This is a genomic window from Rathayibacter sp. AY2B9 (assembly GCF_002931595.1).
In the GTDB taxonomy this organism is placed as follows: Bacteria; Actinomycetota; Actinomycetes; order Actinomycetales; family Microbacteriaceae; genus Rathayibacter.
Genome location: NZ_PSUB01000004.1, coordinates 1 through 113,056 on the forward strand (window position 1 = coordinate 1; position 113,056 = coordinate 113,056).

Below are 113,056 nucleotides of genomic sequence, written 5' to 3' on the forward strand. Positions count from 1 at the left end.
GGGCGGGCGGAGTGGCGGCCTGCGCGGGGTGGGCCGGGATCGCGGGCACCTCGGAGCCGATCGAGCCGGCTCCGGCCTGGACGGTGATGATCGCGGTGCCGACGTCGACCGTCTGGCCCTCGTCGACGAGCACGTCGACCACGGTGCCGCTGAACGGCGAGGGGAGCTCGACGAGCGACTTGGCGGTCTCGATCTCGACGAGGACCTGGTTGACGGCCACCTCGTCGCCGACCTTGACCTTCCAGGCCACGATCTCGGCCTCGGTGAGGCCCTCGCCGACGTCGGGGAGGAGGAACTGCTCTGTCATCGGGGGACTCCTGTGTGCTCGTGCGGGCGGATGTCGCGCGCGTCAGTACGCGAGCGAGCGGTCGACGGCCTCGAGCACGCGGTCGACGTCGGGGAGGAAGAGCTTCTCGACCTTGGCGGGCGGGAAGGGGGTGTCGAAGCCGGCGACCCGGAGGACCGGCGCCTCCAGCGAGAAGAAGGCGCGCTCGGTGACGGTCGCCGCGATCTCGGAGCCGAGGCTCACGTTCGCGGACGCCTCCTGCGCGACGACGAGCCGGCCGGTCCTGCGGACCGACGCGAGCAGCGGCTCCCAGTCGATCGGGGAGAGCGAGCGCAGGTCGACGACCTCGACGCTCGTGCCCTCCTCGCCCGCGAGCTCGGCGGCCTGGAGGAGGACGGCGACCATCGGGCCCCAGCCGACCAGCGTGACCTCGGTGCCCTGGCGGACGACGCGGCTGGCGTGCAGCGGCGCGGCGGATCCGCTGAGGTCGACGTCGCCCTTGGGCCAGTAGCGGCTCTTGGGCTCGAAGAACATGACGGGGTCGTCCGAGGCGATGGCCTCCTGGATCATCCAGTAGGCGTCGTTGGGAGTCGACGGGCTGACCGCGCGCAGGCCCGCGGTGTGCGCGAAGTACGCCTCGTTGCTCTCCTGGTGGTGCTCGACCGCTCCGATGTGCCCGCCGTAGGGCACGCGGATGACGACGGGCATGGTGATCGCGCCCTCGTGGCGGTTGGTCATCTTGGCCAGCTGCGAGGTGATCTGGTCGAACGCCGGGTAGATGAACCCGTCGAACTGGATCTCGCAGACCGGGCGGAACCCGCGCATCGCGAGCCCGATCGCGGTGCCGACGATGCCGGACTCGGCGAGCGGCGTGTCGAGCACGCGCTTCGCCCCGAACTCGGCGTGCAGGCCCTCGGTGATGCGGAAGACGCCGCCCAGGGGGCCGATGTCCTCGCCCATCAGGAGGACTCGGTCGTCCTGCGTCATCGCGCGGCGGAGGCCGGCGTTGAGCGCCTTGGCCATGGACATGGACTCGAGCTGCGACCCGGTGAGGGGCGGCTGCGCGGCCGTCGTGCTGGTGTCGATCGTCATCACTCGCCTCCGAACGATTCTTCGTAGCGCTGCAGCCACGCCTTCTGCTCCTCGACGAGCACGTGCGGCTCCGAGTAGACGTGGTCGAACATGACGCCCGTGGGAGGGACCTCGAGGGCGAGGAGGCGGCGGCGGATGTCGGACGCGAAGTCCTTCGCCTCCTCGTCGACCTCGTCGAAGAAGGACTGCTCCACGCCCTCGCTCCGCAGGAACGCGGCGAAGCGGGTGATCGGGTCCTTCGCGACCCACGAGGCGAGCTCGTCGTCGGTGCGGTACTTCGTCGGGTCGTCGCTCGAGGTGTGCGCGCCGATCCGGTAGGTCAGCGCCTCGATGAACTGGGGACCGCCGCCGGAGCGCGCGTCCTGCAGGTGCTTGGCGGTGACCGCGTAGCTCGCGAGCACGTCGTTGCCGTCGATCTGCACGCCGGGGATGCCGAAGCCGGAGGAGCGGAGGTAGAGGGGGCTGCGCGACTGCGTGGCCACGGGGACCGAGATCGCGTAGTGGTTGTTCTGGAGGAAGAAGACCTCGGGAGCCTGGTAGCTCGCGGCGAAGACCATCGCCTCGCTGACGTCGCCCTGGCTGGAGGCGCCGTCGCCGAAGTAGACGACGACGGCCGCGTCCTTCTCGGGGTCGCCCGTGCCCGTCGCTCCGTCGAGGGTGAGGCCCATCGCGTAGCCGGTCGCGTGCAGGGCCTGCGAGCCGAGCACCAGCGTGTAGAGGTGGAAGTTCCCGTTGGTCGGGTCGGTCGGGTCCCAGCCGCCGTGCGTCGTGCCGCGCAGGAGCGCGAGGACGCCGAGCAGGTCGATGCCGCGGATCTTGCCGACGACGTGCTCGCGGTAGGAGGGGAACACGTGGTCCTGCGGACGCATCGCGAACGCGGAGCCGACCTGCGCCGCCTCCTGGCCGTGGCTCGGGACCCACAGTCCGAGCTGGCCCTGGCGCTGCAGGTTCGCGGCCTCGGTGTCGAAGCGGCGGACCACCGCCATCTCGCGGTAGAAGGAGCGGTGCTGCGCCTCGTCCACCCCGTCGAGGTAGGAGGCGTACTGCTCGGCCGCGGGGGTCGGCGAGAACCGCCCGTCCGCGGAGAGGAACTGGACAGTCGGCGACTCCGTGCTGGTGGCTACCACCCGACTAACCTATCCGTCTCGCGGGGTGGCCCTCGGGGAGGGAAGCCACAATCTCGGCCGCCGCGCTGAGGAGCTTGTCGACAGAGCGCGCCTCGCCGACGGAGACGCGGATCCCCTCCGGCGGGAACGCGCGGACCACGACCCCGGCGCGCTCGAAGACCTCGGCGGCCCGCGCCGTGTCGTCGCGGGTGTCGAACCAGAGGAAGTTCGCCTGCGACTCCGGGATCGTCCAGCCCTGGTCGAGCAGCGCCCGCCAGAGGTCGTCGCGGAGGCGGGTGATGCGGTGGACGCGCTCGAGGAGCTCCTCGCGGTGCTCGAGGGAGGCGACCGCCGCGGTCTCGGCGAACCGGGTGACCGAGAGCGGGATGGCGGTGGAGCGGGCGGCGTCGAGGATCCGCGCGTGGCCGATCGCGTAGCCGACGCGGAGGCCGGCGAGGCCGTACGCCTTGGAGAAGGTGCGGGCGATCACGAGGTTCGGGTAGCGGCCGAGAAGGCGGGTGCCGTCCACGGCCCGCTCGTCGTCGACGAACTCGGCGTAGGCCTCGTCGAGGAGCACGAGGACGTCGCCCGGGACGCGCTCGAGGAGCGCCTCGACGTCGTCGGCGGTGGCGACGGTGCCGGTGGGGTTGTTGGGGCTGCAGACGATCAGCAGGCGGGTGCGCTCGGTGACGGCCTGCGCCATGGCGTCGAGGTCGTGGGTGTCGTCGGCGCGGAGCGGCAAGCGCACGCTGGTGGCGCCCGCGGTCGTGACGAGCGAGGGGTACGCCTCGAACGAGCGCCAGGCGTAGACGACCTCGTCGCCCGGGCCCGCCGCCGCGGTGATGAGCTGGGCGATGACCGCGACGGAGCCGGCTCCGACGATCACCTCCTCGATCGGGACGCCGTACTCCGCGGCGAGCGCTGTGCGCAGGGCGGTCGCCGCCGCGTCCGGGTACCGGTTGAAGTCGTCCACCTCGCGGACCCGCGCGAGCACGGAGGGCAGCGGGTCGAACGGGTTCTCGTTGGAGGAGAGCTTGAAGGCGTCGGCGGCGGCCGCGCGGCCCTGCTTGTAGGCGGGGAGCGCCAGGATCTCGGGGCGGAGGCGGACGGGAGGCTCCTGCTGGTCGGTCACCCGCCCCATGCTAGGCGGCGCGGCGGCGGGCGCCCCGCCGTTCCGCGCGCGCCGTCCCCCGCCCTCGACGGGCGTGCGCCATGCCCCCTTCCCACCGGTCGAGCGCCGCCGGTGCGGCCCGGAGGTGCGGCGGACCCGGGTCTCGGATGCGCGAACCGCCCCGCTGACCGGCGCCCACGGCGGCCGTCCCCCGATTAGGGTGCAGTGATGCGGAGTCGAGGGCGAGCCGAGCGGCGCGGGGGTGCGCGCCCGCTCCTCCGGGGCGCCACGGCCGCGATCGCCCTGCTCGTCGCCGCCGGCGCGCTCACCGGATGCACGCCCTCCGCGGAGGGCACGCAGGCGACCCCGACTCTCCGCGAGACGTCCATCGACGTCGCCGCGCCTCCGGCCTACACCGCCGCGCGCGAGGCCGGCCTCGCGCTGCGGGACGACTCGCTCGCGCTCCTCACCGCGACCGACGGCACCGTCGCGGGCGCGGCCCGCACCGATCTGCTGGTGGCGATCGGATCCCTGAACGCAGCGCTCGAGGGAGTCTCGGCCGACGCCATCACCACCGCGACGACCGCGGCCGGGGAGCAGCGGACGGCGCTGGCCGAGCGCGTGCTCGGCCTCGCCACGTCGACCCTCGCCTCCGGTCGCGGATCGACGTCCCGGCGGGCGGTGCTGACCGACGCGGTCGAGCAGCTCCGGAGCGCTCTCGCCTCGGGAGCCGCGGTCGCTCCGCTGGCCGTCGCCGTGATCGAGGCGCGCGAGCCGCTCGTCCCGGAGCCGGGCAGCGGATTCGCTCCTCCCCCGCGCCCCGCGCCTCCCGCAGCTCCCCGGCCGACCAGTGCGCCCGAGCCGACCCAGGAGCCGACGCCCGATCCCCCGGCTCCGGAGCCGGCTCCCGCGCCCGCCCCCGAGCCGACCGAGGCCCCGCAGCCGACGGCGGAGCCCCTGCCGCAGCCCGAGCCCACCGCGGTGCTCCCTCCGCGGACCTGCGCCGACGACCCCCGCCTCTGCACTCCTGCGCCCGAGCCGACCATCGGCGGGCCCCTCACCTGAGCCCCGGCTCGCGGCGCGCCCCGCCTGCGGGGATAGTGGAGGCATGAGCAGACTCCTCCTCGGCCTCCTGACCAACGCCGTCGCGATCTGGCTCACGACCCTGGTCGTGGCGGGCGTGCGCGTGGACCCGTACGAGGAGGGCCCCGCCGCGGCGGTCCTCACGTACCTGCTGGTGGCGGTGATCTTCGGCGTCGTCAACGCCGTCGTCGGCGGAGTGGTGCGGGTGGTCGCGTTCCCCCTGTACGTGCTGACGCTCGGCCTGGTCTCGTTCCTCGTCAACGGCCTCCTGCTGCTCGTGACCGCCTGGATCAGCGGCCTCTTCGGCTTCGGCCTCGTCGTGGACGGCTTCTGGTGGGGCGTGCTCGGCGCCCTCGTGCTCGCCCTGGTGAACTGGTTCATCGGCCTCCTCCTGCGCCCCTTCCTCCGCCGCCGTCAGGACTGACACCGCGGCCTCGGCAGTCAGCATCGGCCGCGCCGCCACCGCCCGGGAGGCCTCGCGCGCCATCGGTGGACGGCCGCCGCGATCGGCCTGCTGTGGAGGAGCCGCGGTGCGCCATGATGGGCGGGTGACCCCCGACTCCCCTGCGCCCTCGGCCTTCGCCGTGTGCTTCGTCTGCACCGGCAACATCTGCCGGTCGCCGATGGCCGAGGTGGTGCTGCGCTCCCTGGCGGAGCAGGCGGGGCTCGGCTCCGCGATCGAGATCAGCTCGGCCGGCACCGGCGAGTGGCACCTCGGCGAGCACGCCGACAGCCGCGCCCTCGCGGCGCTGGAGCGGCACGGCTTCGACGGGGGCCGCCACCGCGCCCAGCTCTTCGACCCGTCCCGCTTCGCCGAGTTCGACCTGGTCGTCGCGCTCGACCACGGGCACGAGCGCGCGCTGCGCTCCTGGGCGCGCACCGAGGTCGACCGGCAGAAGATCCGCCGCCTGCTCGACTTCGAGCCCGGCCTCTCCCCGCAGGGCGACGTCCCCGACCCCTACTATTCCGATGCGGCGGCGTTCGACTCGGTGCTCGCGCTGATCGAGCGCGCCTGCCGGGCCCTCTTCGCCCAGATCGAACCAGGACTGCGCGGCAACCGCTCTGTCCGCCCCGACTCCACCGACGCGCGCGCCGCCCTCGCGCAGGACACCTGAGAACCGGAAGGCACTACCGCATGACCTCGCTCCCCACCCAGCCGCTGAGCCCCCTCGACGGCCGCTACAGCGGTGCCGTCTCGTCGCTCGGCGAGTACCTCTCGGAGGCGGGGCTGAACCGCGCGCGGGTGCACGTCGAGGTCGAGTGGCTGCTGGCGCTGACCGACCGCCGCCTCTTCGGCTCCGAGCCCGTCGACGCGGCGACCGCCGAGGAGCTGCGCCGCCGCGCCCGCGACTTCGGCCAGCCCGAGATCGACGAGCTGGCGACCCTCGAGGCCCGCACCCGCCACGACGTGAAGGCCGTGGAGTACCTCGTCCGCCAGTGGCTCGAGGAGCTGGGCCTGCAGCGCATCGCCGAGCTCACCCACTTCGCCGCCACCAGCGAGGACATCAACAACCTCTCCTACGCGATCGTGGTCCGTCAGGCCGTCGGCGAGATCTGGCTGCCGAAGCTGCGCTCGGTCGTCGCGTCGCTCCGGGAGCTGGCCGTCCGCTACCGCGACGAGTCGATGCTCAGCCGCACCCACGGCCAGCCCGCGACCCCGACCACGATGGGCAAGGAGTTCGCCGTCTACGCCTACCGGCTCGAGCGGGTCGTCGCGCAGATCGAGGCGACGGAGTACCTGGGCAAGTTCAGCGGAGCGACGGGCACGTTCGCCGCGCACCTCGCCGCCGACCCCGGCACCGACTGGCCCGCCCTCGCGGAGGAGTTCGTCACCTCCCTCGGCCTCGTCTTCAATCCGCTGACCACCCAGATCGAGTCGCACGACTGGCAGGCCGAGCTCTACGGCAGGGCCGCGCACGCGAACCGCATCCTGCACAACATCTGCACCGACGTCTGGACCTACATCTCGCTCGGCTACTTCCGGCAGATCCCCCAGGCCGGGGCGACCGGCTCGTCCACGATGCCGCACAAGATCAACCCGATCCGCTTCGAGAACGCCGAGGCGAACCTCGAGCTCTCCAGCGCCCTGCTCGACTCGCTCGCGCAGACCCTGGTCACCTCGCGCCTCCAGCGCGACCTCACCGACTCGACCACGCAGCGCAACATCGGCGTCGCGTTCGGCCACTCCCTCCTCGCCCTCGACAACATCGCCCGCGGCCTGCTCGAGATCGACCTCGACCCGACCGCCCTCGCCGCCGACCTCGACGGCAACTGGGAGGTGCTGGCCGAGGCGATCCAGACGGTGATCCGTGCGGAGGTGGCGGCCGGCCGGTCCTCGATCGCCGACCCGTACGCGCTGCTGAAGGACCTGACCCGCGGCAAGCGCCTCGGTGCCGACGACCTCGCCGTCTTCGTGCAGGGTCTCGACATCGGCGACGCGGCGAAGGAGCGCCTGCTGGCGCTGACGCCGGGCGGCTACACGGGCCTCGCCTCGTCGCTGGTCGACCGTCTGAGCTGATCCGCCGGGCAGCGAGCGCGCGGATGCCGCCGTCCTCGAGCGCGAGCACTCGGACTCCTGCGTGCTCGCGGCGGCGCGGTCGACGGCGGCGCGATGTCGGGGGTCGCACCTAGCGTCGGCGGCATGCCAGCGTGCGCGATCGGAGGGTGCGCCTCCTCGGCCGAGACGGGCGCCCCCCTCGCGCTCTGCGCCGCGCACCTCGGGCTCGCGCACGACTGGGTCGCCCGGGAGGACGGCGTGATCGACGCCCTGCCCTCGCCGTGCGCCGCGTGCGGGTCCCGCCTGGGCGTCCGGCTCCCCTCCGCCTGGCTCTGCGCCGCCTGCGAGTGGCGGCTCGGCGACGCTCCCGACGGCGAGCTGCCGCCGCCCCGGGTCGACGTCGTCTACTACATCCGCTTCGGCGAGCGGATCAAGATCGGCACCAGCGGCAATCCCCGGCAGCGCCTCCACCGACTCCGGCACGAGGAGCTCCTCGCGTTCGAGCGCGGCGGGCGGGCGCTCGAGCAGCAGCGGCACGCCCAGTTCGCCGACGAGCGCCTGGAGCGCACGGAGTGGTTCGCGCGCAGCCCCGCGCTCGACGCCCACATCGAGACCGTGCGCGCCGGGGAGCCCGACCCCTGGGCGCTGCACCGCCGCTGGCGCAGCGAGGCGCTGGCCCTGCGGCTCTGACGCGTCGGCTGCGAGCGGGCGGCTGCGACTCGACCGCTGCGACTCGCCGGTTCCCACTCGACGGTTCCCACTCGCCGGCACTGCATCCGCGGGTCCCGCTCCGCCGAGCCGGACACCGGACGGAGCGACGGGGACGGAGCGACGGGGACGGATCCCGGAGGACCGTCCCGCAGCCGCCGCGCGACGCGCTCAGCGCCCCCAGGCGTCGACGAGCAGCGGACCGCGGACATCGCGGAGCCGGTCGACCAGGCGGTCCGCCAGCGCGGCCGTGACTCCCGTGGCGACCAGGTCGTGGGGGCCGAGCGGCAGCAGCTTCCCCGTGCGGATGCGCACCACCTCCCAGCCGGCGGAGCGGAGCGCGCGGTCCTTCCGCCGGTCGGCCTCCTCGCGGTGTCCGACGTGCTCGAGTCCGTGACGGCCGGTGGAGTCGTACTCGATCGCGACGCGCAGCTCGCCGAGCACCAGGTCGGGCCACGCCTCGCAGTGCTCGAAGAACGGCCGCGCGAGACGCACCGCCGTGTGGGCCGGGTCGAAGACGAGGCGCTCGGCGAGGAGGGCCCGGAGCCGGGCCTCGACGGCGGAGGCGGGAGGAGGCGCGCACCGGCTCGCGAAGGGCTCGCCGACGGGGAGGTCCGGCGTCTTCGGGCACACGCGGGCGGGAGCGCGGCCCGAGCGGCGGCAGCTGGAGGGGTGGATCGAGCGGACGGAGGAGTCGACGACGCGGCGCGCGCGGATCCGCTCGGGTCGGCGGGTGACACGGACCCGCGGCCGGTGGGCGACGCGGACGTCGGGAGCCCCCGCGCGATCACGGCGGGCGGCGCCAGGAGGACGAAGGAGTCGTCGTCGGGGGCGGCCGCCGGCGCGAGCACCTCGGCGAGCCGGCCGCCGATCATCGGCGCGGCCCGGGGCACGCGCGGCGAGGCGAGCTCGGCGCAGTCGGGGCACCAGGAGGAGCGGCGCCGCTCCCGGCCGGGACGGTGGCGCTGCTCCTCGGGGGTGGCGACGAAGACGTGTCCGGCGTCGCAGAGCCAGCACAGGTACACGTCGGCCGCGGGCGGGATCTGGCTGAGCACGATGCCCTCGTTGTACTCGGGCCGGTACTGCCGCACCAGGACGGGGTAGGACGCCCACGCCTCCCGGTAGGTGCCGACCGCGTAGGGGACGTCGGCGCCGCGCGAGAACCGCCGCCTCTGCCACCACCGCCCGATCGCCTCCGCCACCCTCCGCACGCTACGCGCGACCACCGACGCGGAAGCGGCGCCCGCGTGCGCAGGCGGGATCTCGAGACGCCCTCCGGGCTGCTCCATCAGCATGCGCGGCGGAAGGGACTATCCGCCCGCGCGGCGTGCTCCCGGCCGGCTGGGGAAGGCGGAGCCGTCCCTCGCCTAGTGTGCGGAGTCCTGCTCGTCGATGTCCGCGATCTCGGCCTCGTCCGGCTTGAAGGTCAGCGAGAACATGGCGATCGCGACGAGCACGACGATGAAGGCGACGCCGAACGAGATGAGCGCGACGACCGGCTCGCGGGTCGAGAGCATGACGACCAGGCCGACGAAGGCCGCCATCACCGCGGAGAAGCCGATGAGCTCGAGCGGGCGCAGGCGGTCCTTGCGGGTCGGCTGGAACGTGCGGGGCGTGAACTCGCCGGGGTCGCGCGTCGGGGCGGAGTCGGCCGCCGAGGCGCGGTCGGCGGGAGAGGCGGGGTCGGGCTGCTGGCCTTCGGCGGTCATCGGTCTCCTCCGGAGGTCGGTGTCGTGGGGGCGACGGGATCGTGTCCGGTGGCTGCGTCGGCGCCGGCGGCCCATTTGAGCGAGAACGCCGCGATGGCGAGGAACACGGCGACCATCACGGCGTAGGCGCCGAGGAGGCCGACGGTGACGACGGGGTGGGGCGGGAGGAGTCCGAATGCGGCGCCGAGGAGCATCGTGCCGATGCCGACGATCACGGAGTCGCGGGCGGCGAGGCCCTGACCGCGGCGGCCGCTCGAGAACTCGAGGAAGCCGGAGAGCAGCGCCCAGCCGGCGACGAGGGCGACGAAGGAGAGCAGGTTGGCGACCGGCAGTGCGACGAGCGCCGCGACTCCGGCGACCAGGGTGAGCACCGCGGAGCCGAGGGCGAGCGGGCGGGCCCGGCCGCTCCAGCTGCGGAGCCCGAGGGCGAGCGAGACGGCGCCGGTCGCGATCGCGAAGCCGCCGAAGACGGCGAGGCCGAAGGAGGGCCCGTGGTCGGGCGAGAAGGTGACGACGCAGCCGGCGACCGCCGCGATCACGGCGCGCGCGAGGGGCAGGGTCCACAGGCGGCGGTCGGAGTCGGCGGCGATGGCCACGGTCGAGCCTCTCTGGGATGGAGGGAGAAGGAGTCCGGGAGCGGACGGCTGGGCGCGCGACGGCACGGCGACGCGGACTCCACCGATTTTACGCTCCCGCGGCTCCGCCCAGGCCCGGAGCGGGGCCCGGGGCGCGATCCGGGGCGAAGTCGCAGGCGGCTCAGCCGAGCCAGACCTCCTCCACCCGCGGGAACACGGCGTCGGCGGAGAAGCGCTTACGGAAGCGCGCCCCGGCCTTCTCGACGACCTCGGCCCGGGCGTCCTCGTCGGTGATGAGCTCGGTCAGCGCGGCGGCGAGGCCCTCGACGTCTCCGGGCGCGACCACGCGGCCGCAGCCGTCGCCGAGGACCTCGGGGATGCCGCCGACCGCGGTCGAGACGACGGCGGCGTCGCGGGCGAGGGCCTCGAGGATGAAGATCGGCATCGCCTCGTCGCGCGAGGGTAGGACGGCGATGGACGCCTCGTCGAGCAGGGCGAGCAGGCGGGCGTTCTCGAGCGAGCCGAGGAACTCGATCCCCGGGACGCCGCGGTCGACGACCTCCGGCTCGCGGATCGGACCGGCGACCAGCAGGCGCCAGCCCTCCTTGCCCTCGACCTGCGCCCACGCCTTCTGCAGCACGTCGACGCCCTTGCGGTGGCTGACGACGCCGCCGAAGACGACGGTGCGGGTCTTCTCGCGCGGGGTGCCCTGCTCGAGCGCGTTGGGCACGAGGTGCACGCGCTCGGCGGGGACGTAGCGGCGGCAGATCGCCGAGGTCTCCTCCGAGAGCGAGATGATCTCGTCCGCGCTGCGCAGCACGTCCTTCACCAGGCGCGGGTGCGCGGCGGTGAAGGCGGCGAACTCACTGCCGTGCAGGTGGGCGACCGTGCGCAGTCCGAGACGGTGCGCGAGGCGGAGGAGGGACCCCTCGCGGAGGAACGAGCCGCGCTCCGAGAGGTGGACGACGATCACGGCGCCGGGCTCCCGGCGCGCGATCGCGACGATGCGGGCGGCGGCGCCGGCGGCCAGGCGGGCCGCGGCGACGTGCTCGCCCGGAGCGGTCCGGGAGGAGATCACCCGGACGTCCGAGCGCTCGAACGGCCAGCGCAGGTACCCGTTGACGACCTGCGTCATGCCTCCGGGGACCTCTCCGCTGCGGCCGACGTGGTACACCCGCGTCTTCGGGCCGGCAGGGGCTGCCGCGGCGGCCGGGCGGCTGCGGGGCGGCACGGCGAGCAGCGCCTGGATGTCGTCGCGGACGCCGCGGAGGCGTCCGCGGGCGACGAGCAGCTTCTCGAGCAGCTCGCTCCGGCGGGCGACCACGGCGGAGAAGGTCTCGACGCCGGCGGCCGGGGTCGTCCGGGACATGTCGACGGTGACGTCGTGGATCCCGATGGTCTCGAAGTGGCGCGAGGCCTTCGTCGATCCGTCCATCTGCAGGCTCACCGGGGCCGCGCCCTCGGTGAACGCCATGATGATCACGTGCAGCCGGTCGCTCATCGCGACGCGGGCCGTGCGGTAGAGCTCGCGCAGCAGGATCTCGTGCTCGTCGTGGGTGTGCGCCGGATCCCAGTCGAGGATGTCCGCGTCGAGGTCGGCGGCGAGACGGCGGGAGCGCTCGGCGTCGACGGCGACCTGCGTGACGACGACGATGTCGAGGTCCTCGCGCTCGGCGAAGCCCTTGATCGCGGCCAGCCACTCCTGCTCGGGGTAGGGGCGGGCGTCCACCTCGTGGTCCTCGCGGAGGGAGAGGACCAGCACGCGCCGCTCCTCGTCGGGCTGCGCGGCGAACGCGGTCAGCTCCGCGTCGCTCGAGCCCTCGCCGTAGCCGAGGTCGGGCATGGCGGCGCCGACGCGCATGTAGCCGGCCGTCTTGTCGTCGCGCCAGCGGGTGTAGCTCGAGAGCGCCATCGAGGGCCACATGATCGCGCGGGGCAGCGGGGCGAAGTTGCGGGTGCCCACGCCGGCGCGGATCACGCGGCCGCCGCCGAGGCGCACCAGGGCGATGCCCGGGAGCATCACGAGGTGCTCCTTCATCCCGATCAGGGTCAGCTGGATCTCTCCCGGCTTGAACACCGAGTTCGCCCGGCCGGCGAGGGCCTCGCGAGCGAGCGCCGCGTACCAGCGCAGGAGCGAGCGGTACACCGTGTCGTCCGGGCCCAGGCGCAGGCCGTCGTCGTAGCCCCACGGCGAGTGGCCCACGTAGACGTGGAGCGGACCCGACTCGCGGAGCCAGTCGAGGAGCTGGCGGCGCAGGATGATGTCGCCGATGTTCTCGTACTGGCCGCGGCCGACGGCGAAGATCGATCGGGCAGGTGTCACGGGCGGGCCTTTCGGAGGGGTTCGCGTGGGGGTGACCGGTGCGGAGCGGGGAGCGTCGCGGGTCTCCCCGGTCGATCCTCCTGCCGCGCTGCCGTCGTGGGCCGGGCCGGCCGGGCTCCGCAGGAGCGGGCTCGGGGCCGATGGCGCCCCGGGCAGACTAGCGCAGGCGGGCTCGGCGGCTCGAGGAGGAGTGCTCGCGTCAACAGCCGTTGGTGACCAGGAAGGCCTTGAGGAACGCGCCCGTCTGGTAGACGTACTGGTTCACCAGGTAGTCCAGGCCCATCGGCTCCCCCGAGGGCACCATCGAGAGCTCGCCGGAGTAGCAGCGCTCGATGATCATCTCGGCGCGCACGAGGTGGGAGGCGTTGGTGATCACGATGACGTGGTCCCAGCCGTACTGCTCGGCCATGTCGCGCAGCTGCCGGGCCTCTCCCTGGGTCGTGAGCGGGTCGGCGGAGTAGCAGAGGACGTCGCCGCCGGGCTCGTTGCACTTCTTGTACTTCTTGGCCTCGTAGGGAGCGTTCATCTCGCCGGGGCCGACCGAGAGCACCATCGTGTCCGTCGCTCCGGAGGTGATGATCCGGCGGGCGAACTCGACGCGCGCCCTCGTGGACGGGCCGAGCACGAAGACCGCGTCCGCCTGCTCGGGGATCGGGTCGATCGGGGGCGTGACGTAGAGCGGGATCCCGGCGCCGAAGAGGGCGAGCACCACGAGGGGGACGAGCAGGAGCCGTCCGATCACGGTGCGAGCGCGGCTCCGGTGGCGTCTCGGGCGCTCCCGGGACGGCGGGGTGGACGGGCGGTCGCCGGTCGCGGTCGTGGCCGTGTCCATCGCGTCCTCCCTCTCGTCGGGACCGCCGCTCGCCCGCGGCGGGTGATCCACGACGCGGGTGCGACGGCGATCACCAGTGGAGAGCCCATCATCGCAGTGTTTCGGCGCGGGGTCGGCCCGGTGAACGCCCGGTCAATTCTCTCGCCCAGCGGCCCGGCCCGGGGCCGTGTCCAGAGTCGCCGGGTAGGGTCGCCGTTCCTCGACCGAGTAGCACTCCCCCTCGTCCATTCCGCGGACGGGCATTCCCGGAGTCCCCTCCCGATCCGACATCCGCCCTCCGATCCGTCGTCGACAGCGCGTGTGACCGTTCCGTGTACACGCATGCGCGGCGGTTCGCCAGTCCTTCAGCGGAATCGCTGATATTAGCCCGACCACCACGCCCGAATGGGGCACTACAACCTGAATCCGTCTCATCCAGCCATCAGTCGCAAGGCCCGTCTATAGCGTCGGGAGGACCAGCACCACCCCCTTGAGCAGCCCCCTCGAACCGCCCCCGACGCCCCCTCGAAGACCCGGAGCCGATCGTGAATCCTCAGACGACGCCAGACCCGACCCGCCCTCGCCGACGACGCGCACGCCTCTCCCTCACCACCGCTCTGATCGCCGCTCTCGGCATCCTGGTCGCCCCCCTCGCGGCGCCCGCCGCCTCCGCGGCCACTCTCGACCCGGGCGCCGGGCAGAGCACGCGGATCCAGGAGACGAACTCCTCGCTGACCTACAGCGGCTCGTGGCGCACGATGACGGGCGGCGACAGCGGCGGCGGGATCAAGTTCCTCAACAGCACCGGCTCCGTCTCGTTCAGCTTCCGCGGCACCGGCTTCAGCTGGGTCAGCCGCACCACCGCCTCCGCCGGCATCGCCACCGTCACGGTCGACGGCGCGAGCACCTCGGTCGACCGGTACACGAAGACGACGGCGTACCAGGTCCCGGTGTTCACGAAGAAGGACCTCGCCGACACCGTCCACACGGTCAAGATCGCCTGGAGCGGCAAGGCCAACAGCTCCGCGAGCGACAAGAACCTGGTCATCGACGCGTTCGACATCACCCGCGCGACTCCCGCCACCGAGGAGCCGACCGACGAGACCGGCGGCGGCGAGGACGACGGCCCCGTGCTCGACCCCTCCGGAGCGACCAGCCTCCTCGTGCAGGAGACCGACCCCGCGCTGCAGTACACCGGCTCGTGGAGATCGATGGCCGGCGGCGACAGCGGAGGCGGGATGAAGTACCTGACCTCCGCCGGATCGGTGAAGTTCACCTTCGTCGGCACGTCGTGGCGCTGGATCAGCCGGAAGACCTCCTCCTCCGGCATCGCCGCGGTCTCGGTCGACGGCGGACCCGTCACCAAGGTCGACCGCTACAGCTCGACCGCGCAGTACCAGGTGCCGGTCTACGAGACGACCGACCTCGCCGAGGGCACGCACACCGTGACCATCTCCTACACGGGGACGAAGAACTCCAAGTCGACCGACAAGAACCTGATCATCGACGCGTTCGTCCTCGCCGAGGACGGCCTCGCGACCGACGCCGTGGAGCTCTCCCCCCTGACCGACGGCTACACCGTCGCCTGGGACGCGCCCTTCAGCTCGCGAGTCGTCTCGTACGACGTGCACCGCTCGAACGAGGACGGCTCCGGCGACACGGTCGTCGGCACCGTCGCCGACCCGGTGCGCCAGTACCGCGACGAGACCGCCGAGGCGGGACGCGCCTACACGTACACCGTCACGGCGACCGACGACGCCGGCCGCGACTCGCGGCTGAAGGAGTCGGCCACCACCTCGGCCGACATCCTCGCCTCCCGCGCCTCGCTGCTCGCGGCCTTCGACTGCCCCGCCGCCACCAAGACGGTGTCGACCTCGGCGCAGCTCGTCACGGCCCTGACCAACCCCTCCTCCGGCGACGTCATCCGCCTGGCCGACGGCGTCTACACCGGCAAGTTCGCCCTCCGCGGCACCGCCGCCCAGCCCGGCTCGATCTGGATCTGCGGCTCGCCCAACGCGGTCCTCACCTCCGGATCCACCTCGAGCGGCACCGCGCTCATCCTGAACACGGTGAGCGACGTGCACCTCGTGGGCTTCTCGGTCCGCAGCTCCTTCCAGGGTATCCAGGTGCTCGCCAGCAAGGGCGTCCAGATGGCCGGCCTGACGGTGAGCGAGATCGGCTACGAGGCGGTCCACTTCCGCAACCAGACCACCGACTCCCTGATCGTCGGCAGCACCATCCGCCGCACCGGCATCGTCTCCGCCAAGTACGGCGAGGGCGTCTACGTCGGCACCTCCGACCGCAACTGGTGCGAGTACAACAGCTGCAACCCTGACCGCACGGCCCGCATCGCGGTCGTGGACAACGCGATCAGCGACACCGGCGCCGAGCCGATCGAGGCCAAGGAGGGCACCCTCGACGGCGACATCATCGGGAACACGGTCCTCGGCGGGTCGCGGCTCGCCTCGGACGTCGTCTCGCTGATCCTGGTCTCGGGCAACAGCTGGCTGGCCGCGGGCAACTCCGCCGCGGGCACCACCACCTACGGCTACCAGGTGATCACCCGCGCCGACGGCTCGGGCAACGACAACACCATCAGCGGCAACCTCGCGCTGAAGACCAGCAACGCGGTGGTCTACCTCCACCAGCCGTCCAACTGGTCCACCAGCGGCAACACGCTGAGCTGCTCCAACTCCGGGAAGGACCTGATCGGGAACGTGGCCTGCACGCCGTGACCTGATCCGCTCCCCGCGCGCAGAACCGCCGCCGTCGTCCCCTCGACGGCGGCGGTTCTGCGTGTGCCCGCCTCCCGCCGACCAGGGGCGGACGGCGGGGGTCGCGCCCGACGACCGCGACCACCGCGGACTCGCGAGGGCGCCGGCGGGCGCTCGGCGTCTCCGGGGCCGCAGGAGTGGGCCGGTCGGACGGTGACGCGATCAGAGCCCGGCTGACGCGCCCGCGCCTCTCCAGCACGCAGAAGTGGGCGGAGTCGCGCGCGGGTACCGCGACTTCTGCGGCCTCGCGGTGTCAGCGGGCTCCCGGGAGCCGGTGAGGCACCTGGTCCGGCCACGGCGGGCGCTGGAGAGGCCGGAGGAGGTCCGGAGGGGCCGGCCATGCCCTGGAGAGCCCGCACGGGCCCGCCCCGGAGAGCCCGCGGCCCCAGCACGGGGACGCCGCCTCCTCTCGAGTCCGCGGAAGTCGGCGTGCTCGCGTGCGACTGCCGCGACTCGTGCGGACTCGCGGGGTGAGAACGGGCTCGCGGGGGACGGAGAAGGGCCTGGTCCGGCCGCAGTGGGCGCCGGAGAGACTGGGAGGGCGGACGGGCCGGCCAGGCCTCGCAGAGCCCGCACGGGCCCGCCCCGGACAAGCGGTGCAGTCCCCGGACGCGGAAGAGCGCACCGCGGCCGGGGCCGGGGTGCGCTCTCCGCAGCGCGCGAGGACGCGATCAGACGATCGCGGGGGCCTTCTGCAGCTTGTGGCGGGCCAGGACGACCGCGCCGACCACGGGGGTGCCGGCGGTCTCGATCCAGTGCACGTCGGCGGCGGCCTGGGGCGAGTCGACCTTGCCCTCGATCAGGACGAGGACGGCTCCGTCGGCGACGCCGCGGAAGGTCGGCGACTGCTCGGTCGCGCCGAGAGTGCCGGTGACGATCAGGACGATGTCGTAGACCTTCTCGAGCTCCTCGACCAGCGCGCGGAGGGCGTCGGTCGGCATCGGCGTGCCGGCCTGGGCGCCACCCGCGGGGAGCAGGTCGACGCGGTCGGTCGAGCGCTTGATGATCGCGTCGTCGAGCGAGGCGGCTCCGGCGAGCACCTCGCGCAGGCCCGGGCGTCCGCCCGAGGCGGAAGCGAGAGCCGAGCCCTCGGCGGTGCCGTCCACGATCACGACGGACGAGCCGAGCACGGCCAGCGCCTTCGCGAGCAGCACCGCGCTGGCGGTGTGCGGGGTCTTCTCGGACGCCGGGGCGATCGCGAAGGAGGAGTACGAGCGGGTGCGCGCGATGGCGGAGAGCTCGAACGCGACGGCCGAGTAGCGGGCCGGGATCTCGGTCGAGTTCAGCATCTCGTCGAGCTTGGTGGCCTTGACCGGGACGATGCCCAGCAGCGGCCGGTCGATCGCGGAGCGGACGTCGTCGCCGCTGCGGAGGCGGCGGTCGAGGGCGGTCAACACGATCGCCACTCCCACGCCGACCACGGCGCCGCCGAGGATGCCGAGCGCGAGCAGGACGAGGATGCCACCGGTGACCGGCAGCTCCGGCGGGAGCGCCTGGCTGAGCACCTGGAGCTGGATCTGCGGGACGGCGACGCCGTTCGTGGTGGTCGTCGGGTCGGCCCCCTTCACGGCCGCGTCGAGCTGAGCGGCGACCGCGTTCGCGATGACCGCGGCCTGCTCGGGCGAGGGGTCGGTGGCCGAGATCGTGATGACCACGGACTCCGGCTCGGCGAGGACGGTCACGCGCTTGGCGAAGTCCTCGATGGGCTCGTCGATGCCGAGGCCGTCGATGACGCCCTGCAGGACGGTGTCCGAGGTGCCGAGGGCGACGGAGGTGACCGTGGCCTGGGAGGCGGCGCTGTTGGCCGCGACCCGGTCCGCGGTCGAGAGGACTCCGGACGAGGAGACCGCGACGTACACGCGTGCGTCCGCCTTGTACTGCGGGAGGAGGACGGCGTTGAGTACCAGGGCCGCCACGGCGCCGAGCAGAGCGAAGGCGACGATGTAGACCCACCTCCGGCCGATGCCGGCGAACAGTCCGTTCAAGGTCATGGTGTGTGGTGTCCCTTTCGTCGACTGCACCGGAGTGCAGGGGGTCTGACTGTAGCGTCGTGATGTGTCGTCCGCGTTGCGCGGAACCGGCCGCGAGGTTTCGCGCGGGAGCGGTGGATCAGAGGTGTGCCTGCAGGAAGGCGAGGATCGCCTTCTTGTTGTTCGGTGTGTTGTTCTGGAGCCCGTGGTGGCCGGAGCCGTCCACGCCGACCTCGGACGCCACTCCGGCGTCCTGCAGGGCGACCTGCATCGCGTCGGCCTGCTCGACCGGGACGAGCTCGTCCTCGGAGGTCAGCCAGATCTGCGGGGCGTCCGTGGAGTCGACCGAGGTGATCGGCGACGCGGGGATGCTCTGCGGGCAGGTCGTCGAGTCGATCTCGTCGCAGTCCAGGTAGGAGAGGATCTGCTCCTTCGCCTCGGGCACCGGCGTGCCCAGCGACATCCCGGTCTCGGTCATGTCGGCCACCGCCGAGAAGGCGACGACGGTCTTGACCCGCGAGCCCTCGGTGAGGGACCCCTCGCCGAGCGTGCCCATGGTCGCTCCGATGATCGCTCCGGCGGAGCTGCCCATCACGCCGATGCGGGCGGGGTCGAGGCCGAAGCGCGTGACCTGCGCGGGCTCGCGCAGCCACTCCACGGCGGCCTGCGCGTCCTCGATCTGGCCGGGGTACCGGCTGTCCTGGAGGAGGCGGTAGTCGACGGAGACCGAGACGAAGCCGCGCTCGGCGTAGTACTCGCAGAGCTCGGTCATCCCGCCCTCGTCGCGGGCGCCGTCGACGAACCCTCCGCCGTGCAGCATCAGCAGCGCGGGGCGGTCGGTGCCGCCCGCGGTGGGGAGGCAGGCGTCGGCCTTCAGCGAGACGCCGTCGACCGAGCGGTACTCGATCGCCTTCTCCGTCGTGAAGCCGTCGGGCGTGCGGACGGGCTCGGGCTGCGAGGAGCAGCCGGCCAGCCCGAGGGCGACGGCCACGACGGCCGCCAGGACTCCGGCTCTGCGTGCTCGTGTCGTCTTCACTCGTGGGACTCCGCTCTCTTCTTCTCGTAACTGGGGGAGGTGCCGGGCTCATCGGCCGGGACCGCGACGGGATCGGAGACGACTCCGGGGCCGCGCGCAGGGACGGGCACGGGCTTGCGCCGCTTGCCGGGGCCGCCGAGGGCGGCCGGGGGGACGTAGATCCACTTGACCTTCGAGAGGTAGCCGGTCACGAAGAGCGAGAGGACGACCGCGAGCACCATCACGACCAGCAGCAGCGGCACCTCGAAGCCGCCGATCTCGGAGCGGTCCTCGGGGAGGATCACCCGAAGGACCGTGATGGCGATCACGATGAAGTAGAGGTGCAGCAGGTAGATGTGCAGGCTGCGCTCGCCGCAGATCGTGAAGAAGTTCAGGAATCGCACTCGGGAGAGGGCCCGCGACACGAGGATGCCCATCGCGACGGCGGCCATCTGGCCGGCGAGGGCGAGGAACGGCACCCAGCGGATCGGGAAGAGGAAGAGCACCGCGCTCAGCACGACGAAGACCGGAGTGACGTAGAGGAACGCGCGGCTCCCCTTCTGCTCGACGAAGTCGATGATCCTCTTCGAGTAGAGCGTGCCCACCAGGAAGAAGACGAACAGGGCGCCGATGCGGTTCCAGCCCACGTTGGTCGTGTTGACGAGACCGGTGGTGAACATCGTCCCCATCACCGCGGCGATGGCGACCTGCACACGGTGGTCGACCTTGCGCAGGAGCCACGCGCCGAGCGTGAAGAGGACGAGGCCGTAGATGAACCAGTAGCTGCTGCTGGGCCAGAAGAACAGCAGGAGCAGGTTGAGCGGGTCGGTCGCGGGGAGCTCGCCGAGTCCGCCGTTCGCGAGCGGCACGACGAGGTAGAAGGCCATGCGGATCACGGACCAGACCACGTAGAGCCAGAGCAGCGGGTACAGCCTGCGACGCCAGAGGTCGGGGAAGCTCCAGGTGCGGATGCGCGAGCCGAAGAGACCGGACACCAGGAAGAAGAGGGGCATCGGGAACAGCTCGAACACGACCTTGATGCGGCCGAGAGTGTTCTCGACCCCGATGTCACCGAGGTACAACGACGTGTGGTAGTACACGACCATCAGGATGGCGGCACCCTTGGCGAAATCCACCCATTCGCGTCGGGCCCCGCCCGCAGGCTTCAGCAGCTTCATTCTCTCCCCCTTGTGCCCGGTCGTACCGCTCGTGAATTCCATCCGAGGTGAACAAGGCTCAGAGAAGGACGCAGGCTCGGTCGCAGAATACGACCGAGGATCAAGACTAAGGGTGTATCGTCCGCGCCGCACATTCGGCTGAATAGTGACGAGGACTCGATTGCCGGGAAGCGCACTCCGGCCTCTCCGCGCACCGGGGAGACGACGGTCACCGGCGTCCGTTCCCGGCGCTCATCGCCGCTCGGTAGAGCGCGGGCGCCGCGGCGGCGAGCCCGAAGAGGACGGAGCGCTTGAGGTCGCGCCGGCGCACGAGCGCGACCAGGTGCCGGAGTCCCGCCTCGTCGTGCGCGGCCCGCCAGAGCCGGTCGGCCTCCTCGGGGCTGTGTGCGCCCGAGGTGGCGTCCTTGAAGCGGGAGAGCAGGGAGAAGCGCGCGCGGTAGTAGGAGTAGTCCTGCGAGTCGAGGAGGCGCGGGTCGAGCCCGCGGGCCGTCCGCTCGATCACGGCGGCGAGCCCGGCGAGCGAGTCGGCGCGCTTCGCGCCCGAGCGGATGATCGAGCCCGAGCGGAGGCGGTACTCGTAGACGGAGTCGGGGACGACGACGACCTCGTCGGCCGCGGCGAGCAGCTGCGCGACCTGCGCCTGGTCCGAGTGCTGGCGGATCCGCGTGAACTCGATGCCGTCGAACAGCTCGCGGCGGAACAGCTTGTTCCAGAGGTGCCCGGTCAGCTCCCCGACCAGGAGCGCGGTGAAGGCGCCCCGGCCCGAGAGCGCGAGCGGGCCGCGCAGGGAGCCGACGGGCGTGGATCCGGTGGCGTCGACCGTGACCGCCTGGGCGACCACCACGTCGGCGCGGCCCGCCTCCCCCGCCGAGAGCATGGCCTCGACCGCGGTCTCCGGCCACTCGTCGTCGGCGTCGACCAGCCAGACCCATTCGCCGGCGGCCTCGCCGACAGCGCGCTCGCGAGCGGCGGCGACGCCCTGGTTCTCGTCCTGGCGGAGGTAGCGGATCCGCTCGTGCTCCTCGGCGAACGCGCGGCCGATCGCCTCGGTCCCGTCGGTCGAGGCGTCGTCGACCACGAGGATCTCGAGCTCGGCGTGGGTCTGCCGCAGCAGGCGCTCCAGGGCGGAGGCGAGGTGCGCCTCCTCCTGGTGCGCCGGGACCACCACCGAGACGAGGGTCACTTCTGCCCCACGACCCGGCGGAGCACCGTCTCGAGGTCGCGGCCGCTGGACTCCAGCGAGAAGCGGTCGAGCCAGCGGTCGATGCCGGTGATCTCGAGCTCGCTCGCGCGGATCAGCGCGTCGGCGAGGTCGGAGGCGGAGGGGGTGAGCGCGAGCTCGCCGGTCAGGCCGGGGACGATCGCGTCCGCGACTCCGAGCGCCCCGGACACGGCGACCGAGGGGACGCCGGCGGCGGCCGCCTCGACCAGCACGTTGCCGAAGCCCTCGCGCAGCGACGGGAGCAGCACGACGGCGTTCTCGTCGAAGTGGTGGAACCAGTCCTCGACCCAGCCCATGTCCTGGAAGTCCACGCCGCGCGCGGTCGCCTCCGCCTTCATGCTGCCGAGCAGCGGGCCGCCGCCGAAGGAGACGACCTTCGCGGGGATGCCGCGGCGCTCCAGCTCCTCGGCCGCGAGGATCGCGAGCTCGGGGCGCTTCTGGACGACGAGGCGGCAGGGCAGCACGATCTGCAGGCCCGCCGCGGTGCCGGGGGTGCGCGAGACCTGGCGGGAGCGGTCGACCTTGGCGGTCGCCGGGTTCGGCACGACGGTGCAGCGCTCGCCCGAGACGCCGAAACCGGCGACGAGCTCGCCTGCGACGGGGTGCGAGATCGCGATGACGTGGTCGGCGCGGCGGTAGAGCGTCTTGGCGAGCCCGAGCTGCACCTTCTGGGTCCTCGAGAAGCCCGGGATTCCGAGCGAGACGAGGTTGCGCTCGCTCACGATGGTCTTCGGGCGGTCCGCCTTCGCGGTCATCTCGGCCGAGGCCAGGAGCACGATGTTCGGGTAGCCCTGCAGGGCGACCGCGACGTCGGGGGTGCGGCGGCGGAACAGCTCCTTGAGCATCCGCGCCTTGCCGACGTGGCCCTTGCCCTCGCCGATGCGGTGCAGCACCGCGCCCTCGGGGAGGTACTCGTCGGTGCCCTTCACCGAGGTGGTGACGACGTCGACGTGGTGGCCCTGCTCGAGGAGCCAGCCCATCCAGGTGCGGGCGACGAACTCGGCACCGCCGCCGTGCAGCGACGTGACGACGAACATGATCCGCATGCGCGGTCCCTTCTCCTGCGCCGCGCTCATCGCACGACCTCCGCGCCGAGGCCGCGGGTGTTGAGCGCCGAGAGGCGGCGCACCTCGGGCATGGCCGCGTCGATGGTGGCGCGCACGCCGCCGTCGCCCGGCTCCGCGAGGATGCGGTCGATCACCGGGAGGACGCGGTCGGCGAAGCCGGGGACCGGCTCGACGCACAGCTGCGGCAGGCCGATGAGGCGCATGATGCCCTCGACCTTGCCCTGGGTGGCGAGGGTGATCGCGGGGACGCCGAGCGAGAGCGACATGATCGCGAGGTGCATGCGGCCGGTGACGGTCAGCAGGGCGTCCTCGGCGAGGCCGCGGATCTCGGCGGGCATGAGCACGCGGTCGACGACTGTGACGCCCTCGGATCCCACGCGCTCGGCGACCGCGCGGACGGCCACCTTGTCGTCGCCGATGGGGCGGGAGACGTGCGGGAGGAGCACGACGTGCACGCCGGCGGCGCGGAGGCGGTCGACGATGCGCTCGTACTCCGGCACCTGGTCGACCATGCCGGCGACGAGGGCGCTCGCGTTCACGAGCGCGAAGGGGACGCCCTCGGGCAGTCCCAGCCCCTCGCGGAAGCTGCGGTCGCGGGTGCGCGCCGAGAAGACGATGTCCGTGACCTCCTCGACGCGCTGCACGCCGATGCTCCGGGCGCGCTCCGCCGAGAGCGGGTCGCGGAGCATCGGGACGACGCCCGCGCGGGAGGCGGCGATCAGGGAGCGGCGGGCGGCGAGGCGAGCCGCCGCGTTCCAGGAGAAGCCGAGGATGCGCGTGGGCACCCCTGCCTCGGCGGCCGCCTGCGCGAGCAGGGAGCGGCGGACCGAGCCGCGGAGGCTGTACTTGCCGTCCATCATGTCGGCGCCGACGACCGAGACCGAGCGGGCGCGGCGGATCAGCGCGGCGTAGGCGCGGAGGTCGGCGGCGTGCGCGTCGCCCACTCCGTAGACCAGGTGCGGGAGCTCGACGACCTCGACCCGGTCGGCCTGCTCCTCGGGGATCACGACGTCGCCGGCGTAGCGCTGGACGACCACGACAGGACCGGTGGTGTTCTCGAGGAACGCCTCCAGCATCGCCTGGTCGCCGATGTTGCCGCTGCCGGGAGCGGCGATCACGAGGTGCGACTCGGGCTCGGGTCGGAGGTCCGCGAGGGCGGCGCGGAGCACCGCCGCGTCGCGGCGGGCGGGCAGGCGGGTCGTCGTGACGAAGTCCTTCTTCCAGGACTTGACGACGCCGAGCTTGAGTTTCATCGATCTCTTTCGGTGGGGGGAACGGCGGCGGGAGGCCGCTCGGAGTCGGGGGTGCCGGCCGTGACGGCTCCGTCGACCAGCGCGCTGTCACCGGTGGGGCTGGTGGCGTCGACCGTGGCCGGGGCGGGAGCGGCGGCCGGGCGGCTGCGGCGGAAGTGGCGGCGCAGGTCGGCGAGGCCGAGGATCTGGCGGCGGAACGCGGGGAGGATCAGCATCCAGAGCCCGACCCCGACCAGGACGGCGGCACCGCCCACGAGGAGGCGGAGGACGGGCTGGTCGGCGGCGATCCAGACGGTGGAGAAGAAGGAGCCGACCGTGATCGAGCCGAACGCGATGCCGCTGCGGAGGCCGTTGGTGAACATCTCGCGGGCGGGGGCGTCGGAGGTGCGGCCGATCCAGATCAGCGCGATCGGCCAGGTGAGGGCGAGCGAGCCGGCGTACGCGACCGCGACGCCCGTCACTCCCCAGTTGGAGCCGAGCAGGATCAGGACGACCATCAGCGGGCGGGTCGCCAGGCTGTACCAGACGCTCTGGCGCACGAGGCCCTTGGAGAGGAACACCCACCAGGAGCAGTACGCCGTGGCCTGGAAGAACCCGGCCACGAGCAGGATCTGGAAGATCGGGACCGAGGCGAGCCAGCGCTCCCCCAGCAGGATCCGGATGACCGAGTCGGACTGGGAGCCGAGGACGGCGAGCACGAGGCCCATCACCGTCAGCATCGCCGACTGACCGAAGAGGATGAACGTGCGGAACCGCTCGCGCTCGTCCTGCAGCTTGGAGAGCACGGGCAGGGCGACGCGCTGCGCCGGGGCGTTGAGCTGCTGCAGCGGCAGCATCATCAGCTGGAACGCGCGGTTGTAGAGGCCCAGGTCGACCGGGCCGAAGCGCGCGCCGATGATGACGGAGTCGACGTTCTTGCTCGCGTAGGTCAGCGCCTGGGTCGCGAAGACGCCGCCTCCGTAGCGGAGGAAGTGGCCCATCGCCTCGCCGCGGCGGTAGCGGCCGGGACGCCAGCCCGTGATGAAGACCAGCATCAGCACGCCGATGAGCGGCTGCACGACCTGGCTCGCGGCCAGCGCCCAGTAGCCGGCGCCGCCGAGCGCCATCAGCACGCCGACCACGAGGCCCAGCACCTGGCCGACGATGTCGACCAGGGTGAGCTTCACGAAGCGGAGGTGCCGGGCGAGGTCGGCGCGGAACTGCGTCGAGATCCCGTTGAGGAGGAAGGTCGAGGAGAGCACGACGGTCAGCAGCTGGAGCCGGTCGTCGCCGTAGAGGGCGGCGATCGGCCACGAGGCCGCGATGACCAGCAGGGTGAGGGTGAGGCCGATGCCCGCGTTCATCCAGAACAGATTGCTCTTCTGGCCCGGCGTGATCTCCTTCGCCTGGATGGCGGCGGAGGAGAGGCCGAAGTCGCGGAAGATCTCGCCGATGCCGATGATCGCCGTGACCATCGCGAGCAGGCCGTAGTCGGCCGGCGCGAGCAGGCGCGCGAGGACGACGATGCTGCCCAGCTGGACGGCGATGCGGATCGCCTGCCCGCCGATCGTGACGGCGGCGCCGCGGCTCGCGGAGCGGCCGAGGCTCGGAGACGGCTTCTGCGTGGTCCCGGTCATCGGGTCGAGCCCTTCTTGGTGGCGATCGCGCCCTCGTAGGCCTTCTTGAGCTGGAGTCCGAGCACGTCCCAGTCGCGACCGGAGAGAGCGGGGAGCCCCTCCGGCGGACGGGTGCGCGTGCGCTCGAGGGCGGAGGTGATCAGCTCGGGCGTGAGATCGCCGTCGTACTCGATCACCCAGTCGCTGCCGACCTCCTCGGCCAGGGCCGTGTTGGTGGGCGTGCGCGGCACCAGGATCGGCCGGCCGAGCGAGAGGGCGACCAGGATCGAGCCGGAGTTGTGCATCTCGCGGTAGGGCAGGACGATCAGCTCGGCCCGGCCGATCTCGTCGACCATCTCGGCGTCGTCGACCCGGCGGAGCGTGGTGCGCACCCGGGTGTCGCGGGCGGCCCGCTCCTCGACCAGCTCGCGCTGGCCCGTGCTGGGGCTGCCGACCACGTGCAGGGAGAGGGAGTCGTCCTCCACGCCGCGGAACACGTCCATCAGCTCGACGACGCCCTTGTACGGGCGGATGATGCCGAAGTAGAGGACGCGGCCGTGCTCGCGCTCGGGCAGCGGGTGCTGGGCGAACTGGTCGCGGTAGTGCCCGTGCAGCACGGTGACGGCGGGCGCCCGGCCGGGAGTGACGGTCGTGGGGTTCAGGCGGACGAACAGGTCGGTCGCGCGGTCGATCCGGGCCAGCGAGCGGCGCTCGGCGGCGGGACCGAGCTCGTGCGGGTGCAGGTTGTGCACCGTGCGCACGAGCGGGATTCGCTGGAGCGCGAGGCGCACCAGCAGCACGTCGAGGGCGCGGCGGCGCAGGAAGCGGTGCAGCGGGCTGCGGCCGCGGATCATCAGCTCGGGCCAGTGCACGTGCAGCACGTCGTAGTCGGCGAGCAGGGCGCTGCGCCAGGAGAAGAACAGCAGCTCGACGCCGGGCGCGAGGCCGTCGACGATCGAATCGACGTACTGCGTGGTCGAGTCCGGCGGCGCGAGCGACTGCTGGACGACGAGCGCGGCCGGCGACGAGTCGTTCCTGCGGGAGCGGCGGCTCACCGGTCGCCCCGCATCCCGACGGCCATCGGCGCGTCGAAGATCCGCGCCCCGAGGGGCTGGCGCATCCGGATGCCCTTGGAGAAGTCGGGGACGTGCACCGGGTTCAGGCAGATGATGACGAGGAAGCCCAGGAGCAGGTGGCTGGGGCGGACCGCGTCGATGGCGTTGTAGCCGGCGAGGCAGACCATGAAGCCGAGCAGGCCGGCCGCGGGGCCGACGTCGCGACGGCTGAGCGTGGCGCCGAACATCGCGGCCACCATGATCACGAAGAACAGCAGGCCGGGGATGCCGACGCTGATCAGCAGCTGCAGGAACGAGTTCTCGATGACCACGTCCGAGAACCGCCTGCCGCTGATGCCGGACGTCGCCGCTCCGGAGCCGAGCCAGTGCGTGAGCTCGGCCGCCTTCAGCGACACGGTCACCGCGAGGTCGCGGGCGCCGGCCGAGATGGAGGCGTCGAGGTTGTTGTTGCGGGCGGTGACGGGCTCGAAGTTCAGGACTCCGACGCCCGCGATGAGGCCGGCGATCAGGATCGAGCCGGGCCGGAGCAGCGAGCGGTCCGGGTTGAGGAAGCCGACGGCGACGAGCGCGACGACGACCGCGACGGCGATGGCCGCCATCGGTCCGCGCGAGACGGTCGCGACGACACCGCCCGAGGCCAGGATGCCCAGCAGCAGGTCGGACTTGCGGGAGCCCTGGAGCCAGGAGCCGAAGGCGAGCCCGGCGCCCACGGTGAGGAAGGTGCCGGCGAGCAGCGGGTGTCCGAAGGTGATCTCGGCGCGGTAGAGCGACCAGTGCTGGTCCTGCTCGTAGCCGAGGGCGCCGTAGACGGCACCGAGGATCGGGGAGCTCTGCGCGACCAGCTCGAGGGCGGCGTAGAGGGCGAGCAGCCCGGAGAGGATCACCCACGTCTTGCGCAGCAGCACGGCCTCGCGCTGGGCGTCGAAGACGAGCATCGGCACGCCCACGCAGATCGCGAAGCTGAACAGCCACGAGACGCCCTCGCTCGCGAAGGAGCCGCGCACCGTCGCCACGGCCGACCAGAGCATGAGGGCGATGAACGCGAGGATCACCACGGCCCGCCACGGGGAGAGCACGAGCTCGCGGGTCCACGCCTTGACGGGGGCGCGCCACAGCTCGGGAGCGAGCCCGCGCCGGATCGCCCAGATCACGAGGATGACGGCCCAGAGCGTCATGCGGAACGTCAGGGTCGAGGGGGTGAGCGGCGTCGGGACGAGCGCGAAGAACGCGAGCGCCATCGCCGGCAGCCAGTGCGCGGGGACCCGCAGCAGAACGTAGGCGCCGACGATGCCGCCGACTCCGGCGGCGATCACCAGGAGGCCGGTGGCCGGCTCCCGGGTCGAGAAGATGTACCCCATCCCGAGGACGATCACCAGGGCGACCGAGAAGAGCGCGCCGACGAGGAGTCGTCGCGGGAGGATGTCGATCACGTCAGGGAGTCCTTCTGGCGTCGGAGCGGAGTGGTGGAGGAGGGGGCGGGCGGTGCGGCGCTCACGGGAGTGGTCCCGTCGGCCTCGATGAGGATCGCGATGCCCTCGCGAGCCGCCTCTCGGCGGCTGGGACGCCTGCGATGCCGTGCCCTCCTCCTCCACTGCTCGACCCTGGCGCCGACCCCCGGGGAGGAGGGGTCGCGTCGGTCCTGCCGCGGATCAGGCGGGGCCCTCCTGGAGCCAGCGGCGGAAGGTCTGAACCATGTCGTTGTTCGTGAAGGGGGGCACGACGTGACCGAACTGGCCCCCGTCACCGGAGTGGTACGCGATGGTCGTCTCTCGCGCGACGGGCTGAGCGAGGCGGCGCAGCCGTCCGCCGTGGAGTTCGGCCGGCACGAGAGTGTCGGCCGAACCGGCGGTGATCCGCAGGCGCGTGCCCGTCCAGAGGGACTGCGGCAGGCGCGACGGGTTGCCCGCGCGCAGTGCGTTCACGTTGCCGCCGTACGCAGCGAGGACGCGGCCGGGGTCGCGCGCTTCGGTGTCCTCGATGTTGTAGACGCCGCTGGCGTGGTAGGCGCCGTAGATGTTCGGGACCAGACGGTTCGCGTAGGCCCAGCAGAGCAGAGCGCCGCCGCCGGAGTTCGAACGGAGGAAGCTCGCGCGGATCGACCACTGGCTCGTCACCCACTCGACGGCAGCCTTCTGAGCGGCGAGTGCGGGGGCGCTCGTGTAAGCGCTACTGCCGCTGTACTGCGGGCAGATGCTGACGAATCCCTGGTCCACGAGCTTTTCGGCAGAGTTCTTGTAGGCGCCGGAGAGCGCCTTCCAGTCGCTCCCGCTCGCGTGGTAGTACCAGACGACCGGCACCGAGAGGTTCTTGCCCGGCACAGCGCTGTGCGGCACGAAGAGGCGCGCGGGATCGTTGCCGATCTTCACGTCGATGACCTCGTACGGCTTGCCGCCGGACTCTGAGCGGACGGTGTCGAGGCGCGAGACCTCGCCCGGGAGCCTCGGGATCACGCTGTAGTTCGGCGCGGCGAGCGCCGGCGTCGCTACGAGAGCGGAGGCGGTCGCGGCGGCTCCGACAGCGGAGGCGGCGAGCAGGAGGCGGCGCGAGAGGCCGCGCGGGGTGTCAGTCATATCGAGAATCCTTCGGAGCTTTCGCCATCAGTGTCGAGTCGGCCGACCATTCCGAATTCGACGCACATGAAGTGACGTCCGGCCCCCCAACCCATTCGAGAGTGTACGGGCCGCGGATGACGCGTGGATGTCGTTCTCATCACGTCTGGTCGCTCGGGCGGGGATCAGCGGGAGGAGGGGAAGAGTCGGCGGGAGAGGCCCGAGGACTTCTCGGCCGTCTCGTGCACCACGAAGGGCACGGCGGAATCGGCGGAGACGACCCGCCTCGCCGCGGCGAGTTCGAGCGTCTCGCGGGAGAGGCCCTCGATGTCGACGGTGACCGCGAGGCCGGAGTCGGCCAGGCGCGTGGCGATCTGCACCTGGTGGTCGTCGACGTGCTCGCCGAACGAGGCGCGGCGCGGAACCAGGATCGGCACCCGGCCCTGCTCGATGGCGCTGAGCGCGGTGCCCACTCCCCCGTGCGCGATGACGACGTCGGCCGCCTTCATCGCGGCGTTGAGCTCGTCGTGCGGCACGGAGTGGCGGCCGTCGATCCCGAGACCGGAGACGTCGTTCGCCCCGGTCTGCCAGAGCACCTCCACGCCCTCGAGCAGCGGCGCGAGCGCGGCGAAGAAGCGGGGGAACGGGTAGCCGTCCTGCGTGCCGACCGAGACCACGGCGCGGCGGATCGCCTGCGGGACGACGTCCTCGACGCGGTAGGTGTCGAAGATCGAGCCGCCGAAGCTCCAGCGGTCGTCGGCCCAGGAGCGGTACTGCGTGTAGGTCGAGACGGCGGGGACCCGGGCGAGGATCCGACCGGTCATCGACGGGCCGAGCACGCGGGCGGCGCTCTCGATGTAGTGCGCGGGGATGCCGCGCGAGGCCGCGAGCGGCAGGAAGGAGAGGGCGGGGCTGGCGCCGGTGCTGAAGACGGCGTCGAAGGAGCCGCGGGCCAGCAGGGAGCGGCCGATCATCGCGTTGCGGAGCACCGGCATAACGGCGCGGGGCGGCGGATCGGCGAGGTGGGTCACGCGCCGGTCGGCGAGGAGGGTGCGGCTGAGGGCGCTGTCGACGGTCGCCCAGTGCTGCTCCTCCGGGTCGACTCCGAGGAGCCCCGAGAGCGCGAACATCTCCTTGAGATGCCCGCCGCCGGAGCAGACGAAGAGATACGAAGCCATACGCGCCTTCACTGGTGATGATCGGGATAACAGGCGTGTGGATGATCGATCGTCCGCCGAGAACGACCCCCCGGTCCCTGGTGCAGAAGTCGCCCGATCATAGCAGGGAGGGTCTCCGAGGGGCACTTCTCTGAGAGAACTGTTCACCTCGCCGGAAAGCGATAGCGGCTCATTCGACAGGCGATATCCGCTCACTTCTCCGGAGGGTGGAAAGCGATATCCGCTCGATTCGGGGATGGCCGGGAACGTCGCTCGGCACCCCGATAGCGGACCGGCCGATTCCCGTCGATCACCTGCACCGCACGGGCCGCGCGCGTAGCGTCGGACCACCGGCGCAGAGGCCGGTCGACCCAGGAGGAGCGCCATGAGCGACAACGAGCAGAACAGCCCCGTGATGGACGGAGCCGAGGACGCCAGCAACGACGAGAAGCTCGGCGGCCTGATCGACCAGGTCGAGCACGACCACGGAGCCGAGGGCGCCGGCGCGATGGCCGACGCGCTCCGCGACCGCGCCGACGAGACCGACACCGAGATCACCGAGGAGTCGGACGCGTCCGGCCCGGTCGAGGACAGCGGCACCGCCCAGGTGTGAGCGACGGGGCCCGGAGGACGACTCCGGGCCCCGATCCCGGATCGCCGGGGTGAGCGAGCAGCCCGGAAGCGCCGGTGGAGCTCCGGATCGCTCGCGAGAGCGGCCCGGCGAGCGCCGCCCGATGTGCACCGGAGCGGCCCGGCGAGCGCCGCCCCACCCCCAAAGCCCTGTTTGACGGTGCGGGAGCCGCCGGACACCATGGCCGCATGTCCTCTCTCGACGAGCTGCGCGCCACCGCGCATCCGATCCGCCTCCGCCTGCTGTCCCTGGTCACGGGAGCGGCGATGAGCGCCGCGGAGGCCGCCCGCGAGCTGCAGCTGTCGCAGGCGACGGCGAGCTACCACTTCCGCGTGCTGGAGCGCGCCGGGCTCGTGGCCGTCGTCGAGACCGTGCGCCTGCGGGGCGGAGAGGCGAAGCGGTACCGGCACGAGGCCTCCGGAAGGCCCTTCGACGTGACGGCGTCCGTGGACGCCGGGCCGGAGGAGGAGCGGGACCTGCACCTCGAGGCCCTGATCGAGGAGCTCCGGCGGCGCTCGTCGAGCCGGGCGGACGGTCCTCAGCTCTCGACGGACGCGGAGCTCTGGGTCGACCCCGAGGTCTGGCGGCGGGTCGTGCGGCACGTCGGGGAGGCGTCCGCGCTGCTGCACGCGGCGGCCCGGCCGCCGAGGACGCCCGGTACCGCACCGGTGTCGATGACGACCGCGATGTTCCCGCTCCGCCGGCCGTGACCCGCGACGGGCGCGGGCCGCTGGCGCACGGTCCTCTCGCGCACGGCCCCTTCCGCTGGCTCCTCGCCGCCCGCACGACCGGGGTCCTCGGCAACGCCGTCGCTCCGATCGCCCTGGCCTTCGCCGTGCTGGACCTGACGGGCTCGCCGACGGACCTCGGACTCGTCGTCGCCGCGCGCTCCCTCGCCAACGTCGCCGTCCTGCTGCTCGGCGGCGTCCTCGCCGACCGGCTCCCCCGCTCCGTGATCCTCGTCGGCACCTCGCTCGCGGCGGCAGCCACTCAGGCCGCGGTCGCCGTGACGGTGATCACGGGGACGGCGACCGTCGCGGCCCTGGTCGTGCTCAGCGTGCTCAACGGCGCCGTCGCGGCGATGAGCCTGCCCGCCGCGGCCGCCCTCGTCCCCGAGACGGTGCCGGTCGGCGAGCTCCGCCCGGCGAACGCCCTGCTCCGCCTGGGCCTGAACGGCGGGAGCATCGTCGGCGCCTCGGCCGGGGCCGCGCTCGTCGCACTGGTGGGTCCCGGGTGGGGGCTGGCGGTCGACGCCGCGGGCTTCGCCCTGGCCGCGGTCCTCTACTCCCGTGTGCGGCTGCCGCGGACGGTCCGCTCGGGCCCGGGCGCCTCCGTCCTCGCCGACCTCCGCGAGGGGTGGCGGGAGTTCACGAGCCGGCGCTGGGTGTGGATCGTCGTGGCGCAGTTCACCGCCGTCAACGCCGCGTTCGTCGGCGCGACCACGGTCCTCGGCCCGGTCGTCGCCGATCGGTCCTTCGGTCGAGCGGCGTGGGGACTCGTGATCGCCGCGCAGACCGTCGGTCTGGTGATCGGGGCCGTGATCGCGCTGCGCTGGCGGCCCCGCCGTGCGCTGGGGGCGGGCGTCGCCCTCATGGCGGTGACGGCCGTCCCGGTCGCCGCCCTCGGAGCCGTCCCGGCGCTCCCCGCCCTCCTCCTCGCCTTCGCCCTCGGCGGAGTCGCGCTCGAGATCTTCGCCATCGCCTGGGACCAGACGCTGCAGACCCATGTCCCCCGCGAGGCGCTCGCCCGGGTCTACTCCTACGACATGGTCGGCTCCTTCCTCGCCGTGCCGCTCGGGGAGGCGCTCGTGGGCCCGCTCGCCGACCTCGTCGGGCTCGACCGCACCCTGCTCGGCTGCGCCGCGGTCGTCCTCGTCGCCTCGCTCCTCGCAGCCTCCAGCAGGAGCGTCCGCGGGGTGGGCACGGACCACCCGCGGCCGGAGACGCTCTAACGCGTCCCGGGAGGTGCGGGTGAGGGGGCGAGCGGTCGGAGGTGCCGGAGGATCCGCTCCGACTAGGCCGCGAGCCCTCCCTCGGGAACCGGGGACGGAGGGTCGTCACCGAGGAGCGGCGCCTGCTCGGGCTCGGCGGCGACGACCATGTCGCGCCCGGACGCGGGGGTGAGGAGCTCGCGCAGCCAGAGGCGGTTCACGGCGTGCAGCCGGGGACGATCGAAGCGGTACTCCAGCACCGCGTTCGGCTGCACGAGGATCGCGTGCGAGCGCGGCTCCGACTCCTGCAGCGTCCTCCAGGTCAAGCGGAACGGCTGTCCCTGCTCCATCCGCGCGCGCACCGCGATCCGCACGTGCGCGAGCGTCGGTCCTCGAACTCGATCCGGCGCCGCCAGGCGCCGAAGATCAGCACTCCCACAGGGGCTCTCCTCATCGTGTCGGTCGAGCAGCCCGCAGAACGGCGGGGGCGGCGGGCGCGAGGCTCGCAGGGCCGGACCGCCATCGGACGGTCCGGTCGTGGGGACCGGAGTAGAGGTGGGTCCGAGGCTGGTCCCTTCCCGGAAGTGTGCGGACGGAGTGCGCTCCCGCGTCAGTCGGCGAAGATCGCGCCGACCGGCTCGCGCTTCTCGGCCTGGAAGCGGTCCTCGGCGCGGCCGAGAGCCCAGTAGGCCGAGAGCGAGAGCGCCCGGCGCTCCACGCCCCACTCGTCCTGCAGGAGGGCGCGCAGCTGCTTCATCGCGGTGCGCTCGCCGTGCGCGAAGACCTCGAGCACGCCCTCGGGCCTCCGCTCGGCCTGGACGGCCGCGACCAGCGCCCGGCCGGCCTCGAGACCGCCGCGGTGCAGCCAGCGCACCTCCACTCCGGCCGGAGCGGGAAGCGCGAGCTCGTCGGCGGCCGAGTCCACCTCGATCAGGACCAGGCCGCGGGCGTGCGCGGACATCCCCTCGAGGGCGGAGGCGATCGCCGGCAGAGCGGAGTCGTCGCCGAGCAGCAGGTGCACGGCCTCGGGGTCGGCGCTCGGCGACCAGGCGCCGCCGGGCGCGGAGAGGGCGATCCGGTCGCCGGGAGCCGCGGCGAGCGCCCACGGTCCCGCCACTCCCTCGTCCCCGTGCACGACGAAGTCGACGGCGATCGAGCGCCGCTCGAGGTCGACCGAGCGGACGGTGTAGGTGCGGCGCACGGGCAGCTGCTCGGGGGCGACGCTCGCCCGGAGCGCGTCGAGGTCGAAGGGCGGCTGGAGGTCGGAGCCGCGCGGCGGGAGCAGGAGCTTCACGTAGCGGTCGGTCGCGGCGAGGCGCTCGGGGTCGGACTCGGCGAGGAACGCGTCGAGCCCGTCGCCGCCGAGGTGCACGCGGACCAGGTGGCCGGTGAGGTGCTCGGTCCGCAGCACGGTGAGCACGTGCTGGCTGCGGGCGCGGCGCGGGCGGTCGGGGGACGGGGCGGCGTCGGTCATCCGTCCAGCATGCCCGGTCGTGCTCGGTGCGGGCCGAGTGCAGGCCGCTCGCGGACGGGCGCCGAGGGGTCACGCACGGTCGCTTCGGGAAGGAGACAGGGACCTTTCGTGACGCATCGGAGCAGGCCGACGCGAGGCCAGGACGTCGCGGCGGCGCCGAGCGCGAGGCGGCGGCGCGGGCGCGCGTGCGGACGAGCGGGCGTCGAAGGGTCACGAACGGTCGCTTCGGGAGGACGGAAGGAGCCGTTCGCGACGCATCGGAGCAGGCCGGGACGTCGCGGCGGCGCCGAGCGCGAGGTGGCGGCGCGGGCGCGCGTACGGATGAGCGGGCGCCGAAAGGTCACGATCGGTCACTTCGGGAGGACGGAAGGAGCCGTTCGCGACGCATCGGAGCAGGCCGAGGCGGGACCGGGACGTCGCGGCGGGGATCCGCGCGAGGCGGCGGCACGGGCGGGCGTGCGGACGAGCGGGCACCGAGGGGTCACGAACGGTCGCTTCGGGAGGACGGAAGGAGCCGTTCGTGACGCATCGGAGCAGGCCGGGGCGAGGCCGGGGCATCGCGGCGGGGATCCGCGCGAGGCGGCGGCGCGGGCGGGCGCTGATCCGTCGCTCACGGCCTGCGGAGGAGCGCAGGACGGGCCGTCCGCGACGGATCGGAGCGGGCCGGGCGCGACTGGGCGCCGCATGCGGAGCGAGCGCGGGCCTGCCGGAGGGCGCCGGGCGTCGATCCGTCACGAACGGCCCGTGCGGGAGGACGGAACGGGCCGTCAGCGACGGATCGGAGCGGGCGGCCGGAGGCCGGGCCGACGGAGCGGAGCGGACAGCAGCGCCCGTCGGCGGAGCGGGCGGCGCCGCGGCCGGTCAGCCCGGCGCCCGCGGGCGGGGCGGGCGGCGCCGCGGCCGACGGAGGGGAGCGGACAGCAGCGCACGTCGGCGGAGCGGGTGGCGCCCCGGCCGACGGCCCGGCGGACGGCCCGGCGGGAGGCCGGTGGCGCGAGGTGCGCTCGCGCGGGGCGCGGCGGCGGAGGCGCGCCTACTCTCGCGGGATGACTGCGACGGCTCCGCGACTCCGGCACGACCGACTGGTCGCCCCCGATGTGCTGCGCGGAGTGGCGGTGGCGGCCATGCTCGTCGCGCACGCGATGCCGCTCGTGCCGAGCGCGCGCACGGGGGTCGTCGGGTTCCTGGCGTGGAACATCAACGATCTCGCGTCGCCGCTGTTCGCGCTGGTGATGGCAATGTCGGCGGCCCTGGTGCTCGCGCGGCCCGGTGCCTCCCCCGGGCGGGTGCTGCTGCGGAACGCGATCCGCGGCGCGGTGCTCGTGGCGCTCGGCGTCTGGCTCGAGACCTGGGGCAGCTGGATCGCGATCGTGCTGCAGTACCTCGGCGTCGTGCTCGTGCTCGGCACGCCGCTGCTCCTCCTCCGCTCCCGGACGATCGCCGCGCTGGCCGCCGTGCTCGCGCTCGCCGCCGGGCCCGTGAACGCCGCGGTCGCCGCCGCCGCATCCGGCTCTCCGCTCGCCCTCTGGCTCTTCACCGGGCCGAGCTACCGCGCGACCAACCTGCTCCCCTTCTTCCTCCTCGGAGCCCTGCTGCTGCGGCACGGCGCGCAGCGGGACCGGCTGCTGCCGGTGCTCGCGGCGGTCGCGGTCGTCGCGTATCCGGTGCGGCCGCTGGTCGCGCTCCTGCTCGGCGTGGAGTCGCCCTCCGGCAGCCTCCCGGACACCCTGCACGACCTCGGGCTCGTGCTCCTGGCCTACGTCGCGGTGGTGCTGCTGACCACGTCGCGCTCCACCGCTGTCCAGCGGCTGCTGGTGCCGCTCCGGGCGATCGGCACGCTCGCGCTCTCGGTCTACGTGCTGCAGGTGGCGCTCGTCGCAGCGCTCGCGCGGGCGGGCCTCGGCTACTCCGCCGACACTCCGCTCGCCGCTCTCGCCCTCGTGCTCGGTTTGTGCACGGCAGCCGTGCTGTGGTGGCGGTTCCTCGGTGCCGGCCCCGTCGAGCGGCTGACGGCGCGGCTCACCGGGCTCGTGCCGCGCTGAGCCGCCCGGCGGCCCGGACGAAGCCCGCGGCGAGGACCTGGATCCGCGGCGAGGACCTGAGCCCGCTGCGGCCCGCGGCGAGCTCGCCCGAGCTCACAAGGTCCGCAGCGACCCCGGCTGATCCCTCAGAGCCCGGCAGCCCGCACACGGGCGCAGGCCGCCGGGCGTCCTCTCCCTCAGCGCGCGAGCGCCGACGCCTCCTTCGCGAGGGCCGGGCCGTGCGCCGCGAGCACCAGGTCGCGCACCGCGGTGGCCGGGAGCGACGCGGCTCCGGCCGGCAGCAGGTCCGCGTCCGAGGCCAGCACGAGCGGGGTGTCGGCCGATGAGGACGGCAACCTCCCGTGCGTGCCGCGCACGAGCGACGCGTCCAGCGGCACCAGGTTCATCGCGTAGCGCAGCCCCAGCGCCTTCTTGGCGAGGTTGCCCGCCGCCTTCGCCTTCACCAGCGGGTCGGCCGGGTCGAAGAAGAGCTCGGCCGGGTCGTAGCCGGGCTTGCGGTGGATGTCGACGCCGCGGGCGAAGTCGGGCGCGCGGTAGTCGTCGAGCCAGTAGTAGTAGGTGAACCACGCCCCCGGCCGGGCGACCACGACGAACTCGCCCGAGCGCTCGTGGTCGAGGCCGTAGCGGGCCTGCGCCTCCCGGTCGAGAACCTCGTCGACGCCGTCGAGCCCCTCGAGGATCGAGCGCACCCGCGGCAGGTCCGCCGCGTCCTGCACGTAGACGTGGGCGACCTGGTGGTCGGCGACGGCGAACGCGCGCGACGTCCACGGGTCCAGCTGCTCCCGGCCGTCCTGCACGTAGACCTCGAGCAGGCCCTCGCGGCGGAGCGCCCGGTTCACGTCGACCGGGGTGTCGGCGTCGGCGATCCCGTACTCGGCGACCACGATCACCGACGCGCCCAGCGCCTCCGCGTCGTCGAGCAGCGGAGCGAGCACCACGTCGAGCTCCGACGCGGCCCGGCGCGCCTCGGGCGAGTCCGGTCCGAAGCGCTGGAGGTCGTAGTCGAGGTGCGGCAGGTACGCCGTGGTCAGCTCGGGCGGGCCGGAGCCGTCGCCCGCCAGCACATGCCGGGTCGCGTCGACCATCCACTGGGTCGAGCGGAGCGACGCGGTCGGTCCCCAGTACTGGAACAGCGGGAAGGCGCCGAAGCGCGAGACCAGCTCGTCGTGCAGCGCCGGCGGGCGCACGTACGCGTCCGGCGACTTGCGGCCGTCGGCGTGGTAGATCGGGCGCGGAGTGACGGTGACGTCGGTCGTCGCCCCCATCGCGTACCACCAGCCGATGTTGGCCGCGCGGTACGGCTCCCCGCTCAGCCGGCGCGCGGTCTCCCAGACCTTCTCCCCCGTGACCAGGCGGTTGTGCTGGCGCCACAGGTGCACCTCGCCGAGGTCGCGGAAGTACCAGCCGTTGCCGACGATCCCGTGCTGCGCGGGCATCGAGCCGGTGAGCATGGTCGACTGCACGCTGCAGGTGACCGCGGGCAGGACCGTGTCCAGCGGCAGGCGCCCGCCCCCTCGGGCCAGCCGCGAGAGGCGGGGCATGTCGGCGAGCGCCGTCGAGGTCAGCCCGACCACGTCGAGCAGCAGCACGGGCATCACAGCGCCGCCGCCTGCGGGAGGAGGGGCACCAGCAGCGCCTCTCGGGAGGCAGGCGTGAGCAGGTGCGCGGCCGCCCAGGCGAGCTCGGCGCCGATGCCCGTCGAGAGGTCGCTCGGGGCGTCGGCGAGCACCGACCAGGTGTAGGTCTCGACGTCGAGGTGGATCTCGTCGTACGGCCAGGCGGCGTCGACCGCCGAGACCGCCTCCGCCAGGACGGCCGTGGTGGCCGAGAGCGGCGCCTCCGGCCGGTGATGCAGCGGCACGTGGAAGTGCACGCGCCACGGGCCGGTGCCGGGGAGCGTGCCCAGCGCCTCGGGCAGGTCGTCGACGCGGAGCACTCCGTCGATCCCGTTCTCGCGGGTCTGGTGCAGGTAGCGCTTCTCGACGAACGGGGTGAGCGCGGCGCGGCCCGAGGGGTCCTCCAGGTGGAGCGCGGCCGAGGCCTGCACCTTGACCACGCGCAGGCCCGCGTCGCGGATGCGGCGGACGGCCGAGACCGGGTCGGCGAAGGAGACGGCGAGGTGGCAGGTGTCCAGGCACACGCCCACGTACGCCGGGTCGACCACTCCGATGCGCGGGTGCAGCCAGTCGACGACGTCGTCCACGGTGTCGAGGATGCAGCCGGGCTCGGGCTCGATCGCCAGGCGGATCGCGTGGCCCGTGGAGCGGCGCAGGTCGCGCAGCTCCTCGACGAGCCGGGCGAGGTTCCGGCAGGCGGCCTCGTCCTGCTCCCGCCCCCAGCCCTCGCGCCAGCCCAGCGGCAGCGTCGAGATGCTGCCGTCGGCGCCGGCGGGCAGCAGGTCGGCCAGGATCCGCGCGCAGTCGATCGTGTACTGCAGGCGCTCCGGCGTGGTCCAGTCGGGGCGGTAGACGTCGAGCTTCACGACCTCGGCGTGGAACGCGGCGTACGGGAAGGCGTTGAGCGTGCGCACCTCCAGGCCGTTGCGCTGCAGGGCCGCGCGGAGGACGGCGCGGTCCTCGGCGCTGGCGACCAGGCGGGCCGCGAGGTCGCGCGGGATCCACAGGCCGACTCCGACCAGGGCGAGCCCTGCGGCCACGCGCGCGGGTCCGGCGTACACGTCGAGCTGGCGGACGACTCCGGCCAGGTCCTCGGCGGGATGGACGTTGGTGCAGTAGGAGAGGTGCATCACACGACCTCCGCCACGCGCGGGGCGCCCCGGAGCACGGAGTTGCCCTCGAAGGTGCGGCCGGCCGACTCCTGCACGTCGAAGCCCGCGACGGGCGAGGGGTCCAGGCGTCCGCTCTGCCCGTAGAACTCGACCGGGTTCTGCCAGAGCAGCCGGTCCACGTCGCCCGCGCTGAAGCCGGCGACGAGGAGGAGGCGGCCGGTCTTCGCGGTCGTGAGCGGGTCGGAGCGGCCCCAGTCGGCGGCGGAGTTGACCAGCACGCGGTCCAGCCCGATCCGCTCGACCAGCGTCACCAGGCGGGTCTCGTCCATCTTCGTGTCGGGGTAGATGGAGAAGCCCATCCAGCAGCCGGAGTCGCGGACCGCGTCGACGGTGACCTCGTTGAGGTGGTCGACGAGGACCCGCCCGGGCTCGAGCCCCGAGTCGGCGACGACCTCGAGGGTGCGGCGGGTGCCCGACTCCTTGTCGCGGTGCGGAGTGTGCACCATCGCGGGGAGGCCGTGCTCGCCGGCGAGCTCGAGCTGCTGGCGGAAGACCTGGTCCTCCTCGGGGGTGAGCGAGTCGTAGCCGGTCTCGCCGACCGCGACGACGCCGTCCTTGGCGAGGTAGCGGTCGAGCTCGGGCAGGACCGCCCGGCAGCGCGGGTCGTTCGCCTCCTTCGGGTTGAGCCCGATGGTGCAGTGGTGGCGGATGCCGAACTGCGCGGCGCGGAAGCGCTCCCAGCCGATCAGGGCGTCGAAGTAGTCCGTGAACGAGCCGACGTTCGTGCGCGGCTGGCCGAGCCAGAAGGAGGGTTCGACGACCGCGCGGACGCCGGCGTCGAACATCGCCTGGTAGTCGTCGGTGGTGCGGGAGGTCATGTGGATGTGCGGGTCGAAGATGCGCATCGTCGCGCCTTTCTCATCGGTGGTGGTGCCCCGCGGTCGGGGCGGCGTGCGGGGGCGGTCAGCTCGGCAGGAGCACCGCCAGATCGTCCGGGAGCGGGCGCCCGGCCGCGCGGCGCTCGTCGGCGAAGCGGCCGGCCATCGCGCGCAGCTCGGCGTCGCTGCGCTCCTCCAGCCCGGCGACCGCCGCGAGCGGGACGCCGAGGAAGACGAGCTTGAGCACCCCGTGCCGCCAGGCGTGCGCGTCGAGGTGGCGGCGGGCGAAGGAGCCCATCGCCGCGGCGACGAGCCGGGTGTCGTTGGCGCGCAGGGCGTCGGCGGTCAGCTCGAGGCCGGCGAGGGTCGTCGCCGGTCCCGGGTCGCCGAGGGCGTTCAGCCCGGCCAGCACTCCGCGGCGCTCGGCGCCGTCCCCGCCGCGGTACAGGCGGAGGAGGAGAGCGGCCAGGTCGTCGTCGCCGAGCGCCTGCGCGGCGGCCTGCACCAGGGCGGCGCGGGCCGCGTCGTCGTGCGTGCCGTGGACGAGGCCGTGCGGGTCCTCGGCGGGCCGGAGCGGCTCGCGTCCGGCCTCGCGGCCCGCGGCGGGGAAGAAGCGCTCGATCCGCGACGGGCGCTCGAGGACGGCGGAGCGGGCGGCCGCGGTCCACGGGTGCTCGACGTGCGAGGAGGCGCCGCCGAGCGCCTCCTCCATCGCCGCGAGGCTCGCCACGGCCAGGCGGGGCGCGTCGTGCGAGTGCCGGGGCAGCTCGACGGCGGCGATCCCGCGGTAGCCGATCTCGGCGAGGGTCGCGAAGGCGGCCGCGAGGTCGAGCGATCCGGTGCCGAGCTCGAGGTGCTCGTGCCGCTCCGGGAGCATGTCGTCGACCTGCACGTTCAGCAGCAGGTCCCCGGCGCTGCGGAGGGCTCCGACCACGCCGTCCGGCTCCACCACGACGCAGTGGCCGAGGTCGACCGTCAGCCCGACCGACTCCGGGTCGCCGAGCTCGCGGCGCAGCAGCAGCGCGTCGGCGACCGTCTCCACCAGCATCCCCGGCTCGGGCTCGACGGCCAGCCGCACGCCGTGGCGCTCGGCCGTCGCGACGACGCCGCGCATGCGCTCGACGAGCAGCCGCCAGGCAGCGGCCGCATCGGCGCCCGCCGGCACGACCCCCGACCAGAGGGAGACGGCGTCGGCGCCCAGCAGCGCGGCGATCTCGATCGCGCGCTCGAGGAAGCGGACGCGGGGGCCGGCTTCCTCGTCGACCAGCGTGGGGCGGTGCTTCGCGAACGGGTCGAGCAGGTACCGCGCGCCCGTCTCGACGACCACGCGCAGGCCCGATTCGTCGAGCCGCGACCGGAGCGCCAGCGTCCGCTCGCGCCAGTCGGCTGCGAAGGGATCGAGGTGCGGGTGCCCGAGGGTGAGCGCGACGGCGCGGTACCCCGCGGCGTGGATCACCGTGAGCGCGTCGTCGAGGGTGTGGTCGGCGAAGCCGTTGGTGCCGTAGCCGAGGACGGGTCCGGTGGCGCTCATGTGATGTCCGCCGTCCGCGGGCGGCGGAGCAGGAGGGAGCCGAGCGCGTCGAGCGCGAGCAGCGCCGCCCCCAGCTCGGGACGCTTCAGACCGGCGAGCGCGGCCTGCAGCGGGATCATCCCGGTGATGCCCGCGCGGGTGGCCGTCCGCGCGGCCGCGGCCGTCGGCGTCCGCACGGCCTGCAGCTGCGCGTAGAGCACGAGCAGGAGCCAGCGCCCGAGGCCCGCGGCGGCGACCGCGGCGGGGGCGGCCCGGCGCTCGGCCAGAGCGCCGGCTGCGGTGGACAGCGCGATCGCCGCGGTGCCGGCCGAGACCGCTCCCGCCGCGACCGGGGTGGTGCCGTGCACCTCGCCGCGCGAGAGCACGGTGACGCCGAGCGTGTGCGCGGCCACGGCGGCGGAGGCGGGGGCCGCCGCGCGCACGCCGTCGACGCCCGCGCCGAGCAGCACGTCGAGACCGCGACAGGCCGCCATCACGACCGGGCCCAGCGGAGTCGGCTTCGCGAGCAGGTCGTACGACCAGATCCCGGCCGCGAGCGGCAGTGAGAGCGCGAGCGAGCGCCGCCCGTCCACGACGGCCGCCACGGCGATCCCCGCCGCGGTCAGCGCCGCCGCCGTGCCCAGCGCCGCCGAGCGCCGGATGCGCCCCGAGGGGATCGGCCGCTCGGGCCGCTCCCGGGCGTCGAGCTCGGCGTCCGCGTAGTCGTTGAGCGCCATGCCCGCCGAGTAGAGCAGCGCCGAGGACAGCGGGAGCGCGACCGTGCGCGCTCCCACTCCGCGGCCCGCCCACGCTCCGCCCGCGACGGTGTCGCCGATCACGGTCAGCGCGGCCTTCGCGCGGACCAGCTCGAGGTAGTCGCGCAGCTCAGCCATCGCTCCGCGTCCCGCTCGTCACCGGGGTGCGGCGCTCGGCGACGAGGGCGCCGGTGCGGGCGGACCAGGCCACCAGCTCCGCCGTCTGCTCGGCGAAGCCGTGCACGTCGCTGCCCCACGGGTCCTTGAAGAAGAAGCCGAGCTCGCCGACGGGGCCCGAGACGCCGGCCTCGTCCGCGAGCGCCAGCAGGCGGGCGAGGTCGAGGATCAGCGGCGCCGCGAGGGCCGAGTCGTACGCCGACCAGATCGTCTGCACCGTGATCCGCGAGCCGAGGAAGCCCTCCGCGTGCACGTGGTCCCAGGCGGTCTTGACGTCGCCGAGGTCCGGGACGTTGTCGATGTGGAGCGGAGTGACGACGTCGTCGCCGAGGAGGGAGCGGAGTCCGCGGTTCTTCGAGACGAGCTTCGAGCGCACCGCCTCCGGGTCGGCGAGGGTCTGCCCGTCGCCGCCGCCGAGGAGGTTCGCCCCCGCCCACGAGAGCACGCGCATCCCGCGCGCCGTGAACATCGGCGCGAGCACGCTGCGGAGCAGGGTCTCCCCCGTCTTGCCGTCCTGGCCGGCGATCGGGATCCCGGCCTCGGCGGCCCACTCCTCCAGGGCGGGCAGAGCCAGCGCGGTCGAGGGAGTGAAGCAGGCGTAGGCCGCGCCCGCGACGACGGCCGAGAGGGCGGCGATCGAGCTCGGCGGCAGGAGGCGCTCGCCCGGACGCGCCAGGGCGGCGCGCAGAGCGGCGAGGTCGTGGAACTCGGGACGGTCGGCCGGCAGCACCTCGGTCGAGGCGACGTCGATCACGACGACCCGGGCGAGGCCGTGGCGCTCGCGGAAGGCGACGATGTCGGCGGCCCGGCGGTCGATCTCCTCCTGCTGCGACGCGGCGTCGGAGGGGGCGAGGCGGATCTCGGCGTCGGTCGCGTCGATCCGGTCGGCCACCTCGGCGACGACCGAGGTCGGGAACATGCCGCCGGCCGCGAGGCCCGTGGCCTTCTCGAGCAGCGGGGTCGGCGAGACGTCGTGGCCGCCGATGACGATGTCGGCGAACCCGGCGAGCGGGACGTCCTCGAAGGCGGGGGTCGCGGTGGCGCAGCCCGAGCTGGGCGCGGCTCCGGCGGCGATGGCGTGCAGGCCCACGGCGGCCGTGGTGGCGACGCTGCCCCGGGCCCCGATCAGCCAGAGGCCGATGCGCCCACTCGATCGGGGGGCGCCTGTGGTGGTGGTGTCGGACGAGGTCATCGTTCTCTCCTGTCTGGAAGGGCTGGCTGAGCGGCGATCGTCGGGGCGCACCCGGGCGATCGGAGTGGGGAGGGGCCACGGCCGGGCGCGCGTCGCGCCTCCGGCCGGCCGTGTTGCGCAGGACCCGCACGCAGGGCCCGCCGAGATTGCGCGACCGTGCGTCGACTGGTTTCCTCAGGTGTGCTGTCCCCCGAACCCGTCCTCCGGGCCGAGAGAAGGAGCTGAGCGTGGCCGAGCGCGCCGGTACCGCGACCGGCGACATGCTGAGGCTGTTCGCCGACGGTCGACCGCGCACCCGCGCCGAGCTGGTCGAGGAGACGGGTCTCGCGCGGACCGCGGTGATGACGCGCCTGGAGCAGTTCTTCGAGCTCGGACTGATCGCGCACCTCGACCGCGCTCCGTCGACCGGGGGCCGCCCGTCCGCGCGCCTCGTCTTCGACCCGGCCGTCCGCTCGCTCCTGGCCATCGACCTGGGCGCGGCGCACTCGACCATCGCGCTGACCGACTTCGACGGCCGCATCATCGCCGAGCGCCGCGAGGAGCTCGACATCGCGCAGGGCCCCGTGGCGGTGCTCGGGCACGCGCTCGACGTCTGCGACGGGATCCTCGCCGCGGCCGGGGTCGACCGCACCGCCCTCGCGGGCATCGGGGTCGGCGTGCCCGGCCCGGTGGAGCACGCGAGCGGCCGCCCGGTGCGCCCGCCGATCATGCCCGGCTGGGACGGCTTCGACATCCCCGCCTTCGTGCGCCGGCGCTACGACACCACGGTGCTCGTCGACAACGACGTGAACCTGCTGGCGCTCGGCGAGCGGGCCTCGCGGTTCCCGCACGCCCTCGACCTGATGTTCGTGAAGGTCGGCACCGGCATCGGCGCGGGCATCGTCTCGTCCGGGCTGCTCCAGCGCGGAGCCCTCGGCTCCGCGGGTGATCTCGGCCACGTCCAGGTGCCGCGCACGGCCCCGGCCGCGGCGGGCGGTCAGGAGGGGGACCTCGAGGCGGTCGCGGGCGGCTCCGCTCTGGCCGCCGGGCTCGCCCGGGCGGGCCGCGACGTGCAGTCGGTGCGCGAGCTGATCGACCTGCTGAAGGCGCGCGATCCCGAGGCCGTCGAGGCGGCGCGGATCGCGGGACTCCAGCTCGGCGAGGTGCTGGCCACCTGCGTGAGCCTGCTGAACCCCTCCGTCATCGTGCTGGGCGGCGCGGTCGCCCTCGCCAGCCCGGAGATCCTGACGGCCGTGCGCTCGGTGATCGACGAGCGCTCCCTCCCCCTCGCGACGCAGCGGCTCGACGTGGTGACCGCCGAGCTGGGCGGCAGCGGGGGCGTGCGCGGTGCCGCGCTGATGCTGCGCGGGCACCTGCTCAGCCCCGCCGTAGTGGACGGCTTCCTCGAGCAGCTGCGCGCCGAGGGGCGGGCGGTCCGCTAGAGCGGCGGCCGCGGGCTCGGAGGCGGCGGGCCGCGCCGGCGCGATCCCCCGCGGACCGCGTCGGCCGCACCCGGTCAGGAGCGGACCTCCGCGCGGTCGGCGTCCTCCGGCTGGGCGCCGAGAGCGGCGGCGACGGCGGCGTCGATGCGCGCCTGCTCCCCCGCGGCCCGGCGGCGGCGGCGGACGACGGTCAGCACGATGAGCCCGATGAGCAGGGCGAGGAGGAGCACGGCGCTCCACGGCACGGCCGCGGCCGAGGTCTCGGCGGTGGCGACCGGCACGTCGGGGACGACGACGGCGGAGTCGGCCTGCGCGGCCTGGTCGGCGGTGACGACGGTGCCCGAGAGCGCGGCGCGGGCGGTCGCGACGAAGAGCGGCCAGACTCCGGCGACGGTCACGGTGCGCGAGACGGAGGTTCCGGGGAGGAGCTCGGGCAGCGGCTCCGGGTCGGTCGCGGACACCGGCGCGAGGCCGAAGAGGCCGGCGACGCTGATCTCGGCGCCCGGCGCGATGCGGGTGTTGCCCGCGTTGGTCACGGTGTAGTCGACGGTCGCGGAGCCGGGGGCGAAGGGGTTCCAGCCGCCCTCGTACGAGACGGCGAGGCCGTCGATCGACAGGCGCGGGGCGAGCTCGCCGCCGACGCGGAGGTACATGCGCGAGCCCAGGCGCCGGTCGACCGAGACTCCGGTCTCACCCTGCACCAGGATCGAGGAGACGACGCCCGCGGCGTAGTCGCCCGGGGTCACGTCGTCGGGGACGACGACCTCGAAGGGGACCTGCACGCTCTCGCCGGCGGGCACGGTGACCTCGGGCTCGGGGAACGCGATCCAGCTGCCGAGCTGCGTCGAGGGCTCCGCGGCGGGGAGCAGGTCGAGCTGGCCGGCCTCGGTGATGAAGCCGTCGGAGCCGTAGACGCGGAACGTCTGCTCCTCGTCGTCGTAGTTGGAGACGATCAGGGCGTCGCTGAGGCGTCCGCCGGGATCGAGGGCGTAGGCGTAGTTCGGCCGCTCGCTGCCCTGCTCGGTGTCGGCGGGGCGCACCCCCCAGGTGACCGGCGTGGAGGCGGGGTCCGCCTCCTGGGCACCCGCCTGAGCCGAGAGGCCGCCGGCTGCGAGGAGCGTCATCAGCAGCAGGGCGGCGGTGGTGCGGGAGGTGCGTGGCATGAGCGACATCGATCAGGCTTCCGTTGCAAGGGGGGGATGCCTCCCCGCGGGACGCCGCTCCGGTACGCGGCACGCCGAGCGGGGCGGACCGGAGTGGCGTCTCGCGGAGAGACGGGGGGAGGGTGGGGCGGCCCGGAGGCCGCCCCACCGGTGCTAGCCGAGCGCGGTGAGCGTCAGCGTCGCGGTGTAGGTGCCGGTTCCGACCGAGAGCGGGAGCTTCAGGTCGAGGTCGGCGCCCAGGACCGAGGATCCGGTCGGGTGCTGCGCCGCGGCGGAGCCGAGGACGCGGGGCGTGGCGAGGCCGTTGCCCGAGTCGAACCCGGAGGGGACGGCAGCGCCGGCGACGGCACCGCCCGTGTTCTCCAGGACCTCGGGGGTCCAGCCGAGGTGCTTGCCCGAGAACGTCTTCTCGCCGGAGCGGAAGTCGCTCAGCTGGCCGGTGACCGACCAGGCCGGGCCGTTGAGGCGGGTGTCGGTCACGCGGACCGGCACGAGCTCACCGGAGGCGGCGAAGTGGTCGCCCTGCTCCTCGGCGACACCGAGGTTCACCAGGTTGCTGGTGCCCTCGAGCGTCCAGGTCAGCTCGCCCTTGTTGGCCTCGGGGACGATGACGGCCACGGCCTGGTCGCCGGCCGCCGCAGCGCCCGCCGCCGTTCCCGTGAAGGTGCCGTCGACTCCGGCGGCGGTGTTGCCCGCACCGAAGTTGACCGCCGGCGCGTTGTCGGCGAGCGCGATGCGCCCGCCGACCGTCGAGCCCGCGAGCTGGACGTTGCCGGAGTTGCCCGAGAGCGTGAGGTTCCCGCCCACCGTGTTGCCGAGGGCCGAGGCCGAGCCGTCCTCGTTCGCGCCCAGGAGGACGCCGCGCGAGGAGCCGGTGACGGCGAGCGAGCCGCCGACGATGGCGCCCTGCACGTTCACGCCGAAGTCGCTGCCGGCGAAGGTGGCGTCGCCGCCGACGCTGGTGCGGTCGACGTCGACGTAGTTCGCCGCGTCGGTGCTGACCGAGCCGTCGACCGAGAGGTCGCTGAACTCGACGTCGATCCCGCCGGCCTCGACCATGCCGCCGACCGTGAGGTCGCGCAGGTAGAGGAAGCCGTTGCGGCTGCCGTCCGAGAACGACACGACGTCTCCGCCGACGCTGGTGCCGTCGATCGAGATGCCGTACGCGTCGGTGCCGATCACGTCGCCGCCGATGGTCGCCGAGGTGGCGTCCAGCCAGGCGTCGTCGCCGACGATGACGTTGCCGGTGACGGTCACGTTGCCGAGCACGCAGGTCTGGCCTGCGCCGACGTTGAGGTCTCCGGTGATCGTCTGGTTCCCGAGCTCGGTGGTGCAGTCCGTCGTCGCCGCGAAGGCGGACGGTGCGGCGACCATCGCGAGGGAGGCGGCCGCGAGGACCGCCGTGGGCGTCTTCCACTTCATGGGGGTTCTCCTCGGTGCGCTCGTGCGCGTCGTGCTGGTGGTGGTGCTGTCGGTGCGGCGCGCGCGGCGCGAGGTGCGCTCAGCCACGGAGCGCAGCGATCGCGGAGTAGCTGCGGGAAGCGGCCTCGAGGGAGTTCCCCGTGCTCGGCGGCGTCGCCAGCGTGGGAGCGGTGTCCTGCTCCCAGACGCCGAAGCGCTGGCCGCGGTCGCGCAGCTCCGAGAGGAACGCCTGGTAGGGCAGGTTGCCCGCGCCGAACTCGACGATGTCGTAGCCGTTGGTGTTGGCGTTGTTCGTCTTGCCGTCCTTGAGGTGCAGGATCGGGTAGCGGCGCGGGTTGCGCTTGATGTAGTCGAGCGGCTCGAAGCCCGGGTAGAGCTTCTTGCCGACGTACGCCCAGTAGACGTCCATCTCGAGGTACACGTGACGCGGGTCGGTGTTGTCGTAGAAGAGGTCGTACAGGCGGGTCTTGGGGTCGTCCGTGGCGAACCCGAACTCACCGGCGTGGTTGTGCTGGTAGAGCTTCATGCCCGCGGCCGAGACCTGCTGGCCCCACTTGTTCCACTCCTCCGCCGCGGCGAGGTAGCCCGCCTTGGTGTTGACGTTGGTGGGCGCGTTGCCGGTGCCGAGGTGCGGCGTGCCGAGGATCTGCGCGATCTCGATCTGCTTGCCCAGCTCCGAGCGGAGGAGGTTGGTGCCGACGTGCGAGCCGACGGCGCGGAGGCCGTTGTCGTCGAGCAGCTGGCGGATCTGCTGCGGGGTGATCGCCCCGACGTTGCCCTGGGTGTACCCGGCGAACTCGATCTCGCTGTAGCCGATGCGGCCGAGCTCCTCGAAGACGGCCCGGAAGCCGAGCGACGAGACCTTGTCGCGGACGCTGAAGAGCTGGATGCCGATGCGGTTGATCGGGACCAGGCGCGTGGATCCGGACGAGGGCGCGGGGGCGGCCGTGGCGGGCGCCGCGAGGGCTCCCGCTCCGACGCCGACCGCGACGGTCGATGCGGCCAGGGCCGTCATCAGCGAGCGCCGGCTCATCGGCTTGGCCGTGATGGATGCGTGGTGGTGGTGCATCATTTCTCCTTCGAAATGGCAGATGGTGCAGGGGGTGGGGGGCCGGCCGGCCCGGTCGAGCCGGCCGGCCCCTGCGCGGTGGCTACTGCTGGACGGTCAGGTTCAGCAGCGCCGACGCGGCGTTGGTGTCCGCCGTGGCGGTGTGGGTGACGGTCAGCTTGTAGCTGCCCGCCGCGAGCTTCGGGAGCGTCACCACGACGTGCCCGTTCTCGTCGAGGGTCCCGGTGAGCATCGCGACGGTGGAGAGGTTCCTCTTCACCATCACGCTCACCTGACCGGTGCCGGCGACACCCGTCGAGGACTTCGCGTCGACCGTGACCTGCGCGCTGGCGCCCGGCTTGACCGGGTTGGGCGAGACGGTCGCGGTGAGCTCCGAGGCGGCCTTCGAGACGATCAGGCGGGCGGTGCCCTCCGAGGCCTTGAAGGTGGCGTCCGAGCCGTACGCCGCACGGAGGGTGTGGGTGCCGGCGCCGAGGGTCTTCGGCAGGGCGAAGGTCGCCTTGCCGTCCTTCAGCGTCGCGCGGCCCAGCTCGGTGGCGCCCTCGTAGAGGACGACCTCTCCGCCGGGGTTCCCACCCTGACCGGTGACCGCGACGGTCGCCTCGCCGGGTGCCCCGAAGGTCACGCGGGGAGCCGAGAGCGCCACGGTGGTGGTCGACGCGGCGGTCGGGGCGTTCGCCGCGGCCAGGTCGATCGTGAACTTCACCGTGCCGACCGCCGAGACGTTGCCGCCGGTGTCGGTGGCGCGGTACTGGATCGTCCGGGCGCCGTTCGTGGTGAACGGGACCGTGTACGCGCCGTTGACGGCGCGGACCGTGGTCCACGTCGTGCCGTTGTCGGCGGAGTACTGGACGGTGGAGATCGCTCCGTTGTCCGTGGCGGTGAGGCCGAGGGTCACGGGCTTGTTGTAGACGCCGCCGACGCCCGCGGGCGCTGCCGGGTCGAGGGTCGCCGCGACGGTCGGAGCCGTCTTGTCACCGGCGCCGGCACCCTGGAAGGTGAGGGAGTCGAGCGACAGGCCGCTGGGCGAGGTCACGTAGAGCGAGCCGGTGCCGCGGGGGACGTTGGTGCCGAAGGGGACGAGGACGTCCTTCCAGCCGGCTCCCGCGGGGATGGTCGCCGTTCCGAAGGGCGCTGCGTCGGCAGCGTTCCAGCGGAGGTCGACGGTGCCCTCACCGGTGGCGCGGACCACGACGCCGGTCAGGTTGGCGAAGTTCACCGGGTCCCAGCGCAGGAAGGATCCCGCACCGAGTCCGCTGACGGCGTTGCCGCCGCTGGCGGTGGTGTCCGCGTAGGGCAGGACGCCCTCACGGGCGGCGTGCTCCGCCTCCTGCGTCTTCGGGTTCAGCCGCAGCGTCGCCTCGGCCGCAGCCGGGGGCAGGCCGTTGAAGCCGCCGTCCGTGTAGGTCACGACGACGGTGCCGTACAGCAGCGCGCCGGGGCCGTGCTCGGGTGAGTCCTTGGACGTCGGGAACGCTCCCTTGGCACCGGTGCCGGTGACCTCGGGGTGGGCGTGCTCGTCATGGCCGAGGCCGTAGGTCCAGCCCACGCGGCTGCTGACGATCTGGTCGCCGTCCTCAGCGTCCTTGCCGGTCACCTGGTAGGGGATCGCGTCGCCCCAGCTGAAGAACGAGCCGTTGCCGGGCGTCTGGATCTGGATCTGCGGCGCCTGGTTGCCGACCGAGATGACCCGCGAGGTCAGGCTGAACTTGCCCTTGGCGTCGGTGACGCGCAGACGGGCCGTGAACTGTCCGAGCTCGGTGTAGGTCTTCTTGACGGTCACTCCGGTGGCGTCGAAGGTGCCGTCGCCGTCGAAGTCCCAGTCGTAGGTGAGCGCGTCGCCCTCGGGGTCGGTCGATCCCTTGGCGTCGAACGTGACCTCGAGCGGGGTCTGCGAGGCGGACAGGGGGGTCGCGGTGAAGCGGGCCTGCGGCGCCTTGTTGCCCTCGGCGTAGTCGATCCGGTACAGGCCCGCGTCGGGGTTGGCGCGGAAGAATCCGTCGCCGTACTCGATCACGTACATCGACCCGTCGGGGCCGAACTCCATGTCCATCGGGTTGTCGTGGATCGGCTGCGCGGCCTGGCTGAGCGCCGCGTTGGGGAGGAAGTCCTCGATGTGCGTGACCGCGCGGTCCTCATCGAGCGTGAACGCCGCGATGTAGTCCTGCGAGAACTCGCCGAAGAAGGTCTTCTTGTCCCAGTACTCCGGGAACTTCGACGTCGAGGTGTTCTCCGCGTCGAAGTGGTACACCGGTCCGCCCATGGGGCCCTGGCCGGTGCTGGTCCCGAAGTTGACGAGCTCGTCGAACGGCTGGTCGCCGGGGTTGTCGCCGTAGTAGACGGTCGCCGCCTTGGCGTCCGGGATGTCGACGAGGCCGGTGTTCCAGCGCGAGTTGTTCTTCAGGTTCTCCGGGTCGAAGAAGCCGCGGGGCGTCGACGTCTCGAAGTTCCACTCGTTGTACGGCGCGTTGGGTCCGTGGACGTAGGGCCAGCCGGAGTTGTGCGGCTCGTCCAGTCCGGTCGCGTTCCACTCGACGAGGCCCATCGGGCCGCGGACGCCGTCGGCCGCAGCGGCCTTCGTGGCGTCGGGGCCGTAGTCGCCCCAGGAGAGGGTGTTCGTCTCGGCGTCGACGTCGATCTTGAACGGGTTGCGGACGCCCATCACGAAGATCTCGGGGCGGGTCTTCTCGGTTCCCACCGGGAAGAGGTTGCCCTCGGGGATCGTGTACGAGCCGTCCTCCTGCACGGTGATCCGGAGGATCTTGCCGCGGAGGTCGTTCGTGTTGCCGGCGCCGCGACGCGAGTCGAAGCCCGGGTTCATGCGGGGCGCGTCGTTGTTCGGCGCGAAGCCCGCGGCACCCGGAGCGCTCGCCGGCGTGTTGTCGCCGGTGGAGAGGTACAGGTTGCCGTCGGCGTCCCAGTCGAAGTCGGCACCCACGTGGCAGCACTGCCCGCGCTGGGTCTCGATGTCGATGATCTTCTGCTCGCTCGCGAGGTCGAGGCCCGAGCCGGTCCACTTGAACCGGGAGAGGCGGTTGATGCCCTTCCACTGGTCCCAGTAGCTGTCGGTCGCGCCCTCGGGCAGCATGTTCGGAGCCGCGCCGGTCGGGGTGTTCCCGGGGGGCGCGTAGACGAGGTAGACCCACTTGTTCTCGGCGAAGTCGGGGTCGATGCCGACGGACTGCAGCCCGTCCTCCGAGTTCTGGTACACGGGGATCGTGTTGACGACACGGGTGGTGCCGGTCTTGGGGTCGGTGTGGCGGATCTCGCCGTTCCGAGCGGTGTGGAGGACCGACTTGTCCGGGAGGACGGCCAGGTCGAGGGGCTCGCCGACGTTCTTCGTCAGCAGGACCTTCTCGTAGTTGCTCCAGTCGAGAGCGGATGCTCCGCCCTCGGAACCGTGGTCCACTCCGTCGTGGGCCGAGGCGGGCAGGCCGAGGGCGGTGAGTCCGGAGACCGTCACCATCCCGGCGATGCCGAGTGCGAGAAGACGCCTGATGCTTCTTCTCGAGGATCGCTTACCATTCATGCGTGATGTGATTCCTTCAATGAGGTGTTCATCGCAGAGGCCGGGTCCGTCGCTGTCCGCACGACTGAGCGGATCCGGTCTCCTCCTGTCCGGCCCTGGGGCCGGTGTCTTGCACTCCTCCTCCTCTCGCGGATGCCGGTGGCGCTGCGCTGCGGGTCGTCAGTGATCCCGGGGCGACGCCGAGGTGGGGGTCGGCGCGGGATGGTTCCCGCGCCGACCCGGGCTGGTGGGGCCGATCAGGACTCGAAGGCCGAGGGCAGGTACTCGGAGACGTTGTCCTTGGTGACGACCGGCGCGAAGAGCTGGATCTGGCGGGGGACGCCGAGCGAGCTGGTGTCGGCCATCGACTTGTTCTGCTCGACGAGGCGGGCGAGCTTGATGCCGTCCGCGGCCTGGGTCGAGGGGTAGACGACCGTGGCCTTGACGACGGAGTCGTCGGCCTCGATCGCACGCATCACGTTGGCCGATCCGGCGCCGCCGACGAAGAGGAACTCGTCGCGTCCGGCGGTGTCGATCGCCGCGAGGACGCCGACGCCCTGGTCGTCGTCGTGGTTCCAGATGGCGTCGATCTTCGGCGCGGCCTGGAGGAGGTTGGCCGCGGCCTGCTCTCCGCCCTGGACGGTGAAGTCGGCGGCGACGCGGTTGTCCACGTCGAGTCCGCAGCCCTCGAGCGCGTCCGAGAAGCCCTGGCTGCGCTCCTGAGTCAGCGGGAGGGAGTCGATGCCGGCGATCTCGGCGACGACGGCGTCGGGGTTGTCGCCGAGCTCCTCGCAGATGTAGGTGCCGGCGCTGACGCCCATGCCGTAGTTGTCGCCGAGGATGGTCGATCGGGCGGCGAAGGGGCTGGAGAACTCGCGGTCCACGTTGATGACGGTGATGCCCGCCTCCATCGCCTGGGTGGCGACCTGCGTGAGCGCCGCTCCGTCGATCGGCAGGAGCACGATCGCGTCGACGCCGTCGTTGATGAAGGTCTCGACCTGGCTGATCTGGAGGTTGACGTCGTTGGTGCCCTCCGCGGTGCGGAGCTCCACGTCGTCGTACTTCTCGGCCTCGGCGATGGCGGCGCGGCTGACCGCGCCCATCCAGCCGTGGTCGGCGGCGGGAGCGGTGAAGCCGATGACGACGTTGTCGCCGGAGGCGTCGTTGTCCGAGGCGGCCACGGCGGCGGCGGTCCCGCCGGAGGCGGCGTTGCCGGTCTCGACCGGGGCGTTCGAGATGCAGCCGGTGAGCATCAGCGCGACGGCGCCGAAGGCGACGCCGGCCGAGCCGAGTCGGGCGGTGCGGGAGAGGCGGCTGCGGGTGAAGGGGCGTGCGGGCATGGAAGTGATCTCCTTCGATCGATCCGAGGGGTCCGAGGGCACACGTGTCCTGCGGAGAGGTGACCTGAGTGGTCGGGTGGGTTGCTGTGTGTGGAGGAGCGGGGCCGGAGCCCCGGGGTCAGGACTTCCTGCCGCGGGCGGCGAACCGCTGCTGCAGCAGGACGGCGGCGACGATGATCGCGCCCTTCGCGACGGCCTGAGTCGAGGTCGACATGTTGTTCTGCGTGAACACGTTGGTCAGGGTCGTGAAGATGAGGACGCCGAACACGGTGCCGACGATGGTGCCGCGGCCGCCGGCCAGCAGCGTGCCTCCGACGACGACCGCCGCGATGGCGTCGAGCTCGTAGAGGAGGCCGTTGGTCGAGCTGCCGGCGGTGGTGCGGGCGAGCATCATGACGGCGGCGATGCCGGCGGTGAGCCCGGCGAGGCCGTAGACGTACATGGTGTGGCGGCGGACCTTGATGCCGGCGAGGCGGGCCGCCTCGGGGTTGCCGCCGACCGCGATGGTGCGGCGGCCGAAGGTGGTGCGGTTGAGCAGGATCCAGCCGGCGACGGCGACGACCACGAAGATCAGCACGAGCACCGGGATGCCGAGCACGTCGGCGCGGAAGAAGTCGAGGAACGGCGTGACCGTGACGACCTGCGTCTGGCGGTTCGAGATCAGCTCGGCGAAGCCGCGGGCGGCGACGAGCATCGCCAGGGTCGCCATGAAGGCGACGACCCGGCCGTAGGCGATCAGCGCGCCGTTGATCAGGCCGCAGACGAGGCCGACGACGACCGCGGTGAGCACGATCACCAGCCAGGAGGTGTTGGCCGCGTAGTACTGGGTCGAGACCGTGCTCGCCCAGACCGTCGCGAGCCCCATCACGGAGCCGACCGAGAGGTCGATGCCGCCGGAGGTGATGACGAACGTCATGCCGATGCTCAGCACGCCGATGACGGCGGCGAGGCGGAGGATCGTGAGCACGTTGTCGACGCTGGCGAAGCGCTCCCCCGCGGTCGCGAATCCGACGATGCAGAGGATCACCAGCGCGAGCAGCAGCCCGACGTTGCGGCCGAGGGAGCCCTGCATGAGGCGGGCCATCCCGGAGCGGGAGTCCTTCGAGGGCACGCCCCCGGAGGAGCCTCCCGTCGCGGCCGACGCGTGACGGGCGGCGTCCTCCTGCGGACCGCCGATCGACGGCGACGCGGTGTCGAGCTGTCCGCTCACGCTGCACTTCCTTCCATGACGAGATCGAGCACGCGGTGCTCGTCGATCGAATCGGCCGGGCCCTCGTGGACCACGGCGCCGTCGGAGATCACGAGCACTCGGTCGGAGAGTCCGAGGACCTCGCCGATCTCGCTGGAGACCACGAGCACGGCGGCGCCGTTGGTCGCGAGGTCCCTGATCAGGGTGTAGATCTCGGCCCGTGCGCCGACGTCGACCCCGCGGGTCGGCTCGTCGAGCAGCAGGACGCGGCAGCCGCGCACGAGCCAGCGGGCGAGGAGCGCCTTCTGCTGGTTGCCTCCGGAGAGGGTGCGGGCGTCGCGGTCGACCCCGGAGGGCCGCAGGTCGAGGGAGACCGCCTGCTCGGCCGCCGCCGCGCGCTCGGAGCGCTCGTCGAGGAAGCCGCGCTTGGCGAAGCGGTCGAAGGTCGAGAGGGTGATGTTGCGGTAGACCGGCTCGTCCAGGAGCAGGCCCTGGCTCTTGCGCTCCTCCGGGCAGAGGCCGATGCCGGCGTCGACCGCCGAGGTGACGGATCCGGCGCGCAGGCGCTTGCCCGCCACGCTGACCGTCCCGGTGCTGGCGCGGCGCGCCCCGTAGATGGTCTCGAGGATCTCGGAGCGGCCGGAGCCGACCAGCCCCGCGAGGCCGACGACCTCGCCGGCGCGGATCTCGAGGGAGACGTCCGAGAAGGAGCCCTGCAGGCCCAGCTTCTCGACCTTCAGCAGCGTCTCGGCCTCGACGTCGAGCTCCTGGCGGTCCGGGAAGACGTACTCGACGGCGCGACCGGTCATCAGGGTGATGAGCTGCGAGGTGGGGGTGTCGGCGACCGCGAGGTTCTGCGCGACGGTGGCGCCGTCCTTGATCACGGTGATCCGGTCGCCGATGGCGCGGATCTCGTCGAGGCGGTGCGAGATGTAGACGATGGCGACGCCGGAGGCGGTGAGCTGGCGCACCACGTGGAAGAGGTTCTCCACCTCCTCGGAGTCGAGCACCGCGGAGGGCTCGTCCATGATGATGACCCGCGCGTCGTGCGAGAGGGCGCGGGCCATCTGCACGATCTGCTTGCCGGCGGCGGAGAGCGTGCCGACCTCGCGGTTCGGCGAGATCTCGGAGTGGCCGAGGCGCTCCATCAGCTCGCGGGTGATCCTCGTGGCCTTCGCCCGGGCGGTGAAGCCGCCGCGGGAGAGCTCGTGGCCGAGGAAGATGTTCTCGGCGACGGAGAGGCCGTCGACGACGTCGAGCTCCTGGTACATCGTCGCGATGCCCAGGGCGAGGGCCGCCGTCGGGGACGGGATCGTGACGACGTTCCCGTCGACGAGGATCTCGCCCTCGGTGGGCTGGTGGGCCCCGGCGAGGGTCTTGATGAGGGTGGACTTGCCGGCGCCGTTCTGGCCGAGGAGGCAGTGCACCTCACCGGGTCGGACATCGAGGTCGACGCCGTCGAGAGCACGGGCGCCGGGGAAGACCTTCACGATGCCGCGCATCTGCAGAAGCAGCTGCTGAGACTCGTCGGAGGTGCGGGGAAGAGGCTGTGCAGCAGTGCTGCGGGGGTCTGCGGTGACCATGCGGATGAAGCTACTTCCACTTACGTCGCGGGTCAAGCAAAAGTTCTGAACCGATTCGAAGGCGGTTCGGGTGATCGCCCAGTCGCCCGGAGGGCTTCCTGCTACCGCGTCAGGGCAGGGATCCGCGGGATTACGCGACATCTGACGGCGGCTGTTGAGACATTCCGTCCGTGATAGAGCGCTCTCCGAACCCTATGAACGTGCTCATGTCCGTGCAGCCCGGGCGCGTCGCCCCGGGGGCGGCCTCGCCGAGCGCGGTAGCGCCCGCGCCCCGACCCGTGGCAGGGTCGTACGGCCGACGAAAGGACGACGATGTCGAACGACCGAGCCCTGCGCGTCGCGATGGTGGGGACCGCCTTCATGGGCCGCACCCACTCGCACGCCTGGCGCACCGCCTCCCGCTTCTTCCCCCTCCCCCTCCGCCCCGAGCTCGCCGTGCTCGTGGGGAGCAACCCCGACTCGACCGCCGAGCGCGCCGAGCGGCTGGGCTGGAGCGAGGCCTCCACCGACTGGCGGGCCGTCATCGCCCGCGACGACATCGACCTCGTCGACATCTGCACCCCGGGCGACACCCACGCCGAGATCGCCATCGCGGCCCTCGAGGCCGGCAAGCACGTGCTGTGCGAGAAGCCCCTCGCCAACTCCGTCGAGGAGGCGGAGCGGATGGTCGCCGCGGCCGCCGCCTCCGGGAAGGTGGCGATGTGCGGCTTCAGCTACCGCCGCACCCCGGCCCTCGCCCTCGCGAAGCGCTTCATCGAGGAGGGCCGCCTCGGCGACATCCGCCACGTGCGCGCCCAGTACCTGCAGGACTGGCTGTCCGACTCCGAGGCGCCGCTGACCTGGCGCCTGCAGAAGGAGCGCGCCGGCTCGGGCGCCCTCGGCGACATCGGCGCGCACAGCATCGACACCGCCCAGTGGCTGACCGGCCGCGGCATCACCTCGGTCTCGGCGACGCTGCGCACCTTCACCACCGAGCGCCCCGTGCTCAGCGAGCAGGTGGGCCTCGGCGGCCGCGCCGGTGCCGACGCCCCGCGCGGCGCCGTGACCGTCGACGACGCCGCGGCCTTCACCGCCTCCTTCGAGGGCGGCGCCCTGGGCGTCTTCGAGGCGACCCGCGTCGCGACCGGCCGCCGCAACGCCAACCGGATCGAGGTGAACGGCGAGCTCGGCTCGATCGCGTTCGACTTCGAGCGGATGAACGAGCTCGAGTACTACGACGCCCGCGACCCCGAGGAGGCGCAGGGCTTCCGGCGCATCCAGGTCACCGAGCCGGCGCACCCGTACATGTCGGCCTGGTGGCCGACCGGGCACGGCATCGGCTACGAGCACCTCTTCACCCACCAGGTCGTCGACCTCGTCGAGGCGATCGCCGGCGGCACGGCGGTCACGCCCACGTTCGCCGACGCCCTCGACGTGCAGCGCGTCCTCGACGCGGTCGCCACCAGCGCGGGCGCGTCGTCCGTCTCCACGCCGGTCGCCCGCTGACCCGACCGTCCCCTCCCCGCGAGATGCCGCTCCGGTACGCCTCCCCCGGCGTGTCGCGTGCCGAAGCGGCGTCTCACGGAAGGGGGCGGCGGGCGCGGGGAGTCACACTCGGCGCCGCGCGCCGATCCTGCGCCATAATGCGCCTATGAGCAAGAAGATTGACGCTGCGCATCGCGCACTGGTAGAGGCCCTCGACAAGCACGCCCGACTCGTCTCGGACAAGGAGTCGAAGCCGCGGAAGGTCGAACGGGCCGGAGCCGAGCTCCGCGCCGCGACGAAGGCGTACGCCGCGCTCGTGTCCGCGCGCACCGGCGCCGCGAGCCCCTTCGCCGATCTGGCCGACCCCCGCCTGGACAAGCCGACCATCGCGTCGCTCCGGGCCGAGCGCGACGCGATCGCGAAGCGGATCGCCAAGCACGAGGCGTCGGCGGGCGAGGACGGCGCGCTCGCGAGCTGAGCGTCCGGCGCGGCGCGGTCAGGCGCTGAGCAGCCGTCACAGCGCGATCCCGCGGTGAGCGCGCGCCTCCTCTGCCTCCGAGTCGCCGTGTTACGCGCGGGTTCCGCGCGGGTCCGACCGCCTTCGTAAGGTGATCCCCGGGATCCGCGCAGTCGCGGCGCCGAGCGACCGGAGGCCGGTCGCAGCGCCGGCGGTGACCAGCACCGCCCGGTCGGCGCCGAGTGCCCGGATCCTCTCCACGGAAGGATCCCCACAGCCATGACCCTGCGCACCCGACTCCTCGCGACCTCCGCGATCGCCGCCTCCGCCGCCCTCCTCCTCGCCGGCTGCTCCGGCGCGGGCGGCGGCGACGACACCGTCCGCATCGGCGTGGTCGGCGCGAGCGACCCCTACTGGGCCACCTACGAGAAGGCCGCCGCCGCCGCCGGGATCGACGTCGAGATCGTCGACTTCAGCGACTACAACCAGCCCAACCCCGCCCTCACCGAGGGCGAGATCGACCTCAACCAGTTCCAGCACATCGCCTACCTGGCGCAGTACAACACCTCGGCCGACGCCGACCTCGTGCCGATCGGCGCGACCGCGATCTACCCGCTCGGCCTCTACTCCTCGCAGTACGACGACGTCGCGGACATCCCCGCCGGCTCCACCGTCGCGATCCCCAACGACGAGACCAATCAGGCGCGCGCGCTGCTGGTGCTGCAGTCGGCCGGGCTCGTCGAGCTGAAGGACGGCGGCGGAGTGCTCTCGAACGTCGACGACGTCGAGTCCTCCTCGAAGGTGGAGGTCACCGCGCTCGAGGCCTCCCTCACCCCGACGTCGCTCCCGGACGTGGCCGCCGCGATCATCAACAACGACTTCATCGAGAACGCGGGCCTCAAGGCCTCGGACGCGATCGCCCAGGACGACCCGAGCGACCCCGCCTCCCTGCTCTACACGAACATCTTCGCCGCCCGGGCCGACGACGCCGAGAACGAGACCTACACGAAGCTCGTCTCGATCTACCAGGACAGCCAGGACGTGCTCGACGGCGTCTCGGAGCAGTCCGGCGGCACCGCGGTCTTCCTGAAGACCCCCGCCTCCGAGCTGGAGACCTCGCTCGAGTCCGCCGAGACCGACATCTCCGCCGCCTCCTGACTCCGGCACCCGCGGCACCGCGCCGGTCGGGTCCTCCGCTCGCGGAGCTCCCCACCGGCGCGGTCCCGCGCCTCCCCCGCAACAGAAAGGGCGCCCTGTGCCGCTCATCCGCATGACCGACGTGCGCAAGGTCTACCCCGGCGCAGGGCGCGGCGCCGCCCCGACCGCGGCCGTCGACGGCGTGAGCCTCGAGATCGACGCGGGCGACGTCTACGGAGTGATCGGCTACTCCGGCGCCGGCAAGAGCACGCTCGCGCGCCTCGTCAACGCCCTCGAGCCCGCGACCAGCGGCAGCATCGAGATCGACGGCCGCGAGACCGTGGGCCTGCCCGAGCGCGAGCTGCGCCGGCTGCGCCTGGGCATCGGGATGATCTTCCAGCAGTTCAACCTGTTCGGCTCGAAGACCGTGGGGCAGAACGTCGCCTACCCGCTGCAGGTCGCGGGCGTCCCGCGGGCGGAGCAGCGCGCCCGCGTCGACGAGATGCTCCGCTTCGTCGGCCTGAGCGACAAGGCGCGCAGCCACCCGGAGCAGCTCTCGGGCGGGCAGAAGCAGCGCGTCGGCATCGCCCGCGCCCTCGCCGCCTCCCCGCGCATCCTGCTGGCCGACGAGGCCACCAGCGCGCTCGACCCGGACACCACCGGCGAGGTGCTCGCCCTCCTCCGCCGCATCAACGAGGAGCTGGGCGTCACCATCGTCGTGATCACCCACGAGATGGACGTGGTCCAGCAGCTCGCGACGAAGGTCGCGGTGATGGAGTCGGGCCGCATCGTGGAGCGCGGGCCCGTCTTCGACGTGTTCTCGGCCCCGCGCGAGCCGGTCACCCGCCGCTTCGTCTCCACGGTCGTCCGCTCGGTGCCCTCGCCCGCGGAGGCGGCCGTGCTGCGTACGCGCCACCGCGGCCGGCTGGTCACGCTCTCGTTCTCGGACGACTCCGCCTCCCAGGGCGACGTCTTCGCCGAGGTCGCGGCGGCCGGCGTGCCGCTCGAGCTCGTCTACGGCGGCATCACCGACGTCCGCGGACGGGCCTTCGGCCACCTCACGGTCGCCCTCGACGCGCCGGACGGCGTCGTCGACCCCCTCCTCGCCCGCCTCGGCGGACGCGTCGCCCTCACGGAGGTGCCCCGATGAACGAGCTGATCCCGCTCCTGCCCAAGCTCGTCCAGGCGACCGGCGAGACGCTCTACATCGTCGCGCTGAGCCTCCTCTTCGGCGGGCTCGGCGGACTGCTGATCGGACTGGGCCTCGCGCTCACCCGCGGCGGCGCCCTCTACGCGAACCGGGTGGTCCACGGACTGCTCAACGTGATCGTGAACGTGTTCCGGCCGATCCCGTTCATCATCTTCATCGCCGCGGCCCAGCCGCTGGCCCGGCTGGTGGTCGGCTCCGGCATCGGCACGGACGCGATCGTCTTCACCCTCTCGCTCGGCGCCGCCTTCGGCATCGGGCGGATCGTGGAGCAGAACCTGCTGACCGTGCAGCCCGGCGTGATCGAGGCGGCGCGGTCGGTCGGAGCGAGCCGGTTCCGGATCGTCCGCACGGTGCTGCTGCCGGAGGCGCTCGGTCCGCTGATCCTCGGCTACACGTTCGTGTTCGTCGCCGTGATCGACATGTCGGCGGTCGCCGGATACATCGGCGCCGGCGGGCTCGGCAACTTCGCGATCCAGTACGGCTACCGGCAGTTCGAGCCCGTCGTCACCTGGGCCGCGGTGCTCGTGATCATCGTGATCGTGCAGCTGGTGCAGCTGCTCGGCAACGTGCTGGCCCGCCGCGTCCTGCGCCGCTGAGGCCGCCCCCCGCACCAACGCGAGACGCCACTCCGGTTCGCGACACGCAAGGGTCGCTGTACCGGAGTGGCGTCTCGCGGAGTGCCGTCCGCCGGGGCGGGAGGCGTCAGTAGCGCGGCTTGCGCTCCGGGCGCTCGCTCGAGCGGCTCGGGCCGCTGGGGCGTGCGCCGCGGTCGGCGCCGGCGCGGCTCGGACGGCGGTCCGGCTTCAGCTCGATCAGCTGGCCGCTGATGCGGGTGTCGGCGAGGCGGTCGAGCACGTCCTGGGGCAGGTCGGCCGGCAGCTCCACGATCGAGAAGTCCGGGCGGATGTCGATGTGCCCGAAGTCGCCGCGGTTGAGGCCGCCCTCGTTCGCGAGCGCGCCCACGATCTGGCGGGGCTCGACGCGCTGGCGGCGGCCGACCTCGATCCGGTACGAGGCGAGGTTGCTGTTCGCCGGGCGCTGACGGCGCTCGGGACGCTCGCCCCGGTCGCCGCCGCGGTCGAAGCGGTCGCCGCGCTCGGGGCGGTCGCCCCGGTCGGGCCGGGAGTCGCGGTCCTCGCGCTCGCGACGGGCGAAGCGGGGGTCGTCGGGCGAGAGCAGCAGCGGCTCCTCGCCCTGCGCGACGATGGCCAGCGCGGCGGCGACGTCCGACTCGACCACGTCGTGGTGCTCGACGTAGTGGCCGATGATGTCGCGGAAGCGCTGCAGGCGCTCGGTGTCGGCGAGCGCCGCGGTGATCGCGTCGTCGAAGCGCGAGAGGCGGGTGACGTTGACGTCCTCGACGCTCGGCATCCGCATCTCGGTCAGCGGCTGGCGGGTGGCCTTCTCGATGGCGGCGAGGAGGCGGCGCTCGCGCGGCGTGACGAAGCTGATCGCCGCTCCGCTGCGCCCCGCGCGGCCGGTGCGGCCGATGCGGTGGACGTACGACTCGGTGTCGATCGGGATGTCGTAGTTGACGACGTGGCTGATGCGCTCGACGTCGAGGCCGCGGGCGGCGACGTCGGTCGCGACGAGGATGTCGAGCTTGCCGGACTTCAGCTGCTCGACGGTGCGCTCGCGCTGGGCCTGGGCCACGTCGCCGCTGATCGCCGCCGCGGTGTAGCCGCGGGCGCGCAGCTTCTCGGCCAGCGTCTCCGTCTCGCTCTTCGTGCGGACGAACACGATCATGCCCTCGAAGTTCTCGACCTCGAGGATGCGGGTGAGGGCGTCGACCTTCTGCGGGTACGACACCATCAGGTAGCGCTGGGTGGTGTTGACGGAGGTCGTGGTCTTGTTCTTGACCGTGATCTCCTCCGGCTCCTTCAGGTACTTGCCGGAGATGCGGCGGATCTGCGCGGGCATCGTCGCCGAGAACAGCGCGATCTGCTTCTCGACGGGGGTGTCGGCGAGGATCGTCTCGACGTCCTCCGCGAAGCCCATCTTGAGCATCTCGTCGGCCTCGTCGAGAACCAGGAACTTCAGCTGCGAGAGGTCGAGGGTGCCCTTCTCGAGGTGGTCCATGATGCGGCCGGGCGTGCCGACGACGACGTGGACGCCGCGGCGGAGCGCGGAGAGCTGGGTGCCGTATCCCTGGCCGCCGTAGACGGGGAGGACGTGGACGCCGCGGAGGCCGGACGCGTAGCGCTCGAACGCCTCGCACACCTGCAGCGCGAGCTCGCGGGTCGGAGCCAGCACGAGGGCCTGCGGCGTCTTCTGCGAGACGTCGAGGCGCGAGAGGATCGGCAGCGCGAACGCCGCGGTCTTGCCGGTGCCGGTCTGGGCGACGCCGAGGACGTCGCGGCCGGAGAGGAGGGACGGGATCGTCGCGGCCTGGATGGCCGAGGGCGTCTCGTAGCCGACCTCCTTGAGGGCCTTGAGGACCGGGTCGGAGAGACCGAGGTCGGAGAAGGTGAGCGTGGGGGCGCTCTCGGAAGCGGTGTCGGCTTCGGGGGCGGAATCGGGGGTATCGGTGGACGCCATGGTGCAACGGTAGTGCTCCGGCGGCGCCGCCGTCCGAGGGAACCCCGAACGCTCGGGCGATCCCGACCCTCCGGAGGCGCCTCGAGCGCCCGTCACGGGGTGAAGTCGAGCAGCACCTTGCTCGAGCGCGAGGCGTCGCGGGCGAGCTCGAAGGCCTCGAGCGCGCGCTCCAGCGGCACCACCTGCGTGACCACCGGCGCCACCGCGAGGCTCCCGTCGGCGAGCGCCGCCAGCACCTCGTCGATCTCGTCGACGAAGCGGAAGGAGCCGATCAGGCGCAGCTCCCGGGTGATCGCGAGCGAGATCAGGGCCGGCTGCTCGCCCGAGGGGAGGAGTCCCACCATCACGACGGTGCCGCCGCGGGCGGCGCCCCGGACGGCCGAGGCGAGGCCGCGCGGGCTGCCCGAGGACTCGAAGACGACGTCGGCGGCGACTTCGGCGATCGCGGCTGCGTCGGTCGCGCGGATCGTCCGGGTCGCGCCGACCGCGCGGGCGATCGCGAGCGGCTCCTCGGCCAGGTCGACCGCAACGATCTCGGCCGCCCCCGCCCGCTTCAGCACGGCGACGATCAGCGCGCCGATCGGGCCGCTGCCGATCACCAGCGCGCGCCGTCCCGACACTTCACCCGCGCGCGACACCGCGTGCCAGGCGACGCTCGCCGGCTCCGCGAGCGCCGCCTCCCGGAGCCCGAGACCGGCGGGCAGCTCGCGGAGCATGCGCGCCGGCAGCACCACGTGGCGGGCGAACGCGCCCTGGGTGTGGGGCATCCGCGCGGCGCTGCCCAGATAGGTGCCCTCGGTCGCGAGGTTGGGGCGCCCGTCGGGCCACTCGCCGCGCGCGGTCGCGGGGTGCACGGCGACGGCCGCGCCGACCGGGGGTCCTGAGCCGTCCGCCGCTGCCTCGACGACCGTGCCGACCACCTCGTGGCCGAGCGTCAGCGGCTCGCGGAGGATCGACTCGCCCGCGGCGCCGTGCGTCCAGTAGTGCAGATCGGAGCCGCAGATCCCGCCGTAGGCGACGGCGACGAGGGCCTCGCCGGGGCCGCGCGGCGCGAGCGGCGCCTCCTCGACGCGGAGGTCGCCGGCGGCGTGGACGACGACGCGGGTGGTGGAGTCGGGGACGAGCGCGGTCATGCGGGTTCCGTTCGGTGGGTCGAGGGGTGGCTCAGACGACGACGGTCATGCCGCCGTCGATGAAGACGACCTGCCCGTTGACGTAGTCCGAGCCGTCGGAGGCGAGCCAGACGGCGGGGCCGATCAGGTCCTCGACGCGGCCCCAGCGCGCGGCGGGCGTGCGCCCGAGGATCCAGCTGTTGAACTCCTCGTCGTCGACGAGGCCCTGCGTCATCTCGGTGTGGATGTACCCCGGAGCGATCGCATTGACCTGGATGCCGTGCTGCGCCCACTCCGCCGTCATCGCGCGGGTGAGGTTGCGGATCCCGCCCTTCGAGGCGGTGTAGGGCGCGATCGTCGGCCGCGCGAGATCGGCCTGCACCGAGGCGACGTTGACGATCTTCCCGGCGCCGCGCGGGATCATCCGCTTCGCCGCCGCCCGGCCGACCACGAAGGCGCTGGTGAGGTTCGTGCGCAGCACCCGCTCCCAGTCGGCGACCTCGAGCTCGAGCAGGGGCACGCGGTGCTGGACGCCGGCGTTGTTGACCAGGATGCGCAGCGGACCCACCGCCTCCTCGATCCAGGCGACGCCCGCCTCGGCGGCCGCGTCGTCGGTGACGTCGAAGGCGCGGGCGTGGATCCGCGGGCGGTCGTCGGTGCCGGGGAACCGCTCCGCGAGCTCGGCGCGGGCGGCCTCGAGGCGCTCGGGGTCGAGGCCGTTCAGGACGACGGTGGCGCCCGCCTCGGCGAGGCCGGTGGCGACGGCGCGGCCGATGCCGCGGCTGGATCCGGTGACGAGCGCCACGCGGTCGGTCAGGTCGAAGAGCACGGTTCCTCCAGAGGGTCGGAGCGGGTGTCAGGGCTGCGGAGGCGCCGCGCGCGGAGGGCCCGCGACGGTGCGGCTCGCGAGCGCGCCGATCCCGTCGAGGGCGATCAGCACCTCCTGGCCGGGCCCGACCTCGACGGCCGTGCCGGGCGAGCCGGTGAGGACGACGTCACCCGGGTGGAGCGTGAGGTGGGAGGTGAGGTGCACCAGGATCTGGGCGGCGCGCCAGCCGAGGCGGTCGGTCGAGGAGACGGCCCGCACCTCCCCGTCGACGCTCACCGTGATGCCGACCGCGTCGACGTCGACTCCGGTCTCGATCCACGGTCCGAGCGGCGTCCAGCCGTCGCCGTTCTTGCCCTGGAGGAAGAGGCCGTCGGCGGCGATCATCCCGGGAGCGGTGACGTCGTTCGCGACCGTCGCTCCGAGCACGTGCGCGAGCGCGTCCTCGGGCGTGAGGTGCCGCGCGGTGCGGCCGATGACCAGGGCGAGCTCGCCCTCGACGACCACCGGGCCGATGCCCTCGTCGAGGACGATCGGGTCGCCGGGCCCGGCCAGCGTGTGCGCGGTCTTGTGGAAGGCCTGCGGCGGCAGCAGCCGGTCGGCCGCGGAGCCGTTGTGCGCCATGCCGAGGATGACGCGGGGCTCCACCGGGGCCAGCAGGTGCGCGCCCTCGACGGGCCAGCGGCGGCCCGTCTCGACCGGCTCCGCGGCGAAGGCGTCCTCGATCTCGCGCCACTCCCCCGCGACCTGGAGGACGACGGCCGGTCCGTCCTCGGCCCCGATCCGCGCGAGGCGCATCAGCGGACGCCCCTCGGCTCGACGCCGGTGCGGCTGCTCGTGCTGCTCGTTCTGCTGGTCGCCACGGTGCCTCGCTCACTCCGGCCCGCAGAGGCGGGATGGGCCGAGCGTAACAGCCCAGTGAACGGGATTCAACGGAATGGACGGCGAGGCGTCAGTCGGGCGCTCCGGCGACGAGGGGCGGGCGGCCGAGCGCCGCGGCGGCCTCGCGGAGGGCCGCGACGACCTCCTCCTGATCGTCGCCGACCGGCCGGACCAGCGAGACGCCGACCGCGACCGAGAGATCGGAGCGGGTGGCGGCCGGGACCGCGACGGCGACGCCCAGGACGCTGGGGTGCAGCTCGCCGTCGTCGATCGCGTAGCCGCGCACGCGCGCCGCGGCGACCTTGCGGAGCAGCTCGCGGGTCGAGGACGTGGACCGGTCGGTGAAGACGACGATGTCGCGGTCGTCGGCGAAGCGCTCGGCGATCTCGCTGTCGTCGAGCTCGGCCAGGAGCGCCGTTCCGACGGCCGTGGCGGAGGCGGGGTACCGGTCGCCGACGCTCGCGGACAGCGCGAACCGCTCCCGCCCCTCGTGCACCGCCAGGTAGAGGACCCGCGTGCCGTCGAGCAGCGCGATCTGCACCAGCTGACGCGAGAGCACCGGCGACTCCTCGCAGAGCCGGTAGAACTCGCGCACCGGGTCGAAGCCGGCGAGGTAGTGGCTGCCGAGCTCGACGGTGCGCCGGCCGAGGAGGAAGCCGGAGCCGACGCGGCGGATGAGCCGGCCCTCCTCGAGAGCGGCGCAGAGGTTCGAGGTCGACGACTTGGCGATCCCGAGCTCGCGGGCGATGTCCGTCAGCGTACGCGGGCCGCCCGCGTCGGCGAGGAGGTCGAGGATCCGCATGGCGCGCGACACGGCCGGGGCGCCCGATCCCCTGTCGGAGTCGACCGTCGTCGGGGGCGCATCGGGGCGGGCCATGGCGTCCTCTTCCGGGGGCGGGATCAGTAGAACTCCACCGTATCGACTCGGTTGATCAGGGGCTCCCCGTCGAGGAAGCGGGTGGCGTTGCGCGCGAAGAGCTCGGCGATCAGGCGGTCCTCCGCGACGTTCAGCGCCGCGGTGTGGGGGCTGATCAGGACGCTCGGGTGGCTCCAGAGCGGGCTGCTCTGCTCGAGCGGCTCCTCCGCCACCACGTCGAGCGCGGCGAAGCCGACGCGGCCGTCGTCGAGGGCGGCGAGCAGCGCCTCCTCGTCGACGACCGTCCCGCGGCCGACGCTGACGAACGAGGCGCCGGGGCGCAGTGCGGCGAAGAACTCGGAGCCGACCAGCTTCTCGGTGGCGGCGGTGCCGGGGAGCGTGACGACGACCCCGTCGATCCGGCCCGCCGCCTCCGCGATCGCGTCGGGGGCGACGATCTCGTCGACGTGCTCGACCTCGGTCTCGTGGCGGCTCGTGCCGATCACGCGGGCGCCGAGCTGCTGGAGCTTGCGGGCCGTCGCGCGCCCGATCGTGCCGAGCCCCACGATCAGGACCGTCTGCTCCGAGATCAGCCCCATCGTCCACCGGCCGCCCCAGACGCGCTCGCGCTGGAGGGCCTGGAGGCGCGGGAGGGACTTGGCGCCGGCCAGGAGTCCGAAGACCCCGAACTCGGCGAGCGGCTCGGAGTGGACTCCCGCCGAGGTCGAGAACGCGATGCGCTCGAGCTGCGCGTCGTCGAGCCCCGCGGCCCGCACCTGCGCGCCTCCGCCGGCGGGCATCGTCTGCACCCAGCGGAGGCGCGGATTCGCGGCGGCCGTGCGCGCGAGGGCGGCGGGGGTCTCGTCCGGCACGCCGTAGAGCACGTCGGCGGAGTCGACCAGCTCGTCGAAGGCGCGCTGCTGCTCCGGGGTGCGCCGGAAGGAGGGGTCTCCGCCGTGGTCGCCGGGGTGGCGCATCGGAGGGAGGAGACTCTGGTCGGCGACGACCTCGAGGCGCGGCTCGAGCTCGACGATGCGGGCGATCAGCTCGGGGCTGAGCGGCGAGGCGATGACGACGCGGAGGCGATCGGTCACGGGTGTCCCTTCGCGGGACGGTGCGGGAGGCGCTCCCCCGGATCGGCCCGCGCCCACCCTACTTCACTCCTGTGAACCGTGTTCGATATGCTGGGCGCATGCCGGACACCACGACCGCCGCCCTCCCGCCCGCGCGCACCGGCTTCATCGGGCTCGGGAGCATGGGCGCCCCGATGGCCCGGCGCCTCGTCGCCGCCGGCGTCCCGCTCGGGATCACGGCGCGCCCCGCGTCCGCCGACCGCGCCCGCCGCGCCGTCCCCGAGGCGCAGTGGCACGACTCCGCCCGCTCGCTCGCCGCCGCCTCGGACGTGCTGATCGTGATGGTGCCGGACCTGCCGCAGCTCGAGGAGGTGCTCGAGGGAGAAGAGGGAGTGCTCGCCGCCGGGTCGGACCTCGTGCTCGTCGTCTGCTCCAGCGTGTCCGCCACCGGCCTGCGCGAGCTGGCGGGACGCCACCCGCGGCTCCGCCTCGTCGACGCCCCCGTCAGCGGCGGCACCGAGGGCGCCGAGGCGGGGACCCTCTCGATCATGGCCGGCGGAGCGGAGGAGGACGTCGCCCGCGTGCTGCCCGTGCTGTCCGCCTGCGGGACCGCCGTCCGCCTCGGGCCGCTCGGCGCCGGCGAGGTGGCGAAGGCCTGCAACCAGCTCGTCGTCGCCGCGACCATGACCGCGATCGCGGAGGCCGCCGTCATCGCCGAGCGCTCCGGCCTCGACCTCGACACGCTGCTCGCCCTGCTGCAGGGCGGCTACGCGGGCAGCCGCGTGCTCGAGACCAAGCGCGCCGCCCTGGTCGCCCGCGACTACACGCCGACCGGCGTCGCCTCCTTCATGGACAAGGACCTGCGGGCCGCGGCCGACGAGGCGGAGGCGACGGGCACCTCCGCTCCGCTGCTCGGCACGCTCCGCACCGTGTTCCGCGACCTGGTCGACGCCGGCCTCGGCGACGAGGACCTCGCGGTGGTGCACCGCTTCGTCGCCGAGCGCTGAGGCGGGGAGCGTTCGCGAGGAGGCCGGGCGGAGACGTCCCGCTGCGCGCCGAGACGCCGGCGAGGGGCGGTGCCTCGGCGGAGAGGCGCCGCGCGAGAGCAGCCTCCGCGCGTCGGCGCAAGGGCCCCCGCTCCGGGCGTCCCCGACCTAGCGTCGGAGGAACGGCATCATCGAGCGAAGGAGCACGACATGGCATCAGGAGTCGCAACGGTCTGGGTCCCCGTCACGGACATGGAGCGGGCGGTCGCGTTCTACCGCGACACGCTCGGCCTCGAGGTCAAGGACACCTCGGCCGACTGGTCGGAGCTGGACGCCGGCGGGCTGATGATCGGCCTGAACGCCCGCGAATCGGCCACGGTCGCGGAGCAGGGCGGGGCGGTCATCTCGTTCCAGCCCGAGGGCTCGATCGAGGACGAGCTGGAGCGCCTCACGGCGCGGGGCGCGTCGATCGAGGGTGAGATCAGCGACCACGAGTGGGGCCGCATCCTCCCCTTCAAGGACTCGGAGGGCAACGACCTCCAGTTCTACTCGCCGCCGCAGGGCTGAGCGGAGGACCGCCGTCGAGGCGGCCGCGACGAGCGGCGGGCGGGCCGGAGCCGGAGGGCTGCGGTCCGCCCGCCGCTGTGCGTCGCGCGGCCCGTCGGTCCTCGCGCAGGCGCGTCGCCCGGCCGGTCCGATCCTCGGATCGTCTCTCCGCCGCACGTGAGGCCCTCCTCCCAGCCCGCCTCCGCACCTGAGGTCCTAAGATCAGTTGTCCGCCGCATCTGCGGACCCCAGATCCGGAGGTCCCCGTGCATCGTCGCCTGCTCCCCCTCGTCCCGGCCGCTGCCGCGCTCCTCCTGCTCGCCGGCTGCTCCGCTCCGTCGACCCCCGCCGGCGATACGGCCACCGGCGGCGCGACGTCCTCGGTCGGCGGCTCCATCACGGTCTTCGCCGCCGCCTCGCTGAAGGGCGCGTTCACCGAGCTCGCCACGGGGTTCGAGGCCGCCGAGCCCGGCGCGCAGGTCGAGCTCTCCTTCGCCGGCTCCTCCGACCTCGCGACGCAGATCGTCAACGGCGCCCCGGCCGACGTCTTCGCCTCCGCCGACGAGCGCACGATGTCCACCGTCGCCGAGGCCGGGCTCGTCGACGGGAACCCGGTCGACATCGCCACGAACACGCTCGAGATCGCCGTGCCTCCCGGCAACCCGGCGCAGGTCGCCTCGCTCGCCGACCTCGCCCGGCCCGGGACCGCCACCGTCGTCTGCGCGCCGCAGGTGCCGTGCGGAGCGGCGGCCGCCGCGGTCGAGCAGGCCGCCGGCGTCGACATCTCTCCCGTGAGCGAGGAGTCGTCGGTCACCGACGTGCTCGGCAAGGTGTCCTCGGGCGAGGCGGACGCCGGGCTCGTCTACGCGACCGACGTCCGCGGGGCTGCGGGCTCGGTCACCGGCATCCCCTTCGCCGAGGCCTCGGAGGCGGTGAACACGTACCCGATCGCGGCGCTGACCGGAGCGGGCGACCCGGCCACGGCGGCGGCCTTCGTCGCGTACGTCGCCTCCGACGCCGGGCGCGCGGTGCTCGCGGCGGCCGGGTTCGGAGCACCGTGAGAGGCGTCGCGGCGTCGGAGGAGGCCTGCACGGCGGTCGGCAGGTCGGTCATAGGAGGGTCGTAGGACGGTCATCGGAGGCGCAGAGCCCCGGCCGCAAGGGTTGCTCGCGACGGACACCACGATCGACGAGGAGCACGACCATGACCCGCATCCCGGAGCCCCGCAGCACGCCCGACGGACCGGCCTACGAGGGCCGCCGGCTCGACCGCCCCGAGGAGGAGGTGGTCGACCAGGGCCTCCCGTTCGACGTGGGCACCCTCTTCTCGCGGCGCGGCGTGCTGACGCTGGTCGGCGCGGGGGCGGCGACCCTCGGGCTCGCGGCGTGCGCCACCGGAGGATCGGGATCCGCCTCCCCCGCCGCCGCGACCGCCGCCGCGACTCCCACCGCGACCGCCACGGCCGGGACCGCCACCGCGGTCGCCGGCGAGATCCCCGACGAGACGGCCGGACCCTACCCGGGCGACGGCTCGAACGGGGTCGACGTCCTCGAGCGCTCCGGGATCGTCCGCAGCGACCTGCGGACCAGCATCGGCGGCGGCGCGACGGCCGACGGGGTCCCCCTGGCGCTCACTCTGACGATCCTCGACGCGGCGAACGGGGACGTGCCGTTCGCCGGAGCCGCCGTGTACGTCTGGCACTGCGACGCGAACGGGGACTACTCGATGTACTCCAGCGGCGTCGAGGACGAGACGTACCTCCGTGGCGTGCAGGTCGCCGACGCGTCGGGCGTCGTCTCCTTCGCCTCGATCGTCCCGGCCTGCTACTCCGGCCGCTGGCCGCACATCCACTTCGAGGTGTACCCGGGAGCGGACTCGATCACCGACGCGTCGAACGCGATCGCGACCTCGCAGGTCGCCCTGCAGGAGGAGGCGTGCACCGCGGTCTACGCCCTCGATGCGTACGCGGGCTCGGCCGCGAACCTCGCCCGGGTCGGCCTGGACACCGACTCCGTCTTCGGCGACGACGGCGGAGCCCTGCAGCTCGCGGCGATGTCCGGCAGCCCGGCGTCCGGCTACTCCGCGGCACTCACGGCGAGCGTCGACACCCGCACCGCGCCGACCGCGGGCGCCGCACCCCGCAGCCGCTGACTGCGTCCTCCTCCGCGGGACGCCGCTCCGGTCCGCGACACGCCGACGGCGGCGTACCGGAGCGGCCTCTCGCGAGAGGGGAACGGGCGTCAGCGCAGGAGGCGGCGGGCGACGGCCACGGCGCCGAGGGCGGCGAGGACCCAGGGACCGCCGACGAGCAGCGGGTCGAGGATCTGGTGGCGCACGTCGGTCCGGCCGCGGCGCGAGGCGATCGGGTGCGCGTGCGCCTCGGCCAGCACACCGGTCTCGGTGATCGGATCGTCCGGCCGCGTCGTGAGCAGCGAGCGGAGGTGCGCCCCGGTCGACTCCACCCGGTCGCCCAGCACGAGCAGCAGCCAGTGCGCGTGGCGCCCCTCGCTGAACCGGTCGTAGGCGTAGCGGCGGATCGCGCCCGAGAGGCCGTGGAGGGGCTGCGCCGTGCCGAAGACGGCGGGCAGCTCGAGGTGCTCGATGCTCTTCTCGCGACGGCCGTGCGTCCGCATCCTCTCCGGACGCTCCCAGTGCGCGCCCGAGACGAGGTCGCTGCGCTCGCGGGGGAAGGCGGGCCGGTCGGCGGGATCGAGGTCGGCGCCCCAGCCCGGGATGCGGGCACGCAGCTCCTCGGCGGTCGGCACGCGGACGGGGCGGTCGGCGGTGTACGGCACGGGATCCTCCTACGGGACGACGACGGTCTTGATGCAGCCGTCGAGCTTGGACGAGAACAGGTGGTACCCCTCGGCGATGTGCTCGAGCGGGATGCGGTGCGTGATCAGGTCGCTGGGCGTGATGTGCCCGGCACGGATGTGCTCGAACAGGCGCGGCCACTGGCGGGTGACGGGGGCCTGGTTCATCCGCAGCGTGAGGCCCTTGTTGACGGCGTCGCCGAACTTGACGGCGCTCGCGAGCGGACCGTAGGCGCCCATCACCGAGACGGTGCCGCCCTTGCGGACGCCGTCGATCGCCCAGTTGAGCGCGATCGGCGAGCCGCCCTGCAGCTTGAGCTTGGCCCCGGTGACGTGCTGGAGGAGGTTCCCGTCGGCCTCCGCGCCGACCGCGTCGATCACGACGTCGGCGCCGAGCCCGCCGGTGGTCTTCTTGAGGGTGACGACGAGGTCGTCCTCCTCGGTGTAGTCGATGGTCTCGGCGAAGGCGAAGTCGCGGGCCTTGGCGAGGCGGTAGTCGATCTGGTCGACGACGATGACGCGGCCGGCGCCCATCAGCCAGGCGGAGCGCGCGGCGGCCAGGCCGACCGGTCCGGCTCCGAGCACCACGACCGTGTCGCCCTCGACGATGTCGCCGAGCTGCGCGCCGAAGTAGCCGGTCGAGAAGGCGTCGGTGAGCATCAGGGCGTCCTCGTGCGGCAGCCACTCGGGGATCCTCGTCGGGCCCACGTCGGCGAACGGGACGCGCACGTACTCCGCCTGCCCGCCGTCGTAGCCGCCCGCCGAATGCGAGTAGCCGTAGATGCCGCCGATCGCGGTGGCGTTCGGATTCACGTTGTGGCAGTTGGAGTAGAGGCCGCGGGAGCAGAACCAGCAGGAGCCGCAGTAGATGGTGAAGGGGACCATCACCGTGTCGCCGACGCTGAGGTTCTGCACCGACGAGCCGACCTCGTCGACCACGCCGATGAACTCGTGGCCGAAGGTGTGGCCGATCCGGGTGTCCGGGAGCAGCCCGTGGTAGAGGTGCAGGTCGGATCCGCAGATCGCCGCCAGCGTCACCCGGACGATCGCGTCGTTCGGGTGCTCGATCCTCGGCCGGTCCTTCTCCTCCACGCGGACCTTGTAGGGGCCCCGGTAGACCATCGCGCGCATGCCGCCTCCTGTGTCGTCGTCTCTTCAGCGTGCGTCGTGCTCCCGCCGGTCCTCCAGGGGGTTGCGCGCGGGGCCCGGGATCCCCAGCGCCCGTCCCTCCGCCGTCCTCTCCTCCCTCTCCGCGAGATGCCGTGCGGGTACGCGGCACACCGCAGGAGGCGCACCGCAGCGGCATCTCGTGGAGAGGAGACGGGCACGGCACAGGCTCAGCCGCGGACGTAGGATCGACTCCATGCCGCAGATACGGATCAGGGACGCCGCCGCCGCGCTCGGCGTGAGCGACGACACGCTGCGGCGCTGGATCGAGAACGGGACTCTCGAGAGCGCGAAGGACGCGTCCGGGAGACGCGTCGTCGACGGCCTCGAGGTCGCCCGGCTCGCCCGCGCGAACGCCGTGCTGCCGGAGGATCCGTCCCCGGTCGCGCGCTCGGCCCGCAACCGCTTCGTCGGGATCGTCACCGGCATCGTGATGGACACCGTGATGGCGCAGGTCGAGCTGCAGTGCGGTCCGCACCGCGTGGTCTCGCTGATGAGCAGCGAAGCGGTCCGCGAGCTCGGGCTCGAGCCCGGGTCTCCCGCGGTGGCGGTGGTCAAGGCGACCACGGTCATCGTCGAGACGCCGCTCGCCCGCGGCTGATGCGCACCGGGTCCGGCCTGCCGCGCTGGGTCGTGGCCGTCGCCGCGCTCGGCGCCCTGCTGGTGCTGCTCCCGCTCGCCGCGATCCTCGCCCGCGTCGACTGGCCGCAGTTCCTGCCGCTGATCACCTCCGACTCCTCCGTCGCCGCGCTCCTGCTGAGCCTGCGCACCTCCGCCGTCGCGACCCTGCTGTGCCTGCTGCTCGGCACCCCGATGGCCCTCGTGCTCGCCCGCACGGCCTTCCCCGGCCAGCGCCTGCTCCGCTCGCTGGTGCTGCTGCCGCTGGTGCTCCCGCCGGTGGTCGGCGGGCTCGCGCTGCTCTTCACCTTCGGGCGGATGGGCCTGCTCGGCGGCGCGCTGGAGGCCCTCGGCGTCCGCATCGCGTTCTCGACCACCGCCGTCGTGATCGCGCAGACCTTCGTGGCCCTGCCGTTCCTGGTGCTGACGCTCGAGGGCGCGCTGCGCAGCGCCGGCGCGCGGTACGAGTCGGTCGCCGCGACGCTCGGCGCGTCCCCCGGGACGGTGCTCCGGCGGATCACGCTGCCGCTGATCCTGCCGGGCCTCGCCTCGGGCGCGATCCTCTCGTTCGCGCGGGCGCTCGGCGAGTTCGGGGCGACGCTGACCTTCGCCGGCAGCCTCGAGGGCACGACGCGCACCCTCCCGCTCGAGATCTACCTGCAGCGCGAGAGCGATCCGGACGCGGCGGTCGCCCTCGCGCTGGTGCTCGTGGTGGTCGCGGTGCTCGTGATCGGTCTCGCGCACGGCCGCTCCGCCCGGGGGGTGCCGCGGTGAGCCTGCTGCTGGAGGCGCGGCTCGCGGCGCGCGGGGTCGACGTGCGGATCGACGTGGCCGAGGGCGAGACGATCGCGCTGCTCGGGCCCAACGGCGCGGGCAAGTCGACCGTGCTCGAGCTGATCGCCGGCCTCGTCCGCGCCGACTCCGGGCGGGCGACCGCCGGCGGCGCGCTGCTCTTCGACGACCGCCGGTGGACTCCTCCGCACCGGCGCCCCGTCGCCCTGCTGGCGCAGGATCCGCTGCTGTTCCCGCACCTCAGCGTGCGCGAGAACGCGGCGTTCGGTCCGCGCAGCGCCGGCGCCGGACGGGCGCGGTCGCGCGAGCGAGCCGAGCGCGAGCTGGCCGCCGCGGGCGTGGCCGACCTGGCCGACCGGCGCCCGGGGAGCCTCTCCGGCGGCCAGGCGCAGCGGGTCGCCCTCGCCCGAGCCCTCGCGACCGACCCGCGCCTCCTGCTGCTCGACGAGCCGCTCGCCGCGGTCGACGCCCGGACCGCCCCCGTCCTCCGCCGGATGCTCCGCGAGGTGCTCGCCGACCGCTCGGCGATCGTGGTCACCCACGACGTGCTCGACGCCTGGACCCTCGCCGACCGGGTGCTGGTGCTGCACAGCGGCCGGGTGGTCGAGGAGGGGCCGACCGCCCGCGTCCTCACCCGCCCGCGCACCGCGTTCACCGCCGAGCTCGCCGGGCTCGAGCTGCTCGAGGGCGTCCGCACCGGGACGGGTCTGCGCACCGCCGACGGGCACGAGCTGTCCGGAGTCGCGGCCGAGCCGGTCGCGGTCGGCGCCGCGGTGCTCGCCGCGGTCCGTCCCTCCGCCGTCTCCGTCGGAGAGGGAGGCCTCCGCGCCGTGATCACCGATGTGGAGCAGCGGGGAGACGCGGTGCGGGTGCGCAGCGCGCTCCTGACCGCCGACGTCCCGGCGGCCGACGCGGCGCGCCTCGACCTCGCGCCTGGACGCGAGGCAGGCTTCACCGTCGCTCCGGAGGATCTGCTGGTCTACCCGGCGTGAGGGGCGGGCACGAGGAGACGGCTCGCCATCCGGCGTGAATCCGCCCCTCGGACCGCCCTGTGCTCGACGCGAGGGACCGCGGGAGCGCCCGTCCCGTTACTCCGCCGCGCCGCCGTCCGCGTCGGACAGCGGGAGCCGCGCCCTCAGCCGCGCCCCCGCCAGCACGGGCGAGTCCGAGAGCTCCAACGAGCCCCCGTAGACCGCGAGCTGCCGCTCCAGCCGCGCCAGGCCCGAGCGCGTCGACCCCTCGACGAGTCCGCGGCCGTCGTCGTCGAGGGTGAGCACCACGACGCCCGCCTCCTCGTCGCCGCGCACCCGCAGCGAGGAGGCGCCGCCGTGCTTCAGCGCGTTGGTGACCGCCTCCTCCAGGAACCGGACCAGGAGCATCCGCTGGTCGAGCGGCGGCTCGGCACCCTCGGCGGCGAGCGCCGGGATGCGGCCGAGGTCGAGGTCGACGGCGATCTCGGGAGGGAGGCGCGCGACGAGGTCGCGGACGGCGGGGACCAGGCCGTGGTCGATCTCGACCGGGTAGAGGGCGTGGCCGACCGCGCGCACCTCGTCCTCGCGGAGCCGGTCGAGCCGGGCGGCGATGGCGAGCAGCCGCTCCGAGGCCGCCTCGTCGGATGTGCTCGCGACCGCGTGCAGCTCGGCGGTCAGCACCACGAGTCCGTTCTGGAGGCCGCCGTGCAGGCTCTGCGCGACGTCGCGCCGCACCCGCAGCTCCTCCCGCTGCAGGGCCTGCACCGCCTCGAGCGCCTGCACGGAGGCGCGGGCGTGCTCCCGCTCCTTCTCGCGAACCCGCCGCGCCGCGCGCACGAGCAGGTAGCCGTAGGCCGTGATCAGCGCGATCACCGTGGATCCGACGACCAGCTCGACCGCGAGAGCGGGGAGGGCCGAGAGCGGGTAGACGCCGGTCAGCACCTGGAGGCAGCAGCGGACGAGTCCCATCCCCACGGCGATGACCGCCGTCCGGGCCACCCGGCCGCCGCCGGTCGAGCGCTCGGGACGCAGCACCGCGACCAGGGCGATCGCGAGCCCGATCGTCGACACGTTGACCAGGACGCGCGTCGTCACGTCGAGCAGCGGCCCCGGATCGACGCCCCGCAGCGTCCGCGACAGCATCCCGAGCGCGAAGACGGCCTGGAGCGCGGCCAGCAGCGAGAGGACGCCGCCGAGGAGGGCCATCGCTCCGAGGACGATGCGGTTGTCCTCGCGCGTATCGCTCGGGCCGGCGCTCATCCGGTGTGCTCGAGGAAGAGGAGCGTCGCGTCGACCCGCGGGTTGCGCTCGCCGTCCGACCGCACGCCGAGGCCCGCGTAGACGGCGTTGACGTGGTTGTCGACCGAGCGGACCGCGATGCCGAGGCGCTCGCCGATCGCGGCGTTGGTCAGCCCCGATGCGAGACCCGAGAGCACCTCGTACTGGCGCGGGCTCAGCGCGGCGACCGGGGAGTCGCGGCGGGCCGCGCGGGCGGCGACCAGCGCCGGATCGAGCACGGTGCGGCCGTCCGCCGTCGCGCGGACGGAGGCGAGCAGCGCGGGGGCGGTGAGGGAGGAGGTCTTCGAGAGGTAGCTCCAGCCGCGGGCCTCGGCGCGGTCGAGGCGGAGGAAGCGGTGCATCGCGTCGACGGCCGAGAGCAGGACGATGCCCAGCCCCGGCGCGGTGGACCGCAGTCGGCGCCCGAGCTCGATGCCGTCCCCGTCGCCGAGCTCGATGTCGAGGATCGCCACGTCGAGCTCCGCGGGCCGCAGCACCGACCGCGCCTCCGTGGCGGATCCGGCCTCCACGACGCTCCGCACGCCCGGCACCGCGCGCAGCAGCGACGACAGCATGTGCCGGTAGAGGGGCTGGTCGTCGACGACGGCCAGCCTGAGCTCCGGAACGCCCCCCACGGATGTCATCCGCCCATCTTCACCCATGCTCCGGAGGTCGAGGCGTCCCTCGACCGGGGGTCACCGCGCGAGGATCCGCGTCGGCTCGCGGGCGGCGGCGGGCGCTTGCCCCGTGAGCGGGGGGATCAGGAGTGACGGGGCGGGGTCGATGAGGCGGGTGCGGAGGGGCGTGGGGTGGGCACCGGGAAGGGCGGTGAGGAGCGGAGCCACGTGCCGCTCCGGAGCGCCCACCGCGCCGCTCAAGACAGCCGGACGCCCGTCAGGGCGAGGCCCGCGGCGGCCGCCGCGACGGCGAGCGCCGCCGTGCCGACGCCGTACCCCAGGCCGGCCGCCCAGCGCCGGCCGAGCAAGAGCCGCGCGGTCTCGACGCTCGCCGTGCTGAACGTCGTGAATCCGCCGAGCACGCCCGTCCCGAGCACGGCCCGCCACACCGGGTCGAGGACGCCAGCCAGCACGAGCCCGGTGACGACTCCGAGCAGCAGCGACCCGCTCACGTTGATCAGCGCGGTGCCGACCGGCCAGCGCGCCGGCACGAGCGACCGCGCGACCCCGTCGACGACGAGCCGTGCGGCCGCTCCGACTCCGCCCGCGAGAGCGACCGCGAGCAGTAGGCCGGGCGTCACGCCGCCGCCCTCCGCCGCCCCGCGACAGCGATGCCCAGCGCCGCGGCGAGCACGCCCAGCACGAGCGTGCCGCCGGTGTAGAGCAGGTACTCCACGACGTGGCCGCCCTCGAGCAGCGCGACCGTGTCGAGCGAGAAGGTGCTGTAGGTCGTGAATCCGCCCAGCACGCCGGAGCCGAGCAGGAGGCGCAGGGTGCGGCGCCCGCCCTCATCCGGCCCGCGCCGCGCCAGCGCCTCGAGCAGGAGGCCCAGGAGGAACGCGCCCGGCAGGTTCACGGCGAGCGTCGCGACCGGCACGACGCCCAGCGGGGGCAGTGCGGCGCCGATCGCGGCGCGCGCAGCCGTGCCGACGGCTCCACCCGCCGCGACGAGGAGGATCGCGGAGGGGCGCAGGTGGAGGGGTCGCGTCACTCCGCGAGGTCCCAGGGCGCCGGGCGCGACGGGTCGCGGTCGGCGCGCGGGACGACGAGCACGGGGCGGTGCTGGCGGTGCGCGAGGTGGGCGGCGACGCTCCCGCTGAGGAACTCGGCGATGCTCGCGAGCACGCCCGCGTCGCGGGTGCCGACCACGATCATCCGCGCGTCGACCTCCTCGGCGACCTCGGCGAGCGCCAGGGCGGGCTCGCCCCGTGCCGCGCGCAGCGACCACTGCACGGTGCTGCCGTCCAGCTCGTGCTCGACCGTCTCGCGGAGCCCGGGCGGGAGGGACGGGCCCTCGCCGCGGTCGGCCGCGGCGCCGACGAAGCCGAGCGGGATGCCGCCGGTCATCGGATCGACGTACTCGCCGACGAGGTACGGATCGGCCGAGACCGACACGAGCAGCAGGGCGGCTCCGGCGTCGGCGGCGACGCGGGCGGCGGTGCGCAGGACCTCGGGTCGCTGGCCGTCGACGATGCCGACGAGGACGGGCCCGGTGGGGGTGGGTGCGGTCATGAGGAGCTCCTTCCCGGTTGCGCCCCATCCTGGCACCGCACGGGCGCGAGCGGTCGGAGCATCCGTGCCGGATCCGTCGTGATCGTTCCGTTATGCGCGGGCCTCGGGCTAGAGTGGCTCGTCGCCGGATCCCCACCGGCCCCCGACCCCCCGTCACCACCGTCATCCGAGGAGAACGCACGCGTGTCGAAGCCAGGCATTCCCACCCCTGAGGAGAGTGCCGGCACCCCGACCACTGCACCCCCGACCCGGCGCGAGGCCCGCGAGGCCGAGCGCCGTGCGGCCCGGGCCGAGACGGAGACGGGCGCGGCGACCGCCGGTGCCGCGGTCGAGGGCAGCGGATCGGACGACTCCGCCGCTTCCGCAGGCGCTGACGACTCCGCGGACTTCATCGTCGACGCCGCATCGGCCGTGGCGCCCGCTCCGACCGTGTCGGTCGAGGTCCCCGCCGTCGCCTCCCCCGCCTCCCGGTCGATCCCGGCCTCTCCGCGTCGCGCGTCCGCCTCCCGCCCCGTCGCTCCCCGCGTCGCCGAATCCGCCCGGGCCCGTGGCCTCAGCCGCCGCGCCCTGGCCTTCGGCACCTTCTCGGTGGTCGGCGGCCTCTTCGCCACGGCCGCGATCCCCGCGTACGGCGCCCGCAGCTCCTCCGCCACCGCGACCGGCCGCGCCGCCGCGAACCGGGTCGGCCTCCAGAACCTCACCGTCTCCTCCGACGCCGCCGGCCAGACCGCCGTCCGCGACGCCTTCGCCGCACCGACCCAGGCGCAGCTCGACGAGGCCAGCCGCCAGGCGGCCGTGCTCTCCGGATCCAACGGCGGCGAGTTCTCGACCGTGCAGACCCGCGCGGTCGGCGACGACTACCCGTGGCCCTACCAGACCATCGACGACGACGGCGGCGGACTCTCGCCGCTCGGCTACTACTACCGTGAGTGCGTCGACTTCGTGGCCTGGCGCCTCAACCGCGACGCCGGCCGCACCTCCGCGCCGTGGAAGTACACCTGGGGCAACATCACTCCGCTCGGCGGCAGCGCCTACGAGTGGCCGGACAACTGGGCCGCGAAGGGCTGGGCGACCAGCAGCGTCCCCATCGTCGGCTGCGTCGCGTGGTGGACCTACAACCACGTCTCGTACGTGCAGAAGGTCAACGACGACGGCACGGTGCTCCTCGAGGAGTACAACTACGGCGGCAAGCACAGCTACGTGACCCGCACCTTCCCCACCGCCCAGGTCCCGCTCTTCCTGTACCCGCCGGTCCTGTAGGGGGCCTGTCCCCGTCGCGCGTCGGCGGGCGGTGCGTCGCGATCCGTCCCCAGCGCACGCCGACGGGCGAGGGGGTGCGATCCCGCGTCAGGCGAGCTCGGCGAGGAGGATCGCGAAGGCGGGCGTCGTCGGATCGACGAGCGCCATGTGGTCGGCGTCGGCGAGCTCGTGCAGCTGCACGGCGGGGTGCCGGTCGGCGTATCGGCGGCTGTAGGCGACAGGGACGTCCTCATCGAGTACGCCGTGGATCAGCGTGATCGGCTGCGGCGGCGCGGGCAGCTGCGCGGGGTCGGCGCCCGGGAGCAGCGCGAGGTCGCCGCCGAGGAGCTCCCCCACGGCGTCGTCGCTGAGGCGGTCGGCGGAGGCGGCGGCCAGGTCGAGCACGCCCGCCAGTGCCACCACAGCGGCGACGTGCGGCGACGGACGGGCGGCCTGCGACCAGACGGCGAGGTGGCCGCCGGCGGAGTGGCCGACGAGGGCGACCGGTCCGGCGCCGGGCAGCAGTGCCGGGAGCGCCGCGAGCACGGCCAGGACGTCGTCGCCGGTGCCCGGCCAGCCGCCTCCCGGGTCGCCCGTGCGCCGGTACTCGGGGAGGAGCACGTCGTGCCCGCGGTCGGCCAGTGCCGCCGCGAGCGGCCGGGCGTGCCGCCGGTCCCACCGCGCCCGCCAGAACCCGCCGTGCACGAGCACGACCGGCCGGCGCGCCTCGCCGGGCGCCCCGCGGAAGACGTCCGCGATCTGCTCCGGAGCCTCCCCGTACCGGCGCACCTCTTCCGGCTCGCGCCCCTCCGACTGCTGCATCCCCCCAGTACCTCCCCGCGAGACGCCACGTCGGTGCGCCCGGCACGGCGTGTCGCGTACCGGAGCGGCATCTCGCGGAGAGGGAGGGGAGGGCGCGGGAGCTCGCGTCAGGACTCGAACCAGCCCCGGGGGTGGTGGTCGGCCGTGAGGGGCGTGCGCGGCCGGGTCGGGCGGGCCCAGCGGACGGCGTTCGCCAGCACGCGCCGGATGTCCGGGTGGTGGTAGACGGGGTAGTCCTGGTCGCCGGGCGAGAAGTAGAAGACCTTCCCGAGGCCGCGGGTGTAGGTCACGCCGGAGCGGAACACCTCGCCGCCGGTGAACGTCGACAGGAACACCGTCTCCTCCGGCACCGGGATGTCGAAGTACTCGCCGTACATCTCCTGCTCGGGGATGATCAGCGGGCTGGGCACGCCCTCGGCGATCGGATGCGTGGGCGCGATCGTCCAGACCAGCTCGCGGTCGCGGTCGTTGCGCCACTTCAGCGAGCAGGTCGTGCCCATGAGCGCCTTGAAGATCGACGAGTAGTGGCCCGAGTGCAGGACCAGGATCCCCATCCCCTCCTGCACGTGCCGCAGGACCCGCTGGACGACCTCCTCCGACACCTCCTCGTGCGCGATGTGCCCCCACCACAGCAGCACGTCCGTCGTCGCGAGCGCCTCCTCGGTGAGCCCGTGCTCGGGCTCGGGCAGCGTCGCGGTGCGCACCGAGACGGCGTCGCCGAGCGACTCCGCGAGCCCGTCCGCGATGACGCGGTGGATGCCGTCCGGGTAGTGGCGCAGCACGGTCTCGTCGCCGCGGGTCTCGTGGCGGAACTCGTTCCAGACGAGGACCTCGATCGGGGCGCTCATGCGACCGCCACCTCCTGCTTCTCGGCGGCGGAGCGGTAGATCGCGTCGACCACCCGGCTGCGGTGCAGCGCGTACTCGCCGTAGTGGCCGGAGTAGCGGGGGCCGCCCGCGGGCGCGTCGGCTCCCGAGGCGATGGCCTCCAGGAACTCGGCGATGACCGAGCGGTGGTGCCCGGCGGGGACCTTCACGTCGGGGTGCGAGACGGTCGGCGCTCCGGCGACCTCGGAGTAGAGCGTCAGAGTCCCCTCCGTGGCGTAGTCGGCGATGTGGAGGCGCGCCCCCGGCCGAGCCGAGCAGCTCGACCTCGATGTCCTCGTCGACCTTCGAGTAGCTGGCCCAGGAGGCGTCGAGCTGGAGCGAGCGGCCGTTGTCGAGGCGCAGCAGGGCGCTCGAGAAGTCCTCCACCTCGAACGCGTGCGTGCCGGTGGCGGCGACGCCGTGCGGGCGCCCTCCGCGGCCGGAGCGGCCGATCTCGCCGTACGCGACCGCCGAGACGCTGGTCACGCGCGGCTCGTCGAGCAGGTGCAGCGCGATGTCCAGCACGTGGGAGCCGAGGTCGATCAGCGGGCCGCCGCCGGCGAGCTCCTTGCTGGTGAACCAGGAGCCGATGCCGGGGATGCCGGTGCGCCGCTGCCAGCTCGCGCGGGCGTGGTAGACGTCGCCCAGCGGCGCGTCGTCGAGGTAGTCGCGGAGGAAGGCGACGTCGGCGCGGCGGCGGTGGTTGTACGCGATCTCGAGCACCCGGTCGTTCGTGCGGGCGGCCTCGACCATCTCGGCCGCCAGCTCGGCGGTGGTGGCAAGCGGCTTCTCGCAGAAGACGTGCTTGCCGCTCGCGAGCGAGGCCACGGCGATCGGGTGGTGCAGGTGGTTCGGGACTCCGATGGAGACGACGTCGAGGTCGTCGCGGGCGACGAGGTCCTCCCAGTCGGCGTAGAGGTCGGGGACGCCGCGGGTCGCGCCGAGTTCGTGCAGGCGCGCCTCCTCCTGGCCGGCGAGCGCGACGACGCGGGTGCCGGGCAGGGACTGGAAGGCATCGAGGTGGGTGGTGCCGGCGAAGCCGAGGCCGACGACCCCCACGCGCAGCTCAGTGGTGTTCTCTGTCATGCGCTGAGCCTACTCGAATCGATTCGAGCACTCCACGGGCGGTGCGGCTTTCCGGAGCATTGGGCAGGCCGGGCGTCAGGCCGCGAGGCGCGCCTCGAGCGCGGCGAGCGACGCGCGCAGGGCCGGCGCCTCGAGGGCGTCGCCGTCGACGGCGGCGTGCACGGCGGCGAACGCCTGGACCTGGCGGTGCAGCTCGACGCGGGTCCCGCCGCGGGCGACGACCGCGAGCCGCTCGGCGAGGCGCACGCCGGCGCGGACGACGAGCGGCTGCTCCATCGCGTACGAGCGCAGGGCGAGGAACACGTCGGCCAGCAGCTCGCCCGCTCGGGGCCACGGGACGACCAGGCGGACGACTCCGTCGGCGTCGGAGTAGCGGCCGCGCGCCTCCGGCCGGCCGCAGAGGTCGACGAGCGCGCTGGTCAGGGCCTCGACGGCGCCGACCGCGGTGTACGGGTCGTTGGTGCCGGTCGCGAGCCCGCGGACTCCGATCTCGACCACCTGCTGGACGGCGTAGCGGAGGTCCTGGTGCGGGGTGCGGGCGTCGGCGACGACGACCGCGGCGACCGCCTCCTCCTGGGCGACGGACCCCTCCAGGACCTCGAGCACCGGGTCGCCGACGAGGACGTGGTCGCCGGGCAGCGCGAGCACCCGGAGCCGCGCGTCGCCGCGGCGGGCCAGGGCGACCAGCCGCTCGACCTCGAGCTGCTCGACGTAGCCGCCCCGCACCGCCCGCAGGACGACCGGCTCGCGCCCCGCCGGCGGCAGGGCCTCCTCCGCGTCCGTCGGCTCCTCCCCGCTCTCCGGGTGCAGCCGCTCGATGACGTCGACGAGCTCGCCGAGCACCCGCTGCTGCAGCGTCGTCACCTGCACCGACAGCGCGATGTGGTGGATGAAGTAGACGAGCACCGCGACGTCGCCCACCGCGAGCAGCACCGAGAACGAGACGGCCACCACCGGCACGAACGTCAGCGACGCGTCCTCCTCCGTGTGCACCGCGCGCAGCACGATCAGCGAGTACAGGAACGTGGAGGTGAGTACCGCCAGGACGACCTGGTTGCCGCGGTCGGCCATGAAGTTGCGGACCAGCCGGGGCCCGTAGGCGGAGGACGTGGTCGCCAGCACCGAGATCGTGATCGAGAACGAGGTCGCGGCGACGCCCAGCATCGTCCCGCCGATCGCCGAGAGGATCGCCCGGCCGCCGGTCGGCGACAGGTCCTCGATCAGGGGGATGTCGCTGACGCCGGCGCGGACCAGCAGGTGGTCGACCTCGACCAGCCCCAGCGCCAGCCCGACGGCGAGGACGCCGAACAGGGCGGGGAGGAACCAGAAGGATTCGCGGAGGTGGAGGAGCCGGGAGCGCATCCTCGAAGGCTAGAGCGGCGCCTCCTCGCGGGCTGCGCCGCCGCGGAGGCTTGCGCGCCGGGCCGGGACGTGCCGCGGTGCCTGCCGCGGAGGCGTCGTCGCGTCGAGGGCCGTCCGCACCGCGGGAGCGTCCTCGCGACGGACGCCGGACGCACCGGAGGCGCCGACCCACAGGGATCGGCGCCTCCGCCGGGCGTCAGGTGACGTTGATGAGCGTGCGCTGCCAGCCGGAGGATCCGTCGGGCGCGACCGGCGCGCGGTCCTCGATCTGGACCATGCCGTTCTTGTCGACCGCGCGGACCGCGACGTAGTGCGAGCCGGGCTGGGCGTCCCAGTCGACGAACCACTGCACCCAGGTGTCGAGGTTGACCGGGGTCGAGAGCGTCGCCTCCTGCCAGTCGCCGTTGTCGATGCTCACCTCGACCTTCTCGATGCCGATGCTCTGCGCCCAGGCCACGCCCGCGATCTTGAGAGCGCCCGAGGTGACGGGGACGCCGATCCGCGGGGTGTCGATCCGCGAGGACATCTTGATGGGGGCCTCGGCGGAGTAGCCGCGCGGGGTCCAGTAGGCCTGGTCGGCCTCGAAGGTGGTGACCTTGAGCTCGGTGAGCCACTTGGTGGCCGAGACGTAGCCGTAGAGGCCGGGCACGATCATCCGCACCGGGAAGCCGTGCTCGAACGGGAGGGGCTCGCCGTTCATGCCGACGGCGAGGATCGCGTCGAGGTTCTCGTCCGTGACCGCGGTGATCGGGGTGGACGCCGTGTAGCCGTCGCTGCTGGTCGAGAGGAGCATGTCGGCTCCGCTCTGCACGCCGGCCATCTTCAGCACGTCGCGCAGGGGGACGCCGAGCCACTTGGCGTTGCCGACGAGGTTGCCGCCGACCTGGTTCGAGACGCAGGTGAGGGTGATGCCGTACTCGTCGAGGCCCATGTCGAAGATCTGCTGGAGGTTGAGCGTCACCTCGCGGTCGACCATGCCGGTGATCTTCAGCGACCAGGCCGACGGGTCCAGGTTGGGCACGGTGAGGGCGGTGTCGACGCGGTAGAAGTCGGCGTTCGGCGTGTAGAGCGGCGTGATGCCCTCGATGTCGAGCTCGGCGCCCGCGGGGACCGAGACGGTGCTGCGCGGGGACGGCAGGCGCAGGGCGTCGCGGACGCCGGCGAGGGAGGAGGTCGCCGCGTTGACCAGGCGGGCGCCGGTGCCGACGACGGCCGCGCCGACGGCGGAGATCAGCGCGATGCGGAAGAAGCCGCGGCGTTCGAGGGCGCCCGGACGGGCCTCGGAGGATGTTCCCCTGGCTTCCGAGGCCCGGGCCGCACGCCAGCCGCGCAGGCGCGTGAAGAGGAGGTGCATGACGACGACGGCGACGACGAGTCCGACCAGCGTGGGCACCGCGGCGAGCGGCGACGCTCCGGTGCGGGTCACGATGGCGGCGATCGAGAGGCCGCCGGCGATCACGAGCAGCACCTGGCCGAGCGGCGGGCGGACCAGCTGGAGCACTCCGGCGATCGCGGCGGCGACGACGACCGCGGCGCCCACGCTGCCGAGCAGGAAGGTCTTGTCGTTCTCGCCGAACGTCTCGATCGCGAACTCCTTGAGCGGGCGCGGGACGATGTCGACGATGAAGGCGCCGAGCGCGAGCACGGGGCTCGCGGTGCGGGCGACCGCGAGGGCGATGAGCTCGGCGACGGCGAGGAGGACTCCGCCCGTGACGATGCCCGCGAGGGCGGCGAGCAGGAAGTAGAGAGCTCGATGCTCGCGCACGGGTGCCGCTGTCTGGTTCATGGAGGAGAGTTTTCTCCCGCGACCTGCTGTTTCCCAGGGTGTCCCTGGTTTGGTCGTGTAGGCGCCTTTTTCATAACGAACAGGTAACGCACAGCGGCGGCATCTCGACGGGATCACCTCTCGCTCGGCCCGCCGCCGGGCCTCACCGCCCGCGACGCCCCCGCCGGAGGACCGCCGCGTTCGCGATGACGATGAGGGCGATCCCGATCCATCCGGCCGCGCCGACGTCCTGCCCGAGCACGACCGCGCCGATGAGGGCGGCCAGGACGGGGTTGGCGCTCATGAGCGTCCCGAACACGCTCGCCGGGAGCCTCCGGAGCGCGATCACGTCGGCCACGAACGGGACGGCCGTCGCCAGGACGCCGGCGCCGACCGCCAGGAGCACGGTGCCCGCGTCGGGGCGCGTCGAGACGAGCGTCCAGACGGCGACGGGCAGGAAGACGGCGGCGGAGATCCCGGTCGCCGTGGCGGTCCCCAGCGCTCCGGGCAGCCGGAGTCCGATGATCCGGTTGAGCAGGATGTACGCGGCCCAGCAGCACGCGGCCGCGAGACCGAGCGCGATCCCCAGCTGGTCGGACGAGGGCCTCGGCCCGGCGATCGCGAGGACGCCCGCTCCGGCGACGAGGGCGCAGAGCGCGCTGGTCCTGCTCCGGGAGCCGAGGAGCGCGACCGCCAGCGGCCCGCAGAACTCCAGGGTCACCGCCAGCCCCAGCCCGATGCGGTCGATGGCCGCGTAGAGCGTGAGGTTCATCGCTCCGAACACCACGGCGAGGAGCAGGACGGGCCACCACTGCGCGCGGGTCAGGTCGCGGATCCGCGGCCGCACGACCGGGAGGAGGATCAGCGCGGCGACGATCTGCCGGACGGCGACCACTCCGACGGATCCCAGGACCGGGAAGGCCAGAGTCCCGGAGGCCGCTCCGAGCTGATTCGAGAGGGCGCTCGCGAGGGCGGTCGCGACGCCGACGGTCCGTCCGTCGCCGGGGAGCTGCTTCGTCATGCCGGAAGTCTGCGAGCCGTCCGGCCCCGGCTCACAATGCATCACCGGTCCGATCGATGCGGGAACCGCATGAATAGGATGCGGTCATGGATCTGGAACTGCGCCACCTCCGGTCGTTCGTCGGCGTCGTGGACGCCGGGACCTTCACCGACGCGGGGATCGACCTCGGCATCTCCCAGACGGCGGTCTCCCGCAACGTCGCGGCGCTCGAGTCCGTCCTCGGACGAAGGCTCCTCCACCGGACGACCCGCAGCGTCGAGCTCGCGCCGGCGGGCGAGCGGGTGCTGCGGCACGCCCGCCGCGTCCTGGCCGTCGTCGACGATCTGCGCGAGGAGGCGGCGGCCGGAACGGACACGATCCGGATCGGCTACGCCTGGTCGGCTCTCGGCGAGCACACCCAGGAGTTCCAGCGCCGCTGGGCCGCGGCGCTCCCCCGCCACGAGCTGCGGCTGATCCGCTCCAACACCCCCACCGCGGGGCTCGCGGAGGGCCTCAGCGACCTCGCGATCCTCCGGCGCGGATCTCCGGCTGCGGACGTCGAGTCGGCTCTGATCGGCACCGAGAAGCGCTACTGCGCCCTGTCCGTCGACGACCCGCTCGCCGCGAAGCGCACGGTCACCCTCGCCCAGGTGGCGACCGCTCCGCTCGCGCTCGACGACCGGACCGGGAGCACCCGGCTCGACCTCTGGCCCGAGCACGACCGGCCGCGGATCACCGTCCCGACGACCGACGTCGACGACTGGCTCACGGTGATCAGCAGCGGCACCGCCCGCGGAGTGACCGCGGAGTCGACGGTGAGCCAGTACCGGCGGCAGGGCCTCGCCTACCGGGTCGTCCGCGACGCTCCGCCGGTCCCCGTGCACGCCGCGTGGATCCGGAGCGACCCGCCGCCCCTCCTGGGCGACGTCATCGGGCTGCTCCAGGGCCTCTACCGCACCTCCGACTGACGACGACGGCCGCCGGGGGCGATCCCCGGCGGCCGTCGTCGTCACGTCACTTGCAGGTGAGAGCGGAGTACGCGGCCTGCTTCGTGGTGGTCACCGATGCTCCGTCCACGGTCGCCGTCGCGGTCACCGTCGCCGAGCCCGCGGCCACCGAGGCGGCGCGGGTGGTGAAGGCGTGCGAGGCGCTCGACCCGGGAGCGATCCCGGTGAACGCCTTCGAGCCCCAGGCGGAGCCGAGGGTGATCCCCGCCGGGACCTTCGCGTCGTTCCGAGCGGTGACCGTCACCACGACCTTGCCCGCCACGCAGCGGCTGGTGGCCGCCACGGTCGTCGGTACCGTCGCCGCGGAGGCGCGGACGATGGAGAGGCGGTAGGTCGCTGTCGTCGTGTGGTCCTGCGCCGACGACTCGACGACCACGCTCGTCGTGCCCGACGCCGCGAGCGGCACCGTGCGGCGGAGGGTGTCGTCGATCAGCACGCCGTCGACCTTCACCAGACCGCTGGGCACGGCCGGGTCCAGGTCGAGCGAGACGCTCGTCGTGCCGGCCGGCACCGTGAGCGTGTGGTCCCTGACCCCGGCGGCGAGAGCCGGCGAGAGCGTCCCGACGTCGGAGGAGAGCTTCGTCAGCTCCGGGTCCGCAGCGTAGGTGGTCGACTCGGTCGTGTAGACCCCGAAGACACCGCCGACGTAGCTGGATCCGGTGCCCTGGAAGCGCACCGTGACGACGGGGATCTTCTGCCCCTTCGCGTCGAGCACGTACTTCCCGCTCTGGTCGCGCTTGTAGCTGTCCTTCGCGGCGAGACCGCTGAGGATCGACGCCGGGATCCGGTCGTACTGGACGTACCAGCTCGTCGCTCCGGCCGCTCCCGAGACCACCTCGGTCTTGAGCTTCACGTCGTTGAGGTAGACGTCGAAGGTGCGTCCCGCGTCGCCGCCGTAGTAGCGGACCCCGAGGTAGTTCGCCGGCAGAGCCGGGTCGACGATCATGTCGTACTGGAAGTACGCCTCCGCCGAGCGCTCGCCGTCGCGGTACCCCTCGCCGCGCCAGGTCCCCACCGAGGACCGCGCGGTCTTGTAGTTCTTATCGGCCTCGCTGTTGTTGTTGTCGAAGGAGGTGAGGGAGTCGATCGTCGTCTCGTCGACGCGCAGCTGCTCCTTCTGCGTCCGGATCAGCTCCTGGGCCGCGGCCGAGTCGGGCTCGATCAGGGTCATGTAGGTCGCGTAGCGGGCGTTGTAGAGGCTGTAGTACGGAGTGAACACCCGGGCGGCGGACGCGGCGTCGACGTTCTTCATGCCGAAGCGCATCGTCGTGCGGCCGTTGCCGTCCGCGCCGTCGGGCAGGCGGACCAGGTTGCCGCGGACCGCGGACTTCCAGGCCGCGGAGTCCGCGACGACGACGTTCGAGTTCACGGACTTGTCGGCCGTGCCCATGCGCACCAGGACGCCGGCGACGTAGGACGCCTCGACGTTCGAGCGGTTGAGCTCGGTCGCCAGCAGCACCGGTCCGTAGCGGAACGCGGTCCAGTCGGGGTTCTCCGTGTCCGCGACCGCGCTGACCGCGGCGGGCAGCTTCCAGGTCAGCACGTCACCGGCGGCGACGGCGACCGAGACGTATCCGGCCTGGGCCGTGACGGCACGGACGGCACCGTTCACGGTGAGCGTCGGCGCTCCGTCGATCCAGGACGGCACGCGCAGCTTGAGGGTCGTGTCCGCGGCCACGGCTCCTCCGGCCAGCGCTTCGACCCTCAGGGTCGCCGTGTCCGTGCTCGGGATGTCCGCCGTCTGGGTCAGCCGGAGGTTGTTCGCGGAGGAGCGGAGGACCGAGGAGCGGAACTGGTTCACGAAGACGGTCTTCGGCTTCTCGAAGTAGATCGAGTCGCCGAGCTTGGTGAAGCTCTCGATACCCGAGCCGTGGTCGCACCAGAACTCGTCGAGCTCGTGCCCGAAGACCTTGGCGTAGCCCGCGGTCTGCGGCTGGAAGTAGGTCACCATGCCGGTGTCCGGGTTCTGCACCGAGAGGACGCCGTTGATGAACGTCTCCTCGTAGAAGTCGGCGTACTTCACGTCCTCGGTCACCTGGAACAGCGCCCGGGTGAGCTTGAGCATGTTGTAGATGTTGCAGCCCTCGGAGGTCGAGTTCTCGCCGTAGCCGGTGGTCTGGCCGTTCGTGGCGTACTCGTACAGGGTGCCGGGTGCGTGGAAGTGCTCGGACTGGCTGTTGCCGCCGTTGGCGTAGGTGTGGGTCTCGTCGACCATGCGCCAGAAGTTCTCGGCGGCACGGCGGTACATGTCGAGGTCCGACTTCTCGGCGTCGGTCAGCGTCGCGTAGAGCGCCGGGTCGTCGGTGAAGACGCGGTAGCGCTTCAGCGCGCCGATCAGCTTCGGGATCGTGGTGTTCGCGTGCAGCCCGTTGAGGACGTCCTCGTTGTCCGCCAGCTTGCGGAACAGCGCCGTCTCGTCGAAGTACTCCGCCGCGCGCTTGTGCGCCGGGTCGTGCGTGGTCTCGTAGAGGCGGTAGAGCGCCTCGTTCATCCCGCCGTACTCGGTGTTGAGGAGCTGACCGGGGTTCGCCTGACGGCCCGCCCAGGCGGTGATCCAGCTGCCGAAGCCGCCGGCGACGGTGAGCGCCTTCTGCGAGACGGCGTCGGGCGCCTGGTCGTGGGCGTCGAGGAGGCCTGCGAGCACCTTGTGCAGGTTGTAGAAGGGGACGAGCAGGCCGTCGCCGCCCGAGGGGAGGTAGCGGGTCGGGAACGGCGAGACGTAGCCGGCGTTCGCGGGGTCCTTCAGCGCGTAGGCGTCCTGGACCTTCTTCAGACCGTCGACGGAAGCGGTGAGCTTCGCGAGCAGAGCCGCCTTGGTGGCCGCGTCCTCCTCGGTCGCGTAGGCCTGCGAGAGCGCCGAGAGGTAGTGGCCGAAGAAGTGGCCCTGGAACCGGGTGCCGTTCTCGCGCTCCCAGCCCCCGTATCCGCCGCTGGTGGTCGGCGTGAGCCCGGCCTCGCGGTAGAAGGAGTAGAGGAACATCTCGGGGTCGAGGCTCAGCAGGTACTCGACGGTCTGCTGCTCCCCGTTCTCGAGGTAGGGGTCCTGCACGGAGACGTCGGACAGGCCGGCCTCCAGAAGGTAGTTCGACGTCTTCACTCCCCGGGGCTGCACCTGGAGAGTGTAGGTCTTCGTGACCGCGGTGCTGCCCCCGTAGGTGGCGGAGCCGGTGAGGACGACCTGCGTCGCGGAGCCGGTGGGCGGCGTGACCGCGGCCGTGCCTCCGCTGATCGCGACGGTCGCCGGGTCGGAGGAGGTCCAGCTGAGGGCGGACCCCTTCGCGCCGACGGTGGGCAGGGTGAAGCCGGTGCTGGTGCTCGCGGGCGGGGCGACCAGCTCGAGGTCGGCCCGGGCGATGCTCGCGGGGTCGAAGGAGGGGTTGCCGGCCTTCGTCAGGGCGACGACGTCGGTGGTGGTCGCGACGCCGTTGTAGAGCGCGTAGTCGTCGAGCAGGCCGCGCAGGTGCGCGCCGTTGTACTGGGGGCCGTTGAAGCCGAGGGTCTTCGTCGAGGTGCTCTCGGAGCCGAGGACGCCGGATGCGGAGGAGGACGGCGCGGTCTTGACGACGGCGGTCTGCTTCACCCCGTTGCGGTAGAAGGCGACGGCCTTGGTGCTCTTGTCGTATGTGGCGACCACGTGCGTCCACTCCCCCGCGGGGAAGAAGCCGGAGCGGGCGGTCTCGACGGCGACCTTGTACGGCTGACCGCCGGACGGGCCGATCGAGAGGGCGAGCGGAGTGCCGTCGCCCTCGGAGGTGAGGTACCAGCCGTCGGAGTTGTAGGCGGTCTTGTTCCAGGTGAAGACCTGCTCACCGGTCATCGCGCTGGTCGGCTTGTACCAGAACGAGACGGTGAGGTCGGCGGGCTGCAGCGCCGCCGCAGTGCCGAGCGAGATCGCGTTCGATCCGGTGAACTCGAACGCCCGGCCGTTCAGGCCGGTGCCGTAGGAGGCGGTGCCCTTCTGCATCCCGAGGGCGGTACCACGACCGCTGGTGTCGGCGAGCGACCCGTCGAACGGGAGCTCGAGCACCTTCGCGGCGTCGAGCGAGGTGGTGGGGGCGGCCTGGGCCGTGGGGCCGACCGACAGGAGACCCGCCGTCAGCGCCATCACCGCCACGGTGGCCAGGGGGAGTCGTCGTCTCATTCGTGAGGCCTCTCGTCGTTGAGAAATCCGGCCCAGGGGGGCGGGCCGCCTTGAATGTTACCGTTAACAATAGTTTTCGGCGAGGTTTCGGTGAGAGGACTGACAGGGTCCTCGAGCGCTCAGCGGCGCCGGTCCAGAGCCGCCCGGAGGTACGGAGCGGTGCGACTGCCCGCGGCCTCGGCGACCTCCTCCGGAGTGCCCGTCGCGACCACCGAGCCGCCGGCCCGGCCCGCCCCCGGGCCGAGGTCCACGACCCAGTCCGCGTCGGCGACGACGCGCATGTCGTGCTCGACGACGATCACCGTGTTGCCCGCGTCGACCAGGTGCTGCAGGTGCTCGAGCAGGCGGTCGGCGTCGGCGGGGTGCAGGCCCGACGTCGGCTCGTCGAGCAGGTAGAGCGTGTCCCCGCGCTGGGCGCGACGCAGCTCCGAGGCGAGCTTCACCCGCTGCGCCTCTCCCCCGGACAGCTCGGGCGCCGGCTGGCCGAGCGAGACGTAGCCGAGCCCCACGTCCACCAGCGCGTCGAGGTGGCGGGCGACCTCGCGGTCCTCGGCGAAGGCCTCGCGCGCATCGGCGACGCTCAGCGCGAGGACGTCGGCGATCGTCCGGCCGCCCAGGGTGACCTCGAGCGTCTCGTCGTTGTACCGGGTGCCGCCGCACGCCGAGCAGGGCGCCTCGACGGTCGGGAGGAACAGCAGCTCCACCTCCACGGAGCCCTCGCCCTTGCAGACGGGGCAGCGCCCGCTGGGCAGGTTGAAGGAGAAGCGGCTCGCCGAGAAGCGGCGGCGCTTCGCCTCCGGAGTGGCCGCGAAGAGCGTCCGCACCCGGTCGAACAAGCCCGTGTACGTCGCGACGTTCGAGCGCGAGGTCCGGCCGATCGGGGTCTGGGTCACCTGCACCACCCGGCGCAGGCGGTCCGCGGGCCCGGAGGCGGTGCCGCGGGTCGCCGCCGCGGCCGCGTCGAGCAGCGGGTCCGCCTCCCCACCCTCCTCGGCCGGCGCGTCCTCGGCGACGTCGGCGCGGAGCGAGGCGCGCAGCAGATCGGGCAGCGCCTGGTTCACGAGCGTCGACTTGCCCGATCCGGAGACACCGGTGACCGCGGTGAGCACCCCGACCGGGAACGCGACGGAGAGGTCGTCGAGGGTGTGCCGCGAGACTCCGGCGAGCTCGATCCACTGCTCCGCGGTGCGGCGGGAGCGCAGCGGCGCCGGGTCGCCCTCGGGGAAGAGGTAGCGGCGGGTGACGGAGTCGCGGGCGCCCGGCAGGCCGTCGAGCGGGCCGGAGTAGACGACGGTGCCGCCCCCCGACCCCGCGCCCGGGCCGATGTCGACGATCCAGTCGGCCTCGCGGATGACGTCGAGGGAGTGCTCGACGAAGAAGACGGTGTTGCCGGTCGCCCGCAGGGTCCGCAGGATGCCGAGCAGCGCCTCCGTGTCGGCGGGGTGCAGGCCCGTGGACGGCTCGTCGAGCACGAAGACGACGCCGAAGAGGCGCGAGAGCACCTGCGTCGCGAGGCGCATCCGCTGGAGCTCCCCCGAGGAGAGCGTCGGCGTGGAGCGGTCGAGCGAGAGGTGGCCGAGGCCCAGGTCGACGATCGGCGCGAGGCGGGCGACGAGGTCCTCGACCAGCCGCTGCGCGGCCAGGCGGGTCTGCGGAGCGCCGTCGGCCGGGGTCCAGCCGGGCTCCAGCACGCGCCGCGCGACGACGACCAGCTCCTCGAGCGGGAGCGCTGACAGCTCGGTGATGTCGAGCCCCTCGAAGGTGACGGCGAGCGCGTCGGGCTTCAGCCTCCGGCCGCCGCACACCGGGCAGGCGACGCTGACGACGAACGAGGCCGCGCGCTCGCGCATCCGGGCGCTCTTCGAGCCGGCGAAGGTGTCGAGCACGTAGCGGCGCACCCCGAGGAACGTGCTCATGTAGCGCGGCTCGTCACCGGCGGCCACGGCCGCGCGCACCTCCGCGGGAGAGCGGTCGGTCCACACGGGAACCTGCGGGGAGTCAGGAGTGTGCAGGATCCAGTCGCGGTCCTCCGCGGGCAGGTCGCGCCACGGAGCGTCGATGTCGTGTCCGAGCGAGATCAGGCTGTCGCGCAGTTGCTTGCCGTGCCAGGCGGTCGGCCAGGCGGCGAGCGCCCCGTCGCGGATCGAGAGGGAGTCGTCCGGCACCATCAGCTCGTCGGGGACGTCGTAGACCCGGCCGATGCCGTGGCAGCCGGGGCACGCGCCCTGCACGGTGTTGGCCGAGAAGTCCTCTGCGAGCAGCATCGGCGCGCCCTCGGGGTAGGCGCCGATGCGCGAGAACACCATCCGCACCACGCTCGAGAGCGTCGTCGCACTGCCGACCGTGGAGCGGGCCGAGCCTCCGGAGCGCCGCTGCGGGAGGGCGACGGCCGGCGGCAGGCCCTCGATCGAGTCGACGTCCGGCACGCCGACCTGGTCGATCAGCCGCCGCGCGTAGGGGGCGACCGACTCGAAGTAGCGGCGCTGCGCCTCCGCGTAGAGCGTGCCGAAGGCGAGCGAGCTCTTGCCCGATCCGGAGACCCCCGTGAAGGCGACGAGGGCGTCGCGCGGCACGTCGACGTCGATGCTCCGGAGGTTGTTCTCGCGGGCGCCGCGCACGCGGACGTGGTCGAGGGGGTCGGTGGTTCCAGGCGCGCTCATCCGTACAGCCTGCCGTGCCGGGATGTGGGGCGGCCGCCGCGGAGCTCCGAGGCGCTCGACGCCGAGACGGCCCGCTCCCGGCCGAGGCACCGCAGTGGGGCGGTGTCTCGGCGGGGGCGGGCCGTCTCGGCGTCAGCGGCGCGCGTGCGTCAGCAGGTGCGCGCCGGGTAGGCCGCGGTCAGGGCGCCCGCGGTGAGCGAGGCGGCCGGGACCGAGGCCTGACGGGTGGTGAAGGCGGCCGAGGCGCTGGCGCCGGGGGCGGCGGTCAGCGTCTGCGAGGCGCCGAACGGCGAGCGGATGACGACCGAGAGGGGCGTCGTGCCCGTGTTCTTCACCACTCCGGTGAGGACGACCTTGCCCGCGACGCAGCGGGTGGACGCGGTGAGCGTCGAGGTCGGTGCCGTCACCACCACGGTCGCGGTGACCGTGACGGCCGTGGAGCTCGAGAGCCGACGGTCGGCGGCGTCGTAGGCCGTCGATCCGTTCGCGCCCACCCACTGGTTGTCGTTCGCACCGATCGTGCGGACGACTCCGGTGACGGAGTAGCGGCCGGGCGCCGTCGCCACCGCGGAGGTGTTCCAGGTGACCGGCTGCGAGGCGGTGCCCCGGTTGTAGGCGAGCACGACGTCGGCGCGGGCGGGCAGAGCCGCCGCGGCGTCGGTGCCGGAGGCGACCGTCACCTCGCCGAGGTCCGAGCGGACCGCGGAGGCGGCGTCGGCCGAGCGGACCTCGGCGTACTGCCCCGCGGTCAGCGAGACGATGCCGCCGTGCTTGGTCGACGAGGCGAGCGAGAAGCCCGGGTCGGTGAGCTGGGTCCAGCCCGTGTCGAGGTCGTTCGTCACCATCGGCTTGTAGCCGGTCGCGGGGATCACGTCGACGTACAGGTACCAGGTGTCCTCGCCGTGGTCCTTGAACACCGCGGGGCCCTCGACCCCACCGGGGTTGCCGCCGGACCACACCGCGCCGATGCGCGACTGGATCTGCGTCCACGAGGTCGTCGGCAGCCACCAGGTCGCCGAGGTGGTCGACTCCATGTAGATGCCCTTGCCGGTGCCGTTGTCCTTCGAGATCCGGTAGGTCGTGCCGGAGTCCTGGATCAGCGTGGTGTCGATCGTGTCGGCCCCGGTGTCGATGAAGGTGCCGCCGTACGAGTAGGTGGCCTGCGTGAAGTCCGTGGTCGCTCCCCAGAGCACGCGGGAGGATCCGGTGCCCGGCGTGTGCGCCGCGGTCGGGTAGACCGTCGAGGACCAGTAGACGACGAACGCGCCCTTGCCGGGTCCCGCGTAGTCCGGCACCCACGTGGCCTCGGGAGCCCACATCATGCCGGCCTCGAGCTTCTTCGTCCCCGCGGCGTCGAGCGCCACGTCGAACTGGCGGACGTCGCTCCACGACACGAGGTCGCTCGACTCCCAGACGTTCATCTTCGTGCTGCCCTTGGTGGTCCAGTAGCACCAGGTGTCGCAGGTGCTGGGGCCCCGGTCGCCGCCGAAGACGCGGAGGTCCGTGGCGATGATGTAGTACTTCTTCGTGTCGGGGTTGTAGGTCAGGTACGGGTCGCGGACACCGGTGGTGCCGAGGTCGGAGGCCAGGATCGGCTTCGCGCCGTTGAGCGGGTCCCACTTCTCCGGGTCGTCGCCGCGGGAGACGTCGAGGTAGATCTTCTCGGCGTAGCCCTGGGAGTCCTCGACGAAGTGGACCATCATGTAGCCGTAGGGGGTGTCGACGCCGACCTGCGGCTCGACCGTCACGGCGATCGAGCGGGTCTGCACGATTCCGCGGATCGACGCCGTCGCGGTGAGCGACGAGGTGCGCGCGGCCTGGCCCACGGCGGGGCGGTCGGCGCTGAGGGTGCGGCCGTCGGCCGAGACGCGCAGGGTCGGGTCGCTGGAGGACCAGGTCACCGCTCCCCCGTAGTCGGGCAGGTTGGTGGTCGAGTCGTCGACGGTGAGCGGGGCGACCCCGGCCAGCACGGCGGCGGCGATCGGGGAGAACGTGGAGGCGTGAGGCTTCGCGTCGACGCTGGACACGGCCACCACCTCCGCCCCGGTGAGCGCGCGGTCGTAGACGCGGAACGCCGAGACCTCGCCCGTGTAGAACGGGTCGGGGTACGGTGCTCGGCCGATCGTGTTCAGCGACTGGTCCGCCACCGACGAGGGGCGCAGAGCGGTGGGCGCCGAGGCGACCTGGACGCCGTCGACGAAGAACGAGATCGTGCCGGCGCTGCCGTCGATCACCGAGGTGAGGCTGTACCAGCGGTCGGCGGTCAGGGCGGAGGCGCTGCGGGCGTTGTTCTCGCCGTTCCCTCCGCTGGTCGTGATCGCGGTGCGCACCCGGTCGCGGACGGACGCGAACCAGTACTGGTTCGTGCTGTCGCTGCCGATGTTCCACAGGAAGTGGAAGTTCGAGAGCATCGACGCGTCGGCACGGGTCTCGATCGTGACGGTGGCCGACGAGCGGCCGGTCAGCAGGTTCGCGGGCAGCTGCACCCAGGGGGCGGTGGTGCTGCTCTTGGGGCCGCCGGTGAGGCGGAGCGACGTGCCGGTCCAGAGCGCGTCGGTCGCGTTGCGGACGGTGGCGGCTCCCACGCCCCCGCTCACGGTGTTCGGGACCGTGCTGCCGGCGGTCTGCGTGAACCGGTAGTCGGCGAGGAGGCCCTGCTGCGGGATCACGGCATCGGCCGCCTGCGCTGCCGGAGCCGGGGCGACGAGGCCCGAGAGCAGCACTGCTCCGAGGCCGAGCGCGGCGAGCGCGGCGCGCAGCGGCGCTCGCCGCGCGGGTGTGGTGGTGGGGGGCATGGTGCTCCTTCAGTGGAGTGGTGCGGTTCGGGGGGGGAGGGTCTCGGGGTGCCGGGTCGAGCAGCGCCGTCAGGGACGTGTCGGGACCTGTGTGCGGAGCGCGGGGGTCTCGATACGCCGCTGCACTGCTGCTCGACCGGCATGGAGGGGGCGGCTGCGCCGGCTGCTCGACCGGCAGGAGCATCAGCCGCAGGTGAGCGCGGGGTGGCTCGCGGTGACGGTCGCGGTGCGGCCGGCGTCGTCGGTGCCCGCGACGGCGACCGTCGTGGATCCGGCCGGGACGCTCGCCTGACGGGTCGTCACGGCGGTGGACGTGCTCACTCCGCCGGCGAGCGCGGTGACCCGCTTCGCCGCGGTGCCGGTGCCGATCGTGACGTCGACGGGCAGGTCGTCCGCGTTCCTCACGACCGTGGTGACGACGACCTTGCCGGCGACGCAACGCGCGGCCGAGGTCGCCGCCGGCTGCAGCGGCACCGTCGACGCCGGGGCGCCGAGCGAGACGCGGAAGCGCTGGCAGTCGTTGTTCAGGACGCTCCACTGCCCGATCCTGGTGCCGTTCTGCGCGGAGCAGTTCGACAGGTCGAGCGCCTTGCCGCTGTGCGCGGCCCGCAGCTCGACGGTGCCGTCGTTGCCCGGGCGGAGGCGCCAGCTGCTGCCCGTGACGCCGCACGCGCCCTGGGTGACGGTCGCGCCGTCGGCGGTGGAGCCTCCGGTGACCGCGAGGCACTTGGCTGCGGCCGAGACGGGGTGCATCTCGAGCGCGCCGTCGGCGGCGGAGCCGAAGGTGACGCGCTGGCAGGGCGAGCCGAGCCAGTCCTGCTGCTGGAGCAGGGCGCCGTCGGCCGTGGAGCAGTTCGGCAGGTCGAAGGACTTGCCGGTGACGAAGGACGTGACGGCGACGGGTCCGGCGGGGCGCAGCACCCACTCCTGAGCCGCGGCGGAGGTGGCGGCCGCCTGGCGGACGGTCGAGCCGGACGCCTCCAGCAGCTTGCCGCTCGTGCGGTTCGTCAGGGTCGAGTAGCCGCCGGTGGCCGGGGCGACCGTCCACTGCTGGCAGCTCGTGGTGAGCCACGCGGACTGCTGGAGCCCGGCGGTCCCGGTGGCGCAGCCGACCGGTCCGAGCGCCTTGCCGCTCGAGGCGTTCATCACGCGGAGGGTGCCCTCGCCGGTGGCGTCGAGCATCCAGTTCGCGCGCGGGGTGGAGCAGGAGCCCTGCACGACGCCGGCGCCGTCGCCGCTCTGCGCGGAGGAGACGGTGGCGCAGAGGCCGGTGCTGCGGCTGACGAGCTGCCACGGGGCGCCCTCGACGCGAGCGGTGATCGGGGCGTTCTCGCCGCTGGGGACGGGGATGCGGGCCGCGGTGCCGAGCGGAGCGCCGAAGTCGGGCTCGCCGGTCGCCGTCCACTCCACGATGTGCGCGCGGGCCGAGCGCTGGCGGCTGCAGCCGTCGTTCGGGCCGGGGTTCGCGTGGTACAGGTTCCAGGTCTCGGTGCCGTCGGGCGAGTCGAAGAAGTCGTTGTGACCGGTGCCGTACTCGCCGTTCGCCTTCGAGAAGACTGGTCCGTCGCTCTTGGTCCAGGAGGAGGCGAGAACCGGGTCGCCGGTGCCGTCGTACTCGAGGGTGCCCAGCTGGTAGTCCTCGGTGCCGCAGAAGCTCGCCGAGTAGACGATCCAGGTGCGGCCGTCCTTCTGCAGCGGGATCGGACCCTCGTTGACGGGCATGCCGATGGTCTCCCACGGCTCGACCGGCTCCGAGAGGACGGTGCCGGTACTGGTCGCGGTCCACGGGTCCGACATCCGGGCGATGTAGTTGCTCTGGAGGCCGTTGCCGGGCTGGAACTCGGACCAGGTCATGAACAGCTCGCCGTTCAGCTCCAGGTACGCGCCGTCGATGTTCCACCGGTCGGTCGGCACGGGGCGGCCCTTGTAGGTGTACGGGCCCATCGGGTCGTCCCCGGCGCTCTCGATCACCTGCAGGTGCTGGCCGTCGAAGTTCCCCGCGGTCCCCATCGTGTACATGAGGTACCAGCGCCAGCCGTTCGGGCCCTGGAGCCGCTGCAGCTCGGGCGCCCACATGTTGGCGTTCCGGCCGGGGTTCGTGTCGGTGTAGACGGTGGTCGGGGCGGTGGTGCCGAGCGCCGCGAGGGTGGGCGCCTTCCGCATCACGACGCGGTTGTCCCAGGTCGTCGCGACCATGTAGTAGTTGCCGTCGTGGAACTCGATCGTGGGATCGGCGGTGTCCGGAGCGATCGGGTTGGTGAAGGTCGGCTCGCCGAGGGCGACGGCCGGGGAGGCGGCAGTGAAGGGCAGGGCCACCACCGCGGCGAGCAGGATCAGCAGCCCGGCCGTGAGGCGGCGCCGGAGCCCCGCGGATCGGGGGCGCTCGGTGTCGGCGGGCGTCGGTGCGGTCGTCATCGTGACTCCATCGTCAGGGCGGCGTGGGGCCCGGAGGCGCACCGTGAGCGGCGCGCCCCCGGGGGCGGAGGGGCTCCGGAGACGCGCCGGAGGGCGCCGCGGAGAGAGGCCCGGTGGACCTCGGAGAAGGACTGGCCGTGCCTCGCAGGATCCGGCGCGACCTCCACCTCGAGGTCTCCGACGCCACCGGCCGCACGGTTTGTTCACGGTAACAGGGCGGTTGCGCAAACTCAACGGCCCCCGTCAGCGGGAGTGGCATCTCCTCACGGCACCTGCGGTCCCCGCGGTCGCGTTCCTAATGGAGGAAGGATTCGCAGCGCCTCACGGAGCGGCGGGGGCCAGGAGGGACGGATCGGACGTTAGTCCTGAGTCGTGACCAGCACTGCCGCCCCGAGCCGCCGTCCTCGGCCCGCCACCGCCGCTCCGCCCTCCGCCGCCGCTCCGCGCCACCGCCTCCGCTGTCAAGAGGGGAGAGACGGCCCGCGCCCCTCGCCTAGGGTGCCGGGATGCCCCGCACCCGGACGTCCCGCGCCGCCCTCGCCTGGCGGGAGGCGGTCACCGGCTCGCGCCTGATGCTCGCTCTCAAGACGGCGCTGGCGGTCGGCATCGCCTGGGCCGTCGCGCCGCTCGCTCCCGGAGTCGCGGAGCAGTACCCGTACTACGCGCCGCTCGGCGCCCTGGTCAGCATGTACCCGACCCTGATGGGCTCGGTCCGCACCGGACTGCAGACCCTGCTCGGCCTGGCGGCGGGGATCGGGCTCGCCGCCCTCGTGGTGGTCACCGTCGGCCCGACCTGGTGGACGATCCCGCTCGTCGTCGGGATCGGCGTGGTCCTCTCGGGGACGGGGTGGTTCGGCGCGGGCCGCGAGTACGTGCCGATGGCGGCCCTCTTCGTGCTGATCATCGGCGGGGCCGACGCCGAGGACTACTCCCTCGGCTACCTCGTGCAGATGGCGGTGGGCGTGGTGGTGGGGCTGCTGGTGAACGTGGTCGTCGCCCCCGGGCTCACCGTCGAGGCGGCGTCCGCCCGGGTGGACGCGTTCCAGCGCGAGCTCGCGGTGCACCTGCGCCAGCTGGCTGCCGCGCTCGAGGAGACGTGGCCGCCCGAGCACGAGGCGTGGGCGCGCAACGGCGAGGAGCTGGCCCGGACGGCGGAGGAGGTCCGCGCGGCCCTCGCGGACGCGGACGAGAGCCGCAAGGGCAACCCGCGCGCGCTGCTGCACCGGCGCGACTCCCGGCCCGACCACCTCCGCCTCGAGACGCTCGACGCGATCCTCTTCCACGTCCGCGATCTGAGCGGCGCCCTCGCGGACACCATCTGGGAGCGGCCGGGCGCGCTCCCGTTCGATCCGGCGCTCGGGCCGCCGCTGAGCGAGGCCTGCCGGGCGGTCGCCGACGCGATCGACCGCGACGACCGGGGCTCTCCCGCGACCCACCGGGCGATCGGAGGCGCGGCCCGTGCGATCCGGCACCTCGTGCAGGTCGTCGACGAGCGGACCGCCGCGACCTCCCGGACCCTCGGTCCCGGTGTCCTCGCGGCCATGCACCTCCGCCGCGTCCTGGTGCGCCTGCAGCACGACGGCGCGGAGCCGCAGGAGGAGTGAGGTCTGGCGCCTCCCGCCCCATACTGATATGGTGATGGGACATCAGGAGGACGGGGACGACGTGGAGCGGACGGTGACGACGACGAGCCTCCGTGGTCGCACGCCTGAGCGGGTGACCACGGAGGCTCGTCTGGCCTTCGGGCAGGCGCTACTCGCAGACGAAGAAGGCGACCTCCACGTAGCCCATCGTCTGCGAACGGGTGTCGACGTCGGAGGTCTCGACGGTCACGCCGGACGCGGCGAAGCTGCTGCCTCCTGCGCCCGTCGACGCGTTGGCCGCGTAGGAGCCGCCACCCCGCACCCACAGGGAGGTGCCGCCGCCGGCACCTCCGAAGTAGCCGCCGCCACCGCCACCGGACGCATAGGTCACCTGGCGGCTCGCGTTCGTCCTCGGTGCGCCGGCACCGCCGTCGCGCCCGGAGCCCGGGCTGCCGAGAACCGACTCGGTCACGTTCACCGTCGTCACACCGGGCTGCCCCGGCCCGGTCTGGCTTCCGCCGGTGCTCGGAGCCTGCTCGGTGGAGCCGGTGCTGCTGTCCGCGCGCGAGACGGCGCTGTCGTAGCCGGAGCCGCCGACGGGGCCGCCGGACCCCGCGTTCGGCCCGACGCGGGCGGACCGGGTGAAGTCGTTCGAGGTGAAGCCGGCTGCGCTACCGCCGCCGCCGCCCGCGATGACGAGCAGGGAGCCCGCGGCGGTGATCCCGCTGGCCCCGCCCCCTCCTCCGGAGCCGATGTAGCCCGGAGTGCCCGGAGCCCCGCCGTTGCCGAGCCCCCGGCCGCCGGCCTGGTTGCTGCCGCCCGAGCCCGCGGTGATGACGATCTCGGACGCTCCGCCGAGCGCGTCGACGGGGATGGTGCCCGTCACCCGCGCACCGGCGCTGGTGACGTCCGACCCGGTGCGGACGCCGCCGCCGTCTCCGCCGACCGCCGTGAAGCGGACCCACTGGGTTCCCGCGGGCACGGGGATCGTCCGGGCCGCGAGCGCGGTGGTCGAGGTGGCGTCGATGCGCTGCGCGTCCTGCAGGGCGCACTGGGGGGCGGTCGAGGCCGACGCCATCGGAGCGGCGATCGAGGCGGCCACAACAGGAATCGCCCATGCGGCGCCCTTCACCACGGTTCGGCGCTGGGTCAGACGATCGGGGGCGCCGGTCGGCGTGCTGGTGTCTTCGTTCTGCATCGGAGTCCTTCTGTCATCGTGCACCCCTGGGTATCGGGGGCAGAGTCGGGTGAGAGGCGCGGGAGGATGCCCGTGCCGCTCCGACAGAGTCGCCTGCTCCGCGACGGGGCACGCCGCTCGAGGCCGCTCTGGCGCGAACGTGCCCTGAGGCGGCGCGCCGCGCCTCCCGCGCCTCATCCTCAGCAGCTTCTCCGCACCGCCGACCAGTCGTCCACGACGTAGCGGATGCCCCGTCGGACTCGCCGATACGGACGCTCCGAGCGGGCGGCCCGACTCGCGAGCACCACGGACCGAGCGGCCCGGAGAGCCCGCGACGGGCGAGCGCAGAACCCGACGTCAGTCCGGCGCCGGCCCGCGACGGCCGAACGGGCAGCCCAGCGCCAGCCCGGCGTCAGCCCGCGTCGGCGAGCAGCGCCTCGCGGTCGAGCCGCTTCGCGTAGCAGCGGGCGCTCGGCTCGTCGCCCCAGTAGCCGTAGCCCGCGATCGGGTCGTAGCCGGCGCTCGCGTAGAGCGCCATCGCCTCCGGCTGCTCCGTGCCGGTGACCAGTCGGAGCAGCTCCACGCCCTCGCGGGCCGCCAGCCGCTCGACGCCGGCGAGCAGCACGCGGCTGAGCCCGCGGCCCCGCGCGGCGCTCACCACGAACATCCGCTTGATCTCGCCGATGCCGTCCTCGACCGCGAGCGCCACGCAGCCGACGAGCCCGCCGTCGACCTCGAGCAGCAGGGTCGGAGCGTCGGCGGGCGGACGCGGACCGGTGTCGTCGCCGCCGTAGCGGGCGAGGAGGTCGGCCTCCTGCAGGGCGAAGAGGTCCGTGGCTGCCGGGTCTCCGGCCGTGGTCTCGATCAGGCGGTGCACGGCACGATGCTACGGCGCGGCGGCGAGCCCCGCGGCGATCCCGGTCAGCTGCTCGAGCACGACCCGCACGGCCGAGCGCTCCAGCGTCTCGGGCCGGGCGAGGCAGTCGATGTGACGGCCGAGCCCCGGGATCCCGAGCGGCCGCAGCACCACCTCCGGCGTGCGCCGCAGGTCGGTCGTGTACCGCGGCAGCAGCGCCACGCCGTCGCCCGCCGACACGACCGCCGCCGCGACCAGGAAGTCGTTGATCCGGTGCGGGATGCGCGCGTCGCCGCCCGCGAGGACCGCGATGGCGTCGATCGCCCGCTCCAGGGGGAAGCCCTCGTGCACCGCGACCCACTCCTCGTCGCGGAGGTCGGCGGGACGGACGACGTCCTTCGCGGCGAGCGGATGGTCGCGCCGCAGCGCGAGGTCGAGCGGCTCGAATAGGAGGGGCGTGGAGCGCACGGTCCCGGGCCACTCGGCGCTGCCGGCGAGCCGGTGCGCGACGACCAGGTCGTGATCCGCGGTCAGCCCGGCGAAGGCGCTCTGCGCCACGTCGAAGTCGGCGAGCGCGACGCCCGGCCGACCCGGTGCGCGCAGCGCCTCCAGCAGCGGGCCGAACATCGCCAGCCCCGCGCTGTGGAACGCGGCGACCGAGACGGTGCCGCTCGGCTCACCCTCGAAGTCCGCGACCGCCCGGGCCGCGCGCTCGAGCGCCACCTCCACCTCGACCACGGCGGCCGCGAGAGCGCGGCCGGCGGGGGTCAGCGCAGTCCGGCGCCCGTCGCGGAAGGTCAGCGCCGTCGGCGTGCGGCGCTGCAGCGCGCTGATCTGCTGCGAGACGGAGGAGGGGGACACCCGCATCGCGGCGGCGACGGCGGCGATGCTCCCGCGCTCGCCGAGCTCCCGCAGAGCCCTGAGCTGTCCGAGTTCCATGAGTTCCAACTTACGCGTCGGCGAAGAAGATGCAGTCTTGTCCTGCGGGTCTCCGTGCCGCCACGATGAGCCGTGCGCGCTCTCCTCTCCCGCTTCCGGATCGACCTCCTCCTGCTCGTGGTCGCCGCCTCCTGGGGCTCGACCTACTTCGCGGCGAAGGAGCTCGTCACCGACTCCAGCGTGATGGCGCTGCTCGGCTCGCGGATGACCCTCGCCGCGCTGTGCCTGGCCGTGATCGTCGCAGCGCGGCGGCACCGGATCACCGCGGCGGAGTGGCGGGTCGGCGTGACCATCGGGGCGCTGCTCGCGACGATCTTCGCGCTCGAGACCTACGGCATCGCCGGCACCTCCGCCACCAACGCGGGCCTCATCATCAGCCTGACGATCGTGATCACGCCGATCCTCGACTCCGCCGTCTCGAAGCGCCGGCTCCCGGGCCGCTTCCTGCTCGCATGCCTCGTGGCGGTCGTCGGAGTCGCGCTGCTCGCGGGCAACGGCGCCCTCCGCCCGCTCTCCCCCGGCGACCTGCTGATCCTCGGCGCCGCCGTCGTGCGGGCCGTGCACGTCACGTCGATGCACCGCCTCTCGGCGCGGGCGCCGATGGACTCCCTCCGCCTGACCACGGTGCAGCTCGGCACCTGCGCCGTCGTGTTCAGCGCCGCGTCGCTCGTCGTCGGCGTGCCGATCCCCGAGTACGTCGCGGGACTCGACCCCGTGGGCGCCGGCCTGTTCCTCTACCTCGTCCTGGTCTGCACCGTCTTCGGCTTCCTCGTGCAGACGTGGGCGGTCCGCCGCACCTCCCCCTCCCGCGTCAGCCTCCTGCTGGGCACCGAGCCGGTGTGGGCCGCGGTCGTCGGAGTCGCGCTCGCCCGCGACCCGATCGCGCCGGTCGGCTTCCTCGGCATCGCGCTGATCCTCGCGGGCACGGCCTGGGGCCGCTCCCTCGAGCAGCGGACGACGCCCGACGTGCCGACCGCGGCGGCCGCTCCGGAGGCGCTGCTCGCCCCCGAGCCGGAGGACGAGCAACGGCGTCCCGTCGAGCGGTAGCCGGGTCAAGGGACTCGCGTGCGGCGCCCCGATGTGGGGGAATCGGGTCGGGAGGCGTCCGCCGCGGGCGCCGCCGGAGGAGGATCCATGTCGCTCAGCGTGCTGTTCATCGGCGGGACGGGCATCATCAGCGCCGCCTGCGTCCGCGAGGCGCTTCGGCTCGGCCACGACGTGACCGTGCTGAACCGGGGGCGGACGTCGCTCCGCCCGCTGCCCGAGGGCGTCCGCGAGGTGCAGGCCGACGGCCGCGACCGCGACTCCGTCACCGCCGCTCTCGGCGACCGGAGCTTCGACGCCGTGATCGACTTCATCGCCTTCACGCCCGAGCACGTGCAGCAGGACATCGACCTGTTCGCCGGCCGCACGGGCCAGTACGTCTTCATCAGCTCGGCCTCGGCCTACCAGAAGCCGCCGCGCAGCCTCCCGGTCACCGAGTCGACTCCGCTCCGGAACCCCTACTGGCAGTACTCCCGCGACAAGATCGCGTGCGAGGACCTGCTCGTGGCCGAGTACCGCGCGAGCGGCTTCCCGGTCACGATCGTCCGCCCCTCGCACACCTACGACCGCACCGCGCTGCCCGTCGACGGAGGCTGGACCGTCGTCGACCGGATGCGCCGCGGCCAGGAGGTGGTCGTCCTCGGCGACGGCACCTCGCTCTGGACACTCACGCACGCCGACGACGTCGCTGTCGGCCTGGTCGGTCTTCTCGGCGCCTCCGCCGCGATCGGCGAGGCGTTCCACATCACCGGCGACGAGACGCCGACCTGGGACGAGATCCACCGCGACCTCGCCGCGGCGGCCGGAGTCGAGCCGCGCCTCGTGCACGTCGCCTCCGACGCGATCGCCGCCGCCGACCCCGAGCTCGGTGCCGGGATCGTCGGCGACAAGGCGCACTCGATGGTGTTCGACAACGCGAAGATCCGCCGCCTCGTCCCGGCGTACTCCCCCTCGGTGCGCTTCAGCGACGGCGCCCGCGAGATCGTGGAGTGGTACGACGCCGACGAGTCGCGCCGCGTGGTCGACGAGCGGATGAACGGCCTGTTCGACGCGCTGATCGAGCGGTACCGGCCGCGCCCGCTGTGAGGGTCGGGCGGAGGGGGTGTGCGAGTCCGCCGGCTCCGCCCCTCCCGGCCGCTGCACCCCGCTCGGCTCCTCCGCCCGCGCCGGCGCCCCCGTTCAGCCGATCGGCTCGAGCCGCACCAGGAACCCGCCCGGCACTCCCGGCTGCAGCTCCTGGTACTCGGACGGCACGCGGTAGGAGCCCTCGCCGACCGCGGTCACGGTGAACGCGTCGTCCGTGCGGGTCCCCGCGAGGAAGACGGTGTAGACGTCGGTGCCGTCCTCGGTGGTGCGCTTCCCGGCCGCCGCGCCGACCCAGCGGTGCCCGCCCGGATCGGCCGTCGCCGTCTCCCCGAGGGTCGCGTCGATCGCGGCCGGGTCGACGCCCACAGTGCGGATCCCGTCCTGGCACTCGCGCCAGACGCCCGTGAATCCGGGGTCGGGGTCGGAGTAGCAGAACATCATCGACCCGTCGGGAGCGACGTGCAGGTCGCCGTAGCCGCCGACCACCGGCCCGGAGACGGGGGCGGCCGTGGGCCCGGTCGTCGGCTCGGGGTCGGTCGGCGCGGTGCACCCGGCGAGCGCGAGGACGAGCACCGCCACCGCTCCCGCTCGCCACCTCATGTGCGCAACCTACTGGAGCCGCGCCCCCGCCCGTCCGTGTGCCGGGCCGGGAGTCCGCCGGGAGCCGGCCCGCCCTCAGACCAGCCGGCGGCCGCTGAAGCGGTCGACGGAGGCGTCGTGGCGCATCGCCCGCTCGTACATCCGCCGGAACGGCTCGGTGAGCACGCCGTTCGTGCGGTCCAGCGAGTCCTGCCAGGCCACGATCTCCCCCAGCTGCGCGGCGAGATCCGCGCGGAGGGCCGCCTCGTCGACGGTGGTCGAGACGCCCTTCGAGACGACGATCCGGCCCGCGACGATCACGGTGTCGATCGACGAGCCGTTCTCGGAGTAGACGAGCTGGTTCTCGAGCCGCTGGCGCGGGGTGAAGTTCAGCGTCTCGAGGTCGTAGACGACGAGGTCGGCCTGCTTGCCGACCTCGATGCTGCCGGTGACGTCGTCGAGCACGGCGCTGCGCGCGCCTCCGATCGTGCCGGCGGTGAGCACCTCGGACACTGTCGGCCAGGTGGCGATGTCCGGATCCGTGACCTTGTGCAGGAGCGCCGCGGCCTTCACGACGTCGAGCATGCGCGGCGAGTCGCTGCTCGAGCAGCCGTCGGTGCCGAGGCCGAGGTTCACGCCCGCGTCGTGCAGCGCGCGCCACGGGGCGATGCCCGAGCCGAGCTTGAGGTTCGAGATCGGGTTGTGCGAGACGGACGTGCCGGCGGCGGCGATCCGCTCCATGTCGGAGTCGGTGAGCCAGATCCCGTGGGCGAAGGTCGTGTTCGGGGAGAGCGCGCCGATCCGCTCCATGTACTCGACCAGGGTCGAGCCGTAGGACAGCTCGCCGGTCACCAGCTGCGTCTTCGTCTCGAGGACGTGGATGTGGCACTCCGCCCCGTGCTCGAGCGCCAGCTCGGTCGCTCCCACGAGCAGCTCGGGCCCGCACCGCTGAGGAGCGGACGGGGCGACCATGTAGCGCAGCCGCCCGCCTCCCCTCCCGTGCTGGGTCGCGAACGCCTCGCGGCTGAAGGCGAGGTAGCCCTCCGTCGTCGGGCGCGACGCCGACCGCGCCTGGTCGAGGATCTCCGCGGGCACGTACTCCTCGAGGAACGGCATCGTCTCGTGGAAGGGCCTGCTGATCACGTGGCCCGAGATGTTGGCGCGGACTCCGATCTCGTCGTACGCGTCGAAGACCGCGGCGAGCTGCTCCGCGTCCTGGTCCGGGTTCTCGAGCACGTCGTCGACCAGGGTCGTGACCCCGGCCTTCAGCGATTCGAGGGCGAAGAGCGACGAGCGCAGCCGCACCAGATCCGGAGCGACGCGGCTGTTCCCGAGGATCGGGTACGACAGCAGCATCCACAGCTCGAGCGGCAGGTTGTCGTAGCGGCCCTTGTAGAGGTACTCCCACGAGTGGGTGTGGGCGTTGACGAAGCCGGGGACGACCAGGCGGTCGCGCCCGTCGATCACCTCGTCGCCCGGCTCGGGGACGAGGCCCGGGCCGATCGCGACGATCAGCTCGTCGACGATGCGGATGCTCGCCGTGATCGGGACGGCGCCCGAGACCGGGTCCATGGTGATCACGGCGGCGTCGGAGAGGAAGAGGGGCATGGCGGTTCCGTTCGTGGTGCGGGGTGGGACGGGGCGGGCCGGCTCGCGGGGGGCCGGCCCGCGGAGGGGCTCGGGCTCAGCCGCGGACGGGCTCGGGCTCCGCGGCGACCGGCGCGGCCGACTCCCGGCGCTCGACCCAGGCGGGAGCGTCCCGGCCGAGCAGGAGGTAGGCGATGCCGGCCGAGACTCCGCCCGCGAGCCACGAGACGTCGACGCCGCCGAGGGCGGTCGCGGCCGGACCCTGCAGGGCGGGCACCGAGCCGTTCATGAACAGCCAGGTCAGGGTCGCGCCGATCGCGAAGGAGAGCAGCGCCCGCCAGCGGACGTCCGGCAGCAGCGGCGAGCCGACCGGGGCGAACAGGTGCCCGAAGGAGCGGACGCGCGGCTCGAACACCGTGTAGTGCACCAGCACGATCGCACCCCAGGGGGCGACCCAGCCGACGAGGCCGACCAGCCACGCGTCGAGCGTGGTGGCGAGGTCGTCCTGGAAGACGAAGAACACCGCGGCCGCGAAGGCCAGCACGCCGACGATGAGGCTGAGCGCGCGGCGCCCGAGCCGGATGTCGAGGGCCTGGGTCGCCATGCCGAACGAGTAGATGTTCAGGACGTTGGTCGCGATCGGACCGTGCACCACCAGGAGCAGCACGGGGATCGCGAGGGCACCGAAGTTCTCGACGATCAGCTCCCCGGGATCCACGGAGCCGTTCTTCGTCGCGAGGGTCGCGCCGAGGACGCCGAGCCAGACCACCGGGATGAACTGGCCGAGGACGCTGGCGAGGTAGAGCCCCCGCTTCGAGGAGCGGGGTCCGACGAAGCGGGAGTAGTCGCCGGCGTAGGCGAGCCAGGTGAGGCCCCAGCCGATGCCGATGGCGGTCATCACGATGGACATGGCCGCGATGCGGTCGCCTCCGGTGAGCGCGCCCTCCGCGGGGCCGGCGTAGGACCAGTCGATGTCGAGGAAGAACCAGGCGACGACCGACATGATCGCCAGCACCAGGAGGGTCGGCGGCACGGTCCAGCGCTCGAAGGCGGCGATCGCGCGGTAGCCGAGGAAGGAGATCGCGACCTGCACCGCCATGATCACCGCCGCCACCGCGATCTTCCAGCCGACGTTCGCCTGCTCCGGGTCGACGACGCCGACGGAGCCGAGGAGCGCGATGACCAGGTCGAGGACGATCCAGGTGTTGATGGCGCACCAGCCGATCACGACCACGGCCTGGATCGCGGCCGGGACGTAGTTGCCGCGCCGGCCGAAGATCGCCCGTCCCACGAGCATTCCGGTCGCCCCCGTCCGCTGGCCGAGGAGGACGAAGAAGCCGAACACCGCCATCCCGACCACGTTGCCGAGCACGAGGACGGTGACGGTGTCCGCCAGGCCGAGGCCCATGTTCACGCCGAGGGCGCCGAGCACCCAGTTGATGGGGGCGATGTTGGCGCCGGCCCAGATCCAGAACTGCCCGTCGAGCCGGGCGGTGCGCCGGGAGTCGGGCAGGGGACTCAGCGCGTCCTCGGCGTCGGCGGTGCCGTGCAGGGTGTCGGTGCTCATGGCGGATCCTCTCGGGGAGGGGGATGAAGGGGAGGGCGGGGCGCCCGGTGAGGCTCCACTCTCGTGCGGACCCGTTTCGGGCGGCGCGTCCGCGTGTAAATTCGCCGTGACGCGAGAGGACGTTCTGTATGGCCTACCTGCTGTCGGACGCGATGCGGGATCCGCGCCTCGCCGCCATGCTCCCGGTGGTGGCCGCCGGGCACGCGGCCGCCGAGCGCGCCGTGATCCGCTGGGCCCACACGAGCGAGCAGCTCGACATCGCGCCCCTCCTCCTCGGAGGCGAGCTGCTCCTGATGGAGGGCGCGCTCCTCTCGACCGACCAGGACCCGGCGGAGTGCCGCGAGTACGTGCGGTCTCTGGTGGATGCGGGAGTCGGCGCCCTCGCTCTCGAGCTCTCGCCGCGCCTGCCCGCGGTGCCGCCGCCGATCGTCGCGGCGGCCGACGAGCTCGGCCTCCCCGTGCTCGCCCTGCCCCGGCGCGTCCCCTTCGTGCAGGTCTGCGAGAGCATCAACACCCACCTCACCGAGCAGAAGTTCCGGAGCATCCGACTGGCGGACAGAGTGTCCGGTCTGCTGGCCGACGCGGCCTCCGGGGACGCCGGTGTCGACGAGCTCCTGCAGGTCGTCGCCTCCGCGACGGGCGCCTCCGCCTCGCTCGTCTCGCTCACGGGCGACGAGATCGCCCGCGCCTCGCCCGGGCCGGGCGTCGACACGGAGCCGACGGCCGGGACGTTCTCGAACGTGCTGCACGCGGGCGACTCCCTCCTGGGCACCCTGCATCTGCGGGCCCACGCCGACGCCGACCTCCACGCCGTCGCCGTCGCGCTCGACCGGGCGCCGGACGTCCTCGCGATCGCCGTGCTCCGGCACCGCCCGCCGTCGGTCACCGAGCGGCTGACCGCCCAGCTCTTCGCGATCACGTCCGTCGAGCGTGCGGACCCGGCGGCCGACCTCCAGATCGACGCCTTCCTCGGCCGCCTAGGCGCCGGCTCCCGGGAGCGCTACCTCGGCGTCCGGGCCGACACCGGTCACGACGACCGGCGGCTCCGCGCTCTGCTCCGCCTCCTGACGGGCGCAGGAGCGGATCCCGGCCCGGTGCTCTGCGTGGTCGGCTCCGAGCTGCTGGCGCTGCTGCCGTTCGCCACCGCCGCCGCGATGGAGGAGGGCCGCGCGGAGCTGCTGCGCCTCGGCGCCGCCCTCGACTCGGACGCTCTGCTCTGCGTCGGCAGCGGGCTCGGCGGGCAGGAGCGGGTGCCGCGGGAGCTGGCGGAGGTGCGCGGCGCGCGCGAGTGGGCGCCCGCAGGCGGAGTCGTCGACTCGCGCCAGTACCGCCTGGAGCGGTTCGCGAGCTCCCTGCAGGACGATCCGGAGGCGGACGACCTCGTCGAGGAGGTGCTCGGGCCCCTGCGCGCCCAGCGCGGCGAGCTGCTCGCCACCCTCGAGGCCTTCGCGTCGCTGTGGGGGAGCAAGACGGCGACGGCGTCCGCGCTCGGCATCGGCCGGCAGACCCTCTACGACCGGCTCGCGCGGATCGAGGAGCTGATCGGCCCGCTCGACTCGTCGCCGGCCCGCGCCCGGGTCGTCATGACCGCCGTCTTCCTGCACCGGGCGCGCGCGGCGCTCCCGGCGGGCTCGCCTCCGGTCGGGCGGACGTTCCCGCCTCCCGCCGAACGCTGACGCGGCCGGACGGGATCGAACGGCTCAGGCGGGCAGCAGCTCCGCGACGAGCGCCTGCACGCGGGCCCTGATGTCGTCGCGGATCGAGCGGACCTCCTCGAGCGGCCGGCCCTTCGGGTCGGCGAGGTCCCAGTCCTCGTAGCGCTTGCCGGGGAAGACGGGGCAGACGTCGCCGCAGCCCATCGTGATCACGACGTCGGAGGCCTGGACCTGCTCGGTGGTCATCAGCTGCGGGACGGCCTGCGAGATGTCGATGCCCTCCTCCGCCATCGCCTCGATCGCGATCGGGTTGATGCTGTCGCCGGGCTCGGAGCCGCCGGAGCGGACCTCGACGGCGCCGCCGGAGAGGGCGCGGAGGTAGCCGGCGGCCATCTGCGAGCGGCCGGCGTTGTGGATGCAGACGAAGAGGACGGTGGGGGCGGCCATCGGGGCTCCTGGTGTCGAGGGGCGGTGCTCGGAGGAGCACGGGGCGAGGGTAGCGCGCCCGGGCGAACGGCTCGCGCGCCTGCGGAGCCGGAAGAGACTCCGACGGCCGGGTCGGGAATATACCCCCCGGGGGTATGTTGCACTCCCCTGGACCGAACCGGAGGAGACACCATGACCGACCACGCCCACCACCACCCGACCACCTGGCGCGCCGCCGCCCTCGCGACCCTGCACTGCCTGACCGGCTGCGCGATCGGCGAGGTCCTCGGCATGGTGATCGGCTCCGCCCTGGGT

At 73.4% G+C, this 113,056-nt stretch carries 94 protein-coding genes and 1 pseudogene (1 of these 95 cut by a window edge); 30 read left to right on the forward strand and 65 right to left on the reverse strand.

Annotated features, from left to right (window positions below; genetic code table 11):
* From C5C25_RS05310 to hisC, 4 genes are all read right to left on the reverse strand, one after another.
* The coding region (locus tag C5C25_RS05310) for a biotin/lipoyl-containing protein (protein ID WP_308470790.1) at nt 1–307 on the reverse strand (307 nt) is incomplete at its 3' end.
* 42 nt (nt 308–349) lie between these two features.
* A complete protein-coding gene (locus C5C25_RS05315) occupies nt 350–1,315 on the reverse strand; it encodes an alpha-ketoacid dehydrogenase subunit beta (RefSeq protein WP_181027250.1) in 966 nt (321 codons plus the stop codon).
* A gap of 62 nt (nt 1,316–1,377) precedes the next feature.
* The gene (locus C5C25_RS05320; protein WP_104226633.1) at nt 1,378–2,505 is read right to left on the reverse strand and encodes a thiamine pyrophosphate-dependent dehydrogenase E1 component subunit alpha; all 1,128 of its coding nucleotides are present in this window, start codon (nt 2,503–2,505) and stop codon (nt 1,378–1,380) included.
* 4 nt (nt 2,506–2,509) lie between these two features.
* Entirely contained in the window at nt 2,510–3,625 is a 1,116-nt protein-coding gene (hisC, locus tag C5C25_RS05325) for a histidinol-phosphate transaminase (RefSeq protein WP_104249965.1), read from the reverse strand.
* Between the two features lie 198 nt (nt 3,626–3,823).
* Here hisC and C5C25_RS05330 point away from each other — a divergent pair, with 198 nt between their 5' ends.
* From C5C25_RS05330 to C5C25_RS05350, 5 genes are all read left to right on the forward strand, one after another.
* The gene (locus tag C5C25_RS05330; RefSeq protein ID WP_104346608.1) at nt 3,824–4,660 is read left to right on the forward strand and encodes a hypothetical protein; all 837 of its coding nucleotides are present in this window, start codon (nt 3,824–3,826) and stop codon (nt 4,658–4,660) included.
* Nucleotides 4,661–4,703: 43 nt separating this feature from the next.
* Nucleotides 4,704–5,102 carry a phage holin family protein gene (locus C5C25_RS05335; protein WP_104237970.1) on the forward strand — a complete coding sequence of 133 codons (399 nt, stop codon included), beginning with the start codon at nt 4,704–4,706 and terminating at the stop codon, nt 5,100–5,102.
* Nucleotides 5,103–5,226: 124 nt separating this feature from the next.
* Nucleotides 5,227–5,793 (forward strand): low molecular weight protein-tyrosine-phosphatase, encoded by a 567-nt coding sequence (locus C5C25_RS05340; RefSeq protein WP_181027248.1) that lies wholly within the window; start codon nt 5,227–5,229, stop codon nt 5,791–5,793.
* 20 nt (nt 5,794–5,813) lie between these two features.
* Nucleotides 5,814–7,196, forward strand: coding sequence for an adenylosuccinate lyase (purB, locus tag C5C25_RS05345; protein WP_104249966.1), 1,383 nt, complete (start codon nt 5,814–5,816; stop codon nt 7,194–7,196).
* Nucleotides 7,197–7,319: 123 nt separating this feature from the next.
* Nucleotides 7,320–7,865, forward strand: coding sequence for a GIY-YIG nuclease family protein (locus C5C25_RS05350; protein WP_104249967.1), 546 nt, complete (start codon nt 7,320–7,322; stop codon nt 7,863–7,865).
* 189 nt (nt 7,866–8,054) lie between these two features.
* Here C5C25_RS05350 and C5C25_RS16945 read toward each other — a convergent pair whose 3' ends face one another.
* From C5C25_RS16945 to C5C25_RS05375, 5 genes are all read right to left on the reverse strand, one after another.
* The gene (locus C5C25_RS16945) at nt 8,055–8,516 is read right to left on the reverse strand and encodes a hypothetical protein (RefSeq protein WP_308470791.1); all 462 of its coding nucleotides are present in this window, start codon (nt 8,514–8,516) and stop codon (nt 8,055–8,057) included.
* Nucleotides 8,517–9,250: 734 nt separating this feature from the next.
* Nucleotides 9,251–9,592: a hypothetical protein gene (locus C5C25_RS16795; RefSeq protein ID WP_258069348.1), complete on the reverse strand. Its 342-nt coding sequence runs from the start codon at nt 9,590–9,592 to the stop codon at nt 9,251–9,253.
* Nucleotides 9,589–10,188, reverse strand: coding sequence for a DUF308 domain-containing protein (locus C5C25_RS05365; protein WP_104249968.1), 600 nt, complete (start codon nt 10,186–10,188; stop codon nt 9,589–9,591). The genes C5C25_RS16795 and C5C25_RS05365 overlap by 4 nt, the downstream gene beginning before the upstream one ends.
* A 160-nt stretch (nt 10,189–10,348) precedes the next feature.
* Nucleotides 10,349–12,490 (reverse strand): glycosyltransferase family 4 protein, encoded by a 2,142-nt coding sequence (locus tag C5C25_RS05370; RefSeq protein ID WP_104249969.1) that lies wholly within the window; start codon nt 12,488–12,490, stop codon nt 10,349–10,351.
* Between the two features lie 199 nt (nt 12,491–12,689).
* Nucleotides 12,690–13,322 (reverse strand): YdcF family protein, encoded by a 633-nt coding sequence (locus C5C25_RS05375; RefSeq protein ID WP_104233546.1) that lies wholly within the window; start codon nt 13,320–13,322, stop codon nt 12,690–12,692.
* A gap of 524 nt (nt 13,323–13,846) precedes the next feature.
* Here C5C25_RS05375 and C5C25_RS05380 point away from each other — a divergent pair.
* Nucleotides 13,847–16,036, forward strand: coding sequence for a hypothetical protein (locus C5C25_RS05380; RefSeq protein WP_104249970.1), 2,190 nt, complete (start codon nt 13,847–13,849; stop codon nt 16,034–16,036).
* A gap of 710 nt (nt 16,037–16,746) precedes the next feature.
* Here C5C25_RS05380 and C5C25_RS05385 read toward each other — a convergent pair.
* The 11 genes from C5C25_RS05385 to C5C25_RS05435 all read right to left on the reverse strand — a co-directional run bounded on the left by C5C25_RS05385 (nt 16,747) and on the right by C5C25_RS05435 (nt 30,178).
* Nucleotides 16,747–18,066, reverse strand: a complete 1,320-nt coding sequence (locus tag C5C25_RS05385) for a Wzz/FepE/Etk N-terminal domain-containing protein (RefSeq protein ID WP_104237963.1) — start codon at nt 18,064–18,066, stop codon at nt 16,747–16,749.
* Nucleotides 18,067–18,184: 118 nt separating this feature from the next.
* Nucleotides 18,185–19,081 (reverse strand): alpha/beta hydrolase, encoded by an 897-nt coding sequence (locus C5C25_RS05390; protein ID WP_104247646.1) that lies wholly within the window; start codon nt 19,079–19,081, stop codon nt 18,185–18,187.
* Nucleotides 19,078–20,238 (reverse strand): acyltransferase family protein, encoded by a 1,161-nt coding sequence (locus C5C25_RS05395; protein WP_181133639.1) that lies wholly within the window; start codon nt 20,236–20,238, stop codon nt 19,078–19,080. Before C5C25_RS05395 ends, C5C25_RS05390 begins: the two co-directional genes overlap by 4 nt.
* A gap of 208 nt (nt 20,239–20,446) precedes the next feature.
* On the reverse strand, nt 20,447–21,421 hold the full coding sequence (locus tag C5C25_RS05400; RefSeq protein WP_181068399.1) for a glycosyltransferase family 2 protein: 975 nt from the start codon (nt 21,419–21,421) through the stop codon (nt 20,447–20,449).
* A complete protein-coding gene (locus C5C25_RS05405) occupies nt 21,418–22,506 on the reverse strand; it encodes a glycosyltransferase (protein WP_181067812.1) in 1,089 nt (362 codons plus the stop codon). Before C5C25_RS05405 ends, C5C25_RS05400 begins: the two co-directional genes overlap by 4 nt.
* A gap of 26 nt (nt 22,507–22,532) precedes the next feature.
* The gene (locus C5C25_RS05410; RefSeq protein WP_104233543.1) at nt 22,533–23,780 is read right to left on the reverse strand and encodes a polysaccharide pyruvyl transferase family protein; all 1,248 of its coding nucleotides are present in this window, start codon (nt 23,778–23,780) and stop codon (nt 22,533–22,535) included.
* Complete coding sequence (locus C5C25_RS05415) at nt 23,777–25,396, reverse strand: lipopolysaccharide biosynthesis protein (protein WP_104233542.1); 1,620 nt, start codon at nt 25,394–25,396, stop codon at nt 23,777–23,779. The genes C5C25_RS05410 and C5C25_RS05415 overlap by 4 nt, the downstream gene beginning before the upstream one ends.
* Complete coding sequence (locus C5C25_RS05420; RefSeq protein WP_104249973.1) at nt 25,393–26,430, reverse strand: glycosyltransferase; 1,038 nt, start codon at nt 26,428–26,430, stop codon at nt 25,393–25,395. Before C5C25_RS05420 ends, C5C25_RS05415 begins: the two co-directional genes overlap by 4 nt.
* Nucleotides 26,427–27,881 (reverse strand): O-antigen ligase, encoded by a 1,455-nt coding sequence (locus C5C25_RS05425; RefSeq protein WP_104249974.1) that lies wholly within the window; start codon nt 27,879–27,881, stop codon nt 26,427–26,429. The genes C5C25_RS05420 and C5C25_RS05425 overlap by 4 nt, the downstream gene beginning before the upstream one ends.
* A gap of 219 nt (nt 27,882–28,100) precedes the next feature.
* Nucleotides 28,101–29,021, reverse strand: a complete 921-nt coding sequence (locus tag C5C25_RS05430) for a hypothetical protein (RefSeq protein WP_104249975.1) — start codon at nt 29,019–29,021, stop codon at nt 28,101–28,103.
* Between the two features lie 164 nt (nt 29,022–29,185).
* Nucleotides 29,186–30,178, reverse strand: a complete 993-nt coding sequence (locus C5C25_RS05435; RefSeq protein WP_181133640.1) for a glycosyltransferase — start codon at nt 30,176–30,178, stop codon at nt 29,186–29,188.
* A 364-nt stretch (nt 30,179–30,542) separates the two neighbouring features.
* Here C5C25_RS05435 and C5C25_RS16255 point away from each other — a divergent pair, with 364 nt between their 5' ends.
* The 3 genes from C5C25_RS16255 to C5C25_RS05445 all read left to right on the forward strand — a co-directional run bounded on the left by C5C25_RS16255 (nt 30,543) and on the right by C5C25_RS05445 (nt 32,739).
* Nucleotides 30,543–30,770, forward strand: a complete 228-nt coding sequence (locus C5C25_RS16255; protein ID WP_104222474.1) for a hypothetical protein — start codon at nt 30,543–30,545, stop codon at nt 30,768–30,770.
* A gap of 206 nt (nt 30,771–30,976) precedes the next feature.
* Entirely contained in the window at nt 30,977–31,498 is a 522-nt protein-coding gene (locus tag C5C25_RS05440) for a helix-turn-helix domain-containing protein (protein ID WP_104222473.1), read from the forward strand.
* Nucleotides 31,495–32,739 carry an MFS transporter gene (locus C5C25_RS05445; protein WP_244230576.1) on the forward strand — a complete coding sequence of 415 codons (1,245 nt, stop codon included), beginning with the start codon at nt 31,495–31,497 and terminating at the stop codon, nt 32,737–32,739. The genes C5C25_RS05440 and C5C25_RS05445 overlap by 4 nt, the downstream gene beginning before the upstream one ends.
* Before the next feature lie 62 nt (nt 32,740–32,801).
* Here the strand turns inward: C5C25_RS05445 and C5C25_RS05450 are convergent, their stop codons facing one another.
* Together C5C25_RS05450 and C5C25_RS05455 are read right to left on the reverse strand one after the other, a co-directional pair.
* Nucleotides 32,802–33,092: a hypothetical protein gene (locus C5C25_RS05450; protein WP_104249976.1), complete on the reverse strand. Its 291-nt coding sequence runs from the start codon at nt 33,090–33,092 to the stop codon at nt 32,802–32,804.
* Between the two features lie 236 nt (nt 33,093–33,328).
* Nucleotides 33,329–34,192 carry a siderophore-interacting protein gene (locus C5C25_RS05455; RefSeq protein WP_104249977.1) on the reverse strand — a complete coding sequence of 288 codons (864 nt, stop codon included), beginning with the start codon at nt 34,190–34,192 and terminating at the stop codon, nt 33,329–33,331.
* Between the two features lie 1,046 nt (nt 34,193–35,238).
* Between C5C25_RS05455 and C5C25_RS05460 the strand changes: the two genes are divergently transcribed.
* The gene (locus tag C5C25_RS05460; RefSeq protein WP_104249978.1) at nt 35,239–36,234 is read left to right on the forward strand and encodes a DUF418 domain-containing protein; all 996 of its coding nucleotides are present in this window, start codon (nt 35,239–35,241) and stop codon (nt 36,232–36,234) included.
* Nucleotides 36,235–36,410: 176 nt separating this feature from the next.
* Here C5C25_RS05460 and C5C25_RS05465 read toward each other — a convergent pair whose 3' ends face one another.
* Genes C5C25_RS05465 through C5C25_RS05490 form a run of 6 tightly spaced genes read right to left on the reverse strand, consistent with a single transcriptional unit; the run spans nt 36,411 to nt 43,474 of the window.
* Nucleotides 36,411–37,829 (reverse strand): alkaline phosphatase family protein, encoded by a 1,419-nt coding sequence (locus C5C25_RS05465; RefSeq protein ID WP_258069353.1) that lies wholly within the window; start codon nt 37,827–37,829, stop codon nt 36,411–36,413.
* Nucleotides 37,829–38,980 carry a metabolite traffic protein EboE gene (gene eboE, locus C5C25_RS05470; RefSeq protein WP_104250092.1) on the reverse strand — a complete coding sequence of 384 codons (1,152 nt, stop codon included), beginning with the start codon at nt 38,978–38,980 and terminating at the stop codon, nt 37,829–37,831. The genes C5C25_RS05465 and eboE overlap by 1 nt, the downstream gene beginning before the upstream one ends.
* On the reverse strand, nt 38,980–39,867 hold the full coding sequence (locus C5C25_RS05475; RefSeq protein ID WP_104249980.1) for a TatD family hydrolase: 888 nt from the start codon (nt 39,865–39,867) through the stop codon (nt 38,980–38,982). The genes eboE and C5C25_RS05475 overlap by 1 nt, the downstream gene beginning before the upstream one ends.
* A 58-nt stretch (nt 39,868–39,925) precedes the next feature.
* Nucleotides 39,926–41,371, reverse strand: a complete 1,446-nt coding sequence (locus C5C25_RS16800) for an EboA domain-containing protein (protein ID WP_104249981.1) — start codon at nt 41,369–41,371, stop codon at nt 39,926–39,928.
* Complete coding sequence (locus C5C25_RS05485) at nt 41,368–42,243, reverse strand: SCO3242 family prenyltransferase (protein ID WP_219814381.1); 876 nt, start codon at nt 42,241–42,243, stop codon at nt 41,368–41,370. Before C5C25_RS05485 ends, C5C25_RS16800 begins: the two co-directional genes overlap by 4 nt.
* A complete protein-coding gene (locus C5C25_RS05490) occupies nt 42,236–43,474 on the reverse strand; it encodes an inositol-3-phosphate synthase (protein WP_104226602.1) in 1,239 nt (412 codons plus the stop codon). The genes C5C25_RS05485 and C5C25_RS05490 overlap by 8 nt, the downstream gene beginning before the upstream one ends.
* A gap of 227 nt (nt 43,475–43,701) precedes the next feature.
* Here C5C25_RS05490 and C5C25_RS05495 point away from each other — a divergent pair, with 227 nt between their 5' ends.
* A complete protein-coding gene (locus C5C25_RS05495; protein WP_258062157.1) occupies nt 43,702–44,895 on the forward strand; it encodes an ROK family protein in 1,194 nt (397 codons plus the stop codon).
* A 74-nt stretch (nt 44,896–44,969) separates the two neighbouring features.
* Here C5C25_RS05495 and C5C25_RS05500 read toward each other — a convergent pair whose 3' ends face one another.
* The 7 genes from C5C25_RS05500 to C5C25_RS05530 all read right to left on the reverse strand — a co-directional run bounded on the left by C5C25_RS05500 (nt 44,970) and on the right by C5C25_RS05530 (nt 56,088).
* The gene (locus C5C25_RS05500; RefSeq protein WP_146076959.1) at nt 44,970–46,058 is read right to left on the reverse strand and encodes a hypothetical protein; all 1,089 of its coding nucleotides are present in this window, start codon (nt 46,056–46,058) and stop codon (nt 44,970–44,972) included.
* Nucleotides 46,059–46,211: 153 nt separating this feature from the next.
* The gene (locus C5C25_RS05505) at nt 46,212–47,480 is read right to left on the reverse strand and encodes a hypothetical protein (RefSeq protein ID WP_104226600.1); all 1,269 of its coding nucleotides are present in this window, start codon (nt 47,478–47,480) and stop codon (nt 46,212–46,214) included.
* A 79-nt stretch (nt 47,481–47,559) separates the two neighbouring features.
* Nucleotides 47,560–48,549, reverse strand: a complete 990-nt coding sequence (locus C5C25_RS05510; RefSeq protein WP_219813837.1) for a sugar phosphate isomerase/epimerase — start codon at nt 48,547–48,549, stop codon at nt 47,560–47,562.
* Between the two features lie 82 nt (nt 48,550–48,631).
* Nucleotides 48,632–52,078, reverse strand: a complete 3,447-nt coding sequence (locus C5C25_RS05515) for a PQQ-dependent sugar dehydrogenase (protein ID WP_146079431.1) — start codon at nt 52,076–52,078, stop codon at nt 48,632–48,634.
* A gap of 236 nt (nt 52,079–52,314) precedes the next feature.
* Nucleotides 52,315–53,397, reverse strand: coding sequence for a substrate-binding domain-containing protein (locus C5C25_RS05520; protein WP_104222461.1), 1,083 nt, complete (start codon nt 53,395–53,397; stop codon nt 52,315–52,317).
* Between the two features lie 118 nt (nt 53,398–53,515).
* Nucleotides 53,516–54,481, reverse strand: coding sequence for an ABC transporter permease (locus tag C5C25_RS05525; protein WP_104222491.1), 966 nt, complete (start codon nt 54,479–54,481; stop codon nt 53,516–53,518).
* Between the two features lie 122 nt (nt 54,482–54,603).
* A complete protein-coding gene (locus C5C25_RS05530) occupies nt 54,604–56,088 on the reverse strand; it encodes a sugar ABC transporter ATP-binding protein (RefSeq protein WP_219812904.1) in 1,485 nt (494 codons plus the stop codon).
* 393 nt (nt 56,089–56,481) lie between these two features.
* Between C5C25_RS05530 and C5C25_RS05535 the strand changes: the two genes are divergently transcribed.
* From C5C25_RS05535 to C5C25_RS05555, 5 genes are all read left to right on the forward strand, one after another.
* The gene (locus tag C5C25_RS05535; RefSeq protein WP_104233530.1) at nt 56,482–57,654 is read left to right on the forward strand and encodes a Gfo/Idh/MocA family protein; all 1,173 of its coding nucleotides are present in this window, start codon (nt 56,482–56,484) and stop codon (nt 57,652–57,654) included.
* Nucleotides 57,655–57,799: 145 nt separating this feature from the next.
* Complete coding sequence (locus C5C25_RS05540) at nt 57,800–58,111, forward strand: hypothetical protein (protein ID WP_104222458.1); 312 nt, start codon at nt 57,800–57,802, stop codon at nt 58,109–58,111.
* A gap of 258 nt (nt 58,112–58,369) precedes the next feature.
* The gene (locus tag C5C25_RS05545; RefSeq protein WP_104249983.1) at nt 58,370–59,248 is read left to right on the forward strand and encodes a MetQ/NlpA family ABC transporter substrate-binding protein; all 879 of its coding nucleotides are present in this window, start codon (nt 58,370–58,372) and stop codon (nt 59,246–59,248) included.
* A 112-nt stretch (nt 59,249–59,360) separates the two neighbouring features.
* Nucleotides 59,361–60,377 carry a methionine ABC transporter ATP-binding protein gene (locus tag C5C25_RS05550; protein ID WP_104250094.1) on the forward strand — a complete coding sequence of 339 codons (1,017 nt, stop codon included), beginning with the start codon at nt 59,361–59,363 and terminating at the stop codon, nt 60,375–60,377.
* The gene (locus tag C5C25_RS05555) at nt 60,374–61,033 is read left to right on the forward strand and encodes a methionine ABC transporter permease (protein WP_104233527.1); all 660 of its coding nucleotides are present in this window, start codon (nt 60,374–60,376) and stop codon (nt 61,031–61,033) included. Before C5C25_RS05550 ends, C5C25_RS05555 begins: the two co-directional genes overlap by 4 nt.
* A 106-nt stretch (nt 61,034–61,139) precedes the next feature.
* On the opposite strand, the gene C5C25_RS05560 is transcribed toward C5C25_RS05555, so the two are convergent.
* The 6 genes from C5C25_RS05560 to C5C25_RS05585 all read right to left on the reverse strand — a co-directional run bounded on the left by C5C25_RS05560 (nt 61,140) and on the right by C5C25_RS05585 (nt 67,745).
* Entirely contained in the window at nt 61,140–62,975 is a 1,836-nt protein-coding gene (locus C5C25_RS05560; protein WP_104237941.1) for a DEAD/DEAH box helicase, read from the reverse strand.
* Between the two features lie 92 nt (nt 62,976–63,067).
* Entirely contained in the window at nt 63,068–64,108 is a 1,041-nt protein-coding gene (locus C5C25_RS05565) for an L-idonate 5-dehydrogenase (protein WP_104249984.1), read from the reverse strand.
* A gap of 31 nt (nt 64,109–64,139) precedes the next feature.
* The gene (locus C5C25_RS05570) at nt 64,140–64,916 is read right to left on the reverse strand and encodes an SDR family oxidoreductase (RefSeq protein WP_104249985.1); all 777 of its coding nucleotides are present in this window, start codon (nt 64,914–64,916) and stop codon (nt 64,140–64,142) included.
* 27 nt (nt 64,917–64,943) lie between these two features.
* Nucleotides 64,944–65,711, reverse strand: a complete 768-nt coding sequence (locus C5C25_RS05575) for a fumarylacetoacetate hydrolase family protein (RefSeq protein ID WP_104249986.1) — start codon at nt 65,709–65,711, stop codon at nt 64,944–64,946.
* A gap of 154 nt (nt 65,712–65,865) precedes the next feature.
* The gene (locus C5C25_RS05580) at nt 65,866–66,672 is read right to left on the reverse strand and encodes an IclR family transcriptional regulator (protein WP_104249987.1); all 807 of its coding nucleotides are present in this window, start codon (nt 66,670–66,672) and stop codon (nt 65,866–65,868) included.
* A 23-nt stretch (nt 66,673–66,695) separates the two neighbouring features.
* A complete protein-coding gene (locus C5C25_RS05585; RefSeq protein ID WP_258069349.1) occupies nt 66,696–67,745 on the reverse strand; it encodes a D-2-hydroxyacid dehydrogenase in 1,050 nt (349 codons plus the stop codon).
* Nucleotides 67,746–67,843: 98 nt separating this feature from the next.
* Between C5C25_RS05585 and C5C25_RS05590 the strand changes: the two genes are divergently transcribed.
* The 4 genes from C5C25_RS05590 to C5C25_RS05605 all read left to right on the forward strand — a co-directional run bounded on the left by C5C25_RS05590 (nt 67,844) and on the right by C5C25_RS05605 (nt 71,407).
* Nucleotides 67,844–68,731, forward strand: coding sequence for an NAD(P)-dependent oxidoreductase (locus C5C25_RS05590; RefSeq protein ID WP_104249989.1), 888 nt, complete (start codon nt 67,844–67,846; stop codon nt 68,729–68,731).
* 189 nt (nt 68,732–68,920) lie between these two features.
* A complete protein-coding gene (locus C5C25_RS05595; RefSeq protein WP_104222452.1) occupies nt 68,921–69,277 on the forward strand; it encodes a VOC family protein in 357 nt (118 codons plus the stop codon).
* A gap of 245 nt (nt 69,278–69,522) precedes the next feature.
* On the forward strand, nt 69,523–70,317 hold the full coding sequence (gene modA, locus C5C25_RS05600) for a molybdate ABC transporter substrate-binding protein (RefSeq protein ID WP_104249990.1): 795 nt from the start codon (nt 69,523–69,525) through the stop codon (nt 70,315–70,317).
* Nucleotides 70,318–70,459: 142 nt separating this feature from the next.
* Entirely contained in the window at nt 70,460–71,407 is a 948-nt protein-coding gene (locus C5C25_RS05605) for an intradiol ring-cleavage dioxygenase (protein ID WP_104249991.1), read from the forward strand.
* Between the two features lie 89 nt (nt 71,408–71,496).
* Here C5C25_RS05605 and C5C25_RS05610 read toward each other — a convergent pair whose 3' ends face one another.
* Nucleotides 71,497–72,051 carry a hypothetical protein gene (locus tag C5C25_RS05610; RefSeq protein ID WP_104233517.1) on the reverse strand — a complete coding sequence of 185 codons (555 nt, stop codon included), beginning with the start codon at nt 72,049–72,051 and terminating at the stop codon, nt 71,497–71,499.
* 9 nt (nt 72,052–72,060) lie between these two features.
* Entirely contained in the window at nt 72,061–73,200 is a 1,140-nt protein-coding gene (locus tag C5C25_RS05615; protein ID WP_104249992.1) for a zinc-dependent alcohol dehydrogenase, read from the reverse strand.
* A gap of 232 nt (nt 73,201–73,432) precedes the next feature.
* Here C5C25_RS05615 and C5C25_RS05620 point away from each other — a divergent pair, with 232 nt between their 5' ends.
* Genes C5C25_RS05620 through C5C25_RS05630 form a run of 3 tightly spaced genes read left to right on the forward strand, consistent with a single transcriptional unit; the run spans nt 73,433 to nt 75,638 of the window.
* The gene (locus C5C25_RS05620; protein ID WP_104222447.1) at nt 73,433–73,837 is read left to right on the forward strand and encodes a molybdopterin-binding protein; all 405 of its coding nucleotides are present in this window, start codon (nt 73,433–73,435) and stop codon (nt 73,835–73,837) included.
* Nucleotides 73,837–74,628 carry an ABC transporter permease gene (locus tag C5C25_RS05625; RefSeq protein WP_104222446.1) on the forward strand — a complete coding sequence of 264 codons (792 nt, stop codon included), beginning with the start codon at nt 73,837–73,839 and terminating at the stop codon, nt 74,626–74,628. Before C5C25_RS05620 ends, C5C25_RS05625 begins: the two co-directional genes overlap by 1 nt.
* A complete protein-coding gene (locus tag C5C25_RS05630) occupies nt 74,625–75,638 on the forward strand; it encodes a sulfate/molybdate ABC transporter ATP-binding protein (protein ID WP_104249993.1) in 1,014 nt (337 codons plus the stop codon). Before C5C25_RS05625 ends, C5C25_RS05630 begins: the two co-directional genes overlap by 4 nt.
* A 96-nt stretch (nt 75,639–75,734) precedes the next feature.
* Here the strand turns inward: C5C25_RS05630 and C5C25_RS05635 are convergent, their stop codons facing one another.
* From C5C25_RS05635 to C5C25_RS05655, 5 genes are all read right to left on the reverse strand, one after another.
* Complete coding sequence (locus tag C5C25_RS05635) at nt 75,735–76,877, reverse strand: sensor histidine kinase (RefSeq protein ID WP_104249994.1); 1,143 nt, start codon at nt 76,875–76,877, stop codon at nt 75,735–75,737.
* Complete coding sequence (locus C5C25_RS05640; RefSeq protein ID WP_104249995.1) at nt 76,874–77,539, reverse strand: response regulator transcription factor; 666 nt, start codon at nt 77,537–77,539, stop codon at nt 76,874–76,876. Before C5C25_RS05640 ends, C5C25_RS05635 begins: the two co-directional genes overlap by 4 nt.
* Nucleotides 77,540–77,769: 230 nt before the next feature.
* Nucleotides 77,770–78,153, reverse strand: coding sequence for a CrcB family protein (locus tag C5C25_RS05645; RefSeq protein ID WP_104249996.1), 384 nt, complete (start codon nt 78,151–78,153; stop codon nt 77,770–77,772).
* Nucleotides 78,150–78,563 carry a CrcB family protein gene (locus C5C25_RS05650; RefSeq protein WP_104249997.1) on the reverse strand — a complete coding sequence of 138 codons (414 nt, stop codon included), beginning with the start codon at nt 78,561–78,563 and terminating at the stop codon, nt 78,150–78,152. The genes C5C25_RS05645 and C5C25_RS05650 overlap by 4 nt, the downstream gene beginning before the upstream one ends.
* Nucleotides 78,560–79,084: a universal stress protein gene (locus tag C5C25_RS05655; RefSeq protein WP_104239244.1), complete on the reverse strand. Its 525-nt coding sequence runs from the start codon at nt 79,082–79,084 to the stop codon at nt 78,560–78,562. Before C5C25_RS05655 ends, C5C25_RS05650 begins: the two co-directional genes overlap by 4 nt.
* Nucleotides 79,085–79,267: 183 nt before the next feature.
* Here C5C25_RS05655 and C5C25_RS05660 point away from each other — a divergent pair, with 183 nt between their 5' ends.
* Complete coding sequence (locus tag C5C25_RS05660) at nt 79,268–80,344, forward strand: CHAP domain-containing protein (protein WP_104249998.1); 1,077 nt, start codon at nt 79,268–79,270, stop codon at nt 80,342–80,344.
* Between the two features lie 87 nt (nt 80,345–80,431).
* On the opposite strand, the gene C5C25_RS05665 is transcribed toward C5C25_RS05660, so the two are convergent.
* The 6 genes and pseudogenes from C5C25_RS05665 to C5C25_RS05685 form a co-directional block, all read right to left on the reverse strand.
* Nucleotides 80,432–81,145 carry an alpha/beta hydrolase gene (locus C5C25_RS05665; RefSeq protein WP_104249999.1) on the reverse strand — a complete coding sequence of 238 codons (714 nt, stop codon included), beginning with the start codon at nt 81,143–81,145 and terminating at the stop codon, nt 80,432–80,434.
* A gap of 107 nt (nt 81,146–81,252) precedes the next feature.
* A complete protein-coding gene (locus C5C25_RS16805; protein ID WP_181133641.1) occupies nt 81,253–81,993 on the reverse strand; it encodes a ThuA domain-containing protein in 741 nt (246 codons plus the stop codon).
* A 336-nt stretch (nt 81,994–82,329) separates the two neighbouring features.
* Nucleotides 82,330–83,097, reverse strand: a pseudogene (locus tag C5C25_RS16810) (Gfo/Idh/MocA family protein); the annotation flags it as partial.
* Between the two features lie 75 nt (nt 83,098–83,172).
* On the reverse strand, nt 83,173–84,459 hold the full coding sequence (locus C5C25_RS05675; RefSeq protein WP_104250001.1) for a DUF2254 domain-containing protein: 1,287 nt from the start codon (nt 84,457–84,459) through the stop codon (nt 83,173–83,175).
* A 196-nt stretch (nt 84,460–84,655) separates the two neighbouring features.
* Nucleotides 84,656–86,245, reverse strand: a complete 1,590-nt coding sequence (locus C5C25_RS05680; protein WP_104226578.1) for a molybdopterin-dependent oxidoreductase — start codon at nt 86,243–86,245, stop codon at nt 84,656–84,658.
* Between the two features lie 142 nt (nt 86,246–86,387).
* Complete coding sequence (locus tag C5C25_RS05685; RefSeq protein WP_104250002.1) at nt 86,388–87,245, reverse strand: DMT family transporter; 858 nt, start codon at nt 87,243–87,245, stop codon at nt 86,388–86,390.
* 86 nt (nt 87,246–87,331) lie between these two features.
* On the opposite strand from C5C25_RS05685, the gene C5C25_RS05690 reads away from it, so the two are divergent.
* Nucleotides 87,332–88,192 (forward strand): LysR family transcriptional regulator, encoded by an 861-nt coding sequence (locus tag C5C25_RS05690; RefSeq protein WP_104250003.1) that lies wholly within the window; start codon nt 87,332–87,334, stop codon nt 88,190–88,192.
* A 46-nt stretch (nt 88,193–88,238) separates the two neighbouring features.
* On the opposite strand, the gene C5C25_RS05695 is transcribed toward C5C25_RS05690, so the two are convergent.
* From C5C25_RS05695 to C5C25_RS05710, 4 genes are all read right to left on the reverse strand, one after another.
* The gene (locus tag C5C25_RS05695) at nt 88,239–92,372 is read right to left on the reverse strand and encodes a beta-L-arabinofuranosidase domain-containing protein (RefSeq protein ID WP_104250004.1); all 4,134 of its coding nucleotides are present in this window, start codon (nt 92,370–92,372) and stop codon (nt 88,239–88,241) included.
* Nucleotides 92,373–92,491: 119 nt separating this feature from the next.
* The gene (locus tag C5C25_RS05700) at nt 92,492–95,032 is read right to left on the reverse strand and encodes an excinuclease ABC subunit UvrA (RefSeq protein ID WP_104250005.1); all 2,541 of its coding nucleotides are present in this window, start codon (nt 95,030–95,032) and stop codon (nt 92,492–92,494) included.
* A 149-nt stretch (nt 95,033–95,181) separates the two neighbouring features.
* A complete protein-coding gene (locus C5C25_RS05705) occupies nt 95,182–97,827 on the reverse strand; it encodes a LamG-like jellyroll fold domain-containing protein (RefSeq protein WP_104250006.1) in 2,646 nt (881 codons plus the stop codon).
* A gap of 183 nt (nt 97,828–98,010) precedes the next feature.
* Nucleotides 98,011–100,242: a family 43 glycosylhydrolase gene (locus tag C5C25_RS05710; RefSeq protein ID WP_104250007.1), complete on the reverse strand. Its 2,232-nt coding sequence runs from the start codon at nt 100,240–100,242 to the stop codon at nt 98,011–98,013.
* A 506-nt stretch (nt 100,243–100,748) separates the two neighbouring features.
* On the opposite strand from C5C25_RS05710, the gene C5C25_RS05715 reads away from it, so the two are divergent.
* Entirely contained in the window at nt 100,749–101,846 is a 1,098-nt protein-coding gene (locus tag C5C25_RS05715) for an aromatic acid exporter family protein (protein WP_104250008.1), read from the forward strand.
* Nucleotides 101,847–101,994: 148 nt separating this feature from the next.
* Here C5C25_RS05715 and C5C25_RS05720 read toward each other — a convergent pair whose 3' ends face one another.
* From C5C25_RS05720 to C5C25_RS05730, 3 genes are all read right to left on the reverse strand, one after another.
* Nucleotides 101,995–103,023 carry a hypothetical protein gene (locus tag C5C25_RS05720; protein ID WP_146079432.1) on the reverse strand — a complete coding sequence of 343 codons (1,029 nt, stop codon included), beginning with the start codon at nt 103,021–103,023 and terminating at the stop codon, nt 101,995–101,997.
* A gap of 391 nt (nt 103,024–103,414) precedes the next feature.
* Nucleotides 103,415–103,879, reverse strand: a complete 465-nt coding sequence (locus C5C25_RS05725; RefSeq protein WP_104226986.1) for a GNAT family N-acetyltransferase — start codon at nt 103,877–103,879, stop codon at nt 103,415–103,417.
* A gap of 9 nt (nt 103,880–103,888) precedes the next feature.
* A complete protein-coding gene (locus tag C5C25_RS05730) occupies nt 103,889–104,797 on the reverse strand; it encodes a LysR family transcriptional regulator (RefSeq protein ID WP_104226987.1) in 909 nt (302 codons plus the stop codon).
* A gap of 72 nt (nt 104,798–104,869) precedes the next feature.
* Between C5C25_RS05730 and C5C25_RS05735 the strand changes: the two genes are divergently transcribed.
* Both C5C25_RS05735 and C5C25_RS05740 read left to right on the forward strand, forming a co-directional pair.
* The gene (locus tag C5C25_RS05735) at nt 104,870–105,844 is read left to right on the forward strand and encodes a DMT family transporter (RefSeq protein ID WP_219814382.1); all 975 of its coding nucleotides are present in this window, start codon (nt 104,870–104,872) and stop codon (nt 105,842–105,844) included.
* 87 nt (nt 105,845–105,931) lie between these two features.
* Nucleotides 105,932–106,927, forward strand: coding sequence for an SDR family oxidoreductase (locus tag C5C25_RS05740; protein WP_104250010.1), 996 nt, complete (start codon nt 105,932–105,934; stop codon nt 106,925–106,927).
* Between the two features lie 93 nt (nt 106,928–107,020).
* Here the strand turns inward: C5C25_RS05740 and C5C25_RS05745 are convergent, their stop codons facing one another.
* The 3 genes from C5C25_RS05745 to C5C25_RS05755 form a co-directional block, all read right to left on the reverse strand.
* On the reverse strand, nt 107,021–107,527 hold the full coding sequence (locus C5C25_RS05745; RefSeq protein WP_146079433.1) for a hypothetical protein: 507 nt from the start codon (nt 107,525–107,527) through the stop codon (nt 107,021–107,023).
* 75 nt (nt 107,528–107,602) lie between these two features.
* Nucleotides 107,603–109,114, reverse strand: coding sequence for an amidohydrolase family protein (locus C5C25_RS05750; protein ID WP_104250012.1), 1,512 nt, complete (start codon nt 109,112–109,114; stop codon nt 107,603–107,605).
* Between the two features lie 76 nt (nt 109,115–109,190).
* Complete coding sequence (locus C5C25_RS05755; protein WP_104234359.1) at nt 109,191–110,660, reverse strand: cytosine permease; 1,470 nt, start codon at nt 110,658–110,660, stop codon at nt 109,191–109,193.
* 128 nt (nt 110,661–110,788) lie between these two features.
* Between C5C25_RS05755 and C5C25_RS05760 the strand changes: the two genes are divergently transcribed.
* Nucleotides 110,789–112,336 carry a PucR family transcriptional regulator gene (locus C5C25_RS05760; RefSeq protein WP_104250013.1) on the forward strand — a complete coding sequence of 516 codons (1,548 nt, stop codon included), beginning with the start codon at nt 110,789–110,791 and terminating at the stop codon, nt 112,334–112,336.
* Nucleotides 112,337–112,360: 24 nt separating this feature from the next.
* Here the strand turns inward: C5C25_RS05760 and C5C25_RS05765 are convergent, their stop codons facing one another.
* On the reverse strand, nt 112,361–112,762 hold the full coding sequence (locus tag C5C25_RS05765; protein ID WP_104222419.1) for an arsenate reductase ArsC: 402 nt from the start codon (nt 112,760–112,762) through the stop codon (nt 112,361–112,363).
* A 171-nt stretch (nt 112,763–112,933) separates the two neighbouring features.
* Between C5C25_RS05765 and C5C25_RS05770 the strand changes: the two genes are divergently transcribed.
* A protein-coding gene (locus tag C5C25_RS05770) for a DUF4396 domain-containing protein (protein WP_104250014.1) crosses the window boundary here: on the forward strand, nt 112,934–113,056 show its start. 339 nt of this gene lie beyond the right edge of the window; only the first 123 of its 462 coding nucleotides appear in the window; it begins with the start codon at nt 112,934–112,936; its stop codon lies off the right edge, out of view.

What these genes read in the sequence shown, in the direction of transcription:
- C5C25_RS05315 (WP_181027250.1), bottom strand. Translation starts at nt 1,315, where the DNA reads ATGTCCATGGCCAAGGCGCTCAACGCCGGCCTCCGCCGCGCGATGACG.
- hisC (WP_104249965.1), bottom strand. Translation starts at nt 3,625, where the DNA reads ATGGGGCGGGTGACCGACCAGCAGGAGCCTCCCGTCCGCCTCCGCCCC.
- C5C25_RS05330 (WP_104346608.1), top strand. Translation starts at nt 3,824, where the DNA reads ATGCGGAGTCGAGGGCGAGCCGAGCGGCGCGGGGGTGCGCGCCCGCTC.
- C5C25_RS05335 (WP_104237970.1), top strand. Translation starts at nt 4,704, where the DNA reads ATGAGCAGACTCCTCCTCGGCCTCCTGACCAACGCCGTCGCGATCTGG.
- purB (WP_104249966.1), top strand. Translation starts at nt 5,814, where the DNA reads ATGACCTCGCTCCCCACCCAGCCGCTGAGCCCCCTCGACGGCCGCTAC.
- C5C25_RS05350 (WP_104249967.1), top strand. Translation starts at nt 7,320, where the DNA reads ATGCCAGCGTGCGCGATCGGAGGGTGCGCCTCCTCGGCCGAGACGGGC.
- C5C25_RS16795 (WP_258069348.1), bottom strand. Translation starts at nt 9,592, where the DNA reads ATGACCGCCGAAGGCCAGCAGCCCGACCCCGCCTCTCCCGCCGACCGC.
- C5C25_RS05375 (WP_104233546.1), bottom strand. Translation starts at nt 13,322, where the DNA reads ATGGACACGGCCACGACCGCGACCGGCGACCGCCCGTCCACCCCGCCG.
- C5C25_RS05385 (WP_104237963.1), bottom strand. Translation starts at nt 18,066, where the DNA reads ATGACCTTGAACGGACTGTTCGCCGGCATCGGCCGGAGGTGGGTCTAC.
- C5C25_RS05395 (WP_181133639.1), bottom strand. Translation starts at nt 20,238, where the DNA reads ATGAAGCTGCTGAAGCCTGCGGGCGGGGCCCGACGCGAATGGGTGGAT.
- C5C25_RS05405 (WP_181067812.1), bottom strand. Translation starts at nt 22,506, where the DNA reads ATGCGGATCATGTTCGTCGTCACGTCGCTGCACGGCGGCGGTGCCGAG.
- C5C25_RS05410 (WP_104233543.1), bottom strand. Translation starts at nt 23,780, where the DNA reads ATGAAACTCAAGCTCGGCGTCGTCAAGTCCTGGAAGAAGGACTTCGTC.
- C5C25_RS05415 (WP_104233542.1), bottom strand. Translation starts at nt 25,396, where the DNA reads ATGACCGGGACCACGCAGAAGCCGTCTCCGAGCCTCGGCCGCTCCGCG.
- C5C25_RS05430 (WP_104249975.1), bottom strand. Translation starts at nt 29,021, where the DNA reads ATGACTGACACCCCGCGCGGCCTCTCGCGCCGCCTCCTGCTCGCCGCC.
- C5C25_RS05435 (WP_181133640.1), bottom strand. Translation starts at nt 30,178, where the DNA reads ATGGCTTCGTATCTCTTCGTCTGCTCCGGCGGCGGGCATCTCAAGGAG.
- C5C25_RS16255 (WP_104222474.1), top strand. Translation starts at nt 30,543, where the DNA reads ATGAGCGACAACGAGCAGAACAGCCCCGTGATGGACGGAGCCGAGGAC.
- C5C25_RS05440 (WP_104222473.1), top strand. Translation starts at nt 30,977, where the DNA reads ATGTCCTCTCTCGACGAGCTGCGCGCCACCGCGCATCCGATCCGCCTC.
- C5C25_RS05455 (WP_104249977.1), bottom strand. Translation starts at nt 34,192, where the DNA reads ATGACCGACGCCGCCCCGTCCCCCGACCGCCCGCGCCGCGCCCGCAGC.
- C5C25_RS05460 (WP_104249978.1), top strand. Translation starts at nt 35,239, where the DNA reads ATGACTGCGACGGCTCCGCGACTCCGGCACGACCGACTGGTCGCCCCC.
- C5C25_RS05465 (WP_258069353.1), bottom strand. Translation starts at nt 37,829, where the DNA reads ATGCCCGTGCTGCTGCTCGACGTGGTCGGGCTGACCTCGACGGCGCTC.
- eboE (WP_104250092.1), bottom strand. Translation starts at nt 38,980, where the DNA reads ATGCACCTCTCCTACTGCACCAACGTCCATCCCGCCGAGGACCTGGCC.
- C5C25_RS05475 (WP_104249980.1), bottom strand. Translation starts at nt 39,867, where the DNA reads ATGCGCATCTTCGACCCGCACATCCACATGACCTCCCGCACCACCGAC.
- C5C25_RS16800 (WP_104249981.1), bottom strand. Translation starts at nt 41,371, where the DNA reads ATGAGCGCCACCGGACCCGTCCTCGGCTACGGCACCAACGGCTTCGCC.
- C5C25_RS05485 (WP_219814381.1), bottom strand. Translation starts at nt 42,243, where the DNA reads ATGGCTGAGCTGCGCGACTACCTCGAGCTGGTCCGCGCGAAGGCCGCG.
- C5C25_RS05490 (WP_104226602.1), bottom strand. Translation starts at nt 43,474, where the DNA reads ATGACCTCGTCCGACACCACCACCACAGGCGCCCCCCGATCGAGTGGG.
- C5C25_RS05500 (WP_146076959.1), bottom strand. Translation starts at nt 46,058, where the DNA reads ATGCCACGCACCTCCCGCACCACCGCCGCCCTGCTGCTGATGACGCTC.
- C5C25_RS05505 (WP_104226600.1), bottom strand. Translation starts at nt 47,480, where the DNA reads ATGAAGTGGAAGACGCCCACGGCGGTCCTCGCGGCCGCCTCCCTCGCG.
- C5C25_RS05510 (WP_219813837.1), bottom strand. Translation starts at nt 48,549, where the DNA reads ATGCACCACCACCACGCATCCATCACGGCCAAGCCGATGAGCCGGCGC.
- C5C25_RS05515 (WP_146079431.1), bottom strand. Translation starts at nt 52,078, where the DNA reads ATGAATGGTAAGCGATCCTCGAGAAGAAGCATCAGGCGTCTTCTCGCA.
- C5C25_RS05520 (WP_104222461.1), bottom strand. Translation starts at nt 53,397, where the DNA reads ATGCCCGCACGCCCCTTCACCCGCAGCCGCCTCTCCCGCACCGCCCGA.
- C5C25_RS05525 (WP_104222491.1), bottom strand. Translation starts at nt 54,481, where the DNA reads ATGGCCCGCCTCATGCAGGGCTCCCTCGGCCGCAACGTCGGGCTGCTG.
- C5C25_RS05530 (WP_219812904.1), bottom strand. Translation starts at nt 56,088, where the DNA reads ATGCGCGGCATCGTGAAGGTCTTCCCCGGCGCCCGTGCTCTCGACGGC.
- C5C25_RS05535 (WP_104233530.1), top strand. Translation starts at nt 56,482, where the DNA reads ATGTCGAACGACCGAGCCCTGCGCGTCGCGATGGTGGGGACCGCCTTC.
- C5C25_RS05540 (WP_104222458.1), top strand. Translation starts at nt 57,800, where the DNA reads ATGAGCAAGAAGATTGACGCTGCGCATCGCGCACTGGTAGAGGCCCTC.
- C5C25_RS05545 (WP_104249983.1), top strand. Translation starts at nt 58,370, where the DNA reads ATGACCCTGCGCACCCGACTCCTCGCGACCTCCGCGATCGCCGCCTCC.
- C5C25_RS05550 (WP_104250094.1), top strand. Translation starts at nt 59,361, where the DNA reads ATGACCGACGTGCGCAAGGTCTACCCCGGCGCAGGGCGCGGCGCCGCC.
- C5C25_RS05555 (WP_104233527.1), top strand. Translation starts at nt 60,374, where the DNA reads ATGAACGAGCTGATCCCGCTCCTGCCCAAGCTCGTCCAGGCGACCGGC.
- C5C25_RS05560 (WP_104237941.1), bottom strand. Translation starts at nt 62,975, where the DNA reads ATGGCGTCCACCGATACCCCCGATTCCGCCCCCGAAGCCGACACCGCT.
- C5C25_RS05565 (WP_104249984.1), bottom strand. Translation starts at nt 64,108, where the DNA reads ATGACCGCGCTCGTCCCCGACTCCACCACCCGCGTCGTCGTCCACGCC.
- C5C25_RS05575 (WP_104249986.1), bottom strand. Translation starts at nt 65,711, where the DNA reads ATGCGCCTCGCGCGGATCGGGGCCGAGGACGGACCGGCCGTCGTCCTC.
- C5C25_RS05580 (WP_104249987.1), bottom strand. Translation starts at nt 66,672, where the DNA reads ATGGCCCGCCCCGATGCGCCCCCGACGACGGTCGACTCCGACAGGGGA.
- C5C25_RS05590 (WP_104249989.1), top strand. Translation starts at nt 67,844, where the DNA reads ATGCCGGACACCACGACCGCCGCCCTCCCGCCCGCGCGCACCGGCTTC.
- C5C25_RS05595 (WP_104222452.1), top strand. Translation starts at nt 68,921, where the DNA reads ATGGCATCAGGAGTCGCAACGGTCTGGGTCCCCGTCACGGACATGGAG.
- C5C25_RS05605 (WP_104249991.1), top strand. Translation starts at nt 70,460, where the DNA reads ATGACCCGCATCCCGGAGCCCCGCAGCACGCCCGACGGACCGGCCTAC.
- C5C25_RS05615 (WP_104249992.1), bottom strand. Translation starts at nt 73,200, where the DNA reads ATGCGCGCGATGGTCTACCGGGGCCCCTACAAGGTCCGCGTGGAGGAG.
- C5C25_RS05620 (WP_104222447.1), top strand. Translation starts at nt 73,433, where the DNA reads ATGCCGCAGATACGGATCAGGGACGCCGCCGCCGCGCTCGGCGTGAGC.
- C5C25_RS05625 (WP_104222446.1), top strand. Translation starts at nt 73,837, where the DNA reads ATGCGCACCGGGTCCGGCCTGCCGCGCTGGGTCGTGGCCGTCGCCGCG.
- C5C25_RS05635 (WP_104249994.1), bottom strand. Translation starts at nt 76,877, where the DNA reads ATGAGCGCCGGCCCGAGCGATACGCGCGAGGACAACCGCATCGTCCTC.
- C5C25_RS05640 (WP_104249995.1), bottom strand. Translation starts at nt 77,539, where the DNA reads ATGACATCCGTGGGGGGCGTTCCGGAGCTCAGGCTGGCCGTCGTCGAC.
- C5C25_RS05655 (WP_104239244.1), bottom strand. Translation starts at nt 79,084, where the DNA reads ATGACCGCACCCACCCCCACCGGGCCCGTCCTCGTCGGCATCGTCGAC.
- C5C25_RS05665 (WP_104249999.1), bottom strand. Translation starts at nt 81,145, where the DNA reads ATGCAGCAGTCGGAGGGGCGCGAGCCGGAAGAGGTGCGCCGGTACGGG.
- C5C25_RS16805 (WP_181133641.1), bottom strand. Translation starts at nt 81,993, where the DNA reads ATGAGCGCCCCGATCGAGGTCCTCGTCTGGAACGAGTTCCGCCACGAG.
- C5C25_RS05675 (WP_104250001.1), bottom strand. Translation starts at nt 84,459, where the DNA reads ATGCGCTCCCGGCTCCTCCACCTCCGCGAATCCTTCTGGTTCCTCCCC.
- C5C25_RS05680 (WP_104226578.1), bottom strand. Translation starts at nt 86,245, where the DNA reads ATGAACCAGACAGCGGCACCCGTGCGCGAGCATCGAGCTCTCTACTTC.
- C5C25_RS05685 (WP_104250002.1), bottom strand. Translation starts at nt 87,245, where the DNA reads ATGACGAAGCAGCTCCCCGGCGACGGACGGACCGTCGGCGTCGCGACC.
- C5C25_RS05690 (WP_104250003.1), top strand. Translation starts at nt 87,332, where the DNA reads ATGGATCTGGAACTGCGCCACCTCCGGTCGTTCGTCGGCGTCGTGGAC.
- C5C25_RS05695 (WP_104250004.1), bottom strand. Translation starts at nt 92,372, where the DNA reads ATGAGACGACGACTCCCCCTGGCCACCGTGGCGGTGATGGCGCTGACG.
- C5C25_RS05700 (WP_104250005.1), bottom strand. Translation starts at nt 95,032, where the DNA reads ATGAGCGCGCCTGGAACCACCGACCCCCTCGACCACGTCCGCGTGCGC.
- C5C25_RS05705 (WP_104250006.1), bottom strand. Translation starts at nt 97,827, where the DNA reads ATGCCCCCCACCACCACACCCGCGCGGCGAGCGCCGCTGCGCGCCGCG.
- C5C25_RS05710 (WP_104250007.1), bottom strand. Translation starts at nt 100,242, where the DNA reads ATGACGACCGCACCGACGCCCGCCGACACCGAGCGCCCCCGATCCGCG.
- C5C25_RS05715 (WP_104250008.1), top strand. Translation starts at nt 100,749, where the DNA reads ATGCCCCGCACCCGGACGTCCCGCGCCGCCCTCGCCTGGCGGGAGGCG.
- C5C25_RS05720 (WP_146079432.1), bottom strand. Translation starts at nt 103,023, where the DNA reads ATGCAGAACGAAGACACCAGCACGCCGACCGGCGCCCCCGATCGTCTG.
- C5C25_RS05730 (WP_104226987.1), bottom strand. Translation starts at nt 104,797, where the DNA reads ATGGAACTCGGACAGCTCAGGGCTCTGCGGGAGCTCGGCGAGCGCGGG.
- C5C25_RS05740 (WP_104250010.1), top strand. Translation starts at nt 105,932, where the DNA reads ATGTCGCTCAGCGTGCTGTTCATCGGCGGGACGGGCATCATCAGCGCC.
- C5C25_RS05745 (WP_146079433.1), bottom strand. Translation starts at nt 107,527, where the DNA reads ATGAGGTGGCGAGCGGGAGCGGTGGCGGTGCTCGTCCTCGCGCTCGCC.
- C5C25_RS05750 (WP_104250012.1), bottom strand. Translation starts at nt 109,114, where the DNA reads ATGCCCCTCTTCCTCTCCGACGCCGCCGTGATCACCATGGACCCGGTC.
- C5C25_RS05755 (WP_104234359.1), bottom strand. Translation starts at nt 110,660, where the DNA reads ATGAGCACCGACACCCTGCACGGCACCGCCGACGCCGAGGACGCGCTG.
- C5C25_RS05760 (WP_104250013.1), top strand. Translation starts at nt 110,789, where the DNA reads ATGGCCTACCTGCTGTCGGACGCGATGCGGGATCCGCGCCTCGCCGCC.
- C5C25_RS05765 (WP_104222419.1), bottom strand. Translation starts at nt 112,762, where the DNA reads ATGGCCGCCCCCACCGTCCTCTTCGTCTGCATCCACAACGCCGGCCGC.